This window comes from Rhodovulum sp. FJ3 (assembly GCF_032918305.1).
Lineage (GTDB): Bacteria > Pseudomonadota > Alphaproteobacteria > Rhodobacterales > Rhodobacteraceae > SAT37.
The window spans coordinates 56,135-166,591 of the sequence record NZ_JAWJUU010000004.1; the positions used below are offsets into that span (position 1 = coordinate 56,135).

Genomic DNA, 110,457 nt, shown 5'->3' on the forward strand with positions numbered 1-110,457 from the left:
TCGCCCGCATTGGCGATCAGGTGATCGGCGTCGCGCCCATGTATCTCAAGGCGCATTCGCAGGGCGAATATATCTTCGATCACAACTGGGCCCATGCATACGAACGGGCGGGCGGGAATTATTACCCGAAACTGCAAGTTGCGGTGCCTTTCACGCCCGTGACAGGGCGGCGATTGCTGGTCCGGCCCGAGTTCGCCGATGTCGCGCGGGCCGGTCTGATCCAAGGGGCGGTGCAACTGGCCGCGAACAACAACCTGTCCTCGTTGCACGTCACATTCTGCACCGAGGATGAGGTCGGCGCGATGTCCGACATGGGTCTGATGGCCCGCGTGTCCCAGCAATACCATTGGCACAACGACGGCTATGCGGATTTCGACGCCTTTCTGGACAGCCTGTCGTCGCGCAAACGCAAGGCCATCCGCAAGGAACGCCGCACAGCACAGGATTTCGGCGGCACCATCCGCGCCCTGACCGGCGATGAGATTGAACCGGAACACTGGGATTACTTCTGGACCTTTTATCAGGACACTGGCGCGCGCAAATGGGGCTCTCCCTATCTCAGCCGCGCGTTTTTCGACATCCTGCATGACACGATGCGCGATGATGTTTTGCTTGTACTGGCGGAACGGGACGGGCGTCCGGTTGCGGGGGCCCTGAACATGATCGGACGAGATTGCGTTTTCGGGCGGTATTGGGGCGCAACGGAACATCATCCGTGCCTGCATTTCGAGGCGTGCTATTATCAGGCCATCGACTATGCGATTTCCAACGGTCTGGCGCGGGTCGAGGCCGGTGCGCAGGGCGATCACAAGCTGGCGCGCGGATACCTGCCCGTTCAGACCCATTCGGCGCATTGGCTGCGCGATGAGGGCTTTGCCAAGGCCGTGTCCACCTATCTAGAGGCAGAGCGCGCCGCCGTGGATGAGGAGATCGAGATCCTGACCACCTACGGCCCATTCAAAAAGGCCCAACCATTGGATGAGACATGACCGAGAAATTGACCGGCGATGAACGCGACGTGGCCTTGGCCGACCTGAGCAAAACCGGCTGGACCATCACCGACGGGCGCGACGCGATCACCAAGGAATTCTCCTTTTCCGACTTCACCGCCGCCTTCGGATGGATGACGCGGATTGCCATTTTCGCGGAAAAATGGAACCACCACCCCGAATGGTGCAACGTTTATCGTTCGGTACGCGTTACGTTGACGACGCATGATGTCGGCGGGCTGTCGGCACTGGACGTAAAACTGGCGAAGAAGATGGATGAGATTTCGTGGAACTAGACCTAGAACAGATCGAAACACTGGTTGAGGAAAACATCGGCTGGATCATTGGGCTTGGGCTGAATGTGCTCTATGCCTTTGTGATCCTGATCGTGGCCCTGTGGCTTAGCAGTTGGGCGAAACGCCGGATTGTCAGCCTGCCGGAAAAGAGCAGCCGGTTCGATCCGACCCTGATGGGGTTCCTTGGCAGTATCGCCAAATATGGCATCCTCGCCATGGCGACGATTTTCATTCTGGGACGGTTCGGGATTCAGACCACATCACTGGTCGCGTTGATCGGTGCCGCCGGTTTGGCGATTGGTCTGGCGTTGCAGGGGACGCTGTCGAACCTTGCCGCCGGTGTAATGCTGATCGGGTTTCGCCCGTTTAAGGCTGGTGATTATATCAACGCGGGCGGCGAGAGCGGTACCGTGTCGGCCATCACCCTGTTCTTTACGGAACTGACCACGCCCGACAACGTGCAGATCATCGTGCCGAACGGGGATATCTGGTCCTCGGCGATCACGAACTTTTCCTATCACGACAAACGCCGCTGTGACCTTACGTTTGGTGTCTCCTACAACACCAATCTGGCCCATGCGGAAAAGGTCATTCGGGGCTGTATCGCCCAAGACACCCGAGCGCATTCCGACCCCGAGCCGTTCGTGAAGATCGGCAATCTGGGCGACAGTTCGGTCGATTTCGTGGTGCGTATCTGGTGCGCATCGTCCGATTACTGGGGTCTGAAGTTCGATCTGAACCGCGCCGTGAAAGAGGCGTTTGACCGCGAAGGGATCGACATTCCGTTCCCCACACAAACGGTCATCCGCACCGACGCGTAAACGACCCATTATCAAAATGAAAACGCCGGGCAGTGCCCGGCGTTTGTTGTTTTAGTGGTGCTGACCTCAGATTGCGTCGAGCATCGCCTCGCCACCCGAGACCTCACAGACGCCGGGGTTTTCTTCGGCTTGCAGAACCTTGACCACGCCGTCCTCAGCCATCAGCGCATAGCGTTTCGAGCGCGACATCAGACCCACCGGCGGGGCGGTGAAATCCATACCGATTGCGGTGGTAAAGGTGCTTTCTGCGTCGGCAAGGGCCATGATGCCCGCCGCATCTGCGCCGGTGTCCTTGGCCCATGCGTCCATGACGAAGGGATCGTTTACCGACACACAGATCACCGCATCAACGCCCTTGTCCGCGAACTGATCACGGGTGCGCACAAAGCTGGGCATGTGGGCCGAATGGCAGGTCGGGGTATAGGCGCCCGGCACGGCAAAGATCACCACTTTGCGCCCTTTGGTCAGGTCGGCCATTTGCACTTGTTCAGGGCCTTCTGCCCCCATTTTGATAAGCGTCGCGTCAGGAAGGCGATCGCCAACGGCCAAAGTCATGTTCGTTTCTCCAATCGGATTGCGTTGGTCTTGGTTACAGTTATAGGTTACCGCCAATAAATGGCCAGTTTTCGGGGGAGGTATTTTGATGGCGCATTACGTGGTGATCGGGGCAGGACAAGCAGGCAGCGCATTGGTCGCGAAACTGCGCTCATCAGGGTTTGACGGTCAGGTCACATTGATCGGCGAAGAAGCCGTGCCCCCCTATCAACGTCCGCCGCTGTCGAAAAAGTACCTACTGGGCGAGATGGAACTGGAACGTCTGTTCCTGCGCCCCGAGGCCTATTATGGCGACAACGATATCACCCTGAAACTGTCCAGCAGTGCCGCCAAGATCGACGCCGCCGCCAAGACCGTCACGATTGGGGATGAGGTGATCGCCTATGACAAGCTGGCCCTGACGACAGGGTCCGTGCCGCGCCGTTTGCCCGCCGCGATCGGGGGCGATCTGGACGGCGTTTATGTCGTGCGCGGATTGACTGATGTCGACGCCATGGCACCGGAATTCACCGACGGGCGCCGCGTTCTGATCATCGGGGGAGGTTACATCGGGCTAGAGGCCGCGGCGGTTGCGGCCAAGCTGGGCCTGAAGGTGACGTTGGTCGAGATGGCGGATCGTATCCTGCAACGGGTCGCCGCGCCCGAGACATCCGACTATTTCCGCGATCTGCATCAGAGCAACGGCGTCGACATCCGCGAGGGCGTCGGCCTGAAATCCCTGACGGGTGAGGGGCGCGTGTCCGGCGCGGAGTTGAGCGACGGGACGACGTTGGACATCGATTTCGCGATTGTCGGGGTCGGGATCATGCCCGCCGATGCTCTGGCCGCTGAGGCGGGGTTGACCATCGACAACGGGATTGCGGTGAACGAATTCGGTCAGACCTCGGATCCTGACATCTATGCGGCGGGCGATTGCGCCTCCTTCCCCGGACCGAGCGGCCAGATGCGTCTGGAGAGCGTTCAGAACGCCATTGATCAGGCCGAAAACGCCGCCGAGAACATGATGGGGGCAGAGAAACCCTATCGCCCTGAGCCGTGGTTCTGGTCCGATCAATACGATACCCACCTGCAAATCGCGGGCCTGAACACCGGATACGACCGGATCGTCACCCGTCAGGACGGTGCCGCCCTGTCGCATTGGTATTATAAGGGCGACACGTTCTTGGCCGTGGACGCGATCAACGATCCGCGCGCCTATATGGTCGGCAAGCGGTTGCTGAGCATGGGCAAGACGCCCGATCCGGCGGCGGTGGCCGATGCCTCGACCGACCTGAAACTGCTGATGAAAGCGTGAGGATCATCGCGGGCGATTTCCGTGGCCTGACGCTGGCATCTGTTGGCAAGGGCGACGCGGGCGCGCATCTGCGCCCGACAACGGACCGCGTCCGCGAGAGCCTGTTCAACCTGCTGCAAAACGGTGGCTATGGCGATCCGGTGGATGGGGCGCGGGTGCTGGACCTGTTTGCAGGGACGGGGGCCTTGGGGCTTGAGGCGCTGTCGCGCGGGGCGGTGACCGTCACCTTTGTCGATGACGGGAATAAGGCGCGATCCCTCATTCAGGAAAACATCCGCAAATGCCGCGCGGACGACCGGTGCGCCATTATCCGCCGTGATGCGACGCGCCTGCCGCAAAACACGGGCGAGCCGTTTGATCTGATCTTTCTGGACCCGCCCTATTCCAGGGGGCTGGGCGAGCGCGCGATGGCGGCGGCCCTGTCGGGCGGCTGGGTCGCGCCCGAGGCGTTGATCGTCTGGGAAGACAGCGCCGATATCACCCCGCCCGATGCCCTGACCCTGTTGGATCAGCGCAAATACGGCGACACGAAAATTTCGATCCTACAGGCGAATTGAATGAAACCTTCTGCTGTGCTGTTTGACTGTGACGGGGTTCTGGTCGACAGCGAACCCGAAACTCTGCGCGTGATCCATGAGGACCTGATCGCGCACGGCATGGACATCACCCTGCACGAGATGGAAGAGCGGTTCGTCGGTGGCACCGTGCCCGCGATTGCCGAACGAGTGCGTGCCATTGGTGTGGACCTGCCCGACGATTGGTCCGCGCGGGTCTATGACAAGATTTATGCCGCCCTTGCCGAAAACGTCGCCCTGATGGATGGCGTGCCCGAACTGCTGGATATCCTTGACGCGGCGGGTGTGCCCTATGCGGTCGGATCGAACGGCACGCCGGAAAAAATGGACCTGACCCTTGGCCAACATCCGGATGTCTATGCGCGTCTCAAGGGGCGGTTGTATTCGGGGCAGGCCCTGAACTGTGCCAAGCCCGATCCGGGTCTTTACCTTCATGCCGCCGCCGCCGTAAACGCCGCGCCCGAACAGGCCGTCGTGATTGAGGACAGCGCGACCGGTGCCCGCGCCGCCGCCCGTGCGGGGATGCGGTGTTTTGGCTATGCGCCCCACGGCAAGGATCAGGCCCTGCGCGATGAGGGCGCGGTGATTTTCACGTCGATGCGGGATTTGCCGGGGTTGCTGGGCCTGTAACCGTGGCCCAGCGCCTTAGGACCAGGTCGGGTGGAATTTACCGCCCGGCGACAGGGTGAAGATTTCAAACCCGTCCGCCGTCACGCCAATCGAATGTTCAAACTGGGCCGACAGGGATTTGTCGCGGGTCACGGCGGTCCAGTCATCGGCCAGAACCTTGGTTTCCGGACGGCCGATGTTCACCATGGGTTCGATGGTAAAGAACATGCCCTCTTCGAGAACGGGACCGGTGCCCGCACGGCCATAGTGCAGGACGTTCGGCGGCGCATGGAACACCTGCCCCAGACCGTGACCACAGAAATCACGCACGACGCTCATCCGGTGACCTTCGACATAGGACTGGATGGCGTGGCCGATGTCGCCAAAGGTGTTGCCGGGTTTGACGGCCTCGATGCCTTTGAACAGGGCGTCATGGGTGACTTGGACCAGACGCTCGGCCTTGCGACCGATGTTGCCCGCCACATACATCCGGCTGGTGTCGCCGTACCAACCATCCACGATCACCGTCACGTCGATATTCAGGATATCGCCGTCCTTTAGACGTTTGTCGCCGGGGATGCCGTGGCACACGACGTGGTTCACGCTGATACAGCTGGCGTGCTGATAGCCTTTGTACCCGATGGTCGCCGATTTCGATCCGGACTCGTCAACCTTTTCGGTGATGATGCGGTCGATCTCACCGGTGGTCTGACCGGGGAATACGTGTTCTGCGATCTCGTCCAGAATGGTGGCCGCGACCTTACCTGCCGCCTGCATCCCTGCAAAATCGGCCTGTTCGTAAATGCGAATACCATCCTTGGTGACGCGTCCACGGGGTGCTTTGATCACGGTTCTCTCCACTGGCTGTTCGCGCCTAAATAAAACGCGCGCGTCCGAAACACCAGTCCCTGACGCCGGATTACAAGGGCGCGGGGGGCAGTTTCCGCCCAATCGTGACCCCGCTCGGCGAAATTACGGTGTCATAGCACAGCACCTCGACCCCTGCCGCGCAGGCCGCGTCGTATTTCGCGGCATAGGTCGGATCAATGTCGCGGGCCACGTCGAACCGGTCACAATCGGTGCGCTGGATGAGATAGAGCATCATCGCCCGCGCGCCCGTCTCCATGACCTTGACCAGTTCATCCAGATGCTTGGCCCCGCGCGCGGTGACACTATCGGGAAACTCGGCCAGACCGGATTGACGACAAAGCGTGACCGACTTCACCTCCACATAAACGTCAGGCAGATCGGGCGACGACAGCAGGAAATCAATCCGGCTGTTTTCGCCATATTTGACCTCAGGCCGGACGGTGTCATAGGCGGCCAGTTCGGGTATCGTACGATCCATCAATGCCTGACGCAGGGCGCGATTGGGCACAGAGGTATCCACGCCGGTGAAATGGCCATTTTCGTGATCGACCAGACGCCAGCCATATTTCAGCTTTTTCTTGGGATCGTCATTGGGTTCCAGCCACACCCGCATCCCCGGTTCGGCCAGCCCCATCATCGAGCCTGGATTGGCGCAATGGGCGGTTATCTCTTGGCCGTCGTCCAACCGGCAATCGGCCAGAAACCGTTTATAGCGTTTGATCAATCGGGCGGGGATCAGGGGCGTCGCAAAGTCCATAGGCCGGTGGTATCACCATTTTCCCGCTTATCAACGCGAAACACTGTACACCTGCCCTTGCCGCCAGCCACGGGACCGATATCTTTGCCCTGCACGTCATAAGGAACACGCCGATGCCGAACCCCACCGCCGCCATCCTGATCATTGGTGATGAAATCCTGTCCGGTCGGACGCGGGATTCGAACATGCACTATCTGGCGGGGGAGCTGACCAAAAACGGGATCACCTTGGCCGAGGCGCGGGTGGTGTCCGATGATGCCGACGCGATCATCGGGGCGGTCAATGCCCTGCGCGCGGCCTATGACAACGTGTTCACCTCGGGCGGGATTGGCCCGACCCATGACGACATCACCGCCGAGGCCGTCGCCGCCGCGTTCGACACCCCTATCGGCATCCGCCAAGACGCCTATGACCTATTGGCCGCGCATTACGCGCGCTCGGGGCGGGAATTCAATGACGCGCGTCAGCGCATGGCGCGCATCCCCGACGGCGCGACATTGATCGAAAACCCTGTGTCGATTGCGCCCGGCTTTACCATCGGCAATGTCCACGTGATGGCCGGCGTTCCTTCGGTGTTTCAGGCGATGGTCGCCTCTGTCCTGCCAACCCTGACGGGCGGCGCACCGATGCTCAGCCAATCGTGGCGCATTGATCGTGGCGAAGGCGAAATTGCCGGTCCCCTGTCTACACTGGCCGCCGAATTTCCCGACCTTTCGATCGGGTCCTATCCGTTTCAGGAAAACGGCGCCTATGGGTCCAACATCGTGATCCGTGGCACGGACGCAGGCCAGATCGACGCGGCGATGTCAAAACTGGCCCATCTGTTCCCCGCATGAGCACCGACCCCGCCCTGTATCTAGAGGCCGAGGCGACGTGGTCCCCCGCCAAGGCCGAGCGCATCGGCCCTTGGACCATTCGCACGGGGCTGGGCGGCGGGCAACGCGTGTCGGCGGCGACACTGGACGGGGATTTCGATCCAGCCGCGATTGAGGGGGCCGAGGGCGCGATGGCCGCGCTGAACCAGCCGCCCCTGTTCATGGTCAAGGACGGGCAAAAAGCGTTTGACGCAGAACTGGACGCGCGCGGCTATCAGATCGTTGATCCGGTGGTGATCCTACGCGGGGATATCGACACGCTGGCCATTCCGCCCGAACCGATCTCGGCCTTTACCGTCTGGCCGCCGTTGCAAATCATGCTGGATATCTGGGACGCGGGCGGCATTGGACCCGCGCGGATCAACGTGATGGAGCGGTCCTGCGATCCGAAGACCAGCATCCTTGGCCGCACCGATGATCGCGCCGCCGGTGCGGGGTTTGCGGCGATCCACGGCGAAGCCGCATACGTCCATGCCCTCACCGTTGCGCCCGAGCGGCGACGGCGCGGGGTGGCGGTCAACATGATGCGCGCCGCCGCGTGCTGGGCCAAGGCGAACGGCGCAACCACCCTGTCGGTCCTTGTGACGCGGGGGAACGCGGGGGCGCTGGCCCTATATGAAAACTTGAATATGCAGGTCGTCGGACAGTACCATTACCGCGCGAAACCCGCGCAAAAGGACACGGAATGACCGAAACCGCCCCTATCATGGCGCTGGACCTGCCGATGCTGGATCCCCTGCCCCCAGAGACGCAGAAGTATTTCGATATCTGTCAGGACAAGCTGGGCATGATCCCCAATGTCCTGCAGGCCTATGCCTTTGACATCGAGAAACTGAACACGTTCACGGCGATGTACAATGACCTGATGCTGGGCGACAGCGGGCTGAGCAAACTGGAACGCGAGATGATCGCGGTCGTGGTCAGTTCGGCCAACCGGTGCTGGTATTGTCAGGTGGCCCATGGCGCGGCGGTTCGGGAATTGTCGGGCGATCCGAAATTGGGTGAGGCGATGGTGATGAACTATCGCGTGGCCAAGATCACCGGCAAACAACGCGCGATGCTGGATTTCGCGTTCAAGCTGACCGAAACGCCCGACCGCATTGACGACCCCGACCGCGCGGCCCTGCGCGAGGTGGGCTTCTCTGATCGTGAGATTTTCGACATCGCCTCGGTCGCGGCATTTTTCAACATGACCAACCGCGTTGCCGCCGCCACCGAGATGCAGCCCAACGACGCCTATCACGGTGCCCATCGGTAATGTGGCGCGGGGTGGCATATGCGGCCTGTCTGGGTCTTTGTGCGGTTCCGGCGTCCGCGCTGGTCCTTGACCTGCCCGGTGCGGCGCGCGTGGTCGACACCCGCACCGAACCGGTCGGCAGCCATGCCTTTGCCACCGGCCCCTACCAAGATGGCGCTCTGCCCACCTTGGCGACCGAAGGCGCCTTTAGCCAGAGCGCGTTTCACCTGTCCGACGCGGCCCTGACGACGCTCCAAATCCTGACGCCGCTGCGTGATCAACTGACCGGCGACGGGTTTCAGGTGATCTATGAATGCGACACGGCGGCATGTGGCGGCTATGATTTCCGGTACGCGATGGACGTGCTGCCCGAACCGGTGATGCACGTGAACCTTGGCGATTTCCGCTATGTCACCCTGCGCCGCGAGGCCGACAGCGGCCCCGAGGTTCTGGGCGTGCTGGTCAGCCGTTCGATGCAGCGCGGGTTCATCCAGATCACCCATGTCGCCCCGGCGGATGCCGAGGCCTTGGTGCCTTCGACGACCTCAACCAAGACGCCAGATCTGGACAACCTGCCCGTCACAGCCGGCGATTTGCACGAGATGCTGGAAACCACAGGCCATGTGGTCCTGAGCGACGTAGAATTCGCCCCCGGTTCGTCCGAGCTGAGCACAGAGGACACCGCCACCTTGATCGAACTGGCGACCTATCTGCGCAACAACCCTGACCGCCGCGTGACACTGGTTGGGCATACGGATGCGGTGGGTGCGCTGGACGGGAATGTCGCCCTGTCCAAACGCAGGGCCGAGTCGGTGATGGCCTATCTGGCAAGTGGCCTTGGCGTGCCTGCGGATCAGATGCAGGCCGACGGCGTGGGGTATCTGTCGCCGCTGTCCACGAACCTGACGGAAAACGGGCGCACCGAAAACAGAAGGGTCGAAGTCATACTGACCTCGACCCAATAACCCTGCCCTATGACAGTCGGCAGGATGAACCCCGTTCAGATCACCAGATTTCGGGACCCTTGTCTGCAAAGCTGGCGACAAGAAAATCAATAAACGCGCGCACCTTGGGCTGGGTGAACCGCCCCGGTGGGTAGACGGCGTAGATCCCTAGGGATTCACCCGGCAGGCTGGGGATGGCTTCTTCGACCAGACCCTGTTCCATCGCCTCGCGGTACAGGAAACTGGGCAGATAGGCGATGCCCAGACCCGAAATCGCCGCGTTCAGCAAGGATTGCCCGTCGTTCACCGACAACCAACCGGCGGTGCGGATTTGGCGACGTTCGCCCGACGGTGCGGTCAGACGCCAGACGTTACCCGCCGCCTGATTGGAATAATGCAGCAGCTTGTGTTCGTTCAGATCGTCGATCCGTTGCGGGCGTCCGTATTTCTGGAAATAGGACGGCGAACCGATCATGCGTTTGGTCGTCTCGGTCAACTTGCGGGCGCGCAGCGTGCTATCCTCAAGCTCGCCCACGCGGACGGCCATATCGAACCCTTCGGAGATCAGTTCGACATATCGGTTGTTCAGAACCATGTTCACGGTGATGTCTGGGTATTCCTTGAGGAACTCGCCAATCACCGGCGACAGGTGATTCACACCGAAATCCGTGGCAACCGAAATCCGCAACAGACCCGACGGCGCGGATTGCATAGAGGTAACGATCGCGTCGGCCTCGCCTGCATCATTCAGAACACGGCGGGCGCGGTCGTAGTAAACCAGACCGATTTCCGTCGGCGAAACGCGGCGCGTTGTCCGGTTCAAAAGGCGCGCGCCAAGTCGGGCCTCAAGCGAGGAGACATGCTTCGAAACCGCCGATTTCGAAATCCCCATCTTTTTGGCCGCATCGGTAAAGCCGCCCTGATCCACAACGGTGGCGAACGCTTCCATTTCGGTCAATCGGTCCATCTTGCACCCTTCAAACACATCGGTTGTTCATGCGTTTATTTGGGTGAAATCTGGCAACAATGGGGAAAGGCGCAGACATTACTGCGGTATTCGCAACGACTGTCGCGCCTTTCGAAACCGTTAACTATAGTTGTGCGGCCAGTCTAACGCCTTGATCTATCGCACGTTTTGCGTCCAGTTCCGCCGCAACGTCCGCGCCGCCGATGACATGGACGTCCCGATCCGCGCCCAATTCATCGGCCAGATCGCGCACGCTGACCTGACCGGCGCACAGAACAACGGTGTCGACAGGTAGGACCTTGGGCGTGCTGCCATCGGGTCCGGTCATCAGGTGCAGACCGTCGTCGTCAATGCCCGCATAACTCACCCCGCCCAGCATTTTGACGCCCTTGGCCTTGAGCGCGGCGCGGTGAATCCAGCCGGTGGTCTTGCCCAACCGCTTGCCCGGTTTTTCGGCCTTACGCTGTAACAGGTGGATGTCGCGGGCCGATGGTTCGGGCGCGGGGCCGGTCGGCACCAGACCGCCGCGATGCGCCTCGGGGTCGGTGACGCCCCATTCGGCCATCCATGCGGGCAGGTCCAACGCGGTGCTCTCTCCCTCATGGGCCAGATACTCGGCCACATCGAACCCGATGCCGCCCGCACCGATGATGGCCACGCGGTCCCCCGCCGTCGCACGACCGGACAGGATATCGGCATAGCCCACGACGTTACCCCGATCCGCGCCTGGAATGCCTGGATCACGCGGGGCAACACCGGTCGCAACGATCACCGTGTCAAAGCCCGCCAAGGCCGCCGCATCCGCGCGCGTGTTCAGGCGCAGGTCTACGCCTGAGCGGTCCAACATCGTGTCAAACCACGCGACCAGCCCGTGAAATTCCTCTTTCCCTGGGATTTGCTTGGCAAGGTTCAGTTGTCCGCCAATATGATCCGACTGTTCAAACAGGGTCACCTTATGCCCGCGTTGCGCCGCCGTGATGGCGGTCGCCATGCCCGCAGGCCCCGCGCCGACAATGGCGATGGATTTCGGCGCATCTGTCGGGGTGATCGTGATTTCGGTTTCAAACCCCGCGCGCGGGTTGACCAGACAGCTACTGATCTTGCCGCTAAAGGTATGGTCCAGACAGGCCTGATTGCAGGCGATACAGGGCGCGATTTCATCCGCACGTCCCGCCGCGGCCTTGGCCACAAAATCGGGATCGGCCAAGAACGGGCGCGCCATGCTGATCATATCGGCGCAGCCATCCGCCAGAACCTGTTCGCCGACCTCGGGGGTGTTGATCCGGTTCGAGGTGATGACGGGAATGCCGACCTTCCCCCGCAGCTTTTGCGTCACCCATGCAAAGGCGCGGCGCGGGACGCTGGTCGCGATGGTGGGCACGCGCGCCTCATGCCAGCCGATGCCGGTGTTGATGATGGTGGCACCCGCCGCCTCAACCGCGCGGGCCAGCTCAACGACCTCATCATGGGTGGACCCGTTCGGCACCAGATCGATCATCGACAGGCGGAAAATCACGATGAAATCGGGGCCAACGGCGGCACGGACACGGCGCACGACCTCTACCGGTAGACGCATACGGTTTTCATAGCTACCGCCCCAGCGATCCGTGCGGTGGTTGGTATGCGCGACCAGAAACTGGTTCAGGAAATAGCCCTCGGACCCCATGATCTCGACCCCGTCATAGCCCGCCTCTTGGGCGCGGGTGGCGGCGGTGACGATATCGGCGATCTGCTTTTCGATGCCCTCTTCGTCCAACTCACGCGGGGGAAACGGCGAAATCGGGGATTTGATCGCGCTGGGGGCCACGCAATCGGGCCCATAGGCATAGCGCCCCGCATGCAGGATCTGCATCGCGATCTTGCCGCCCTCGGCGTGGACACGGTCCGTCACGCGGCGATGATTTGCAATGTCCTGATCGCTGAACAGACCCGCCGCACCGGGGAACACGCCGCCCTCGGCATTCGGTGCCATGCCACCCGTCACGATAAGGCCAACGCCGCCCCGCGCCCGCGTGCCATAGAATTCGGCCACACGATCCCAGTCGCCCCGTTCCTCAAGGCCCGTATGCATGGACCCCATCAGGATCCGGTTTTTCAGCGTGGTAAAGCCCAGATCAAGCGGGGCCATCAGGTGCGGGTATTGCGTCATGTTCTTCTCCCTTGGGGGCGAAGATTGACGGCGGCGCGCGCTTTGTCACGCACAACGCCGCGTCACCCGCGCGGGCCGGTCACATGGTTTCGACACAGTGACGGCGGAACGCCTTTTTCAGCATGTCGAGTTCGGCGCGCAGCAAATCAATCTCGGCCCGCAGATCGTCGGCCAGAGGTTCCCCCGCGACCAAGGCAAAGCTGTTCAGAACCGTATCATCCGCGCGGGCATGGAAGACGAACGTCTGAATCCCGTCGCCGATCGCCGTCACCGGAATCGGGACCTTGACCCAATACCGGCCTTGGTTCACCTCATCTTGGGTGACGGTGACATCCGGAACTTCGGTCCCCAGATGGCGCACGACAATGTCCGTCGGCGCGGCGTTTTCGGGCGTCATTTCCAGAACGCCCTCCCACACACCGGACACGAAACGGGTTTTGGTCAAAGTGGCCTCAGTCATCGCGCACCCCTATAGTTCGGCCCGCGGGCGACGGCTTATCGTGACGTCGCGCAGGGTAATCTGGTTCATTTCCGGCCCTTCGAAAATCAGGTCCAGCCACATCTTTTCCACCCGCTTTTCGTTCAGGTTGGTATAGGCCAGATCGAATTCGACAAAGATATCGCCGCTGTTCAAGGGCAGTTCGCGCACGATCTGTTCCGTGTTGGGCCCGTGCTGAATGTTGAGCCGCGCAAAAATTTCCAGCGGCTTTTCCAACTCGACAATCGCATCCACCCGCACAAGGTGGCGTTTGCGCAGACCCTCGGTCCCCTCGGGCGGCATGTTCACCACCAGCGACAGAAACGAGCCGTCGAATTTGAACACGTCCAGACGCAGGCCGAACGGCGCCAAATCCGCCTCACGCGTGTTGCGCACCTGTCGATAGGTCAGTTCAGACAGCTGACAGTCGTGAAAGATCGTCGCCTCGTCCCCGATTTCGGTGCGACTTTCGACGGCGGCGGCCCCGACGGGCGTCAGGGGGCCGCGCCACAATTGCGGGCGGTATCCCCAATCGGACCCCACAGGACGTTGAAACGCATTGGACCCGATCCGCGGCAGTGTCAGGCGCGTGTCGGCCACGAACAACAGCTTTTCAATCTGGCGGCGCACCTCGCGCGCGCGGTTGCGCGAGGTCCGCAACGTGGCGAAATCTTCGGTTTTCGCGGCATCGGCGGCGCGGGCCAACCGGCGTACCGTCCGTTTCAGCAAAATATTGTCAGCCACTGACCGAAGGTTCATCCCCGCGTCTTTCCTATCTATTTAACCCGAATCCCGTGCACCATATTATCCCCAAACGGGAAACAACCAACCCTAGTGCGTGATAATGTTTCGCATAACATCGTGTTTTTGTGTGAAAAACCCGTTTACCCCGTTTCGCCCTGCCGATTGGCGCGGCGGGTGGCGGACACGAACTCGGCCAAGGTGCGGCGCGCGGCCTGATCGGAAATCGGTCGGTCGCTGAGGGCCAAGAGGGTCACAGAAACCAGATATCCGCGCTCAAGGTACAGGGCGCGCCACAAATCCTCGGCCAGCGCGGGCGAGGCGTCCTGACTGCTGTCGCGGGCGTGCAGGATAAACATGTCGCCGGTTTGCTCGGCGGTCAGTAACTCGATGCTTTGGGCGGTGCCGTCGCGCGACAGGGTGGCGCGGATGTCCGCGCGGGCAAAATATTCCGGCAGGGCCTCACGGATTTCAGCGAAACTTTCGGCCGTAATAGGTTGCAGATCCACGGTCGCGGTCAGGATGGCCGGAAACACCGGACGCGGCTGGGCCGGATCGCCGGAAATGGCGGCACAACTGGCCAAGAGGACAAAGACCGAGTCCTGACCTCGCTGGTTTCGGGAATGATCGACGCAATAGCCCCCCGGCGCGCCCAACGCCAAGTCGCCCGGCACAATGTCCACACGCGTCACCGGCGCGCGGCCCGCAACCGTCAGACATCCCCCCAACAGCGCCAATACAGCAGCGCCCGCAATGATCCGTCCCAAATGCATCATGGCACGCGGATACCCGTCGCGGCCCATCGGGACAAGGCCCTCAAAAGCACAATGGCGACAAACCGCGCGCCCTGACCGTTGCCGTTTGCGCACGCCTTCGCTAGCGTCACCTGAAAACCAGAGCAGGACCCCATGCGCCCCCGAGCCTTTAACGCCTACATCGCCCCCGCCCAGCCCTATGCGCAAATCTGGCGCCTCTTGGTCGGGCTGTTGTTGATCCTGTTTGTCTATGCGGCGGCGACGGCCGTGATTTTCGTCGCCCTCTATCCGATCAAGGGACCGCTGGAATATTTCGGGTTCATCATGGGACTGGTGAAGCCAGCGACGCCCGCCGCGATGACGGTGGTGTTGCTGACCTTTGTGGGGATGTTTCTGGGGCCGTTCATCGCCACACCCGCCTGTCATTACCGGTCGCCCTTTACCCTGTTTGGGCCACGCGCGCCGTTTTTCCGCAGTTTCGGGCGCGCCTTGGCGGTTCTGCTGCCTGTCTATGTGATTTCCGGCGCGATCTATTACGCATCCGAACAGCCGATCCAGAACATGGATGCAGCGGGCTGGATGTGGATCCTGCCGATGGCCCTGTTCCTGATCCTGATCCAGATCACCGCCGAGGAACTGTTGTTCCGCGCCTATCTACCCCAACAGTTGGCCGCACGGTTTCGCAGCGGCTGGATCTGGGCGGTCATCCCCTCGGTGATTTTCGGTCTGCTGCATTACAATCCCGAACTGGGCGCGCAGGGATGGTTGGTCGTTTTGTGGGCGACGCTGTTTGGCCTGATGGCGCTGGACCTGACGCGGCGCACCGGCAACATCGGGGCGGCGATGGCGTTTCACTTCGTCAACAACTGTTTTGCCATGCTGTTCATCGCGCAATCGGGGACGTTGACGGGCTATGCCCTGTTCCGGACACAGGCCGATATTACGGAAATGGACGCCACGGGCGGGCTTTTGATCGAGTTTGTGCTAATGTTCGTGCTGTGGCGGGTGTTGATCCGCGTCCTATCCCGATAGGCCGATTGCAATTCCCCGCGCGCCCGCTTATTTCGGGTGCGACCAAAGCGTTATAGGTTAGGCCCGTATGAACTGGATTTCGAATTACGTTCGCCCCAAGATCAACTCGCTGTTTTCCCGCCGCGAGGTGCCGGAAAACCTGTGGCGCAAGTGTGATGAGTGCGGCACGATGCTGTTCCACCGCGAACTGACCGACAACCTGAACGTCTGCACCAGCTGTGGCCACCACATGGCCATCACGCCGCGTGAACGGTTCGACAACCTGTTTGACGGCGGTGTCTTTACCGAGGTCAAGGTCAAGGCGCCCGTGGCCGACCCGCTGCAGTTCAAAGACCAGAAAAAATACCCCGACCGCATGAAGGCCGCCCAGAAAAACACGGGCGAGGCCGAGGCGATGTTGGTCGCCGAGGGTCAGATGGGCGGCACCCCGATCGTGGCCGCCGCGCAGGACTTTAGCTTTATGGGCGGGTCAATGGGCATGTATGTGGGCAACGCCATTGTGGCCGCTGCCGAGCGTGCCGTCGAATTGGGCCGTCCGTTGATCCTGTTCTCGGCTGCGGGTGGCGCGCGGATGCAAGAGGGCATCCTGTCCCTGATGCAGATGCCGCGCTCGACCGTGGCGGTTGAGATGCTGAAAGAGGCGGGCCTGCCCTATATCGTCGTTCTGACCCACCCCACGACCGGTGGCGTGACAGCGTCCTATGCGATGCTGGGCGATGTACAGATTGCCGAACCCAACGCGCTGATCTGTTTCGCGGGGCCCCGCGTGATCGAACAGACCATCCGCGAAAAGCTGCCCGAAGGGTTCCAGCGCGCGGAATATCTGCTGGATCACGGGATGCTGGACCGCGTGACCGCGCGGCCCGAAATGCGTGATGAACTGATCACGATCATCCGTATGCTGATGGGTCAGCCCCCCGCGATCAAAGGCGAACTGCCCGCGCCCGCGGAACCGGCCCCCGCAGAAGAACCCGCAGACAAGGCCTGATCGGCCACCCACCAAGGGGAAATGCCATGGCCCAAGGGTCTGATGTAATCCTGTCGCGCATGATGGGGCTGCACCCCAAGGTGATTGACCTGACACTGGATCGGGTGTGGCGGTTGCTGGGCGCGCTTGGCAATCCACAAAACGACCTGCCGCCCGTGATCCATATCGCGGGCACGAACGGCAAGGGGTCGACCCAATCCATGATCCGCGCGGGATTGGAAGGTGCGGGGAAATCCGTGCATGCCTATACGTCGCCGCATCTGGCACGGTTTCATGAACGCATCCGTTTGGCCGGTGATCTGATTTCCGAGGATCATCTGACCGAAATTCTGGACGAATGTTACGTTCAGAACGGCGGTGAAAACATCACCTATTTCGAGATCACGACCGTCGCGGGCCTGTTGGCCTTTGCGCGCACCCCTGCGGATTACACGCTGCTTGAGGTCGGTTTGGGCGGTCGTCTGGACGCGACCAACGTGATCGACACACCCGCCGTGTCGATCATCACGCCGATTTCGATCGACCATGAGCAATTTCTTGGCAACACCCTGACCGCGATTGCGGGCGAAAAGGCGGGCATCATCAAACGCGGCGTCCCCGTTGTCGTCGGCCCCCAACAGGATGAGGCCATGGACGTGATTGAGACCACGGCGGCCAAGCTGGGCGCGCCGATCTTTGCCTATGGTCAACACTGGCACGTCTGGGAAGAGCGCGGTCGCCTGATCTATCAGGACGAAACGGGCCTGTTGGACCTGCCCCTGCCCGCCCTCATCGGTGCGCATCAGGTTCAAAATGCGGGCGCGGCGGTTGCGGCCCTGCGCGTTCTGGGCTTTGACGAGGCCGCGTGTGAGGCCGCCGTGGCCAAGGCCGAATGGCCCGCGCGGATGCAACGTCTGCGCCACGGCCCGCTGGTGGACGCGGCGGATCGCGCCGAACTGTGGCTGGACGGCGGGCACAACCCCGCCGCCGGTGACGCGCTGGCCGAGGCATTGACGCGTCTGCCGGAACGTCCGCTGTTCATGATCTGCGGGATGTTGAACACCAAGGACATCGGCGGATACCTGCGCCCACTGGCCGCCAGTGCGCAGAAACTCTATGCCGTCAGCATTCCGGGATCCGAAGCCACCCTACCGGCCGAGGCAACCGCCGCCGCCGCCCGTGATGCCGGAATGAACGCCGTTCAATCGGAGAATGTCATGACCGCGATCACCGATATCGTCGCCGAGACACCGAACGCGCGCATCCTGATTTGCGGTTCGCTCTACTTGGCGGGTGAAATCCTGAAAGAGAACGGTTAGGCATAACGCACCACAGTTGTAAGAGGTGCTTTATGAAATTCCGTTACGCGATTCTTTACGTTGATAATGTCGAAGAGACTCTGACATTTTACCAAACCGCATTCGGGTTCGAACGTCTGTTCCTGCATGAATCCGGTCAGTACGGTGAATTGAAAACCGGCGACACGAAACTGGCCTTTTCCGCCAAAGAGTTAATGGCGCAACTGGGCAAAACGCCCGGCACCGCCGACCCCGCCGCGCCCCTGTTCGAACTGGCCTTTGAAACGGATGATGTTGCGGGCGCGATGCAGGCGGCGATTGCCGCAGGCGCCACGGAAAAGCAGGCGCCCCGCGACGAGCCATGGGGACAAACAACGGCATACGTCATTGATCCCAATGGGTTCCTTGTGGAACTTTGCACGCCGATGGGCGACTAGGCCTCACGGCCCCAATCGGCATCCTGCATTTCCCGCAGGCGACTTGCGGTGCGTTCGAATTCGAACGCACCGGTTCCCTCGACATACAGCATTTCGGGGATCGCCGCGGCCGAGCAGATAAACCGCACCTTGGCTTCATAAAGCGCGTCAATCAGGGTCACAAAGCGTTTCGCCTCATTGAAATTATTCCGCCCAAGCGTCGGGATGTCTTCCAATATCAGAACCCGAACGGCGTTCGCGATCTCAAGATAATCACCGGGGCCGAGGGCATTGGAACACAGATCCCAGAACGTCGCACGCCCGATGCCGTTCTTGAACTGGGGGATCACCACATCGCGCCCCTTGACCCGCAGGGTCAGTGGACCGCCCTCACCACCGGTGAAGTCTTCCCAGATGTCCTGCATCGCCTGCCGCGCGCTGGCGTCGGCGGGGGCGAAATAGACCTCGGCCCCCGACAGGCGGTTCTGGCGGTAATCGGTGGGCGAGGCCAGATGATGCACGTTCAGCCGTTCCTGCAACAGCGCGATAAACGGCAGGAAACGGTCGCGTTGCAACCCGTCCTTGTACAGGTCCTCGGGCACGCGGTTGGACGTCGTCACAACCGTGACACCGTTTTCAAACAGCAACCCAAACAGACGCCCGACGATCATCGCATCGGTGATGTCGGTCACCTGCATCTCGTCAAAACACAACAGACGCGCGTCCTTGGCGACCTCTTCGGCGACGGGTTTCAACGCATCCGCCGCGCCCGACTGGCGCACATGGTGCAGGCGGGTATGGATGTCCTGCATGAACGCATGGAAATGCACGCGGCGCTTTTCAGGAATGGCCACGTTTTCGAAAAAGAAATCCATCAGCATGGATTTACCGCGCCCGACCCCGCCCCACAAATACAGACCCTTGATCGGTGCGGCCTTTTTGCGAAACAGGCTAAAGCCGCGCTTTTCCCCGGCGGCATCCTCAACCGCGCGGCGCACAGCCTCTAGCGGCTCCAGCACCGCCAACTGGCCCGGATCGGCATGGATTTCGCCGGCCTGAACCCGACGATCGTATTTTTCGCGCAACGTGTCGTACATGCCATTCACTTACGGCGCAGTTCCCGCCAAGAAAAGGGTTCACACGAAATTTCGATGCGGGCGCAGCATTTTTACGGTACGTCGTGATTGACGTATCGTAAGGCCGCTCGCATTGTCGCGGCCTTGGAGGATCTCACATGACCGACGCCCAATCCCGCCTGTTTTCGCCCGTTTTGATCGCCGGCTGTCTGGTGATCATGGTCGGCTTTGCCATTCGGGCAAGCTTTGGCGTGTTTCAGATCCCGATTGCCGAAGACTTCGGATGGATGCGGGCCGAGTTTTCCTTTGCGATCGCCGTTCAGAACCTAGCATGGGGCATTGGTCAGCCGATTTTTAGCGCGATTGCCGAACGGTTTGGCGACCGCAAGGCGATCATCCTTGGCGCGCTGTTCTATGCGGGCGGTCTGGTCCTGTCGGCCTATGCGATGACGCCTCTGGAAATGCAGATGCTGGAAATTCTGGTGGGGTTCGGCGTCGCGGGCACAGGTTTTGGCGTCATTCTGGCGGTGGTTGGCCGCGCGGCAAGCGACGAGCACCGCTCCCTTGCCCTCGGGATTGCGACGGCGGCAGGGTCAGCGGGGCAGGTGTTCGGGGCACCGGCGGCCGAATGGATGCTGGGCTTTATGCCGTGGCAGAACGTGTTTTTGATCTTTGCCGCGCTGATCCTTGCCGTTCTGATCGTGCTGCCCTTTATGCGCAGCCCCACGCCCCCCGCCACCCGCGCGGAATTGGAACAATCCATGGGGCAGATCCTTGGCACGGCCCTGCGCGATCCGTCCTATATCCTGATTTTCCTCGGCTTTTTCTCATGCGGGTATCAGCTCGGGTTCATCACCGCGCATTTTCCGGCCTTTGTCGCGGAGGCCTGTGGCGCGATTGACCCCAGCGGCGTTTTGGCCAGCCTCGGGATCGGCACGACTTCGGCGCTTGGGGCGATTTCGATTTCCCTGATCGGCCTGACCAATATCGTGGGCACGATTTACGCGGGGTGGCTGGGCAAGCGGTACACGAAAAAATACCTGCTGGCGGGCATCTACCTTGCTCGGACAGTAGTCGCGGGGATGTTCATTATCCTGCCGATGACGCCCCTGACCGTGATCGTGTTCTCAATCGCGATGGGGTCGCTGTGGTTGGCGACGGTGCCTCTGACCTCGGGGTTGGTCGCGCATATTTACGGGCTGCGCTATATGGGGACGCTTTATGGCATCGTGTTCCTGTCCCACCAGATCGGTAGCTTTATCGGCGTGTGGCTGGGCGGGCGTCTCTATGATCTCTACGGGACCTATGATCTGGTCTGGTGGGTCGGCGTGGGTGTCGGCGCGTTCTCGGCAATTCTGCACCTGCCCGTCCGGGAACAGCGGTCCGCCGCCCTGCCCGCCTAGGTTTCGCGCAGGAACACCTGCAACGTCGGGATAAAATCGGCCACATGCGTGAACGGCAGTGCATGGTCGGCCTCATCCACCGTGCCGTGGCGCGCGTGATGGTCCGCCACGGCCAAGGCACCGGGCGCGGTGTCGGGGATCACCCCGTCGCGTCCCCCCCAGATCGCCAGAACCGGAATACCCGCCGCCGCGATGGTGCGATGCGCCCCGTCCTGGCGGGAGCGCAGGCAATGGCGCGCACTGCTGATCACCGCACCAGCATAGCCGCGCCGGTAGGTGTCCGCGATCTGCGCGCGCGCGATGTTCGGAAAATCCTCGGCGTAGGGTTTGGTGCGCAGGTCGCGCCGCATAGCTGCCCCGCCAAGCACCCCCATCCACCAGTCACCCAGAACCGGCACCCGTGCGCACCAACGGATCAGGCGCGGCAGTTTGACCCCGAACCCCGCGGTGCAGAGCAGGACCAGACGCTCCACACGGTCCGGATGCGTCGCCGCAAACCGCGCGGCAATCGTGCCGCCCATGGAATAGCCGATCAGGGTCACAGGCCCCTCTACGTTCTGATCGTCCAAGAGGTCCGTCAGTTGTCGCAGGTGGAAATCCGTGCTCTGCCGTCCGCGCGGCGCATCGGAATAGCCCCGACCGTAGAGATCATAGCTGAGCACGCGAAAGCCCATCATGTTCAGCGACCGGATCAACGGCTGCCACACGAAACTGCCCGACGTCACCCCATGCACACAGACCACCACCGGCCCGTTCAGGGGGCCGTTCCACCGGTAATGCGTGCGCCCTTGGGACAGGTCGGCCATGCGCCCCGGTGCGGCGGATATATCGGGGGATCGCAACGCCGCCCGCGCCGCAAAATAGGTTCCAACCAAAACACCAAGTAACAGAAACACCCAACCCATCATCTGTTGCGCCAGACCTCTTGGATGTAATCGGCGGTCATCAAATCCAGATGCGCCCCGCCCCCGTTTTTGAAAATTGTGATCTGATCGTCCGAGGTGCGCGCGAACGTCCCGCCCGCCATGTCATAATAATCGGCGATCACCGCATCGGGGGTGATGACCCCGTTCGCGATAGGGATTTTGAGTTCGCCAATATGGTCAATCGTCGTGTCGCGGTTGTCCACGAACAGCGTTCCGCGCGTGATCGCGGCATCGTCCACCTCGCGCATATCGGCGCGGTAGGCCCCGATCAGATCGACGTGCTGACCGGGGCGCAGCCAATCTCCGTGGATCAACGGCGCGGTCGACATGGTGGCGCAGGAAATAATATCCGCGCCCTCAACCGCCGTTTGCAGATCGGTTGCGATCGCGACCTTGGGACGGGCGGCGGCAAGACGACGGGCGCCTTGGGTGCTGCGGTTCCAGACGGTGAATTCGGCGTCGGGAAACAGGCTCTGATACGCATCATAAAGGGAGTGCGCGACGGTGCCCGCACCGACCAACAGGATTTTGCGGCTGTCCTTGCGGGCCAGTTTGGACGCGGCCCAGAGACTATCGCCCGCGGTTTTCCATTTGGTCACAAGATGAAAGTCGATCAGCGCCTGCAATGTCCCGTCCCCGTCTGAGTACAGGTTCACCGCCCCGTTGATCGAGGCACGGTCTTGCGCGGGATTGCCCGGAAAGATCGTGGCGGTTTTGACCAGCAACCCCATCCCGTCAATCCACGCCGTGCGCGACAAAACGGTGTCCGGATCGCGGCGGATAAAGGTATCATCGACCTGTGCGCGGGGACGTTTGTGGCCCGCGTCGAACGCGTCGCATAACCCTGCCCATGTCATGTATTTTTCCGCGTCGAACGGGATCAGATCGACCGTCATGCCACCCCTCATCTATTGTTGGGATGATCCTAACGCGAATTCCCCGCTTTACGCAAAGCCCGTTCCAGCGCATCCAGAAACCGTGAACGGTCGGCCTTGGAAAACGGACGCCCGCCCCCTTGGCGAAACGGGTCGGCCGCGCGCAGATCCTGCATCAGGTCGCGGGTCGCCAGAATGTTGCCGATATTGGCATGGGTGATGTCCTGACCGTCGTGGCGCAGGACATGCGCGCCCGCCTCAACGCATTTCGCGGCCAGCGGGATATCGGCGGTGATCACCACATCGCCCACACCCGCGTTTTCCGCGATCCACTTGTCGGCCTCGTCCGGTCCTTGGGACACATAGACGACCTCGATCAGCGGGTTTTGCGAGGGGCGGATGCCGCCATTGGCCACCAGACGCACCGGCACCTTGTTGCGCGTCGCGACGCGCTCGACCTCGGCCTTGACCGGGCAGGCATCCGCATCAACGTAGATCACCCGTACAGAGCCTCGGCATGGAAGGCGATGTGCTCTTCCATAAAGGTGCTGACAAAGAAATAGCTGTGGTCATAGCCCTTTTGCATACGGAACGTGCCCTCTTGGCGTTTGGCCGCCATCGCTTGGGACAGGGATTCCGGTTTCAGCAGCTCAAGGAACTGATCGCTTGCGCCTTGGTCGATCAGGACCGGCCCGTCAAAGCCGACCTCGGCCATCAGCAAGGTCGCATCATGGCGTGCCCATTCGCCCTGATCCTCGCCCAGATAGGCGGTCAGTTGTTTACGGCCCCAATCGGACTGGGTCGGGTTGGCGATGGGGGCAAAGGCCGAAACGCTGACGTACCGACCCGGATTGTTCATCGCGATGGTCAACGCGCCGTGCCCGCCCATCGAATGGCCGGTGATCGCCTGACGGTCCATATCCACGGCGAAATTCGCATCTACAACGCGGGGCAGTTCATCAACGATGTAGTCCCACATCTTGAAATGGGGCGCCCATGGGTCTTGGGTCGCGTTCACATAGAAACCGGCGCCTTTGCCCAGATCATAGGCCTCGTCATCGGCCACGTGATCCCCGCGCGGCGAGGTGTCGGGGAAGATCAGTGCGATGCCCTGTTCCGCCGCCCAGACCTGTGCACCGGCCTTGGTCATCGCGTTCTCATGGGTGCAGGTCAGGCCCGACAGATACCACAGCACGGGCACCGGCGCATGCGCGGCCTCTTCGGGCAGGAACAGGCCAAAGGTCATATCACATCCCAGCACGTCGGACGTGTGGGTATAGACCCCTTGGGTCCCGCCAAAGCATTTGTTTTCCGAAACTGTGGTGACCATTTCTGCCCCCTCTATCCTATCTCAAAATTTGCGCGCAGTAGGCCGCGACATGGCCTAAGACACAAGCGCGATTATGGCCGAAACCGTTAAAATACTGAAACTTGTGGAAATCAGGATCGCGCCGGACACGCGTTGCGGCGCGACGTTGTAGTGACGGGCCAGCATATAGACATTCCCCGCCACCGGCAGAGACGCCACCGCGATCATCACAGCCGCCGAAAACGGATCGACCGGAAAGACGAACAGGGCAAATACCGCGATACAGGCCGGATGCAGGATCAGTTTAGCAAAGGACAGCCACCCCGCGACCGCGACCCGTTCCGCCGATTTACCGGCCAAAGACGCCCCGATCGCAAACAGGGCACAGGGCGTCGCCGCCCCGCCAAGCAGATCAAGAAAGGCGTTCACGGGACCGGGGATCGGCTGTCCACCCGCCGACCACGATAGGCCCACGGCAATCGACACGATCATCGGGTTCTTGACCAGACCCACCCCCACAGACGCCAGCGTCGACAGGGACACCCGACCGCGTCGCGCGGCGGTAATGACGATGACGATCAAACTACTGAACACGACCAGATCGACGGTCAGGGCCATCATAACGGGACCAATCGCCTGTGGCCCCATCAACATGGTCAGCATCGGAATACCCAGAAATCCGGTATTGCCGATGGCGGCGCATTGCGCCTCGACCGCGGCCTCTTGGGCACCACGGCGACGTAACAGGGCAACGCCGGTTGTCAGGACATAAACCGCCATCGTCCCGCAGAGATACGCCCAGATATAGGGCCAGCTCAGGACCTCAGCCAGAGACAGGTTCGCCGAGAACCGGATCAGCATCGCCGACAGGGCAAAATAGAACACGAATTTCGTCAGATAGGCCGTGGCCTGATCGTTGAAAAACCCCGTGCGCGCGGCCCCGTATCCGAGGCCGATCAACGCGAAAAAGGGCAATGTTTGCAACAGGACGGCCAGCATGCCCAACGCCTAGCACGGCGCGGGGCGGGCGGCTAGCCACTGCCGATCAGAACGCCCGCCGCAAACACCAATGCCCCGCCCACAACGACCTGAAACGCGGCGCGCAGGAACGGGGTGTCCATGTATTTCTTTTGGATCCACGCGATGGCCCATAGTTCGACAAACACAACCACCATGGCGATGATCGTCGCGGTCCAGAAATGCGGGATCAGATAGGGCAATGCGTGGCCGAGCCCCCCGACCGTCGTCATGACGCCGGATGCAATCCCGCGTTTGACGGGCGATCCGCGCCCCGAAATTGCGCCATCATCCGACGCCGCCTCGGTAAAGCCCATGGAAATCCCCGCCCCGACCGACGCGGCCAGACCGACAAGGAACGTCGTCCACGTGTCTTGGGTCGCGAAGGCGGTCGCGAAAATCGGGGCCAGCGTTGATACCGACCCGTCCATCAGCCCCGCCAAACCGGGCTGTACCCATGTCAGGACGAATTGGCGGTGCGCCGTATCGCCCTCGGCCGCTATGGCGTCGGGCCCAAGGTGTTGGGCGGTCAGATCAGCGGCCTTATCCGTATGCCCCGCCTCGGCCGCGGCCAGATCCCCGAGCAGCTTGCGCGTGTCTGCGTCAGTCGTCCGTGCGGCGGCAGTCTGATAAAAGCGTTCGGCGTCGCGCTCCATCATCTCGGCCTCTTGGCGGATGCGATCAAGGCCAAGGTTCTGCACCAACCACACGGGGCGACGTGCATAGAACCCCGACACATGTTCGCGCCGGATCAAAGGGATCACCTCCCCGAACCGCGCGGTGTGCAGGTCGATAAGACGGCGGCGATGCTCATCCTCTTCCAACGCCATGCCGTCAAAGACCTTGGCGCTTTCGGGGAAGTCATCGCGTAATTGCTCGGCGTAACTGCGATAGATGCGAGCGTCGTCCTCTTCGGACGAAATCGCAAGGGCAATGATTTCTTGTTCGCTGAGATCATCGAAACGGCGGCGGTGGGCAAATCCGGGTATCATGGTGAATCCCATATTTAGAATAGTTCTAAAATATCAACCTAACACCAACACGCAAGGGCGAAATTTAATAAACTATACCGTTCAGTTTATTTTAATCTTGAAATCTAAACTGGTCCGTTTAGATAGGTGAACGAAACAGTTCAAAAGAGGACGCCATGACCATCCTGCACCGTATTGCCGCCGCCGCGCTTGTGTCTGCTTTGCTTGCCCCGCAGGCAATGGCCAGCATCGGAGGCTTTGATTTCCCGAACCTGACCTATCCCGACCCTGCGCCCACCACGACCCAAGGCTGTAGCAGCCCCACCGCGCAGATCACCCAGCCGTGTTAAAAGGCGATTAAGGTTGCGAGACCTCGGTCATTCCCGTTTAATGGCCCGCAAAAAGGGCAAGGAATGAACGCCTTAACTGACGGTATCAAAAAAGGTCGGAAATTCGATCAGGTTCTGCAAGGCGCCCGCGAGGTGTTCCTCAAGGACGGCTTTGAGGGCGCAAGCGTCGACGATATCGCCCGCGTTGCGAACGTGTCCAAGGCGACCCTGTACAACTATTTCCCCGACAAACGCCTGTTGTTTATCGAGGTGATCAAGGCCGAATGCGCCCAGCAGGCGGAGTCAGCCATTGCACTGATCAACGAGGAAACGCCGTTTTCGGAAATGTTGCGTCTAGCCGCCGATCATCTGCTGCGGTTTCTGGTGTCGGACTTTGGGATGGCGACGTTCCGCATCTGCGTCGCCGAGTCTGACCGCTTTCCCGAATTGGGCCATATTTTCTACGACTCAGGCCCGCGACGGGTGCATAGCGAGCTTGAGAAATACATGACCATGGCCGTGGAATGTGGGGCATTGGCGATTGACGATATTCCGCTGGCCGCCGCGCAATTCGCCGAACTGTGCAAGGCCGACATTTTCCCCAAGGTGATGTTCGGGGTTCAGCGCGAATTCTCCGAGGCCGAAATCAACCGCATCACCGACGGGGCCGTGCGCACGTTCCTGTGCCGCCATGGTGTGGACGACAACGCCTGTCTGACCAAAAACAAACCCGCCCCTGAATAGGGACGGGTTCGGAATTTTCACCGTTTCGGCAGCGGCTTAGAACTCGACGACCGCGCGGATCGACTTGCCCTCATGCATCAGGTCAAAGCCTTCGTTGATCTGATCCAGCGTCAGATTGTGCGTGATCATCGGATCGATCTCGATTTTGCCGTCCATGTACCAATCGACGAACTTGGGCACGTCGGTCCGGCCTTTGGCCCCACCGAATGCGGTGCCTTTCCAGACACGACCGGTGACCAGCTGGAACGGACGGGTCGAAATCTCGGCGCCCGCGGGGGCCACACCGATGATCACCGACACACCCCAACCGCGGTGCGAACATTCCAGCGCGTCGCGCATCACCTTGACGTTGCCGGTTGCGTCGAACGAATAGTCCACGCCGCCGATCTGGTCTTTTTCGGTTTTGGTGATGTCAACGATGGCCTGAACCGTGTTCTCAACCTTGGACGGGTTGACGAAGTGGGTCATGCCGAACTTTTTCGCCATCTCGGCCTTATCGTCGTTCAGGTCGACGCCGATGATTTTGTCCGCACCGGCCATGCGCAGGCCCTGAATCACGTTCAAACCAATGCCGCCCAGACCGAACACGGCGGCGGTCGATCCGATCTCGACACCGGCGGTGTTGATCACCGCACCGATGCCCGTCGTCACACCACAGCCGATATAGCAAATCTTGTCGAAGGGCGCGTCGTCGCGCACCTTGGCCAGCGCGATTTCCGGCATGACCGTGTGGTTCGCAAAGGTCGAGCAGCCCATGTAGTGATGGATCGGCGTACCGTCCAGCATGCTGAACCGCGTGGTGCCATCGGGCATCAGGCCCTGACCTTGGGTGTTACGGATCGCCGTGCACAGGTTGGTTTTACCCGACAGGCAGGACGGGCATTCACGGCACTCCGGCGTATAAAGGGGGATCACGTGATCGCCGGGTTTCAGGGTGGTGACACCTTCGCCCACCTCAAGAACGACGCCCGCGCCCTCATGGCCCAGAATGGCGGGGAAAATGCCCTCGGGGTCGGCGCCCGAACGGGTGAATTCGTCCGTGTGGCACAGACCGGTCGCTTTGATCTCGACCAGAACCTCACCGGCCTTGGGGCCGTCTAGGTTCACTTCCATAATTTCAAGGGGTTTGCCCGCTTCGAGCGCAACCGCAGCACGTGTTCTCATCACAATAGACCTCCGATCCCGGTACTTTGGTCGCAAAATGCATTAAGGGTTTTGCTATTGCAATAAGTCATTTCAATAGGAAATACCTATTGCATCATAGTAAAACCCACGACGCTGATCACTCGCGGTATTTGGAATGACACGCCTTACATGCGCCACCGATCTGGCCGAGGCCCGCGCGCACCCCATCAAGGGTACTGGTGTCCACGCCCTCGGCCGCCGTGACCAGCGCGTCGGACTTGGCCGTGAAATCCGCGAAATCGTCCCAGATCGCCGGCAGGGCCTCGGACTTGGGGTCGGTGTTCGACGGGTCCTCGAACAGGGCGGGGGTCATCGCGGCCTGTGCGGCAATAGCGACGGCGGCCTCTTGCGCCTTGGCGGCATCGAACGGCAACGCACCCTTGGCCATTTCGCCCAGAACTTTGGTGTTGTCGGCAATCGCCTTCATCGCGGCATGGCGCATCTTTACGACGGGGTTCTTGACGTCACCATGCGCCAGAACCGGACCGGCCAAAGCGACAGCGGCCAGTAGAACAGCCGTTTTCAGATGTTTCATGATCGTGCTCCTTTTTCCCTGTATCGGACCTGACCCTATAACATTCGGGGATGCAATGGGGCGGACTCGACTCTGCTCACCCAAGCGTGATATTTTCAAACAAAGGATGAACATATGCGCGCACGTCGAGTCCTTTGCCTGTGGTTTCCGCGTCTGGCCGCAGAGCGTTTGATGCGGATGGAACGGGGGATGGAGGACGGCCCGCTTGTCGTGCTGCAGGACGTCAAGAACCGGCAGGTGATCGTGTCTCTGAACACCGAAGCGGAACAGGCGGGCCTGATGGCCGGTCAAACCGCGCGCGACGCACAGGCGATTTGCCCGACCGCGCATATCCGTCTGGCCAACCCACAGGCCGAACAGTTGCAACTGAACGCGCTGCGGCGGTGGGCGGGCAAGTTTTCCCCATGGGTCGCGGCAGAGGCGCCCGCCGGTCTGATCTTGGACATCAGCGGTTGCGCCCATCTGTTCGGCGGCGAAGAGGCCCTGTTGCACAGCATTCAGGACGACTGTGGCGATCTGGGGTTCACGGTTCTGGCGGGGATTGCCGATACGGTCGGGGCGGCATGGGCCTTGGCGCGGTTCAGTCACCATTCCGCCGCCGCGATCCGCACGGGCGATGATATTCAGCAAGAGGCCCGCGCCACACGCTCGCGCGCCGCACGCCGCCATTGGACCCGTGGCGGCACCCCGCCCAACGTACATGGCCCCGGAACGCGCGCCCATCACATCACCGCCCCCGGCCAGACGCGGCAGGCACTGGTCGATCTGCCTGTCGCGGCACTCAGGCTGAATGACGATGCGGTGGCGGGTCTGGCGCGGCTGGGCCTGCGCAAGATCGGTGATATGATCGGCCTGCCCCGCGCAGCCCTGACACGGCGGGTCGGACAGGATGTGATGCGGCGTCTGGATCAGGCATTGGGCCTTGTGCCCGAACCGGTGGCCCCTGCCCGCGCGCCGTTCAATTTTGCCGTACGCCTGACCCTACCCGACCCGATCGGATTGGAGGATGACATCATGGCGGGGCTTGATCGGTTGCTGGGCCCGCTGGGGGACAAGCTGCGCGATAAGGGGCACGGGGCGCGGCGGGTGCGGCTGCAACTGTTTCGTACGGATCACACCATGCAGACGATTGAGGTCGGGCTTGCCGTGCCGTCCTATGACCCCGAACGGATGCGGCCGCTGCTGGCGCTCAAGATGGGGGATGTGGATGCGGGGTTCGGGATTGATCGCCTGCGGCTAGAGGCACATGTCACCGAACCCGTCTACGCGACCCAACACGCGGGTCACGCCCATGCCCTTGCCGCAGCCGAGCGTCGCCAACAGGACGATATGGCTCTGCCCGACCTGATCGGGCGGCTGGGCGCGCGGATCGGGCTGGACCAACTGACCCGCCATCATCCAGGCGACAGCCATATCCCCGAAAAGACGTTCCAGACCCTTGCCGCCGCGTGGTCCGAACCCTTTGGCGACTGGCCCCCGATGGTGACGGGACCGCGCCCCATGACGATCTGCCGCCCCGAACCGGTCCACGCCGAGGACAAACCGAAACCGCCCGCCACGTTCCGGTGGCGCGGGCAGACGTTCCAGACGCTGGCCACCACCGGCCCCGAACGTATCGCGCCGGAGTGGTGGCTGGACGATCCTGACTGGCGCAGCGGGACGCGCGATTACTGGCGGGTGGAAACGACGGGCGGCGCGCGGCTGTGGTTGTTCTATGCCCATGGGCGCAGCATGTCGTCGGGGTGGTTTTGCCACGGGCAATTCGCCTGAACGACAAAGGCCGCCCAGATCGGGGCGGCCTTTGGCAATCGGATGGAGCGGCGATTACAGCTGTTCCATGATGTCGTCGGAAATCTCAAAGTTGGCGGTGACGCGTTGGATGTCATCGTCATCTTCAAGGGCGTCGATCAGCTTCATCAGCTTTTGCGCGCCTTCCAGATCCAACTCGGTCGTCGTCGTCGGACGCCAGACAAGCTTGGCCGTTTCGGATTCACCCAGTTCGGCCTCAAGCGCATTGGACACGTCGTTCAGATCGGTATCGGCGCACCAGATGATGTGCCCATCTTCCGAGCTTTCGACGTCTTCGGCACCGGCCTCAATCGCGGCCATCATGACGGTGTCGGCATCGCCCGCCTCGGCGCTATAGGTCACCTGACCCTTGCGGTCGAACATGAACGCGACCGAACCCGTTTCGCCAAGGTTCCCGCCGTTTTTGGTAAAGGTCGAGCGCACGGTCGATGCGGTGCGGTTGCGGTTGTCGGTCATCGCCTCAACGATGACGGCAACACCGTCGGGACCGTAGCCTTCATAACGGATTTCCTCGAACGCATCGCCTTCGCCGCCGATCGCCTTTTTGATCGCGCGCTCGATGTTGTCCTTGGGCATCGAGTTCGACTTGGCCTCTTTTACGGCCAGACGCAGACGCGGGTTCTTTTCCGGATCGGGGTCGCCCATTTTGGCCGCAACCGTGATCTCTTTGGAAAACTTGGAAAACAGCTTAGAGCGCGCTGCGTCCTGACGCCCCTTGCGGTGCTGAATATTGGCCCATTTTGAGTGACCTGCCATCGGAGCCTCCGAAACCTCGTGAATTTGCTTGGACTGTCTATAAATTCAAGCACCGCGCGGGGCAAGGGCAGGTATCAGGCGCGTTCGTCCTTGGGTGAGCCCATGACAACATGCGTTGTAATCTGGCGCACCTGCGGCAAAACCCCAAGCTGTTCTGTGTGGAACCGCTTGTAGGAGGCCAGATCGCGGCTCTCAACCCGGAGCAGGTATTCCACCGCGCCGGTGATGTTGTGGCATTCGCGCACTTCGGGCAGGGGTGCCATGGCGCGCTCAAACCCCTCTTGGGCGGCTTTGCTGTGCTCGGACAGACCCACGGTCACATAGGCCACGAACCCGACGCCGGTCGCCTCGGGGTTCAGAACCGCGCGATAGCCGGTGATGGTCCCGTTGCGCTCCAGTTCCTGAACACGCCGCAAACAGGCCGAGGGCGACAACCCCACCCGATCCGCCAGATCAAGGTTACTGATCCGGCCATTGACCGACAGGGTTTGCAATATCTTTTCGTCAATCCGATCCATGATTGAATTATATTGCATCGCAGAGGAATTTGACACACAAAACTCAATTTCATTGCGCACCCTATCGCATATCTTGCGCCTATGACGATACAGCTCTTCTCTGCCCTGATTGCCTTTGCCTTTGTGTCCTCGATCACGCCGGGGCCCAATAACCTGATGCTGATGGCATCGGGCGCGAATTTCGGCTTCCGCCGGTCGATCCCGCATATGTTGGGGATCGGGATCGGGTTCACCGTGATGATCGTTCTGGTCGGGATCGGCTTGGTGCAGGTGTTTGACCGCTTTCCGGTGGCCTATACGGTGCTAAAGGTGTTCAGCGTGATCTACCTGTGCTGGTTGGCGTGGAAAATCGCCCGCGCGGGCGCGCCAACCGGCAAACAGGCGGGCGGGACGCCCATGACATTCACACAGGCCGCCCTGTTCCAATGGGTCAACCCCAAGGCATGGGCGATGGCCCTGACCGCGATCACCAATTACACGCCCGACCACCACGCGGCATCGGTTCTGATGGTTGCGCTGGCGTTCGGGATGGTGAACCTGCCGTGTGTCAGCACATGGACGGTGCTGGGCCAACAGATCCGCCGCATCCTGACCAACCCGCGGCATTTGCAGGCGTTCAACTTGACCATGGCCGCGCTGTTGGTCCTGTCGCTCTGGCCGGTGTTGGTGCATTAATTCGGGCTGGCAAACACGTATTGGCGGCCCTCGGGGCCGTCGATCGTGACCACTGCCCGCATTTGCAGGATATCCTCGCCGCCCAGCGCGGTCAGGAATTCCTCAATCACGATGCGCACCGGATTGGTATCGTCGTTCAGAACCACGTTATAGCGGTAGGGCGACGGACACCCCTGCAACGTGCCCGACCACCCTGTGGCGGTTTCGGTCGTTTCATCGCGGAACCCCGAACAGGGCCAGCCGTCATTCATCCGCACGGTCAAACGGTCGGCCTGCACCAAAACGGATTGCGGCACCGCCGTGCCCGGTTCAATCGTACAGCCAGCAAGCAGGGCCAAACCGGCCCCCATCGCGAAACGTCGCATAGTGATCTCCTTTGCGGGCGATCTAATGGTTTACAGTGGCCAAATAAAGGGGATCAACGCCGAGGCAAGCAAACCTACGCTTAGGTTAAGCGGAATGCCGACACGTAAAAAGTCGGCAAACTTGTACCCGCCGGGACCGTGGATAAGCGTGTTGGTCTGATATCCGATCGGTGTGGCAAAGCTGGTCGAGGCGGCCATCATCACCGCCACCACCAACGGACGGGCATCCACGCCCAAGGCATCGGCAAGACCGATCACCACCGGTGTCAGAACCACCGCAACCGCGTTGTTCGTCACCAATTCCGTCAGAACCGAGGTCAGCAAATAGATCGACCAGATCAACAGGAACGGCGGCAGATGCATCAAGACGGGGCTAAAGTTTCCGACGATCAATTCGACCGCGCCCGAGGCCTCTAGGCCCCGCCCGACGACCAGCATTGACAGGATCAGAACCAACAGACGGGCGTCGATGACGCTGAACGCCTCTTCGCTGTCCACGCATCGGGTCAGCAAGAGGATCGCCACCGCAAACATCGCCAACAACAGGATCGGCGCAACGCCCAGCGCGGCCAGAACCACGATCCCCACCAGAACGCCCAATGCCACCGGCACATGCGACCGGCGATAGGCGCGCGCGGCCGGTTGCGAGATGTCGACCATCTCCATCTCTTCGGACAGACGGCGGATATCTTCGGGTGCCCCTTCAAGCAACAGCGTATCGCCCACCCGCACCACCAGATCGTCCAACTGACGCCCGATGTTCTGGTTCCGGCGATGCACGGCCAAGGGATAGACACCGAACCGACGGCGCAAGCGCAGTTCGCCCAAGGACCGGCCAACCATCTTGCATCCGGGTGAGATCAGCGCCTCAACCGTGGTGGTCTGAACCGATGACAGCTTGTCCACCATCCGCAGTTTGCGGTTCTGCTGGAGACCCAAAAGTTCCGTCATCTCGGTGCGCAGAACCACACGGTCACCGGGGTTCAGTTCGACGTTCTTCATATCACGGCGCAACGAGGCATCGCCGCGCAACACGTCGATCAGGCGCACGCCCTCGCGCTTGAACAGGTCGATGTCCATCACCGGCTGTCCGATCAACTCGGAATCCTCGGGGATCGCGACCTCGGTGAAAAACTTCATCCGGCTGCGGTCAGACAACAGGTTCGCCATGCTGTCACGATCAGGCAGCAACCGTTTCCCCACCAGACGCAGATAGATCATCCCCCAAACGATCAGAATAAGGGCCAGCGGCGTGACCTCAAAAATCCCAAAGGGTTCCAGACCGGATTCCCGTGCAACACCGTCCACCAACAGGTTGGTCGAGGTCCCGATCAGCGTGCTCATCCCGCCAAGGATCGACGCATAAGACAGCGGGATCAACAGCTTGGACACCGGCAGGTTCAGCTTGCGCGACAGTTTCACAAATACGGGGATCATCACCACCACGACGGGCGTGTTGTTCATGAAGGCAGACGCGACGACCACAAAACCCAACAGACCCGCCAAACCCAACATGGGCGCGCGGTCGATCATCCGTTCGGCCATCCCCACAAACCGGTCAAGCGCCCCCGTCCGCGTCAGGCCCGCCATCACCACGAACATCGCGGCAATCGTCCATGGCGCGGGGTTCGACAGCACCGTCAGCGCCTGGTCATAGCTGACAATCCCGAGGACCAGCATCAACGACGCCCCACCCAAGGCCACGACCTCGGTCGGGTAGTATTCCCGCAGAAACAGCAAAAACATACCGGCAACGACCAGCATGGCCATCACGGCCTCTGTCGTCGGGGTAAACGCTAGGTCAATCATTCAGTTCCGCCTACTCACGTCCGGCGTATCATTAGCGACTGGCACGGGGCAAACAAGCGGCGATTTGGTCTCAGGCCCCGTTAAACAGGGGTCGAGGGCTCAAGCCGCCCGCCAAAACGGATCATTTTGACCACGTTGGCCTTGCCGGTGCGATCATCGGTTTCGGCGTACAGACCGCTGAGCGTGGCCTCTTCCTTGGCGGGGGTGAACCGCCCCTTGCCCATGCCGGTGATAAAGCGGCGCATCGGTTCGGCCTTGTCCATGCCGATGACCGAGTTGTAATCGCCACACATGCCCGCATCCGTCTGGAACGCCGTCCCACCGGGCAGGATTTGCGCGTCCCCCGTGGGCACATGGGTGTGGGTGCCGACGACCATGCTGGCGCGTCCGTCGCACCAATGGCCCATCGCCATCTTTTCCGACGTGGCCTCGCAATGCACATCGACCAAGGCCGCCTGAATATTCGCGCCCATCGGCGTGGTCTTCAGAACCTGATCGACGGCCGAAAACGGGTCGTCAAACGGGCGTTTCATGAACACCTGCCCCAGAACCTGTGTCACCAGAATGCGGCGACCGCCCTGAACCTCGAACACACGGGCGCCACGGCCCGGCGCGCTTTTGGCGAAATTCAGGGGGCGGATGATGCGCGGTTCGGTCTCGATGAATTGCAGCATGTCGCGCTGATCAAACGCGTGATCCCCAAGGGTCAGGCAATCCGCACCCGCGTCGAGCAGTTCCTTGGCGTGCGACCCACTGAGGCCCGCGCCCGAGGTGGCGTTTTCGCCATTCACCACTACGAAATCCAGCTTCCACTCCTCACGCAGGGTGCGCAGGTGCTGAATGATGGCATTGCGGCCAGAACGGCCAACGACGTCTCCGAGGAACAGTATCTTCATATGCACTGCCTAGGGCGCATTTCGGGGCGGGGCAAGGGGGCCATAGGGATAGGCGCGAAAATCAGGTGCAATCGCCTAGGACATGTCCTGCGAGAGACGCAGAACCTCGGCCTCGGTTACGATCATATCCAGCGGCTGATCGGTCGGCTCTTGCGGGACATCGTCCAGACATTGCGCACCGAACGCGAACCCGATGGCCAGAACAGACGGGTTCAGATCGCGCAACCGTTCCAGCGTGCGGTCGTAAAACCCGCCGCCATAGCCCAAGCGGAACCCGCGCGGATCATAGGCCACCATCGGCACGATCAGGATTTCGGGCTCTATGAACGCGCCCGATGCAGGAACCAACGCGCCAAAGGGGCCGTCAATCATATCGGCCTCGGGCGTCCATTCGCGAAACAACAGGGGCAGGCCATCGCCCTGAATAACCGGCACGCACAGGCGGTTTTTACGGGCCAAGGCGCTCATCGCGGGCAGGGGGTTCACCTCGGACCGGATGGGCATATAGCCCGCGATAATGCGGTCGCTGAATCCCTCAAGCACGTCGATCAGGGATGAGGCGGCGGCGGCATCCGCTTGGGGCGTTTTGGCCTCCTTGCGGGCGGCAAAGGCCCGTTTGCGCGCCTCTTTTTTCGCCAAACTCAAATCATCCATGCTCATAGTAGCCACGCCCCAGCCAGTCCAAGAAATGCAAAGAACCCAACCACATCCGTCACAGTCGTCACAAAGGCCCCAGAGGCCAGCGCGGGGTCAACCCCGACCTTTTCCAAGGCCACAGGGATCAAAATCCCCGCCAGACCCGCGATCACAAGGTTGATCACCATCGCACAGGCAATCACCAACCCCAGAACCGGCGTCCCGAACCACAGGACCCCGACGATCCCCATGATCACCGCGAATATAGTCCCGTTCACCAGACCGACCAGCGCCTCACGCCGCACAACCCGCCAGACGTTCGATCCGGTCAAGTCTTTGGTCGCGATGGCGCGCACCGCAACGGTCAGGGATTGCGTGCCCGCGTTCCCGCCCATGGACGCCACAATCGGCATCAACACGGCAAGAGCCACGAATTGCGCGATCGTCGCCTCGAACTGGGCGATGACCAGCGACGCCAAAATCGCGGTGATCAGGTTCACGAACAACCACGGGAACCGCTGTTTCGTGGTTTCGATCACACGGTCGGCAAGGCTGCTCTCACCGACACCGGCAAGGCGCAGAATGTCCTCTTCGTGCTCTTCGTCCAGAACGTTCATCGCGTCATCGATGGTGATCACACCGACCAAGCGTCCCTCATCATCGACGACGGGCACCGAGATCAGGTGATACTGGTTGAACGCATAGGCGACCTCGCCCTCGGGGCGGGTGACCGGCACGGTGCGGAAGCTGTCCTCGAACAGTTCGACCAAGGGCGCGCTGCGCTTGCTGGCCAAGAGTTTGCCCAGTTGCACATAACCCACGGGTTTCAGGCGCGGATCGACAACGATCACATGATAGAATTGATCGGGCAGTTCCTGTTTGGTATCGCGCAGGAAATCGATGGTGTCCCCGACGCTCCAATGTTCGGGGGCCGTGACGACCTCACGCTGCATCAGACGACCGGCCGAGAATTCCGGATAGCTGAGGGCCTGTTCAACCGCGACACGGTCGGCGGCCTCTAGCGCCTCAAGGATCGCGGCCTGTTGCGGCTCTTCTAGGTCCTCGACAAGGTCGACAACGTCGTCCGAGTCCAGATCGCGCACGGCCTCGGCAAGGAAATCATGCGGCAGAAAGGCGATGACCTCTTCGCGGATCGCCTCATCCAGTTCCGACAGGACCTCACCGTCAAAGGCGCGCGGCACCATGACCAACAGCTCGCGCCGCGATCCGGTGTCCAGCTGCTCCAGCATGTCGGCGATGTCGGCCGCGTGCAGCGGGTCAAGCAGTTCGTGAATCCGTTCCGAATCGCCAGCCGCAATCGCCAACCGAACGGCAGACACCATCCGATTATCCAGCGCATAGTCTTCTTCTTCGTGCTCTGGTTGGTCGAGAACGTCTTCGGCCATTGTCACCCCGCCGTCTTGGTGTTTGCGCGAACCTTAGCTGAACCAGTTCGGATGGGACAGGGCAACATGTGCAATTTACCTTGGCGATTTTACCCCCTAGCCTGAACCCGAATTACCGCGCGAATGGATAGATCATGAGCACCACCTCCCTCCTTCTCGGTCAGACCCTGTGCTTTGACGGCAACCCGTTTCACGATGGCCCCGATGCGGCGCGTCACACCTCGCGGGGCGCGGTGGTTGTGCGGGGCGGGCATATTCTGGACACGGGCGATGCGGACGCCATGCGACTGGCCTATCCCGAGGCCGAGGTGACCGATCACGGGCAGAACCTGATCATGGCGGGGTTTGTGGATGCCCATGTGCATTACCCCCAGACCGCGATCATCGCCAGCTGGGGCAAACGCCTGATCGACTGGCTGAACACCTATACCTTCCCCGAGGAAATGCGGTTCGCCGATCCCGACTATGCCGGTGAGATCGCGGCGCGGTATCTGGACCTGTTGATCGCCAATGGCACGACCAGCGTCTGTTCCTATTGCACCATCCATCCGGCCAGCGTGGACGCGCTTTTCACCGCCGCGACCAAACGGGGGATGCGGGTGTTTGGCGGCAAGACCTGTATGGACAGAAACGCCCCCGAGGGCCTGCGGGACAGCGCGCAATCCGCCTATGACGACAGTGCGGCGTTGATCGGCAAATGGCACGGAAAGGGGCGCAACGGATATGTCATCACACCGCGTTTCGCGCCGACCTCGACCCCCGAACAGCTAGAGGCGCTGGGCGCCCTTTGGGCCGAGCATCCCGATTGCCTGATGCAGACGCATCTGTCCGAACAGACGGATGAAATCGAATGGGTTGCGTCCCTCTATCCGGAATCGCGGGATTATCTGGATGTGTACGAACGCTATGGCCTGCTGGGGGAACGGGCGTTGTTTGGCCATGCGATCCACCTGACGGGGCGGGAACGCGCGCATCTGCGCGACGCCCATGCCGGTTTGATCCACTGCCCGACATCGAACACGTTTATCGGGTCCGGCCTGTTCGATCTGGACGGGCTGATGGATGAGGGGCACCGCATCGGCCTTGCCACGGACACAGGCGGCGGGTCGTCCTTTTCGATGCTGCGCACGATGGCCGCCGCCTATGAGATCGGCCAATTGCGCCATGCCTCGGCGCATCCGTCCGCGTTACTTTGGCTGGCGACGGCGGGATCGGCGCAGACCCTGCATTGCGGCGACCGGGTCGGGAACCTGAAACGCGGGTATGAGGCGGATTTGACCGTGCTCGACCTGTCCAGCACCCCCGCAATCGGCCAGCGCAGCGCGCGCGCCGACGATATCTGGCAGGCGGTGTTCCCGACGATCATGATGGGCGATGACCGCGCGATTGCGGCGACCTATGTGGGCGGGGTGCGCCTGAAATAATCAGGCCATCAGACCCTTCACCAATGCCTCTTGCCGCGCCAGAACGGGGGCCATGTCGACCGTCGCGATATGGCCGTCGCGCACGACCTGACGGCCCTCAACAAACAGGTGTTTGACCCGCGTCGGACCCGCCAGCAACAGGGCGGCCTTGTCCCAACTGCCCGACGTCTCAACGCCCGTCACATCCCAGATCGCCACATCGGCGCGTTTGCCCACGGTGATTTGCCCGACATCGTCGCGCCCCAGAACCCGCGCGCCGCCACGGGTCGCGATGAACAGGGCCTCTCGCGCGCTCATCGCGTCGGTACCTTGGCTGACCCGTTGCAGCAACATCGCCTGACGCGCCTCGGCGATCAGGTTGCCGGCATCGTTGCTGGCCGAGCCATCGACGCCCAAACCGACCGGTACACCGGCGTCGCGCATGGCACGCACCGGCGCGATCCCCGATCCCAAACGACAGTTCGAACAGGGGCAATGCGCCACGCCCGTACCCGTGCGCGCGAACAACTCGATTTCGTCGGCGTTCAGTTTCACACAATGCGCGTGCCACACGTCATCGCCGGTCCAGCCCAGATCGCGCGCATATTCCCCCGGCAAACAGCCGAATGTCGCAAGGCTATAGGCAACGTCCTCGTCATTTTCGGCCAGATGGGTGTGCAGGCGCACGCCCTTGTCCCGCGCCAAAATCGCCGCGTCGCGCATCAACTCGCGACTGACCGAAAAGGGTGAACAGGGGGCGATACCGACCTGCACCATCGCGCCGGGATTGGGATCGTGGAACGCATCGACCACGCGGATACAGTCGTTCAGGATCGCCGCCTCATCCTCGACCAGATGATCGGGGGGCAGACCGCCCGCGCTCTCTCCGATGCTCATCGCGCCGCGCGTGGGGGTAAAGCGCATCCCGATCTCACGTGCCGCATCAATCGTATCGTCCAACCGAGACCCGTTCGGAAACAGGTACAGGTGATCCGACGTCAGGGTACAGCCCGACAGCGCCAGTTCCGCCAAGCCGACCAGCGCGGAAATCCGCATATGTTCGGGCCCGAACCGCGCCCAGATCGGGTAGAGCGTCTGCAGCCACCCGAACAGCAACGCGTCCTGTCCCCCCGGCACCGCGCGGGTCAGGGTTTGATAGAGATGATGGTGCGTGTTGACCAAACCGGGCGTCACGACGCATCCGCGCCCGTTCACCACCTCGGCCCCGTCAAAGGAGAGGTCATGGCCGATCTCGGCCACCACCCCGTCGCGCAGGCGAATGTCCACGCCCGCCAGTTCCGTTCCCGCATCATCCATCCGCAACAGATGGTCGGCCTTTTGGATCAGAACATGGGACATGGATCAGCCTATCGTTTGTTGCAGAACCTTCAGGGCGGCGGCGTGGATGTCAGGATTGGCAGCGGCAATGACACGCCCACCATTATGTGCGGGGCCGCCGTTCCAATCGGTGACGATGCCGCCTGCAGCCTCAATCACGGCGATGGGGGCCTGAATGTCATAGGATTGCAACCCCGCCTCAACCACCAGATCAACCTGACCCAGCGCCAACAGGGCATAGGCATAGCAATCCATCCCGTACCGCGTCAGGCGCGTCTGGGCGGCGAGGGTGTGGAACGCCGCGCGCTCAACCTCATCCCCGACCTCGGGGAAGGTGGTGAAAATCGTCGCCTCGGCCAGATCCCGCGTCGCGCGGGTCTTGAGGGGGAATGTGCCGTGGTTCGATTGCACCTCGGCCACGCCGAACCCGCCGATGAACCGCTCCTGCGTCCAAGGTTGATCGATAATCCCGAACTTTGGCCCCGTGTCGTCGCCCACGGCAATCAGAACGCCCCACGTCGGCGTGCCCGACATATAGGCGCGGGTGCCGTCGATCGGGTCCAACACCCATGTCAGGCCGGTCGTGCCGGTGGCGGTTCCGAATTCCTCGCCCAGAATGGCGTCGTCGGGGCGCATCTTGGCCAGAATGGCGCGCATCGCCTGTTCGGCGGCGCGGTCAGCCACGGTCACGGGATCAAACCCCTGATCCAGCTTGTTTTCAGTCTGCAGGTGATCGGTACGGAAATAGCGCAGAGTCTCACCCCGCGCGGCATCAGCCATACGGTGGGCGGTTGCAATCAGATCTTCGCGTGCAAAATTGGCCGTCATGTCGTCCCCGCAGTTTGACGGCGCCGAGTGAGCGCGCCGTCAAATCCGCGGTATCGACCGGCAGGGCCGAGGTCAAGCGCCTTAGGCGGCGTCACTAAGTACACGGGCCAATTCAAATAACCGGCGCCGCTGGTTTTCCGGAATGGCGTAGTAAGAGCGCACAAGCTCCAACGCCTCTTTATCGGCCAGAATATCGGCAGGCACGGAATCCGATGCTGCCTTTTCCTCGCCTTTGCGTTCCAGACCTTCAAAGAAAAACGATACAGGCACTTCCAATGCATCCGCGATATCCCAAAGACGCGATGCACTGACCCGGTTCATCCCCGTTTCGTATTTCTGAATCTGTTGGAATTTGATTCCGACATGCTCGGCCAATTGCTGTTGGGTCATCCCAACCATCCACCGGCGATGCCGAACCCGCTTTCCGACATGAACATCTACTGGGTGTTTCATGCATATACTCCTGATTATGCCCGTTTTGGGCAAACTTCATGCCAACCACCCTCGAAACTGGCATGACACCGTTATTGGCGTTTTCTGCGATAGGTGCGTAAGATAGCGCAGGACCCCCGTTGAACCAATGTCAACGATCCGACGCCTCATACGGGTCTAGATGTGTTTTTGACTCTCCTTTCGAGCGCACGATCCAGCCAGAGGCAGAATACGTTCACTTCCCTCAATTTTACGCCACGACTAGTCCGTAAATCCTACTAGCCATGGCTAATCCCCACAGATAGGGTCCGCGAAAATGACTTTGGAGGCAACCCTATGCGTGTATGTCAGGTCCCTGAAATTGGCGTGAAACCGCTGATTGCAAATGTGCAAACCCCGCAACCTAAGGCCAATGAGGTCCTTGTACAGATTGCGGCCTGCAGCCTGAATTTCGCCGATCTCCTTATGATTGAAGGGAAATATCAAGACACACCCCAAGCGCCCTTTACGCTGGGTCTGGAACTGGCCGGGACGATTGTCGAGGTCGGCGCAGATGTTGAAAAAAGTCGCGTTGGCACGCGGGTTGCGGTGTTCGCGGGCTCGGGCGGTTTGGCGGAATATGGCTGTTTCCCGTCTGATCGTTGTGTCGAGATGCCGGATTCGATGAGTTTTGAAGAGGCCGCCGCCTTTCAGATCGCCTATGGCACCAGCCACGTCGCCCTTGAGCACAAGGCACAGTTACAGCCGGGCGAGACCCTGTTGGTGCTGGGCGCAGCCGGCGGTGTGGGTCTGACCGCCGTCGAGATCGGCAAGCGAATGGGCGCAACCGTCATCGCCTGTGCGCGCGGTCCGGAAAAGCTGGCCGTGGCCAAGGCCGCCGGTGCCGATCACCTGATCGACAGCGAAACCCAAGACATCCGTGAAACGGTCAAGGCCCTTGGCGGCGCGGATGTGGTCTATGACCCGATTGGCGGCGATCAGTTCAAGGCGGCGTTCCGCGCCTGCAACCCCGAGGCGCGCATCCTTGTCATCGGGTTTGCAAGCGGCGAGGTCCCCCCGATTGCCGCGAACCATATGCTGGTCAAAAACATCTCGGTTCTGGGCCTTTACTGGGGCGGCTATCTGAAATTCCGCCCCGCCGTTTTGACCGACAGTATGGCCAAGCTGTTTTCGTGGTTTGCAGAGGGCGGGTTGAAACCGCACATCAGCCACCGCTTTGCCCTTGAAGACGCGAATGAGGCCCTAGAGGTGCTCCGCACGCGCCGGTCGACTGGCAAAATCGTCATTCGCATGTGACGGTGTGCCAACCGCCCCGCGGGCGTTTTTCATATAGCCCTCGCGCATCAGTTCGGCCAAACGCAGGGTCAGAGGGCCGCGCGTGACCTTGGACATATACATGTTGATCATCGTCATCGGCAGACGGGGCAATGCGCCGTTGTCCTGAACCCGTGCGCAGTTGCGTCCCTCGGCCCCCTCCAGAACCGCGTGGATGGCCAGATCGGCACTGATTGAGGCCTCAATCACGCGCTCGCTCTCGTCCTGGATCAGCATCTCCCATTCGATACCCGCCTTGTCGAGTTCGGCAAGTGCGACACCACGGAACCGGCAATTGGGCTCAAACGCAAGGCGCAGCGGACGCGCCTGCCATGCCTTGCCGCCAATGGCCCCGACCCAAGTCAAAGGCACCTCGACCAGCATCTCGCCGCCCTCGCGCAACTCGTTCTCGGTGGTCAGGATCAGATCGACCTCGCCCCGCCCGAATTGTTCGCGCAGGATCCCCGTGTAGGACGCCAACAGCTTGACCTCGACGCGCGGAAATTCCTCGTTAAACCGGCGCAGAACCTCGGGCACCACCGGATAGACGATGTCATGGGGCACACCCAAGGTGATGCTGCCCTCAAACTCTTGGGCGGTCAGGCGCGCCAGCAACTCATCGTTCATCTCTAGAATACGGCGCGCATAGCTGAGCAACTGTTCGCCTTCGGGCGTCAGGGTCACCGTGCGCGAGACGCGGTTCAACAGTTTGACCTGCAACATCTCTTCAAGGCGCTTGATCTGCATCGAGACCGCCGATTGCGTCAGGTTCAGAAACCCCGCCGCCCGCGTGACCCCGCCCGCATCCGCCACAGCCACAAAAGACCGCAGGGCCGTTATGTCCAGATTTCGCGCCATATCACAAATCCTGATGTATCACATAATAAACATTCGTTTGAGTTATGAATGTACGATCCTTTATTCATTAGCACAAGAGATCGACGCCAACACATGCATCACAAAACATGAAGGATTGCACCCATGACTGCACTTGCACAAAAACTCATCTGCCATCCCCGCCTTGGCACGTCTTCCGTCCTTGCCGGGATCACCTATCGCCTGAACGTCCGCGCCCAGCGCCGCGCCCTGTCGCGCCTGACGCCGTCGCAACTGTCCGACATCGGCCTTAGCGTCGAACAGGCAGAGGCCGAAGCGCGCCGTCACATGTTTGACGTTCCCTGCGTCTAAAAGTGACATCAAATATATAGCAAACCCGAGTCGGATTTCCTTGAAATCTTGCCTTTGCTTACCGATATTATGGCCTGAAGGCGTCCGTATTCCGCGGGCGCATCAGGTTATTTTCAACTGGAGGCATCTTAATGGCTGACTTCAACACAATCCGCGCCGGTCAGGCGGGTGTCCGCACCGCGCAGATTGACGAAGGTCTTCGCGCGCACATGAACAAGGTCTACGGCACTATGTCCGTGGGTCTCTTGGTGACGGCACTTGTTGCTTGGGCTGTGGGCACCTCGCCCGCATTGATCAGCATCTTCCGTGACGTCCAAACCGGTCAGATGACGATCCTTGGCTGGGTCGCGATGTTCCTGCCGCTGGGCATGGTGTTCGCGTTCGGCGCGGCGATCAACCGTCTGTCGGCTGCTGGCGCTCAGCTGTTCTTTTATGCGTTCGCCGCCGCGATGGGCCTGTCGATCAGCTGGATCTTCCTTGCGTTCACCGGCTATTCGATCGCGCAAACCTTTGTCGTGACCTCGATCGCCTTCGCGTCGCTGTCGCTGTGGGGCTATACCACGAAAAAAGACATCTCGGGTTGGGGTTCGTTCCTGATCATGGGTGTGGTGGGTATTCTGGTCGCGTCGATCATCAACATCTTCCTCGGCTCGCCCGCGATTGCGTTCGCGGTGTCGGTTCTGGGTGTTCTGATCTTTGCCGGTCTGACCGCCTATGACACCCAGAAGATCAAGGTCGATTACCTGCAACACGCCCACGCGATGGATAGCGAGTGGCTGCAGAAATCGGCGATCATGGGTGCGCTGAACCTCTACATGGACTTCATCAACCTGTTTATGTTCCTGCTGCAGTTCCTTGGCAATCGCGAGTGATCGCAGCACGATAACAGATCAAAGGCCGGGGGATTTCCCCGGCCTTTTTCGTTGCACATAGGTTATTGAACGGCGCGCAGGCCCGTGCCGATATGGGCGGCCACATATTCGGCAATCTGTTCACGCCGCAGGCCCAGCCGCGACAGGTCGGCATCGGACAGTTCATCCAGACGGTTGAACGCCTCTAGCGCGGCGCAGCATTCCAGATACGGGTTGAACCCGAATCCCATATTGCTGAGCACGAGATCAAGTTGCTGTTGTACGACGGAAAAAGATGGATCTTGCATTTCGGAACCTCATTTCTGTGGTTCCTCCCTGCACTCAGGCTAAATGCTGCGCCGCAGCAAAATCAAGCCCGCAAATGGTCGGGTGGCATTTCAGGCGGTCGCTTGCCCGAAATGCCACACCGGATCAGAACATAAAGTACCGCTGGGCCATGGGCAATTCGGTGGCCGGCTCACAGGTCAGCAACTCACCATTCGCCCGCACCTCATAGGTTTCCGGGTTCACCTCAATCTCGGGCAGCATGGCGTTCATCACCATGTCCGATTTGCCGATATTGCGGGTGTTTTCCACGGCCAGCGTGTCCTTGCGCAGGCCGATTTTCGCGCCGACACCGGCGGCTTGGGCCGCTTGGGACACGAACAGGACCGACGATTTCTCGACAGAACGACCAAAAGCCCCGAACATTGGACGGGTATAGACCGGCTGGGGCGTGGGGATCGACGCGTTGGGATCGCCCATCTGGGCCACGACGATCGAACCACCCATCAGAACCATCTCGGGTTTTACCCCAAAGAACGCGGGCGACCACATCACCAGGTCGGCACGCTTGCCCTCTTGGATTGTGCCGATATGGGTGCTCAGACCATGCGCAATCGCGGGGTTGATCGTGTACTTCGCGATATAGCGTTTCACACGGACGTTGTCGTTATCGCCGGTCTCATCGGACAGGCGGCCGCGCTGAACCTTCATCTTATGGGCGGTTTGCCACGTGCGGATGATCACCTCACCGATGCGGCCCATGGCCTGACTGTCGGACGCGATGATCGAGAACGCGCCCATATCGTGCAGGATATCCTCGGCCGCGATGGTTTCCTTGCGGATGCGGCTTTCGGCGAATGCGACGTCCTCGGGGATGGATTTGTCCAGATGGTGGCACACCATCAGCATGTCCAGATGTTCCTCCAACGTGTTGACCGTATAGGGCCGCGTCGGGTTGGTGGAACTGGGCAGGACGTTGTTTTCGCCCACGACCTTGATGATGTCGGGCGCGTGGCCGCCGCCCGCACCTTCGGTGTGAAAGGCGTGGATGGTCCGGCCCTTGATCGCATCGACAGTGTTTTCGACAAAGCCGCTCTCGTTTAGGGTATCCGTGTGGATCATCACCTGAACATCCATGTCATCGGCCACGGACAAACAGCAATCAATCGCACCGGGGGTCGTGCCCCAATCTTCGTGCAGCTTCATCGCGCAGGCGCCTGCATTGACCATCTCGATCAGGGCGGCGGGCTGGCTGGCGTTGCCCTTGGCCGACAGACCAAAGTTCATCGGAAACGCGTCCAGCGCCTGCATCATGCGGCTGATGTGCCATTCACCAGGCGTACAGGTCGTGGCCAGCGTGCCGTGCGCAGGGCCCGTGCCCCCGCCCAGCATCGTGGTGATACCCGAATGCAGCGCGTCGTCGATCTGTTGCGGACAGATGAAATGGATGTGGCTGTCAAAACCACCGGCGGTGATGATCCGCCCCTCGCCCGCGATGGCCTCGGTCCCCGGACCGACGATGATGTCGACGCCCGACTGGGTGTCGGGGTTACCGGCCTTGCCGATCTTGTGGATCACACCGTCTTTGAGGCCGATATCGGCCTTATAGATACCGGTCGCATCCACGATCAGGGCGTTGGTGATCACCGTATCCACGGCCCCGCCTGCGCGCGGGACCTGTGACTGGCCCATACCGTCGCGCAGCACCTTGCCGCCACCGAATTTGACCTCTTCGCCATAGGTGGTCAGGTCCTTTTCGACCTCGATGATCAGATCGGTGTCGGCAAGTCGAACCTTATCACCCGTGGTCGGGCCATACATGTCGGCATATGTTGCGCGAGATATCTTTGCGGGCATTGATGTACCTCAGTCCTTGAACGGCTGTTCCGGCTTGGTGGGCGCTTTGCGCTTTCGCCGTTGTGGTTTTGCGGGGGCGGCAGGTTTGGATGCCGCGGTCTTTTTCGTTGCAGTAGCGGCCTTGGCTGCCGGTTTCGCCGCCGGTTTGGGTGCGGGTGCGGGGGCCGGTTCAGGCGCTACGGTTTTGGCCACAGGTGCGGCCGCGGGTTTCGGCGCGGGAGCCACGGCGGGCTTGGGCGCGGGCTTGGGTTCCGCAACCTTAGCCACTGGTTTAGGGGCCGCGACTTTGGCCACCGGTTTAGGTTTCGCCTTGGGTTTAGAGGCGGCACGTTTGCGCGGCGCGGGACGCGGTTTGGGCGTGTGGGCCGCGATTTTCTCGGGCGACATCACAGGAAGAAACGGGTTCGCAATCTTGGCCAGATCGTAAAAGCTGCGCATGATCGTCAATTGGGTTTCGACGCCTTGCGCCCACATACGGGTGGCGGCGACATAGGGTTGCGTCGGGACCATAAATCCCGGTGCTGGAACACAGACCATTTCAGTTACTCCTGTTTACGGCATGGGGGTGCCGTTCGTCCTAGAGCGCCCCCATGACTTGCTGGTTAAATCCGAAAATCTTTCTGTCCCCGCCATATGGCACCAACGTGACATCGCGGGTTTGCCCGGGTTCGAAACGCACAGCGGTGCCCGACGCAATGTCCAGCCGCATCCCCATCGCGGCCTCGCGGTCAAAGCTGAGCGCGCTGTTGGTTTCGGCGAAATGATAGTGGCTGCCGACCTGAACGGGCCGGTCGCCGGTGTTGGAAACGGTGAGTGTAACCGCCTCAGCACCTTCGTTCAGGGTGATGTCCCCGGGGGCCGTGATGACCTCGCCCGGGATCATTTGCTGCGCACCTTGATGGCCACCATGGTGCCCGCCACGGCAAAGACCGAAGCAACCAGTGCGACCATGGCCGCATCAATCCCGTGCGGGTGCAGGTGCATGCCGGAATGGGCAAAAGCGGGGCCCGAAACGGTGATCCCTGCGGTGATGAGTGTCGCCAGTTTGCGCATTTTTATGTTCTCCTGACTTAGCGAATTAACGAATGGGATGGTGGACGGTCACAAGCTTGGTGCCGTCGGGAAAGGTGGCCTCGACCTGAACTTCGTGGATCAGTTCGGGAATGCCGTCCATGCACTGATCGGCGCGCACAACCGTTGCGCCCGCCTCCATCAGATCGGCCACACTGCGCCCGTCGCGCGCGCCCTCGACCACGTAATCCGTGATCAGGGCAATCGCCTCGGGGTGGTTCAGTTTCACGCCGCGCTCTAGCCGGTTGCGCGCCACCATGGCGGCCAGACTGACCAAGAGCTTGTCTTTTTCGCGTGGGGTCAGGTTCATTCCCGCTCCTCAAATTTGCCAGACGCGGGGCATTTGACGGCCCCGCAAGGTTGTTAGTGTTTGATAAAGGGCCCGACGCAACGGCGTCGCATCCGCCGCCATCAGGCGCATAACGCATTTCCCGTCCCAACCTGAAACGCCCCACGCCACCCCATCGGGCAAGGTCAGCGCGCGGATTTGCTCCACACGGTCGGGCGCGTTCGGCGCGGCCAGGATCACGGTCGCAAAGGCGCGCGATCCGTTCAGGCCGGCGGCACCGGTGGTCAGGTCATAGGCCGAAAGGCCCACGGGTTCGTGCAGGATCACAACGCCATCGCGCGTGATCGTGCGGGTGTCGTGGAAATTGATTTCGCTCAGGGTTTCGCCCATGGCGGCGCGGCCCAGAACCACGCTCTCGACCATCAGGATACTGGCGTCGCCCTGCAAATCGACGCGCGTGTGACGGCGCAGAGAACAACGCTCGAACAGGATTGTTTCCTGTGGCAGCCAATCCAGATGCCCCTCCGCCCCGACGGACAGGTGCACATCGACCTCGGCCTCGCCTGACACGGCTGCATAGGCACGCTCGGCGGTTTGGGACGTGGCAACCGCGCGGCCACCGGCGTCTACCGTCACCGCATAGTCCAACCGGTCGCCCCCCGTCAGACCACCGGCGGTGTTCAGAAACACCACCTCGGGCACGGGATCATGCACCTTGGGCAGCATCGCCTTGCCCGATCCGGACTGGTGCAATCCGGCCAGCTTCGCGCCGTTCGGCGTCGCGGCCAGATGCACGCGGGCCCGACCTCGGGTGCGCTGCATTACAGGGGTGCTTATTTTTGTGGCGTCCAGCATCAACAGACTCATATCCTTGACCGACAGAAAACGCAGAAGAACCCGACCCGCACAACATTTCCCGCCGGAATTTTCCGCGAACTGCGTCGAAAATCACCGCCATCGCCTATTTTTTAATCACGCCCGCAAGAGGCGCATTTGGGCGTCGAAATGCAAAGGTACTGGCCTAAAGCTGCGCGATTGTGTAACGCGACACCCATGACCCAGACATTGACCATTACCCGCCCGGACGACTGGCATTTGCATCTGCGCGACGGTGAGATGCTGACCGGTATTTTGCCGGAAACCACCCGCCATTTTGGTCGCGCCATCATCATGCCGAACCTTGTGCCCCCTGTTGTCACAAGCACGGACGCCGCCGCCTATCGCGACCGCATCATGGCCGCCATGCCCGAGGGCGCGTCGTTCACGCCGCTGATGACACTGTATCTGACCGAAAACACCGACCCCGAGGACGTTGCACGTGCCCATGCGGACGGGTTGATCAGTGCGGTCAAGCTCTATCCCGCAGGGGCCACGACGAACTCGGCTAGTGGGGTGACGAATTTCGATAACGTACGGGGCGTGCTGGAAAAAATGGCCGAGATCGGCCTGCCCCTGTGCGTGCATGGCGAGGTGACCAGCGCGGACATCGACATCTTTGACCGCGAGGCCGTGTTCATCGACCGCGTGTTGGATCCGATCCGCCGCGCGACGCCCGGTTTGCGCGTGGTGATGGAACATATCACGACCGCCGACGGCGTGGCCTATGCCCGTTCCCAAGGGGACGATCTGGGCGCGACGATCACGACGCACCACCTGATCATCAACCGCAACCACATCTTGGTTGGCGGGATCAAACCGCATTACTACTGCCTGCCCGTCGCCAAGCGTGAGAGCCACCGTTTGGCCCTGCTTGAGGCCGCGACCAGTGGCGATTCCCGTTTCTTCCTTGGCACCGACAGTGCGCCGCACATCGACCCGCTCAAGGAAAACGCCTGTGGCTGTGCGGGCTGTTTCACGGCGACCAACACCATGTCCTGTCTGGCCGAGGTGTTTGAGACCGCTAGCGCGCTGGACAAGCTGGAAGCGTTTGCAAGCCTGAATGGACCCGCGTTCTACGGCCTGAACCCCAATGCCGACACGATCACCCTGACCAAGGGCGATCCCGTCACCTATCCCGAGAAAATCGAAACCGGCGCCGGTCCCGTGACCGTGTTCGACCCCGGTTTCCCGCTGCACTGGCGGGTCGACTGACCCCGCATAACGAATAAGGATTTCCCGATGATCCCGACGTCCTACCCCTCCAAAGAAGAAATCGCCCGCCTCAGCGCACGGATGCTGCTGGAAATCGGCGCGGTGAATTTCAACACCAAAGAGCCGTTCACACTGGCCTCTGGTCTGCCCTCGCCCAGCTATATCGATTGCCGCAAGCTGATCAGCTTTCCGCGTATCCGCAGCACCCTGATGGATTTCATGGCCGTCACCGTGATGCGCAACGCGGGTCTTGAGGCGTTCGACAACATCGCCGGTGGTGAAACCGCAGGCATCCCGTTTGCCGCGCTGGTGGCCGAACGTATGGCCCTGCCGATGACCTATGTCCGTAAAAAGCCCAAGGGTTATGGCAAAAACGCCCGCATCGAGGGCGCAATGACCGAGGGCCAGCGCGTTCTGCTGGTCGAGGATCTGACGACCGATGGCGGGTCCAAGCTGTCGTTTGTGGACGCGATCCGCGAAACCGGCGCGGCCTGTGGGCACACGGCCGTGGTGTTCTACTATGACATCTTTGAAGGCACGACCGAACGTCTGGCCGAGCATGGCGTGGAACTGCATCACCTGTGCACATGGTGGGACGTTCTGGCCGAGGCCAAGGCACAGGCCGCGTTTGATTCTGAGACGCTGGACGAGGTTGAGCGCTTTCTCAAGGCGCCGCGCGCGTGGCAAGAAGAGCGGATGGCGAAATAACGCCCATACCGATCGGGGCTGGGGCGGATTTTTTGCCGCCCTAACCCCAAATATTGACGGCAACGTCCTGAATGCCGCAAGATCGTGATGAAAACGGCGATCCACAAATTATCCACAGACTTATACAATTTGCGCTGTGCGCAGGGGATTGCCTATACCCATTGCCTACGGTGACAGGGGTTAACGATGAACGAGATTGCGGCGATCAACGCCTCCGAAAACACAGATGCACCACAGGCAGAGACCCAAGTAGACACGGTTCCCCACAACATCGAGGCGGAACAGCAACTGCTGGGTGCGATCCTGACGAACAACGACGTGTTCGACCGCATTGCCGCAATCATCAAACCCCAGCATTTCTATGAACCCGTGCACGCCCGCATCTTTGAGATCGCCGCGTCGCGCATCCAGAAAAACACGCTGGCCAGCCCCGTCACGTTGAAAACCTTTCTGGAGGATGACGAGGGTCTGAAAGAACTGGGCGGCACGGCCTACCTGGCCCGTCTGGCGGGGGCCGCGATTTCGTCCTTTGCCGCGCGCGACTATGCCCAGATGCTCTATGATCTGGCGATCCGGCGCGAGTTGATCAATCTGGGGCGCAGCATTTCCGACCGCGCCACGGATGTGAACGTCAGTGACGAGCCCAAGGAACAAATCGTCGCCGCCGAACAGGCCCTCTATAAGCTGGGCGAAGAAGGCCAGTCCGAGAGCGGTTTCCAATCCTTCCTCAAGGCCGTGACCGAGGCCGTCAACGTCGCCAACACCGCCTATCAGCGTGGTGGCGGCATGGCGGGTCTGTCCACGGGCCTGATCGACCTCGACAAGAAACTGGGCGGTCTGCATCCGTCCGACCTTTTGATCCTTGCCGGTCGTCCGTCGATGGGGAAAACCTCGCTTGCGACCAACATCGCCTATAACGTCGCCAAGGCCTATAAGCGTGGAATGAAACCCGACGGGTCCGAGGGCGCGGTGGATGGTGGCGTGGTCGGCTTCTTTAGCCTTGAGATGAGCGCCGAGCAGTTGGCCGGTCGTATTCTGGCCGAGGCGTCGGAAATCTCGTCGCACAAGATCCGTCAGGGTGACATGACCGAGGCCGAGTTCCGCCGCTTTGTCGAGGCCGCGAAACAGCTTGAGGCCTGCCCTCTGTTCATCGACGACACGCCCGCCCTGCCGATCAGCCAGCTTGCAGCGCGCGCGCGGCGTCTGAAACGGACGCACGGTCTGGACGTTCTGATCATCGACTATTTGCAGCTCTGTCGCGGGACCGCCGATAACCGTGTGAACGAGATCGCGGAAATCTCGATGGGGATGAAGGCGATTGCCAAGGAATTGAACATCCCCGTCATCGCCCTGTCCCAGCTGTCGCGTCAGGTCGAAAGCCGAGACGACAAACGGCCCCAGCTGTCGGACCTGCGGGAATCGGGCTCGATCGAACAGGACGCCGACTGTGTGCTGTTCGTGTATCGTGGCGAATACTACCGCGAACGTGAAAAACCGGATGAGCACAACGCCGAGGCCATGGCGACATGGATGCAGGACATGGAACGTCTGCACGGCAAGGCCGAGGTCATCATTGGCAAACAGCGTCACGGCCCCATCGGCACGGTCGAATTGTCGTTCGAGGCGCAGTTCACGCGCTTTGGCAACCTTGCAAAGGCGTGGCAATCGGACGAGCGCGAGCCCGAGTATTAATCCCGCCCGCACCCCCACACCACGGGGGCGCGGTTTTTCCCACTTGACCTGCGAACGGGGGCTGTTCAAACCAACGCCATGGGAACAGGACATCTGAAAATTGATCTCGATGCGCTGGTGGCCAACTGGCGTGCGTTGGATGCGGCCTCGGGCGCGTCGGTGGAAACCGGTGCCGTGGTCAAGGCGAACGGCTATGGCCTTGGGGCGGGGCGCGTTGCGCGCGCGCTGGCCCAAGCGGGGGCGCGCAAGTTCTTTGTCGCCGCCGCCGAAGAGGGCGCGTCCCTGCGCCAAGAGCTGGGCGAAGGACCGGAGATCTGTGTGTTCGGCGGGCATATGGCCGGTGACACGGATATGATCGGCGATCTGGGCCTGACGCCGATGCTGAACTCACTGGAACAGCTGACCCGCCATTTTGAGGCCCTGCCGGGCAAACCGTTCGGCATTCAGTTGGACAGCGGGATGAACCGCCTAGGGATGGAGCCCGCCGAGTGGGCCGCCGTCGCCGACATCGCCCTCACCGCCGGTCCGCGCCTGATCATGAGCCACCTCGCCTGCGCCGATGAACCGGATGACCCCGCGAACCGTGCGCAACTGGACATGTTCCGCGCCATGACCGACGGCGTGAACGTGCCACGGTCCCTCAGTGCGACGGGCGGCATCTTGCTGGGCCCTGATTACCACTTTGACGTGACCCGTCCGGGCGTGGGCCTTTATGGCGGTTTGCCGTTTGCCGACGCGCGCCCCGTTGCGCACCTGTCCTTCCCCGTGATCCAGACCCGTGTGGTCGAACCGGGTGAATTTGTCGGCTATGGCAAGACATGGACAACCGAGCATCAGCGCACCATCGCCACCGTCGCCGCAGGCTATGCCGATGGCGTCATCCGCGCGATGAGCAACAACATCAACATGTACCACGACGGCGTCGCCTGCCCCCTTGTCGGGCGGGTCTCGATGGACTTGATCACTGTCGACATCACCGATTTGAACACCGTTCCCAAATCGCTGTTCCTGCTGTGCGATGAACAGTCCGTGGATACCGTCGCCGACGCTGCAGGCACCATCGGTTATGAAATCCTGACCTCGCTTGGTGGACGTTATTCGCGCCGCTATTGCCAAGGGGCGGCGTAATGGCCGTGGCCCGCACGCTTGGCGGGATTGGCCGCGTCACTTTGGGCACCATGGCGTCCATCGGGCGCGCCGCCCTGTTCATGATCCGTGCGGTCGCCGCGATTTTCACCCCGCCGTTTTATGTGCGCGAATTCTGGCACGCGCTGCTGACCATCGGGTATTTTAGCCTGCCTGTCGTCGGCCTGACCGCGCTGTTCACCGGCGCGGCATTGGCCCTGCAAATCTATGCAGGCGGCAGCCGGTTTCAGGCGGAATCGGTCGTGCCCTCAATCGTTGCCATCGGCATGGTGCGCGAACTTGGCCCCGTGCTTGGCGGTCTGATGGTCGCCGCGCGGGTGGCCAGTTCTGTGGCCGCCGAAATCGGCACGATGAAGGTCACGGAACAGATCGACGCCTTGGTCACCCTGTCCACCGACCCGATGCGATACCTGACCGCGCCGCGCGTTCTGGCCGCGACCCTGACCGTGCCGGTTCTGGTGGCCGTCGGGGACATCATCGGCATCTTTGGCGGCTATCTGGTCGGGACAGGCAAGTTGGGGTTCAACGCCTCGACCTATCTGCAGAACACGGTCACCTATCTTGAATTCTGGGACGTCGGATCGGGCTTGGTCAAAGGCGCGGTGTTCGGTTTCCTGATCGCGCTGACGGGATGCTATTACGGCATGAACTCGGGGCGCGGGGCCCAAGGCGTCGGGCGCGCCACCAAATCGGCGGTGGTTGCGGCGTCGGTTCTGATCCTTGCCGCGAACTATGTCCTGACCGAGGTGTTCTTTGCGGCATGATTGAACTGAACGACATCCACAAATCATTCGGGTCGAAACATGTGCTGCGCGGCGTAAACCTGACCGTCCCGACGGGCACCAGTACGGTGATCATCGGCGGGTCGGGCACGGGGAAGTCCGTGACGTTGAAATGTATCCTTGGCCTTGTGACGCCAGATCAGGGTGAAATCCGCATCAACGGCGCCCCGATGACCGATGATGGACGTGAGGCGTTTCTAGAGCGCTTTGGCATGTTGTTCCAAGGTGCCGCCCTGTTCGACAGCCTGCCGATCTGGCAAAACGTCGCCTTTCGCCTGTTGCGTGGCAACCTGAAACGCCCCAAGGCCGAGGCGCGTGAGATCGCGATTGAAAAGCTGCGCCGCGTGGGCCTTACGCCCGATGTGGCGAACCTGTTTCCCGCCGAACTATCAGGTGGGATGCAGAAACGTGTGGGCCTTGCCCGCGCCATTGCCACCGACCCACAGGTGATTTTCTTTGACGAGCCGACCACCGGCCTTGACCCGATCATGGCGGGGGTCATCAACGATCTGATCCGCGAAATCGTGACCGAGATGGGTGCGACCGCCATGACGATCACTCATGACATGTCATCGGTGCGCGCGATTTCGGACAATGTGGCGATGCTGCATGAGGGCGTGATCAAATGGACCGGCCCCATCGCCGATCTTGACCAGAGCGGTGATCCCTACGTCGATCAGTTCATCCATGGCCGCGCCACAGGGCCGATTGCGGCGGTGCGATAGGGTGCTGCGCGCGGTGAACATGGCCCTGTTGGTTTTGTTCCCGATTGCATGGGCCGCGCCCCTGTTGCGCGCGAAACTGATCCCGTTCTTTGGCGGCACCGAGATTTCCATCCTATCCGGCTTGCTGGACCTTTGGGGCGAAGACATCTTTCTAGCCGCCCTCGTGACCCTGTTCGCGGTCGTGTTGCCCTATGGGAAAACCGTGGCCCTGACCGCCTATCAGTTCGGCAAGCTGCCCGCGCGGTTCAAACCCTATCTGATCCACGCCGCGCGCCTGTCGATGGCGGATGTGTTCCTGATCGCGCTCTATATCATCGCGGGCAAAGGCATTGGCGTCGGGTCCATTGCGACCGCTTGGGGGCTCTACCTGTTCACCGGATGTGTTCTGGTGTCTTTCGCGATCAGCCTGATGACCAAACCCACAAAATAAACAACCGGCCCGCGGGGATGCCCGGGGCCGGTCGGATCATTTGCTATCGGCGCGGATTATTCCGCCGGTTCGCTGACCTGTTCGGTCGCCTCGCCAGCGGCCTCCATCGCGGCCTCAACCAAGGGCGTGCCATAGACGAAAAAGTCCTGCGGCAACTCGCCCCCGTACCAAACGCCACCGCCGTTGAAAAAGTTCTCTTCGGTCCAGGTCAGGGTTTTCCATTCGGGATCGAAAATCAGGTAGCCGGTGTCCCCGAACAGTTCGATCCGGTTCCCACCGGGTTCGTAGACATACATGAAATAGGCCTGTGAAATGCCGTGTTTGGCGGGGCCCGCCTCGACGTGTACATCGTATTCCATCAGAATATCGGCAAGGTCCAGCATCTGGCCCTGATTGCCATACCAGAACGCCAGATGGTGCAGACGGTTGCCCGGACCGGCCTGATCCTTGGTGAACGCGACCTCATGTACCAGCGGGCTAACCGACAGCCAGCACGCCAGCTCTTCTTGGCCCCCAAAGACAACGTTTTCGCGTTTGAGAAAGCCCAGCGTATCCTGCATGAACTTGGCGTTTTCGGTCACGTCCGAGGCCAACAGGTTGATGTGGTCGATCCGGCGCACGGGCACACCGCGCAGCGGACGCTTTTGCGGACGCGACAACAGTTTCGATTTCTGATCCGCGCTTGCTTGGAAGTATTCGACGTCCCAGAACAGGTGTTGTTTGTGGCCATCGGGCGTCGCGAATTCATAGGCGCGGCCATAGCCCTTGTGACCCTCGACCCATTGGCCGGGCTTGCCCGATGCCTCAATCTCGGCCACGCGACGATCAAGCGCCTGCGGCGACGACGCGCGCCACGCGACAACGCCAACACCCGCGTGATCCGCGCGGGTCAGTTTCAGTGAGTGGTGATAGCGATCTTCATACGCCCGCAGATAGCACGAGGTGCCATCGTCCTCGGTCGGGGTCATGCCCAAGACATCGTGGAAGAACCACAGGGATTCCTCAAACTTGGGGGTGAAGAGTTCGACCATTGCCAATTGGGCAACGTCGTGGATTTGTTCTTGAAAGCTCATGGTTTCCTCCCTCAAACCCTGAACGGGTGGCGATCAATTGCTGCTAACGGGTTTGGGGTAATGGCCGTTCGCGGCCCCCGTCACAGCAGGTTCGGTGTCGGCATATTTCGGCTCTCCAGCGACCGAAAAATGACCCGACTGTAGTTCTTGCAACAGAATGCGGACGGATTGGGGTTTGACGCCCAGACTATCGACCGCTGCGCGCGTGACCTCGCGCATCAACGCCTGTTTCTGTTCGGTCGTGCGACCTTCCATCAGGTGGATGTGGATGACAGGCATCTCGGCTCCTCTTGCGTTTAGCGCGTCCCGCTGCGGGATTTGCGCGGGCATAAGGCACCATGTCCCAAGGCGCGCGATGCAATCAAATACCATTTAGGCCCCGTCTTGATACCGATGCGGCATCGGGTTTGCGCACACATGAATGCGCGCAAAATCAGGGATTTAGACGGACAATTCCCGCGCGACGTCCAGAAAATTGGCCAGAAATGGCGAACTATCGCCTTCGCGGTAGATGCAGGAAATATCGACCCGCGCGGATTTCGGCGGGTCCTCTAGGGGCAGACAGATCACCCCGTCCATGCGCACGCTGGTGATGGATTGGGGGACCAGACACACGCCGAACCCCGCCGCGACAAGGGCCATGGCGGTCAACCCGTCCCCGACCACCTGCGCGACGTTCGGGGCGAACCCCACCTCATGACAAAGGCCCGTCACCATCTCGACAAAGCCCTGCGCGCGACTGGCCGGAAAGAGCAGCATCGGCTCGCCAGACAGTTCATGCAAGGCGACGCTCTGACGACCCGACCACGGCCCCGGATCGGGCAGGACGGCCAGCAATGGCTCGGTGCTCAGCTCTTCGATCACCAGACCGGGTTGGGGGGCCAGCATCCGGTTGAACCCAAGGTCCAAGGACCGGTTCTGCAATCCCGCGATCTGGCCCAGCTTGTCCTGCGCGTGCATCACGATTTTGACCTCGGGATAGCGGCGTTTGAACTCCAGAATGATGCGCGGGATCAGGCTTAGGATCGCGGTGCCGAAAATCGCGATATCGAGGCGACCCAAACTGCCCTCGGCGGCGCGGTGCACGCGATCGGCGGCCTGCTCCAGCAGCGCGGCAATATTGCGCGCCTCATCCAGAAACAGCGCCCCCGCCTGTGTCAGTTCCACCCCGCGCGGCGTGCGGATGAACAGTTGCGCGCCCAAGGTTTCCTCAAGCGCCTGTATCTGGCGGGTGATGGGCGGCTGACTGACGTGCAGACGTTCGGCCGCCCGTCCGAAATGCAGTTCTTCGGCGACGGCGATAAAATATCGCAGCTGTCTCAGGTTCATGTTTGTGCCCATCATGGGGTCACTGTGCGCCCACGCGCGCCACCGTGCAAGCGGCGCGCTGCCGCATCACAGTTTCAGACAGAGGTTCGAACGCTCGGTGTAGAACTCCAGCGAATGCACGCCGCCCTCGCGTCCGATGCCCGACGATTTCGAACCGCCGAACGATGTGCGCAGATCGCGCAGGAACCACGAGTTCACCCAGATCAAACCGGCCTCAATCCGCGCGCCGACACGGTGCGCCCGCGACAGGTTTTCGGTCAGGATCGTCGCCGACAGACCATAGGACGTGTCATTGGCCATCGCGATCACCTCGTCCTCGGTGTCAAACGGGGTGATGTGACAGCACGGGCCAAAGATTTCCTCGCGCACAATCGGGCTATCCTCGGGCAGACCGGTCCAAATCGTGGGTTCGACGAAAAAGCCGCCCTGACGTTCATCGTTGAACAGCGGCACGCCGCCGCCGGTCACGACGGTCGCGCCCAGATCGCGGGCCTTGTCATAATATCCCAGAACCTTTTGGCGGTGCTCATCGGAAATCAGCGGGCCGATGGTCGCGCCGGGGGTTTCGGGGCCGCCCTGTTTCAGACCCTCGGCCCCTGCTTTCAGACGCGCGACATATTCGTCGAACACGGGACGTTCGACATAGACGCGCTCGGTCCCCAGACAGACCTGACCGGTGTTGGCGAAGACGGACCGCATGGTGACCTCGATCGCCTTATCCATGTCGGCATCGGCAAAGATGATCGCGGGGTTCTTGCCGCCCAGTTCGAACGACACATCGCGCAGGCCCACAGCGGCCTGTTTCATGATCGCCTCGCCCGTGCGGGTTTCGCCGGTAAAGGTGATGCCTGCGACCTTGGGGTGTTGGGTCAGCAATTCGCCCGCACTCTCGGGACCGAACCCGTGGATGACGTTATAAACGCCCTTGGGGATGCCGACGGCGTTCATCACCTCCCCCAACAGGGTCGCGGTGGCGGGGCTTTCCTCGGACGGTTTGACAACCACGGTGTTGCCGCAGGCCAAGGCCGGCCCAACCTTCCATGTCATCAACAGGAACGGCGCGTTCCACGGGGAAATCACGCCGATCACGCCTTTGGGACGGTGCAGTTCTAGGTTCGCCGCGCCGGTCCCGTCGGGCGTATCCATGTGGTAATATTCCCCACCCGTGTGCTTCAGCATCTCGGCAAAGATCCGGAAATTCGCCGCGCCACGCGGGATTTCGACCTTTTCCGCGAAATGGCGGGTGTGACCGGTATCGGCCACCTCGGCCTCGATGAAATCGGGGGTGCGCGCGGCAATCGCGTTGGCCAGCTCCATCAACAGATCACAGCGCACGGCCTTGGGCATCTGCCCCCATTCCCCGCGCAGGGCGGCGGCGGCGGCGTTCACCGCGTCATCGACATCCTCGGCAAGGGCCTCGTGCACGGTGGCGATCTTTAGGCCCGTCGACGGGGAAATCTTGTCAAAGGTCCGCCCCGAGCGCGCATCGCGATAGGTGCCATCGATAAACAGCTGATGGGTTTTCATAACGTCCTCCCCCGTATCCAGTTGCGTCGGACATTAGGCGGGGCGCGCCATACGCTCCAATGCTTTTGGCGGGGCTCGTCGATACGGTTTCGGTATCGCGCGCGCCGCCAACCCGATGCAAAACCCGTATCACGACCGGCCCCGCAAAGTATTGGAGCGTATCACGCACCCTCTCTACCCTAGCGCCAAATGACGGCCCGCACCCGTCAGATATGACCGGAGGAGACATGCTGGACCAATCCAGAACCGATGCGTTGGGCGATGCCCTGTATGACGCGCTGATCTCGGGCAAACCCACGCCCAAGATCAGTGTCCTTGAACCCGAAAGCGACATCGAAGACGCCTATCGCATTCAGTTGCGGATGCTGGACCGGCGGCTGAACGCGGGAGACACGGTGATCGGCAAAAAGATCGGCCTGACCAGCCGCGCCATTCAGGATGCGTTGGGGGTCTACCAACCCGATTTCGGTCAGGTCACCGACGCGATGCTGTTTGAGGACGGCGCGACGATCGACCTTGGCACCCTGATGCAGCCGCGGCTGGAGGGGGAATTGGCGTTCCGGTTGAAATCCGACCTGATGGGACCGGGCGTGACGGTGACGGATGTGATCCGCGCGACCGATTACGTGACACCCTGTTTTGAAATCGTCGACACGCGGTTCGAAGATTGGCAAATCCGCATTCAGGACACCGTTGCCGACAACGCGTCCTGTGGCGTTTTCGTTCTGGGCGCGGCCAAGGGCGATCCGCGCGATCTGGACCTCGCGCTGGCGGGGATGGTGATCGAAAAGAACGGCGAGGTCGTCGCGACCGGCGCCGGCGCCGCCGTACAAGGGTCCCCCGTGATGGCGGTGGCGTGGCTGGCCAATACGCTGGGCACGCTGGGGATCGGGCTAAAGGCCGGTGAAATCATCCTGTCGGGCGCGCAGGCCCCTCTGTTGGCCGTCGCGGATGGCGATCATTTCACCTGTGAGATCGCGGACATCGGCACCTGTGAGATGCATTTCAAAGGAACACCCCAGGTATGAGCCTCGATCAAAACACCGTCCTTGACGACATCGCCATCGCCCGTCTGGCCGAGCGTGTCGAGACCGCCCAGACCTATGCGACGCCGATCCGCAAACTGACGCTGGATTATCCCGATCTGTCGTTGCGCGATGCCTACCGTGTGCAAACCGCCCTGCGCCACAGCTATGAGGCGCGCGGACAGCGCGTAATCGGCTGGAAGGCCGGCCTGACATCCAAGCCCAAGATGGCCCAGATGGGCGTGTCCACACCCGGCGTCGGATTTCTGACCGACGCGATGGAGCGCCCCGCCAACAGCGCGATTTCCACCGGCGATCTGATCCACCCGCGTGTCGAGGCCGAGATCGCCTTTGTCACCAAGTCCGACCTGTCGGGTAAGGTCAGCGCGGCCGAGGTCATGGCCGCCACGGATTACGTTCAACCCGCGCTTGAGGTGATCGACAGCCGCTTTTCTGGGTTCAAGTTCGATCTGGAAAGCGTCATCGCCGATAACAGCAGCTCCGCCCGCTATATCCCCGGCGGACGGATGGTGCGGCCCGAGGCGCTGGACCTGCGGACGGTTGGCGTGGTGTTGGAACACAACGGCGAAATCGCCCAGATCGGCGCGGGCGCCGAGGTGTTGGGCCACCCCGCCGAGGCCATCGCGATGCTGGTCGGCGTTCTGGACGATATGGGCGAAACCCTGCCCGCGGGCAGCTTTGTCATGGCCGGTGCAATCACCGCCGCCGTTGCCGTCCAGCCCGGCGACACGATTACCGCACGTTTTTACGAGATGGGGTCGATCACGGTCACCTTTACCGACTGATCCCCAACAGGAGGACCACCAATGCGCAAGATCAAATGTGCCTTGATCGGGTCGGGCAATATCGGCACCGATCTGATGTATAAACTGCTGCGTTCCGACGTTCTGGAACCGGTCTGGATGGTCGGGATCGACCCCTTGTCCGAGGGCCTGAAACGCGCCGCCGACAAGGGGTTGAAAACCACCCACGCGGGGATCGACGGCCTGTTGCCGCATGTTCTGGACGACGGGATCGAGATCGCCTTTGACGCCACATCCGCCTATGTCCACGCGGACAACAGCGCCAAGTTGAATGCGCTTGGCGTTTTGATGATCGACCTGACGCCTGCCGCCATCGGGCCGCTTTGCGTGCCGCCGGTGAACCTTGGCGATTTGGCGGGGGACCGCCCGATGAACGTCAACATGATTTCCTGCGCCGGTCAGGCCACGATCCCCATGGTCGCGGCGGTCAGTTCGGTCCAACCCGTCGATTACGCGGAAATCATCGCCTCGCTCAGTTCGAAATCGGTGGGACCGGGGACGCGGGCCAATTTGGACGAGTTCACCTATACGACCTCGAACGCGCTGGAAAAACTGGGCGGCGCGAAAAAGGGCAAGGCCTTGGCGATCATCAACCCCGCCGAGCCACCACTGATCATGCGCAACACCGTCTATTGCGAGGTCGAAGGCACCCCCGACCGCGACGCAATCACGGCCGCGATCCACGCAATGATCACCGAGGTTCAGCGCTATGTGCCCGGATATAAATTGGTCAACGGTCCCGATTTCGACGGCAACCGCGTGGCCGTGTTCCTAGAGGTCGCGGGCCTTGGGGATTTCCTGCCGACCTATGCGGGCAATCTGGACGTCATGACCGCCGCCGCCGCACGCACCGCCGAGATGTTTGCCGAACGCATCCTGAACGGGTCGATGACCCTGCCCAAACCGGAGATGGCCGAATGAGCACCAGCCCCCTGAACGGCCTCAAGGTCAAGCTGCACGATATGTCCCTGCGCGACGGGATGCATGCCAAGCGCGAACAGATCCCCGTCGAGATGATGGTGAAAATCGCGCGCGGTCTGGATCAGGCCAAGGTGCCCTATCTGCAGGTCACCCATGGCGCGGGTCTTGGCGGGAACTCGATCCAGCACGGGCGCGCCCTGCATTCCAACGCCGAATATATCTCGGCCGTTGCGGATGTGTTAGAAAACGCGGTGATTTCGGTTCTGCTGATCCCTGGTCTGGGCACGATGGCCGAACTGAAAGAGGCCTATGAGTGCGGCGCGCGATCCGTCCATGTCGCGACCCATTGCACCGAGGCCGATACATCCCCCCAACACATCGCGTTCGCGCGGGAACTTGGGATGGATACCACCGGCTTTTTGATGATGTCGCATCTGAACACGGCCGAAGGTCTGGTTCAGCAGGCCCTGCTGATGGAAAGCTATGGCGCGAACACGGTCTATGTGACGGACAGCGCGGGCGCGATGCTGGGCCATGAAGTGAGTGAGGCGATCACCATGATGCGCGACGCCCTGAAGCCGGAAACCGAAATCGGCTTTCACGGGCATCACAACCTTGGTCTGGGCGTGTCGAATTCCATTGCCGCAATCGGCGCAGGCGCCACGCGGATCGACGCGTCGCTGGCGGGTCTCGGGGCCGGAGCGGGCAATGCCCCGATTGAGGTCCTGTCGGCGGTCTGTGACCGGATGGGGATCGAAACCGGCGCGGATACCTTCGCCCTGATGGATCTGGCCGAGGATGTCGTCGTACCCTTCATGGACCATGTTGTGCGCGCGGATCGCGAGGCGCTGACACTGGGCTATGCGGGGGTCTATTCGACGTTCCTGTTGCACGCCAAACGCGCCTCCGACCGGTTCGGCGTCCCTGCGCGGGATATCCTTGTGGAACTGGGCCGCAAAAAGATGATCGGCGGCCAAGAGGACATGATCCAAGACACCGCCATGACCATGGCGCGCGAACGCGGTTTGTTGCCAGAACCCGCCTAGTCCGGTCGGCAACGGGTGGCGGGGCGGTGCGGGTCCCGCCACCAATTTCCTTGCATCCCCGCGCCCCGTTCGCCATCAACGCATCATGGCTAAACCAGTGACATCTTTCGTTTGCGCGGAATGCGGCGCCGCCCACAAGAAATGGGCGGGGCGCTGTGACGCCTGTGGCGCGTGGAATTCCATCACCGAGGAAAAACCGCTGGCCGCTGGCCCGTCCAAGCAATCACTGGGCGGCGCGCGGGGCAGCAAGATCGCACTTCAGGACCTTGCCACGCCCGAGGCCCCGCCACCCCGCCATGAATGCGGTGTGGGCGAGTTGGACCGCGTATTGGGCGGCGGGTTAGTGCCTGCCTCGGCCCTGTTGGTCGGCGGGGATCCCGGCATCGGGAAATCGACCCTGTTGTTGCAGGCGGCTGCGAAATTCGCGGGCGCGGGCGTGCCGTGCGTCTATATCTCGGGCGAAGAGGCCAGCGCACAGGTCCGCATGCGCGCCGAACGTCTGGGCCTGTCGGACGCACCGGTCAAGCTGGCCGCCGAGACGAACCTGCGCGACATCCTGACCACGCTTGAGGCCGAGCAACCGGCACTGGCCATCATCGATTCGATTCAGACCATGTGGCTTGATACCGTCGATAGCGCGCCAGGATCGGTCAGTCAGGTCCGCGCCGCCGCGCATGAACTGGTGACCTTTGCCAAACGCACGGGCATCGCGGTGATCCTTGTTGGTCACGTCACCAAAGAAGGCCAGATCGCAGGCCCGCGCGTCGTCGAGCACATGGTCGACACGGTTCTCTATTTCGAGGGCGAGCGCGGCCATCAATTCCGCATCCTGCGCGCGGTCAAAAACCGCTTTGGCCCCGCAGACGAAATCGGCGTGTTCGAGATGACCGGATCGGGCCTGAGCGAGGTCGCGAACCCCTCCGCCCTGTTCCTGTCCGAGCGCGGCCAACCCGCGCCCGGATCGGTGGTCTTTGCGGGGATCGAGGGCACGCGCCCCGTCCTGACCGAAATTCAGGCCCTCGTCGCGCCCAGCCCCCTCAGCAACCCGCGCCGCACGGTGGTGGGACTGGATTCGGGGCGTCTGTCGACCATTCTAGCGGTGCTTGAGGCGCGCTGTGGCATCCCGTTTGCCGGACTTGACGTCTTTTTGAACGTGGCGGGTGGCATGAAAGTCACAGAGCCCGCCGCCGACCTTGCCGTCGCATCCGCCTTGTTATCCGCACGCGAGGACGTCGCGCTGCCCGCGGATACGGTGGTTTTCGGCGAAATTAGCCTCTCGGGCGCGCTGCGTCCGGTGGGTCAGACCGAAAACAGGTTGAAAGAAGCGGCAAAACTTGGTTTTTCAACAGCAATTGCCGCCGCAGGATCCAAAGTCGGGGGCAGCGCCGGGTTGAATATACGCAAAATGTCTGACCTGACCGCATTTGTTGGGGACGTATTTGGGGCGGGTTAGCCCCGCAGGAGCGATAGATGGACGGGTTTACGGTAATCGACGCGGCAGTGGCCATCGTCATCATTCTTTCGGCGATCTTGGCCTATTCGCGCGGCTTTGTGCGCGAGGCGATGGCGATTGCCGGTTGGTTCGCAGCGGCGTTTCTAGCGTTTTTGTTCGCTCCGGCCGGTGTGCCGTTGGTGCGCCAAATTCCGGTTCTGGACAAAATCATCGCCGATAGCTGTGAAATCTCGGTTCTGGCCTCATTTGCGGCCGTATTCGCCGTGGCCCTTGTGATCGTGTCGCTCTTTACCCCGCTGTTTTCCAGCATGATCCAGCGCTCGGCGCTCGGCGGGCTGGATCAGGGTCTTGGGTTCCTGTTTGGCGTGGCGCGCGGTGTGCTATTGGTGACCGTGACCTTCTTTGTCTACCAAACGGTGATCAGCGATCCGGTCCCCATGGTTGACGATAGCCGCTCGGCCGCCGTGTTCGCGGGCCTGACCGATCAACTGTCCGATCGCGATCCCGAAGAGACGCTGAACTGGTTCACCGAGCGTTTCGAAGACCTCGTTGGGGAATGCGTCGCCGCCGAATAAGCGGTACCCAATATGAATTTTTTGCGACGGTTCCGGTGATCCATCCGTGACACCGGGACCCGAAGCCACTAAGTAGGGGCCACACTGCCCCTGCCACTGGAATCGGAGCCCCGCATTGATGCGTGAGATGCCCCCCTCCCACCCGTTTGATGATGACAAGCTGAAGGAAGAATGCGGCGTATTCGGCGCAATCGGCCTGAAAGACGCGGCGAACTTTGTTGCACTGGGTCTACACGCCCTGCAACACCGCGGCCAAGAAGCGGGCGGGATCGTGTCCTACGCCCCCGAGGCCGGTTTCAACTCGGCGCGTCGTTTCGGTTATGTCCGCGACAATTTCACCAAAGCCAGCCTGATGGAAACCCTGCCTGGCAGTCTTGCCATCGGGCACGTGCGTTATTCCACCGCCGGCTCCAAAGGTCAGACCGCGATCCGCGACGTGCAGCCGTTCTTTGGCGAGTTTTCGATGGGCGGCGCGGCGATTGCGCATAACGGCAACATCACCAACGCAGACAGCCTGCGTCGTGAGTTGATTGAGCGCGGTTCGATCTTTCAATCCTCGTCCGACAGTGAATGCATCATCCACCTGATGGCGCGCTCGCTACAGCGTAACATCCCCGAGCGGATGAAAGACGCCCTGCGCCGTGTCGAAGGTGCCTTTTCGGTCGTCGCTATGACCCGCACCAAACTGATTGGTGTGCGTGATCCGTTGGGCGTGCGTCCCTTGGTTCTGGGCAAGGCCGGTGACGGCTGGGTCCTGAGTTCGGAGACATGTGCGCTTGATATCATCGGGGCCGAATTCGTGCGCGAACTGGATCCGGGTGAGATGGTCGTCATCTCTGAGGAAAAAGGCATCGAGAGCTTTCATCCGTTTGAGAAGAGGGCCTCGCGCTTCTGTGTCTTTGAACACGTCTATTTCTCGCGCCCTGACAGCATCCTTGGTGGACGTTCGGTCTATGAGACCCGCCGCCAGATCGGGATCGAACTGGCCCGCGAAACCCCGGTTGAGGCCGATCTGGTCTGCCCCGTACCGGACAGCGGCACCCCCGCCGCCATCGGGTTCAGCCACGAGAGCGGCATCCCCTACGGCATGGGCATCATCCGCAACCAGTACATGGGCCGGACCTTCATTGAGCCAACCGAGCAGATCCGTAACATGGGTGTGCGTCTGAAACTGAACGTCAACCGCGCCCTGATCGAGGGCAAGCGCGTTGTTCTGGTTGACGACAGCGTGGTGCGCGGCACGACCAGCCGTAAGATCAAGGAAATGATCCTGGACGCCGGTGCGGCCGAGGTGCATTTCCGGATCGCCAGCCCGCCGACCGCTTGGCCGTGTTTCTATGGCGTCGACACGCCCGAGCGCGAAAAACTATTGGCCAGCTTTATGTCCGAAGAAGAGATGCGCGAGCATCTGGGCGTTGATAGTCTGAAGTTCATCTCGCTGGACGGTCTTTACCGAGCGGCAGGTCACCCTGAGGGCCGCAACAACAGCTGTCCGCAATATTGCGACGCCTGTTTCTCGGGGGAATACCCCGTCGCGCCGACCGACATGATCGCCAAAGGGTTTCAGACCAAAGCCGCCGAGTAAATCGGGGACATCGAATTGAGAGGGCCGCGCGTGAAAACGGGCGGCCCTTTTCGTTTGGGGTGCGTCTGTGGCCCTGTGGAATTGAGTATTTTTGCCAAGATGAAAGAGGCAGGGTTTACCAGCCGCTGATCGCCTTGATCTCGCAATAGGCCTCAAGGCCCCAGATGCCTGCCTCGCGCCCGTTGCCGGAGTGGCCCATGCCACCGAAGGGGGTTCCGGCGGCGCGGGTGGTGCCGTTCAGTTCGACCATGCCCGAGCGCAGTTGGCGCGCAACGCGGCGGCATTTTTCGCGATCACGGCTCTGTACAAAGTTGGTCAGGCCATAGGGCGTGTCATTGGCGATCTGGATCGCCTGATCTTCGGTGTCGAAGGGCAGGACCGAGAGGACGGGGCCAAAGATTTCGGTTTTGGCGATGTCCATATCCGGCGTCACGTCGGCAAAAACGGTTGGTTGGATGTAAAACCCGCCTTCGGGCAGGGTAGCGGGGCGTTCGGGGCCACCGGCGATCAGGCGGGCACCCTGGTCAAGGCCACTCTGGATGAGGCGGCGCACCTTGTCGTATTGGGCACGGCCAACGACGGGGCCGATATGGTTGCCGGGGGCGTCTGCGGGGCCCGAGGTAAGGGTCGTCGCGATCAGGCGAGCCGTGTCCACGGCAGCATCATAGGCGGCGCGTTCGACCAGCATGCGGCTGGGGGCATTGCAGGCCTGACCGCTATTCTTAAAGCACTGTTGGACGCCACGTGCGACGGCGTCGGGGTCGGCGTCGGCAAAGACGATATTCGCGCCCTTGCCGCCCAGCTCCAGTTGCACGCGTTTCACCGTTTCGGCGGCGTTTTTCGAGATGGCAATGCCCGCGCGTGTCGATCCGGTGAATGAGATCATATCGACATCGGGATGGGCGGACAGGGCCGTGCCAGCCCCCGCGCCGTCGCCGTTGATCAGGTTGAATACTCCCGGCGGCACGCCCGCATCATGCAGGATTTGCGCGAACATCATCGCAGAGATCGGCGCGATTTCCGAGGGTTTCAGCACCATCGTGCACCCCGTGGCCAGTGCCGGAATGACCTTGAGCGCGATCTGGTTCAGGGGACGGTTCCACGGCGTGATCATGGCGGCGACACCGATCGGGTCACGCAGGATCATGTCGTTGGGCGTGTCCGCGCGCAGCGGAAATTCGAACGGGAAATCATCCAGCGCAGCGATAAAATCGCGCGTGTGGCGCAGACCCGAGGGCGCGTGCAGTTTGCGCGCAAGGTCGATGGGCGCACCGACCTCACGGCTTATGGTTTGGGCGAGATCCTCGAGCCGTGCCTCGTAGACCTCGGCGATGCGGGTCAGGACGGCGCGGCGCGCACGGGGCGATGTCGCGGCCCAGTCCGGCCATGCGGCGCGCGCCGCCGCCACGGCGCGATCCACGTCCTGTGCATCAGCGAGCGATACGGTGGCAAATGGCGCACCGGTCGAGGGGTCCAGCACAACGTGCGACCGGTCGGAATGGGGCGCAACCCATTGTCCACCAATGTAAAATTCACGGTGCATCCGCATCACTTTCCCGACTCAATCCCGCGCACAGTGTCAGCCCCGACCTGCCAGAGCAAGACAGGGGGTGCAACATGGCATTTCGCGCATTAAGTAGGGGACATATTCTTGTGAATACGCCAAAGGAGGCTCAGATGGCGCTTCGGATTAATGATGTCGCACCGAATTTCACGGCGGAAACGACGCATGGTACGATCGACTTCCACGACTGGATCGGTGACGGCTATGCCGTGCTGTTTTCCCACCCCAAAGACTTTACCCCCGTGTGCACCACCGAGTTTGGTGCGGTTGCCACGCTGGCCGATCAATTCGCCGCCCGCAACACCAAGGTGATCGGCGTGTCCGTCGATAGCGTCGAGGATCACAAGCAGTGGTCCAAAGACATCGAGACCTTCTCGGGTGCCGACGTGACCTTCCCCATCATCGACGATAGCTCGCTGACCGTGGCCAAGGCCTATGACATGCTGCCCGCCGAGGCGTATCTACCCGATGGCCGCACCCCGAACGACACCGCCACCGTGCGCACGACCTTCATCATCGGGCCGGACAAGCAGGTCAAACTGATGCTGATCTATCCGATGACGGTTGGCCGGAACTTTGACGAAATCCTGCGCGCGCTGGACTCGATCCAAGCTGGTGCGAAAAACCCGATCGCGACGCCCGCGAACTGGAAACAGGGTGACGACGTGATCGTCGCCAACAGCGTCACCACCGAAGACGCAAAGGCCAAGTTCGGCGAAGTGACCGAAATCTTCCCCTACCTGCGCACGATCAAAGCGCCCGAGTAAGGCCAAGAAAAAAGCCCCGGTCGCAAAACCGGGGCTTTATCAAATCGGAGGGGTCGAGGATTAATCCTCGGCCTCTTCTTTTTTGGCTTCTTCGCCGGTCTCTTGGTCGACCATTTTCATGGCCAGACGCACCTTGCCGCGATCATCAAAGCCCAGAAGTTTTACGTAAACTTCCTGACCTTCTTTCAGAACGTCGGAGGGGTGGTTCAGACGGCGGTTTTCGATCTGGCTGACGTGAACCAGACCGTCGCGCTTGCCAAAGAAGTTCACAAAGGCACCAAAGTCGACGATTTTGACGACCTTACCTTTGTAGATTTTGCCTTCTTCGGGTTCGGCCACGATCGAGTGGATCATGTCATAGGCTTTTTGGATGGCTTCGCCGTTGGGCGATGCGATCTTGATGATACCGTCGTCGTTGATGTCGACCTTGGCGCCCGAGGTTTCCACGATCTCGCGGATGACCTTACCGCCCGAACCGATCACTTCGCGGATCTTGTCGGTCGGGATCTGCATCGTTTCGATGCGCGGGGCGTGGACGCTGAACTCACCTGCTTCGGTCAGAGCGTTGCTCATCTCGTTCAGGATGTGCAGACGACCGGCCTTGGCCTGTGCCAGTGCCTTTTTCATGATCTCGGGCGTAATGCCTGCGACCTTGATGTCCATCTGCAGCGAGGTGATGCCGTTTTCGGTACCAGCCACTTTGAAGTCCATGTCACCCAGGTGATCTTCGTCACCCAGAATGTCGGTCAGAACGGCGTAATCGCCATCGTCTTCCAGAACCAGACCCATGGCCACACCAGCAACCGGAGCCTTCAGCGGAACGCCTGCGTCCATCATGGACAGCGAACCACCACAGACCGACGCCATCGAGGACGAGCCGTTGGATTCAGTGATCTCGGACACAACGCGGATCGTGTAGGGGAAGTCGGTTGCGGCAGGCAGAACAGCCTGCAGCGCGCGCCATGCCAGTTTCCCGTGACCGATTTCACGACGACCGGGCGAACCCACGCGGCCAACTTCACCAACCGAGTACGGCGGGAAGTTATAGTGCAGCAGGAAGTTCGAACGGAAGTTACCGTGCAGCGCGTCGATGATCTGTTCGTCGTCACCGGTGCCCAGGGTGGTCACAACCAGACCTTGGGTTTCGCCACGGGTGAACAGGGCCGAACCGTGCGTACGCGGCAGCAGACCGGTTTCCGAAACGATCGGGCGAACTTCGTCCAGAGCACGACCGTCGATGCGGCGACCGTTCTTAACGACGTCACCACGCAGAACGGTGGATTCCAGTTTCTTGATCGCCGAACCAAGGTTCGCATCCTCAAGCTGCTCTTCGGTGAGCGCGCCTTTGATTTCTTCCTTGGCCGCAGCAACAGCGGCAACGCGCTCTTGCTTGTCGGTGATCGCATAGGCCGCACGCATCTTGTCTTCGCCAGCGGCTTTGACGGCTGCGAACAGGTCGCTGTAATCCGGCGGGGTAAAGTCGAACGGCTCTTTCGCGGCGGTTTCCGCCAGACCGATGATCAGGTCGATAACCGGCTGGATCTGCTCGTGCGCAAAGGTCACCGCGCCCAGCATTTCGTCCTCGGTCAGTTCGTACGCCTCGGATTCAACCATCATCACGGCGTCTTTGGTGCCGGCGACGACGAGGTCCAGACGCTGATCCGGTTTCGAGCGCAGTTCGCTCATATCGTCGACTTCGGGGTTCAGGATGTATTCGCCATCCACGTAACCAACGCGACATGCGCCGATCGGGCCCATGAACGGAACGCCCGAGATGGTCAGAGCAGCCGAAGCCGCGATCATGGCCACGATGTCGGGATCGTTGACCAGGTCATGCGACAGAACCGTACACATGACCAGAACTTCGTGTTTGAAACCCGAAACGAACAGCGGGCGGATCGGACGGTCGATCAGACGCGCGGTCAGGGTTTCTTTTTCGGTCGGGCGCGCTTCGCGCTTGAAGAAGCCACCGGGCACTTTACCAGCGGCATAGTATTTCTCTTGGTAGTGAACCGTCAGCGGGAAGAAGTCCTGCCCCGGTTTCTCTTGTTTGGCGAAGGTTACGTTCGCCATGACCGAGGTCTCGCCCAGCGTGGCGATGACGGTGCCGTCGGCCTGACGGGCAACTTTACCCGTTTCCAGTGTGAGCGTTTCTTCGCCCCACTGCATCGATTTCGTCGTTACGTTAAACATCTAGCGTATCCTAAAAGGAGCACTCCCGGGCCCTCCCGGGTCTCCTGTTTGCTTGGCGGACCCATTTCCGCCGACCCCATCTATCTTGTTCGCACAACGCCGGGGTCCTTGCGTCACGTCTCAGATGCGTGCGCCATACAGGAAAACCGCCTGTTTGAAAAGCATGGATGTCGGAACGCTAATGTGTCGATGCCTCGCCCGCCGTGTCGATCAGGGACATCACCATCGCCCCGACACGGGACGTGAAATCAGGGGTCGCGCGCATCAAGGCGGCGGTGCGTTGGCCTTGCTCCAGACGGCGGATGGTCTGGGTGATCTGGCCATGGGCGGGCACGGGGGTGACGGGGTCGCCGGTGACCGTGCGCCCCCGTTCGATCCGTCCCTGTGCAAGGGCCGGTTTGATCCGCGAGGCACAGGAACAGGGCGCCGTGTCAGAGGTCACGCCACAGGTGCGCATGACAAATGCGGTGACCTGTTCGCGCGCGCGTTTCAGACGCTGGCGATAGGTGGCGGGGGTGATGTCCAAGGCGGCAGCGGCCTCAACATCGGACAGTTCGAACACATCGCCCAGAACATAGGCCAGACGCAGGGCCCGTGTCAGACAGGTCAGCATCGCCATGGTGCAGCCGACCCGCACCTCTTGCAGGGCGATCCGTGTTTCGTTTTCGGTCAGGTTCAGGTCACTCGGATCACCCCGCCCGTTGTCCAGATCCGCCGCGAACCCCTGAAACGTCAGGCGCATGCCCTCAACCCGGCCAACGCGGCGCATGGTTTCCAGATGCCGGCACGCCACGCGCATCGCCCATCCACCCGCCGCCGCCGGATCGCGCAGCGACCCGAGGTTCGTGACGATTTTAATCAGGATTTCCTGCGTCGCGTCCTCGGCATCGGCGCGATTGGCCAGCATCCGCATCGACAGGTTGAAGACCGGACGCTCGGCGTCCCGCACCAATTGGGCAAGGGCGGCGCGATCCCCATCGCGCGCCGCCACCACCAGATGTTCCTGCAGAACGATCATGCCTCCAGACGCCCCTTAAGGCTGGTCAGTTCCGTGGCCAGAATGCCCATCTGTTCCTGCAAGGCCCCCTCAAGCGCCTCAAGCGGCACTGGCGGGGCCATAAGAACGAAAGAATAGATCGACTTGTCCTCGCCATCGGGCGTTACACGCGAAAACGCGGTGGCGACCGAACCGTCGGGGAATGTCATGTGCCAATCGACCGAACCGGTGTCCGCGCTGGCCTCGGTGCGCAACTGGATCGGGACCTCGCCCATGGGGGTCACCAGATCGGCGGTGTCGTCATCGGCGCGGGCAAAAGCATTGGTCCATTCCGGCAGGTTCGCGGGTTTGGAGATATAATCCCACACGGCGCTTGCGGGTTTGTTGATGCCTACGGCCTGTACGTCAAAGGTTTTCATCGGTGTGTCCTTCCTCTGTCCGCCGGACTATCCGGACGGTACATGAAGAAAGAGCGTGCTCCGCCTCATTTCGTGACACGGAAAATCAAAATAATTTGCTAGGTTCAGGTCCAGAAACGAAAAACGCCCGCCCAAGGATGGGCAGGCGTCTAATGTCCTAGGATCGGATCGCGATTAGCGACGGATGCCCAGACGCTTGATCAGGTCTTGGTAACGCGCTTGGTCCTTGCCCTTGACGTAGTCCAGCAGCTTACGACGCTGAGCAACCAGCTTGAGCAGACCACGACGCGAATGGTTGTCTTTCTTGTGGGTCTTGAAGTGCTCAGTCAGGGTGGTGATGCGCGAGGTCAGGATTGCAACCTGTACTTCGGGCGAACCGGTGTCGCCTTCTTTGGTTGCGAATTCTTTGATCAGGCGGTTCTTTTCTTCGACAGTGATCGACATCGGGGTCTCCTTTAAGGTTAAGGGTAAAGGCACAAGCCGGGATGTCGTCCAGCAGGGCCCATGGAGATATCCACAATTCAGCGGATGCGCGCGTTTACAAGATTCGGGGGCCGCAAGTAAACCCCCTATGGGTTATTGGGTCGGTTCCATGCGGTCGCGGGTGATCTCATCCACGATCAGATTGGCCCAATCCCCGATGATCGGGATGAAATCGATCTGGGACAGGAAAAACGCGGCCATCGACACCAGAAACGTGGCGCCGATCACCGTGCCCAGCCCCACCGCCAGACCGCGCACGAAATAGAACCACAGCATCCGCATCCACGAACTATGCGCGCGGATGACCCGTTGCTGGTTCAGCTCATGCACCTCTTGGCGCAGCGCGGCCAGTTCGGCGGCAAGGTCGGTGTGCATGTTGTCCTCGGTCATCCCGTCGGTCCCTGTGTTCCCATCGGGGCACCCTAGCGGACCTTACGCGGACATCCTAGGTCGATCAGGCGGCGCGCGGGATCATTTCGATATCCTGCGCCGTCAGACCACCGGCATCGGGCACCTCGGCCACCATCTCGCCATCCAGATAGACAGAGGCCTGTCCGTTTTCATCGACCTCGACCGACACCTCGGCATCGGGATGGAAATCCTGATCATACATCACGACGATCTTGTCCTCGGTCGGATCATAATCCTCAATCGTGGCCGGACCGTCCTGAATCCAGTCGCCAAGGTTGAACGTATCCGCACCCTCGCCACCGTTCGCGTTGTCACCGGCCCCAAGGGTCAGGGTGTCATCGCCCGCACCGCCGTTCAGGTAATCACGCTCGCCGTCTTCGGGGTTGTCCTCGTCCCCGCCGAACAAGGTGTCACTGCCGTCATTGCCGTTGACGATATCCGCGCCGTCCCCGCCCATGACCAGATCGTCCCCTTCGCCGCCCATCAGGGCGTCGTCGCCCGCGTCACCGGCCAAACTGTCCGACCCGTCCCCGCCGATCAGGGTATCCGCGCCCTCACCGCCCGACAAAGCGTCATCGCCCGCCATACCGGCCAGACTGTCGTCGCCCTCATCCCCGTTCAGGGTGTCGTCGCCATAATCGCCCTGCAGGCTATCATCGCCATCGCCGCCGTGCAGGACATCGTCATCCCCCGCCCCGTCCAGCAGATCATCCCCCTCACCGCCGTCGATAACGTCATCGCCGTCCCCGCCATAGGCCACGTCGTTCCCCATGAAGGCAAAGATCGAATCCGACTGCTCACCCCCGCCCAAGGTGTCATTCAGGTCCGTGCCCGATACCAGCTTGGGCAATTCTTCCTGTTCGGGCAGTTCTTCTTCGATTTCGGTTTCGTCGTCTTCGTCCTCGGAAAAATCCATGTTCATCGACGCACCGACCATCAACAGCCCAAGCAAACCGGCTAAACCCAGCATGTCCGTATCCCCAAAATCACCACGGTCCCACCAGAGACCTTTCACCATGGTGCAGAATACGCGCGTGCGCCGGTCAGACCGAAAGAATTCGGGCGCAATGGTTAACCATTCTTAACCCGACCGGTTTAGGTCGGCCACGCCTCGGGGGCTTGGGTGTAGCTGATATACAGGGGATGTTTGGGGTGTCCCGCCTTGGTCAGGCCAAGGTGGAACAGGTCGGACCGCACACCCCGCAACAGGGTCTCAACCGCCGGACCACGGTTCAGGTGCTCACCATGGGTGCCCCAAGCGCAAATCACCTGATCCGCCCAGCGCGCGCCATCGGCAATCGCCGCGTCGTTCTCGGGCCCCACCGGATCGGCGGCCGCGCGCATCTTGCGCGGATCGGTGTCGCGCCACGCAAAGATGTTCACCACCCGAAACCCGCCAAAGCCCAACGCCCGCGCGCGACGCTCACACCGTTCAACGGTTGGATCGTTCTGCACCTCGGTCGCGGTTGAGGGGTTCAGCATTACAAACAACGCCGTCTGCCCCGCCGGATCCCAGACTCGCGTCAGGGTGTAACGGTACCGTTCGCAATCGGAATAGACGGCCACGGAATCCGCGTCGCCCTTTTTATGGGTGCGGGTGATGGTCATTACGGCTTGATCCGATACCCGATGCGGAACCAGTGCCAGCACAGCGTCATGATGACGATCGTCGCCCCGCTGCAGACCAGCGCGCCCAGAACCGGCGAACTGTCCGATGTGCCGATCACGCCATAGCGCACCCCGTCGATCAGATAGAACACGGGGTTCACGTGGATGATACGTTGCAACAGCTCCGGCAAAGCATCAATCGAATAAAAGGTCCCCGACAGAAAGCTGAGCGGCGTCACGATGAAATTCGAAATCGCGGACATCTGGTCGAACTTGTTGGCAAAGATCGCGGCAACCACTCCGAGGCTGGCCATAAACACACCGCCAAGGATGACGAACAGCAGCGCCCACAGGGGATGTTGGATTTCGATCCCGAGAATCAGTAGGGCCGCCACACCGATGGCCAATGCCACAAACAATCCGCGCGCCGCGCCCCCGACCACATAACCGATCAGAATCTCAAGCGGCGACAGGGGCGGCATCAATGTGTCGACGATATTGCCCATGACCTTGGCGCTGACGATCGACGAGGCCGCATTCGCGAATGAGTTCTGGATCACCGTCATCATCAGGATACCCGGCGCCAGAAAGTCGATGAAGGGCACGCCCATCACATCCCCGCGCCGTGGCCCGATGGCCAAGGAAAACACGGCCAGAAACAATCCCGCCGTCACCAGTGGCGCGGCGATGGTCTGGTTCCACACGGTCATGAACCGCGCGATTTCCCGCCGGATCAACGTGTACATCCCCAGCCAGTTCACGCGACCGAACCGGCGAACCCCCATAGTGGTTGACTCTTGCATCTGCGCCCCCATGTTTGCGCCTGACGTTGGTGGGCTTGTATCCCAAGCCCGTCCCCGAATAGAATAGGGCCAAGTCAGAATTTACGGGCCCCGTTGCAAGTTCGCCCTTTGCCTTGCCGGCCCTTAATCAAGGAAGATAGATGTCCTGGACCGAAGAACGCGTGGAAACGCTCAAAAAGATGTGGGCCGAGGGACAATCGGCCAGCCAGATTGCCAAGGAACTGGGCGGCGTCACCCGTAACGCCGTGATTGGCAAGGTGCACCGCCTTGGTCTGTCCAACCGCGCCACCGCCGGTGCAGCCACCAAGGAAAAGGCCCCCAAGGCCGATGCCGCGCCCAAGCCCAAGGCCGCGAAACCCTCTGCGCCCAAGGCCACGCCCGCCGCTGCGCCGAAACCGGCTCCGGCCCCTGCCGCCGAGGCGCCGACGCCCGCCGTCGCGACCCCGATGCGCAAACAGATCATTCCCGCCGGTCAGCCCCTGCCGCCGCAGCCCTCCGCCAACGAGATCAGCCCCGAGGCCTTGGCCAAGGTGAACGAGGTTGAAAAGCAGGCGAAAAAGCTGACCCTGATGGAACTGACCGAACGGACCTGCAAATGGCCCATCGGTGACCCGTCCAGCGATGATTTCTGGTTCTGCGGTCTGGGTGTGCAGCAGGGCAAACCCTATTGCGAGGCCCATGTCGGCGTCGCCTTCCAACCGATGAGCTCGCGTCGCGATCGCCGCCGGTAAACACACCGCATACCTATTCCAAAGGCCCGCCCGATCACGGCGGGCTTTTTCGTTTTCGGGGGCAACCGATCCCTGACCGCTGGCGTTAACATGTGCGTTTCAGCAGGGGGTCCAGTGCGCTCAGCGGGATGGCGGGACCTCAGGCTGGTCGCTAGATCAGGCCCCAAGGGATTAGAGATATGACAAACGACAGCATGATTTCCATTCAGGGTCTGGGCAAGTCCTATGACAGCGGCCACACCGCCCTTAGGGACGTGAACCTTGATATTCGCGCGGGTGAAATCCTTGCGCTTCTCGGGCCGAATGGCGCGGGCAAGACGACGTTGATTTCTTCGATTTGCGGACTGATCACGCCCAGCACGGGGTCAATCACCGTCGGCGGCTATGACGTGCACCGCGATTACCGCCAGACACGGCGCATGATCGGTCTGGTGCCGCAGGAAATCCATATCGAGATGTTCGAAACGGTCTGGAACACCGCGCGATACTCGCGCGCGCTGTTCGGCTTGGCCCCCGATGACGCCTATCTGGAAAAGGTGCTGCGCGCCCTGTCGCTGTGGGACAAGCGCGACACCAAGAACATGGAACTGTCTGGCGGGATGAAACGGCGCGTCCTGATCGCCAAGGCCTTGGCGCATGAACCCCGCGTTCTGTTCCTTGACGAACCCACGGCGGGCGTTGACGTCACCCTGCGCCGTGACATGTGGGACATGGTCCGCAGCCTGCAGGAAGACGGGGTGACGATCATCCTGACCACCCACTACATCGAAGAGGCCGAGGAAATGGCCGACCGCATCGGCATCATCCGCGCCGGTGAAATCCTGTTGGTCGAGAACAAGGACCAGTTGATGCAGCGGTTGGGCAAGAAACAACTGCGGCTGCACCTACAGGACGCGGTGCGCGAATTGCCCGACAGCCTGGCCGCCTACAACCTGCGCCACACCGAGGATTTCACGGGTCTGATCTATGAATACGACGCCCAGTCCAAGCGCACAGGCATCACACGCCTGATCGCCGACATGGCCGCCGCAGGCATTTCCGTTCGCGACCTAGAGACCAGCGAAACCAACCTTGAGGACGTGTTCCTGACCCTCACAAACGACGAGGTACCGTCATGAACTGGCGCGGTGTACTGGCAATCTACAAATTCGAAATGGCCCGCACGTTTCGCACCCTCGCGCAGTCGGTGATCTCCCCCGTGCTGTCGACGGTTCTGTATTTCGTGGTCTTTGGCACCGCCATCGGCAGCCGCATCGAGACTGTGCAGGGCGTCGATTATGGCGCGTTCATCGTGCCCGGTCTGGTGATGCTGACCCTGCTCCAGCAATCGGTGACCAACGCGTCCTTTGGCATCTATTTCCCGAAGTTCGTCGGTACCGTTTACGAGTTGCTGAGCGCACCCTTGTCGTTCTTTGAGATCGTTTTGGGCTATGTTGGCGCGGCGGCGACCAAGGCGTTGATGATCGCGCTGATCATTCTGGCGACCTCGGCCCTGTTTGTGGATCTGCACATCGCGCATCCGTTTTGGATGCTGGGGTTCCTGATCCTGACGGCGATCTCATTTTCCCTGCTGGGGTTCATCATCGGCGTCTGGGCGCGCAGTTTCGAGCAACTGCAACTGATCCCGCTATTGGTGATTACGCCCTTGGTGTTCCTTGGTGGCGCGTTTTATTCGGCGGATATGTTGCCCCCGTTTTGGGAGGCGGTGACGCATTTGAACCCCGTTCTTTACCTGATCTCGGGGTTCCGGTGGTCGTTCTTTGAACTGTCGGACGTGCCGGTGGGCGTGTCCCTGATGGCGGTGACCGGTTTTCTTGCCCTTGGGTTGGCGGTCGTCTGGATCATCTTCAAAACCGGCTGGCGCATCCGGTCCTAAGCGCCAGCCGTGGTAGATCACACGAGCAGGCCCAGCAACATTGACCCAAAGAAATCCGCATCCACATCAATAACATCGGACAGCATTGTTGCAGTTGCGTCGACCATGCCTTCGTCAATTGCTTCGGCCATGGTGAATTCTACGACGCCATTGACGACAAGCTCGCCGGTTGCATTGAACATCTCGTCATAGAGATTGCCCGCCCAACCTGCCACGTTCTCTCCCATCGGGTCGTTCAGGTTGGTCTGTAGCCAGTTGATCCCCGCTTGCTGACCCGCGCGCAGGCTGTTTGCAAAGGCCTGAGCCGATTGCACCTGCGCGTCGTAATCCGCCCCTGGAAAGGCGAAATTCACGTTATCTGCGGTGGTACGCACAATGTACGTCCATGCACCATTGTGGCGAGCCGCCATAAACATCAGTTCCGCCATTGCTCAGACCCCCGGCATCGGTTTGGGGAGGTCGGTAATGGTGACCTCAATGTCGATTGATTTGTGATGACAGACCGGCGTTGCCAGTACCGTAAACTTGCCCGCAGGGGCCCATGTGTAGGGCGTTGCCTTGTCATGGCCGTCGCGGATGTCCCACGTGTACCCGTTGTGGCCGTGTTTGATGTGGCCCGCGTACCAATAAGGCGCCTTGCCAATCGACAGGAACTGCAGCGGGCTTTCGGTTTTCACACCGAACGCGCCCTCGGTGCTAAAGGTTTTGCCGCCATCCGTAGTGGGCATCCACGTGGACCACGTTTCCATGTTCCCGTCGACGTACCAAGACAGGACCTCTTGGTCGATCTCCATGGTCTGGTGACCCGTGCGCGCCGTTAGAAAGTCGCCAGGATAGGTGATGTCGGTCTTGAGGCCCTCTTCGGCCAGCGTTTTGTGCTTGCCGGTGAAATCTATACTGCTGAGGTTGATGAAGGATACTTTGATGGACATAAACGCTCCGGAATGTACTGGGTAAAATCCGGATCAGGATGCGCCGGATTTCAGAATGCGGTGTCCGCCACCCGACACATTTGCATCGAGAGCGCCCATCACACCGAAACGTGCTCTCTTTTCCGCCCAAAGATTCGCGTCTATATGGGCAAGATGAGCACGAACCCGCCAAACCTGCGCCCCGACCTTGCCCCCAAACCCCGTTTTGATGAGCGTCCCCGCGAGGGTCAGCCGACAATCGGGATGGTGTCCCTTGGCTGTCCCAAGGCCTTGGTCGATAGCGAACGCATCCTGACGCGCCTGCGCGCCGAGGGCTATGCGATCTCGCCCGACTATTCCGGCGCGGATGCGGTCATCGTGAACACCTGCGGGTTCCTCGATTCCGCCAAAGCCGAAAGCCTTGAGGCCATCGGCGAGGCGTTGAACGAAAACGGGCGGGTGATCGTGACCGGCTGTCTGGGGGCCGAGCCTGAATATATCACCGGCGCGCATCCCAATGTTCTGGCCGTCACGGGCCCGCATCAGTACGAACAGGTGCTGGATGCCGTGCATGGTGCCGTGCCGCCGAACCCCGATCCGTTTGTGGACCTCCTACCGGCCAGCGGCGTGTCCCTGACGCCGCGCCATTACAGCTATCTCAAGATTTCCGAGGGCTGTAACCACAAGTGCAAATTCTGCATCATCCCCGATATGCGTGGCCGTCTGGTCAGCCGTCCCGCCCATGCCGTTGTGCGTGAGGCGGAAAAGCTGGTGCAAAACGGTGTGCGCGAATTGCTGGTCATCTCGCAGGACACATCGGCCTATGGCGTGGATATCAAGCACGCCACTGACCGCGACCACCGTGCCCATATCACCGATCTGGCGCGCGATCTTGGATCGCTGGGCGCATGGGTGCGCCTGCACTATGTCTACCCCTACCCGCATGTGCGCGACCTGATCCCGCTGATGGCCGAGGGTCTGATCCTGCCCTATCTGGACATCCCGTTCCAGCACGCCCACCCCGACACGTTGAAACGGATGGCCCGCCCTGCGGCGGCGGCCAAGACGCTGGACGAAGTCGCGGCGTGGCGCTCGGCCTGTCCCGATATCACCCTGCGCTCGACCTTTATCGTCGGCTATCCCGGTGAGACCGAGGATGAATTCCAGACCCTGCTGGACTGGATGGATGAGGCGCAATTGGACCGCGTCGGGTGCTTTAAATACGAAAACGTCGACGGGGCGCGCTCTAACGCCCTACCCGACCACGTCCCCGAAGAGGTCAAACAGGACCGGTGGGAACGGTTCATGGAAAAGGCCCAAGCGATCTCCGAGGCCAAGCTGGCCGCCAAGGTCGGGCAGACCATGGATGTGATCGTGGACGATATCGACGAAGACGGCATCGCCACCTGCCGCACCAAGGCCGACGCGCCGGAGATCGACGGCAACCTGTTTATCGACGAGAACACCCAAGGTTTGAACGTCGGGGATATCGTTTCGGTCACCGTGGATGAGGCGGGGGAATATGATCTGTGGGGCCAACTGGCACCCTGATCCCCTACCCCGCGCGCACCATGACAAAACACGATGCGCGCGGGTTGGTCGTTAGGGACGGGCGAGGTGCCATTTCCCACCGACGCCGTCACCCGTGGTATCGCCCGGCTTGCGATCATTGATCCAGAGATACAGGGGCTGCCCCAGATAGGCCCATTGCGTGGTGCCATCTTCGCGCGTGATGACGGTGAAATCACCCGCGTCATGCGCACCCTCCCCTGCGGCCAACGGCGGCCAGCTTTTGGCGCAACCGCCGTTACAGGCCGAGGTGGTCGCCGTATCGGGGTCAAAGGTATAGAGGCTCATCCCGTCGGCATTGGTCAGAATACCGTTGGCCTCAATCGCGGGGGCGGACGAATGGCCCGCCGCGTAGGCGTCACATGCACCAAGGCCAAGGGCCACGGTCAGGGCAAGAATTGAAAGTTTCATAAGCTGTCTCCGTTTCGTTTTCCGTGTTGCCGCCGTCTGTGCGGTCATCACGTCTACGAATGCGGAGGCCAGATTATTCTCGCGGGCCGAAAATAATTTCGCGCAGGCTAGGCCTCGGTCGCAAGGGATTGCGCGATCTGGGGCAGGTCCGCGCGGCCTTGATCCCCGATCAACACGAAATTCGCCGTGCCCGCGCCCCAACTGACCATGTCAAACGCCCCGACGGTTCGGGCGTTCAGACCCTCAACCGGCGCGTCCGTCTTGATCGAACACAGCGCGACAACCGCACCATTCGCATCGGTGTAGATCAATTGCGCGACAGGTTTGTCCGCCGCCACAAGCAACCGCCCCCCCGCAAAGGTCAGGCCCATGTCGCTTAGGTCGGGGATCGCGACCTGTGTTCCGACGGAACTGGTCAGCCATGTCTCAATATGCGTGGCCTCTGAGGCGGGAACCTCAACCAGATGGCGGTCTTGTGCGGCATAGACACGGTGGTAGGACGCGATGTCATCCAACCATCCGCGCGCGGCGATCTGGGTTTGCGGGGCGTTCCCCGCGCTCTCTTGTCCAAGGAAAAAGCCCCCCGACAAACCAACCACCAGCGCGACCACAGCCGAGGCCGAGACCATCCAGAACCGCGGTTTTGGCGCGGCGGGGATGTTTGCGATGACTGGCGCCTCAAACCCCTCGACCACCTTGGCCAGATCCAGAGGCACCGGATCGCCCAGCATGTCGTCAAAATGCTGTTTGAATACGACATCCGCCTGCATCAGCTTTTCAAGTTCGGCCTGAAGGGCGGCGTCGTTTTCCAATGCGCGCTCAATCTCTGACATTTCTTCGGGGCCAAGTTCGCCATCCAGAAAGGCGCTGAGTTTTTCAGAAGCAATTGTCACGACGTCACCCCCAGCGGCTCTACCATATCCTGCGCAAGCTGTTTCCTTGCGCGATGCAGGCGGCTCATCACCGTGCCGACGGGGATATCGAGCAACTCTGCCGCCTCTTTATAGCTATAGCCTTCGACCGAAACGACAAGAACCACAAGGCCCAGTTCATCGGGCATCTCGGTGATCTTTTTGTGCAACTCGCGCTCGGCGAACCGCGCCTCACCAGTCTCAACGCTGATCAGCTCAGAGGCGTCTTCGGCGGGGATCTGCCCCTGACCGGTGCGGACCTGTCGTTTGCGGACCTCATCAATCCAGACATTGCGCAGGATGCGAAACACCCAACGATCCAGAGGTTGGGCAGGGTTCCATTGGTCCTGACGTGTCAGAGCGCGGATACAGGCCTCTTGCACCAGATCGTCCGCATCGGCGGCGGAACGGGCGATCGTAAAGGCGAACCGTCGCAACCTTGGCAAAAGCGCGATCAGGTCTTGCTTTAGGGTCGTGGGCATACGGGCACAATCGTTGGAAACAGGAACACGATGAATCAGGTCGATAGAGGCATACCCCACAACCCAAGGCAATAATGCGCCCAGGCGACACACCTGTGTTCGCGGGTTTGTGCCGACACGGTTGGATACCTGCCGGTTTTGCGCCCCTGCACTCGTCGAAAGCCACCCGATTGGGCGGCTTTCGCTCGAGCGGTCCGGGCGATCAGAGGGTGCTAAAACGCTCATAACCATAACATTGGTCCGCCATATAGGGCAGATGCAGAGGCAAGGTGCCCGTCATGTCATAGACCTCTTGCTTGATGACATTGTCACCCGAGATGGCCGCCGATTTCATGTTCGGCTCACCCGTCGGAAAGAACCAGACGGTGCCGTCGCTGGCGCGGAAGGCATCCATGGCCACGACCTCTAGGCCGATGTGGCCTTCGGGCGGGGAATAGGTCAGGCGCTGACTGGTGGTGGTTTCGCTCTCGACCTGCTGGTTGAACTCGGCTTGGGTCGTCACGCTCAGGCCAAAGGTCATGCTGGCCTTGGCGGTGAATTCGCCGATGGCGGCGCTGCTCTCGGTCGAGTGTTCAATACTTGTGACCGTCTCAAGGAAGGTGCGCGAGGCGTTCATCTTGGACACGCGGCTGGACTCAAAGCTTTCATAGGTCTGGCCTTGGGCGATCACGCCGGTCACGGCAAGGGCGCCCCGTTCGATCAGGCTGGATTCCTGATAGTCGGCGATATAGCGCGCGCGCAGTTTGAACAGCTGATGCCCCGCGTTCCCGCCAAGGCCAAGGATACGGACCCCCTCTAGCACCGTGGACCGCCCTTTGAGCGTCCCCGCCTTCAGGACCCGCCCGCGGTTGGTTTCGAGTGCGACGCCAGCAATCCGGGTTTCGCCTCTGGTGTCGATTTCATAGACGACCAGTTTCACGATGTATTCGTCCTGCTGGAATTCCAGGACCAGGGTTTCCTTGCCCTGCGTGTCGCCGTGTTTGGTCCCGTTCAGCAAGATCGCCTCGACCATATCGCTTTCGCGAAAGCCGATGGAATGGACGGCCTGAATGTCGAAATCCGTGCCGTGATCGCCGCCGATGGCCATTGTTTGAATACTCATACGATATCTCCTCATCACTCTGGTTGTGCGGATCATTTGGCAGGCTGCCGGGCTGCTCCGCGTTAGATGCTAGTGAGAGGGATACGTGCCGCACCGGCCCCTTATTCCCGCCATTTTGCAGGTTTTTGGGAATTAGTCGCGTGCCCGACAAAAGCGGGCGGTTAGTGTGCGGCGAAGGTCGCCCCACCGACCAACGGTGGGGCTGGATGTTTTAGGACGTCACGCTGCGCACAGGGGTCTTTTCGCGCTCGTCCACCGTCAGGGTGAACACGTCAGGCCGCGCATAGTGACCGGCAACGTCGAAATCCAGTTTGGCCCCCGCGATCACGTCGGCGTCCAGATCAAACGACAACAGGGTTTCCTCGCCGAACACGGGGCCCGCAACGACCTCGCCCAGAGGGTCAATGATGGCCGATCCGCCTGTCATCAAAAATCCCTCGGCCGTGGGTGTCATGTCGGGACGGTCCGCCTCTTGGAAATCCTCGGGGCGCAGGACCTGACAGCTGGACAGGACATAGCATCGCCCCTCACGCGCGATGTGGCGTATGGTCGGCAGCCACGTCTCGCGGTCATCGGCGGTGGGAGCACAATAAACCGCGACGCCCTTGGCATACATCGCCATGCGCAGCATCGGCATATAGTTTTCCCAACAGATCACCGCGCCGATCTTACCAACCGAGGTGTCAAAGACGGGCAAGGTCGACCCGTCCCCATAGCCCCAGACCAGACGTTCCGAGGCGGTCGGCATCAGCTTGCGGTGCTTGCCCACCAAACCGCCCTCAGGCGTGAAAAACAAAACAGTGCAATAGATCGTGCCGCCGTCGCGTTCGATCACCCCGATCACGACCTGAATACCGCGTGCGGCGGCGGCCTCGGCGATGCGGTCGGTTTCGGCACCGGGCACGGTGATCGCGCTGTTGAAATAGCGCGCGAATTCCTCGCGCCCCTCGGGCGTCCGCACCCCGATCATACAGCCGAAATCATACCCCTTGGGATAGCATGAGATCATCGCCTCGGGGAACAGGACCAGTTCGCTGCCGTCATCGGCGGCCTTGTTGATCCAGTCGACGACCTTGTCCGTGGTTTTGGCCGCATCAAAGGGAACGGACCCGATTTGGGCCACGCTTGCACGTAGTGTCATTGTCTTCTCCTGATTGTCATTCTGGGCGGGCCGGTCTCAGACGCCGAGATAGGCCCGCTTTACTCCGGGATCGTCCCGCAAGGCCGCCGCATCCCCCGACAACACAAGGCGTCCGCTCTCAAGCACATAGCCACGCCGCGCCACCGACAGGGCCATCACCGCATTCTGTTCCACCAACAGGATCGCCACGCCCAGCGCATTGATCCGTCCCATCGCTTCGTGGACGCTATCGACCACAATAGGCGCAAGGCCGAGGCTGGGCTCATCCATCAGGATCAGACTGGGATCAGACATCATCGCGCGCCCGATGGCGACCATCTGTTGCTCGCCCCCTGACATGGAACCGGCTGCCTGTTTGCGACGCTCCATCAGGCGGGGGAACAGGTCAAACACGACATCAAGACGCGCCCGCGCATCCACCCGATCACGGGCGCAATAGGCCCCGCACATCAGGTTTTGCTCAACCGACATCTCTTTGAAGACATGCCGACCCTCGGGCACATGGGCGATCCCGAGGCCGGGAATGCCATGCGCGGCCTGTGCGCTTAGGTCGGCACCGTTAAAGGTGATCCTGCCCGACACCCGGGGCAACAAACCGGATATCGCGCGCATCAGGCTGCTTTTGCCCGCCGTGTTGGCCCCGAGGATCGTGACCGTTTCCCCCGCCTCGACCGAGATCGACACATCGTGGAGCACGTCGATCCCGCCGTAGCCACCTGATAGACCTTGGACATCAAGCATGCTGCACCTCCTTTTCCTTGGCGCTTGAGCCGAGGTAGGCCTCAATCACGGCCGGATCGGCGGCGATCTGATCGGGCGTGCCTTCGGCAATCTTGCGCCCGAAGGACACAACGACGATGCGGTCACAGAGGCTCATGATTGCGCGCATGTGGTGTTCGACAACAAGGATCGTCAGACCATCCGCCCGCAACTGGCGCGCGGTTTCCATGACCTCATCCATTTCGGACGGTGTCAGGGCCGCCATCACCTCATCCAGCAACAGAACCCGTGGGTTGGTCGCCATCGCGCGTGCCATTTCGATCAACGCCCTCTGGGGAAAGGTCAGCGCGTCAATCCCCGCCCGCGCAATCGGGGTCAGCCGCATCCGGTCCAGGATATCGGCGGCCTTGTCGCGGGCCTCGGCCAAGGGGTGATGCAGCAGACCCGCCGTTGTGACATTGCCCAGCACATCCATATCCGGAAACAGCGACGTGTTCTGAAACGTCTTGGTCATCCCAAGCGCGGCGATCTGGTGGGGTTTGCGATCAGACACCACCACCCCTTCCAGCGTGATCGTCCCCGAGCGCAGTTTTTGCAAACCGACCAGACTGTTGAACAGGGTGGTTTTCCCTGCCCCGTTCGGGCCGATGACGCCGACGATCTCTTGGCGGTTCACGTCAAAAGACAGGTCGTCCAACGCCCGCACACCGCCAAAGGTCACGGTTGCCTTGTTCAGGCTGAGGATCGGATCAGACATTTGTTTCCCCTTTTGCGGTCATATCCGATGGGGCGGATGGTTGGCCGCCCTTCAGGCGGCGCATGATCCATGGGCCGAGCGCCACCAATCCGCGCGGTTGGATCAGGATTGCCGCGATCAAGACCACCCCAAAGGCCAGTTGTGCCACGCCCGATGCCTGCGACGACAACAGGGTGATCGCGACCTCTTCGAGCGGCAGCAAGAACAGCGCGCCGATGATCGGGCCAATCAACGTCCCCAACCCACCGACAATCGCAATCATCGCCAAACGGATCGAAATCGTCGTCAGGCTAAAGACCGAGTCCGGATCGAAGAAAAAGGTGAACTGGACGAACACGGTGCCGCAAAGCGCGGTCAGAGCCGCCGAAATCATCGTCGCGATCATCTTTGTTCGGAACACGTTCACCCCGACCACCGACGCGGCCTCGGGCGTTTCGCGCAGCGCCCGCAGACGATAGCCGAAGGCGCCGACCTGAATGCGCCAGAACACCACCGACACCACGACCAAGAGGGCCAGAATGATATAGTAATAGGGCACGGTCGAGCGGAACTGGAACAACAGAGGCGCGTCGCCCGCAAACGGGATCGTCAGACCAACGGGACCGCCTGTCACGCTGCTCCAACTGTTGGCGATGACGCGGCACACCTCGGCAAAGGCCAGCGTGGCAAGGGCAAAGTAATGCCCTGTCAGGCGCAGCGTTGGCAAACAGATCAAGGCCCCCGCCCCCGCCGCGACCAGTGCACCGATCAGCATCCCGATCCACGGGCTGATCCCGAAGTTGATGTAGAGGAGCGTCGACACATAGGCCCCGATCCCGAAAAACGCCGCATGGCCCAGAGACACCTGATTGGCGAGGCCACCCATAATGTTCCACGCCTGCGCGGCGGCAGCAAAGATCATCACGGTCCCCATGACCCGCAACCAGTTGCCCCGCGGATCAAGCCCCAGCGGCAGCAAAACCGCCACCACAAACAGGACCAGCAACAGAATACCTGTAGGTTTCAACCGCATCTCAGACCCCTTTCAACAGGCCCTGCGGGCGCAGTGCCAGCACAAGGATAAAGATGATGAAAAGGACAAGGTTCTGCAGCTGGATCGGGAACAACAGCCCCGACAAGGACTGGATAATCCCGACCACAATCCCGCCGACAAGGGCGCCTGTGGTGCTGCCCAGACCGCCCAGAACGACGACCGTGAACATCAGGACCGCGAACTGCACCCCTGCGGTGGGACTAACCGTGATATAGGGCAGGATCACCGCCCCGCCAAAGGCCGTCAGACCAACGCCAAGGCCAAAGGCGATGTTATAGGTGCGCGCGGTGTTGATCCCCGCAAGCGTCGCCGCCATCGGGTCCTGCGCCACTGCACGGATCGCCCGTCCGGTCCAACTGCGCGCCATGAACAGCCACAGCGCGCCGGTAATCACCACCGCCCACAAAAAGGCATAGAGATACGGTGCCGAGACGAACAATTCACCCAAGCGAAACCCTTGGATCTGATAGGGCACGTTGACCGACCGGAAATCCGATCCAAACAGGACCAACGCCCCGTTTTCCAAGGTGATCATCAACCCAACCGTCAGAAAAATCTGGGCCGCAGGTGGCGCGGACATCACCCGCCCCACCAACAGTTTCTGGATGTAGAACCCCAGAACAAACACCACCCCAAAGGCCAATGGCGCTGCGATCAGCGGATCCAGCCCCAGATAGGCCCACGCGAAATAGGCCACATACATCCCAACCATCAGGAATTCGGCTTGGGCGAAATTGACCACGCCCAACACACCGAACACCAAGGATAGCCCCGTCGAAATGACCCCGTATACACCCCCAAGCAGGATGCCATCCAGGATCGCTTGCAAATACGCCATTATGTCTGATCCCCGTTGCCGTCCCTTATTGGGTCGGCTCCAGCGTCCAGATCGGGTCGGTCGTCGCATCCGAAGGCGGATAGACGGTCACGGGCTCATCCCCGCGCCATTGCACCATGATCGGATAGGTCACTGCGTTATGGCCGTTTTCGTCAAAGTTGATACAGCCGCTCGGCATGCCCTTGGCAAAGCCTTCGCAATACTCCAGCGCGTCCAACGCATCGCGCACGGCGTCGGGATCATCGGTGCCCGCGATTTCGATCGCTTGGATCATCGCATCCGTTGCGGCGGCAAAGGCCACGGCCTCATGCGTCATAAAGCTTCCGTATTTCTGCTCATAGGCTGCGGAAATTTCGGGGATCGCATCACCCGCGGCCGAGGCCACGGACAAGGTGTTTTCCGCCAGATCGCCCAGACCTTCTTTGAAGTTCGGAATGACATAGCCCGCCGCGCCGCCAATCGCGGGGATCGTCAGCCCCTGTTGGCGCATCGTGCGGATGATCAGCAAAGAGTCGTTCAGATAAGAGACAGGAAAAACCACCTCGGCGTCCGAGGCGCGCAGTTTATTCACAAGGGCCGAGGCATCGGTGATGCCAAGGGGATAGGCCTCATCCATGACGATCTCGATCCCGCGGGCATTGGCCTCGGCGCGCAGACCGGCGGCCTGGGCGGTACCATATGCGGTGTCCTCATAAAGGATCGCGATCTTGTCGATTTCAGTGCCCGCAGCCTCACCGATCGCAACGGTATAGCCCAACTGATCCTTGCCAAAGGTGCTGCCCTTGGGGGTCACTTGGAACACGTAGTCATAGCCGCGTTCAGTGATCTGGTCGGCAAAGGCGAAGGTGATCAACGGCACCCCTGCGCGTTCGGTGATCTCGGATGCGGACAGGGTGATCGACGAAATGAATGCGCCGACCACGCCTGCGACTTCGTTCTGGGAGACCAGACGCTGGGTCGCGGCGGGGGCCGCGTTGGGGCTTGGCACATCGGCGACGACGAGTTGCACCTTGGCCCCGCCCATGGATTTGATCCCGCCCGCCGCATTGATGGCCTCGACGACCATTTCGCTGCCGTGCAGGGCGTTGGTGCCAAATTGCGCGTTGGGGCCGGACAGGGGTTGGATGATCCCGATATTGACCACCTCTTGGGCCTGCGCAGGCAGCACCAAACCGGAGGTCATCGTCAGCAGAACAGCAAGGGTCGGAGAGTGAAAACGAGCCATGTGGAATTCCTTTTGCGAACGGATATGAGGCGGCCGAGGAGTGGTCTCGACCTGCATCAAGGGAAGCACTGTCAAAATTTTCCGGCAATAAAATTTGCGAAATTCACCAAAGTTTCGAAAGTTTTCGACAGGCAAAATCCGGTTTTGTTCGCTATATTTTCGAAATTTGTTCCCTTATTTGCGCCCACCACATCAAAACCCTGCGATTAATAATTGTGCTTTTTCCACAAGTTGTCTATTTTTTTCGACAACATTTCCCCACCATCTTGCACAAGAATCCGACATGAGCATCGAATCCCAACTCCACCGTCTCGGCATCACCGGCAAAACCTATCAGTTCTACATGGCCGCCCTCGATCTGGGTGAGGCCAGCATCAACGAGGTTGCGGAACGCTCGGGCGTGCGGCGCACCACAGGCTATGATCTGGCCGAGAAACTAGAGAAAGAGGGCCTATTGCAACTGCGCGACGTGGGGACACGCCGCATGGTGCGCGTCGAGGACCCGATCGCCCTGCTCCAACAGATGGAACAGCGCCGCAAGGTGGCCGAGGACCTGCTGCCCCACCTGCGGTCCATGTACAACCTTGCGGCGGGCAAACCGCAAATCCATTTCTACGAGGGCGTGGACGGCATCAAAAAGGTGCTGTGGGACACGCTGACCTGCACGTCGGGGCGGCTCTGCGGCATCCTGTCGATGGATGAACTGATGACGATCCCCGGAATTGAGGTGATGGACCAACTGATCGCCGAACGGCTTGAGCGCGGCATCTCCCTGCGCGTGGTCCGCTCGCGCGAGAAGGACAGCGAGCAAATTTGGCCGCGCAGCGCGGATGAGCGCCGCGACCTACGCTTTGCCCCCGAGGAACTGCTGCTGTCGATGACGCAATACGTCTACGACAACAAGGTCGCGATCATCTCGTCGCGCAAGGAGAACTATGGCGTGATCATCGAGAGCCGCGAATTCGCCGACCTGCAATCCATGCTGTTCGAAATGCTCTGGAACGCCAGCACACCGGCGTGACGATAGCTTACTTATCGACGAAGGGGTACCCGCCTTTGGGGCGCGGTGGGCATGACATTCAATCCAAAATTGCAACTTGGAGAGTTACTTAATACGTTCAGGAAAAGATAACTTACTTGGGTCAGAATTTTGGACAGTACTTCACTTGGACTTTTGGGGCTAATAACAGGCCTCGTCGGTGCCATTATCGGCCTTTATGTGTGCTACCTCCTCTTCACGCTTCCAATAGACATGGCGCGCGCTCGTAACAGGGACCCTTTGGGATGGTTTTTGTTCGGACTGGCAGCATCACCAATCGCCGCCGCGTTCGTGCTATGGTTGGTAGGGGATGCGGAAAAGCCCTAAGCCACCAAAATCACCACCCATGCCACCCCCGCTGCGATGGCGGCGGTGGCGACGCCGGCGCTGCCTGCGTCTTTGGCCTGACGACCTAAATCGTCGTGATCCATGGAAATGCGGTCGACCGTGCGCTCTATCGCGGTGTTGATCAGTTCCAGCGCCAGAACCATCACCCCAAGGGACAGGATCAGCGCGCGTTCGCCCCCCGTCAGGGGCAACAGGAACGCGGCAATCGCGGACACCACATTCGCCCAGACCCAAGATCGGAACGAATGCTCGCCCGCCCACGTGTCCCGCAGGCCCGCCATGCTCCAGATACAGCGCCATTTGAGGCGACGAAGAAACTCTGCCATCCGCGCATCGTGGCGGCGCGGGGTGGGCGCGTCAACTGTTCGGGGCGTGGCCCGTGGCGCGCAGGTGTTCAAACCGGCGGTGGTTGACGCAATCAACGGGCGGTTCGGCATTGCCGTCGCCATGTTGGTCCAGCCAGCGTTTACAGCCGTCGACCCATTGGCACGCACGGCAACGTTCGACCATGCCCGCCCATTCCTGTTCGCCGATGCGACCGTCCTGCCATGCGGCAACCAGATCGGTGCCGGTGGCCTTGGCCATGTCCTGAACCTTCCAATAATGGTCGATGGGTTTGCCAAGCGGTTTCATCGGGTGCCTCCTGTGTTGCGGGGAGACTATGCAACCGGCGCGCGTGGCGGTCTTTGATCGGTGTCAAAGTGGGTCAGGCGTCGGCAAGGTAGAGGCGCACGGCCTCGGCCACATGGCGGAACCGGTCCCCGCCAAGGTGTTTCCCCCCGAACCAGCGGGTCACGACGATGACGTGGTTTTCGACGCCTTCGCGCTCCAACATCCGCAGGATCACATTGCCCGCCCCCGCCTCGCCATCATCGGCCTTGAGCGGACCGTCAGGCAGCAAAACCGCCCATGTGTTATGGGTGGCCTTGGCGAATTTCTTGTTCTTTTTCAGATCCTTCAGGAAGGCGTCCACCTCGGCCCGCGACGTGACGGGCCCGCCCGAGACCGAGTATTTGGAGCCCCGATCCGAGATGACGTTATCCAGCAGTTTCATCGCGCGGATTATTGCAGATAGTCGATGGGATCGACGCTCTCAAACCCGTCGCGGACCTCAAAGTGCAGGAAGGACGGGTCGCTGGCGCGGACCTTGGCGACGGTCTGGCCACGGGCAACGGTGTCACCTTTTTCCACGGTGATCGCGTCGATATTGGCATAAACCGTCAACAAATCACCATCGTGGCGGATCACAAGAATCGGCACCTGATCGGTGTCACGGGTGATCGCGGCGACCGTGCCTGCGGCGGCGGCCTTGACTGCGGTGCCGACGGGGGCCGAGATATCGATGCCCTCATTACTGCCCTTGGCGTATTCGCGGATGATGCTGCCATTCACGGGGAAGGCCATGCGCGCGGCGGTCACGGTTTGCTCGGCCGCCAGATCGGGGGACTCGGGCGTGATCACCTCGGCGGCGGCGACGGTGTCATCGGCAGGCAGCGGGGTCGAGGCACTGGGCGGGGGCGGCGCGATGCTTGTCCCGCCGGGCTCGGACGCATCGGCAACAACGACGGGCGCGGCGGCCTCGGACGAACTGAACCCGTCAACGGCCACGGGGATCAACAGGTATTGCCCCTCGCGCACCGCCAGATCGGGGCCAAGCCCGTTCCATTCCGCCAGCGACGTCACCGACACATCATAGAGACGCGCGATGGAATAGGCGGTTTCGCCGCGCACGACCTGATGGCGGATCGGTTCGGGTTGGTCGGTGATCACGGTGGTCTCAACCGGTGTGATCGCACCGACCTGTCCCTGACCTTCGGCACGTTCAATCGCGCCACCGGCGATGGTGGTGATGTCGATCGTGTCATCGGCAGGCGTGCCCACGGTGCGCGGCAGAGCAAGGATTTCACCCTCGCGCAGGCTATCTGCGGGGCGGATACCGTTGAAGGTCGCCAGTTCCTCGGGCGTCAGACCGACACGTTCGGCCACATCCATGACCGTGTCACCACGACGGGCAACAGCCACCTGATAATTCGGATAGGTAATGATCCCGTTCGCATCGGGTTCGGGGCGCGGCGAGGTCGCCGTTTGCACCGCGCCGGACGTATTCGCCGCACCGGGGCGCAGGTCGATGTCGAAATCGTCACACGCGGCAAGCGCAAGGGCCGAGCAAATCATAATCGTTGCACGCAGGGGCGCCATGGCTCTCTCCTCAATCGGTGGTCCGTGTTTGCCCGGACCTACTCGGGATCACTCTTTTCCAATACCTTCGACCAGCGGCACAAAACGCACAGGTCGCAGTTCATCATACTCTAACCCGTCTTCAGTGCGGGTCACCTTGATCAGGCTTTGCACCGCATCCGACTGACCGACGGGTACCACCATGATACCCCCGATCCGCAATTGGGCCAAGAGGGGCCCAGGCGGGTCCTCGGCGGCGGCGGTCACAATTATGCGGTCAAACGGCGCAATATCGGGCAGGCCGTGCGATCCGTCCCCTAACATCGCGGTGACGTTCGTCAACTGTAGGCGGTCGAATTGCTTTTGCGCGGCAAGAACCAGCCGACGGTGCCGTTCAACCGTGTACACGCGCCGCGCCAGATGGCTGAGGATCGCGGCCTGATAGCCCGAGCCAGTTCCGACCTCTAGCACCTTGTCACGGGGATTGACCTGCAACGCCTGTGTCATAACACCGACGACCGAGGGCTGGCTGATCGTTTGGCCGCACGCAATCGGTAGCGGCATGTCCTCATCCGCGCGGTTGGAGAACAGCCCCCCGCGCACGAAATCGCGGCGGTCAATCCGTTCCATCGCCGTCAAAACACGGCTATCCGTCACGCCCTTGGACCGGAGCGCGAACAGAAACTGCATTTTGCGTTCGGCGTCACTCATTCAAGCTGTTCTTTCAACCACGCGACCGCGTCACCCGCCGTCAAATTGGCGCGCATCGGTGTGACCGAGGTATAGCCATCCAAACACGCGGCCACATCCGTCCCCGGTTCGGTCGCGATATGTTGGTTCCCGCCCTTGATCCACAGATATTTACGCCCCGAGGGCGAGGTATGCGGCTCCACCCCGAAAAACCCGTCGGCGCGATAGCCCTGGGTCGTGACCTGCATCCCGCGCACATCAGCGGCCTGCACGGGCGGAAAGTTGACGTTATAGAACACGCGGTATCCGGACCCGTCCCACAGCCCCTTGTCCAGCAGCGCGCGCACGGTGGCCGTGCCATGTTCGGCGGCGGCCGAGAATAGCGTCTCGGCCTCGCGGTTCTTGGGTCCAATGAATTGGGACAGGGCGATGGCGGGGATGCCTTGCAACGCGCCCTCCATCGCGGCGCCCAGCGTACCGGAATAGAGCGTGTTTTCCCCCGCGTTGTTGCCACGGTTGACGCCGGACAAAACGAGGTCGATCTTTTGCCCCGCCAGAACGTGGTTCACACCGGCCAGAACGCAATCGGCGGGGGCACCTTCGGCGGCAAAGGTACGTGGCCCCTGCTGATCGATCATGAACGGATGGGTATAGGAAATCTTGTGCCCGACGCCCGATTGTTCGAACGCGGGCGCGACGGTCCAGACCTCACCATCAGGTCCGGCGATGTCATGGGCGATCTGTTGCGCGATCTTTAGACCCGGTGCGTTGATACCGTCGTCGTTCGTTACAAGAATGCGCATGATCCCACCTGCTCTGGCCTGTTTCCTCTTCAATAGTAGAGGGACCGGCCATCGGCAAGCAAAGCGGCACGCAACCGTTGCGTTAAAGGGTCGAGATCAACCTTTTTGCCTCATCCGTGGGATGGGCCAGCGGCGCGCGATCCTCACCCGGATAGAAACGGGCGCGGGTGGCGGTCGCCATCGGGGCGGGCGTGAAGGTGCGCACGTCCAGATCCGCGATGGTTTCGTTCTCGGCTGCCCATGACGCGAACAACGTCCGTTGCGCGGATTTCGCGGCGGCATAGGCCCCAAGGAACTTGCCCGCGTTCGGGTCGTCCACATGCACAGCCACACCGGCGCCCGACGCGCGCAACAGGGGCGACACGAACGGGATCAACTGCCCCGGAACGGTGACACCGGTCGCAACGGTTTTGTCCCAATCCTTGGCGTCCAGATGGTCGGCGGGCGACATCGGCGGCACATGGATCGCGGTATGGGCCCACAGGTCGACCTTGCCCCAGCGGTCATAGATCGACCGGCACAGGTGGCGCATCGCCTCGATATTGCAGACATCCATCGGGGCCAGCGTCGCATTGCCGCCACGGGCCTGAATGCGGTCATCCAGTTCCTCAAGCGCGCCGGTCGTGCGCGCCACGGCCACAACATGCCAGTTCAGCGCGGCCAGCTCTTCGGCCAAAGCGGCGCCAAACCCACGGGAGGCACCAGTGATCAGGGCGATTTTCTGTGTCATGGCGTGGGTGTGCGGCGAAATCGGCTAGAGGTCAAGGCCCCGCCGTGATACCCCATCCACAAAACGGCGGGCACCCGTGAGAGACAGGCGAAAATGGTCGAAATCACCTTTGTACGGCATGGTCAGGCAAATTCCGGGGCCAAGGACGAAGAGAGCTATGATCGCCTCAGCGACCTTGGCGCGCAACAGGCCGCGTGGCTGGGTGATTTCATGGCCGAGAACGACCGCAGCTTTGACCGGATCGTGTCGGGCACCCTGCGCCGTCAACGCGATACGGCGGCGGCGGTGGCCGGTGCGCTGGGGGTCGGGTTTGATCAGGACGCCCGCCTGAACGAGATGGATTATTTCGGCCTGTCGACGTCCTTGGAGAAATCCCATGCCGTCGCTTGGCCAAGCTCCCGCGCGGATTTCATCGCCCACGTCCCCCAAGTCCTAAGCGCATGGCACGACGGCCTGATCGACAGCCCCGCCGAGAGCTTTGACGCCTTTGAAACCCGCATCCGCGCGATGATTGCCGACGCCGAACAGACCGGCGGACGCGTGATGTATGTGTGCAGTGCGGGCGTCATCGCCATGGCGGCGCGGATCTTGATGGGGCTGGAAATTCCCAGCTATGCCAATATGTTGATCCACGTCTATCACACGTCCCAACACCGGTTCGTCAAGGCGGGGGATACGCTGGCCCTACAGGCGTTCAACGCCGTACCCCACCTTGACCGAAAGGACCGTCAGGACGCCCTGACCTATATCTGAACGCGACACCAGATCGCGTGGTGATCGGACAGGGGACGACCGTTTGGATCGTTTGCCTCGATCATCTCGGACGCCTGCCCCGTCATGCCCCGCGTCGCGAACCAGTCCAGACGCATTTGCCGCGCGGGATGGGGGGTGATCAGGCTGGGCTGGGTCGTCATGCCCTCGGGCGACAGGGACCAATCGTATCCCCGCGCCTCGGCCCGTTTGAACAGGGTCTCGTGGGTCCAGCTGAAATCCGGCGGCACGTGGTTTCCGGTGTTCAGATCGCCCCCGATGATCACCGGCATGTCCGGCGCAAAGGCGTAGATACGGTCCATCAACAGGTCGAACTGTTCCGCGCGGTGATCGGGTTTGGCGTTGCTTTCCAAATGGGTCGAGACCGCGCAAACCGGCCCGTTTTCGGTCGCGATCTCCGCCATCAATGCCATGCGTCCACCGATCCGTGGCTGATCGGGATCAACGTCATCGCGGCCCAGAACGAACCAATGCCCGTGATCATCAAGGCGCAGCATCTCAACCCGCAGCATCGGCGCGGCGGACAGGATTGCATTCCCGTGCCAGCCGTCCGCGTTGAAATCGTCGGTACAGCGATCCCGCTCGGTCGCGCCGCCAAGGCCCAGTTCAAAGAACTCAACCCCGAACGCATAGGCCATGCCCAATTCGGCCGCGACATCGGCGGTGGTGTGCCGTTGCCCCGTGCGGGCCATGCCGCAATCGACCTCGGACAACAGAACGATGTCGGGCGAAAACGGCGCAATCCGCGCGGCGGTGTCGGTCGGAAACAGACACCGTTCGACGTTCCACGCCACGACGGACAGCGATGCGGGCAGGGTATCGCGCGATGCCGTGCCGCCAACTTGAACATCGTTCATGCATTGCAGCGTCGACATCCAGTTGCGGTGCACCACGGACGTGCGCGGGCCGTCCAGAATGGCCTGCCGATCCGCCGCGCCAACCGGTTTAAGGGCGGACACGACAGTCCTCACAACCGCGCCCCGCTGGCCGGATCGAACACCGACACGGCGTCCGGTTTGATCGCCACACGCAGGGGGCCATGGGCGACCTCGACGTCCTTGGACACATGCACGGTCAGACGCGCGTCACGCAGCGCGCCGTGCAGCAACCGATGTGCGCCGAGGTCTTCGATATGGTCCACCTCAATCGCCAAAGGACCGGTGGCGTCGGGGATTAGGTCCTCGGGGCGGATGCCGACAATGACCTCACCACGGGCGGCGACCTGATCGGCGATGGGCAGGTCAAACAGATGCGCCGCGCCATTGTCGACCACACCGGGCAGCATGTTCATCGGCGGCGCGCCCATAAAGGACGCCACAAAGGTCGACGCAGGGCGGTGGTACACCTCGGACGGGGTGCCGATCTGTTCAATGCGGCCCGCGTTCATCACGATGATCCGGTCGGCCATGGTCATCGCCTCAACCTGATCATGGGTCACATAAATCGACGTGACGCCCAAGCGGCGCTGCAACGCCTTGATCTCAACCCGCATCTGGTTGCGCAGTTTGGCGTCAAGGTTCGACAGAGGTTCGTCAAACAGGAACACCGACGGATCGCGCACAATCGCACGGCCCATCGCGACGCGCTGACGCTGACCACCGGACAGTTGGCTGGGCTTGCGATCCAGATAGTCGTTGAGGTTCAGCATCTCTGCCGCCTCGGCGACCTTGCCCGCGATCACATCATTGGCGATTTTGCGGTTCTGCAAACCGTAGGCAATGTTCTTGCGCACAGTCATATGGGGGTAGAGCGCATAGTTCTGGAACACCATCGCGATGTCCCGATCGGCGGGATCCACGTGGTTCACCACACGATCCCCGATATGCAGGGTGCCGTCAGTGATGTCCTCAAGCCCCGCAATCATCCGCAGCAAGGTCGACTTGCCACAACCCGACGGGCCGACCAGCACGACAAATTCGCCATCCGCCACCTCAAACCCTGTGGGGTGCAGCGCCTGAAATCCGTTGGGGTAGACTTTTTGAACGCTGTTCAAAGATACCTGTGCCATATTGTTCTTCCTTATTTATCGGACTCGGTCAGGCCCTTGACGAACCAGCTCTGGAAAAAGACGACGATCAGGACGGGCGGCACCACGGCGATGATCGCCAACAGGTTCGCGCGACCGAATTCGGGGACGCGGTTGCCCTCAAGCACCTGAACGATTTGTTTGATCCCGCGCACGAGGGTGAACATCCCTTCTTCGGTCGTGATCATGGTCGGCCACAGGTATTGGTTCCACCCAAAGACGAACATGATGATGAACATCGCGGCGATCATGGTTTGGGACAGCGGCACAAGGATATCGATGAAAAACCGCACCGGTCCCGCACCGTCGATGCGCGCGGCCTCAACCAACTCTTCGGGCACCGAGCGAAAGAACTGGCGGAAAAAGAACGTCGCCGTGGCCGATGCGATCAGCGGGATAATCAGCCCGTGATAGGTGTTCACCATGCCCAGCTTTTGCACCACCTCGTAGGACGGCAAAATCCGCACCTCAAGCGGCAAGAGAAGCGTCGTGAAAATCACCCAGAACGCCAGCGTCGCGAACCGCAAACGGAAATAGACGATCGCATAGGCGGCCATCATCCCGATCACAATCTTGCCCACGGCAAACCCGATCCCAAGGATCAGCGAATTCATCAACATCCGCGTGCCCGCGTTTTCACCGGAAAACCCCGTGGCGCCGAACATCGCCTTGTTGAAATTGTCGTCCAGCTGATCCCCGAACTGCAGGGACGGACCGGTCTTGATGATTTCGGTGTCGGGGATGCTGGACATCTGGACCAGCATCACAAGCGGCAGAACCATCACCAGAACGCCAATGATCAGGATCGCGTGGTCCATGATGGTTCCAAGGCGCAAACGACGGCGGGGCGGGTTGGTCATATCTGACATTTCTGCACCTCAGGTATAGTGGATGCGGCGTTCGACCATGCGGAACTGAAACACCGTCAGGGCCAGAACAAGCACCATCAAAATCACCGACTGTGCGGACGACCCGCCAAGGTCGTTGCCACGGAACCCATCGACATACACCTTGTAAACAAGGGTCATCGGGTTATTGCCGGGTTCACCCTTTACCAAGGTGTCGATCACACCGAACGTGTCGAACAGGGCGTAGGTGATATTGATGATCAGCAGGAAAAAGCCGGTCGGTGCCAGCAACGGAAACGTCACGCCCCAAAACCGCGAAGACGCCGAACGGTTGTCGATCAACGCGGCCTCGCGCACGGAACGGGGGATGGATTGCAGGCCCGACAGAAAGAAGATGAAATTGACGGGGATCTGTTTCCAGACCGACACCGCAATCATCGCGCCCGCCGTATCCCAATAGTTCACGCCCAATTTCAGGTCATGCCCAAGCGCCTGCAACGTGCGGGTGATCGGTCCCCAGCTTTGGTTGAACATGATCAGACCGATGAAACCGGCCACCGGCGGGGCAACGGCATAGACCCACATCAACAGCGTGCGATACCCTTTGGCGCCGCGGATCACCTTGTCCGCCTTAACCGCCAAAAGCAGGGCCAGAGACAGCGACAGGAACGTCACCGACACCGTGAAAATCACCGTAAACCACGCGATGCGTTTGTATTCCGCATTGCCCAAGAGGTCGGTGTAGTTGTCCGCCCCCACAAAGGTCGATCCGAACCCGAACGGGTCCTGCAAGTAAAACGATGATTGCACCGCCTGTGCGGCGGGCCAGTAAAAGAAAATCAGAATGATCGATAGCTGGGGAACCAGCAAAAGGATCGGCAACCAAGCCTGCGTAAAGCCAGCTTTCTTCATGCCCTATGCCCCCGAAATGGAATGGCGGCCACCAAGGGGCGACCGCCAAAGTTCTTGGATGGACCGGGCCTTAGCCTTGGGTCTTGGCGAAACGGGCCAGCAGGTCGTTTGCTTCGCGTTCGATGGCGTTGAACGCGTCCTCAACCGAGGTTTCGCCGGTCAGGATGCGACCGAATTCACGGTTCATCACGTCGCGGATTTGAACGTAGAACCCCATGCGATAGCCTTTGGTGTATTCACCAGCGGGCAGCGACAGTTGCTTGATGCCAACCTCGGCGGCGGGGTTGCGGTCATAGTGACCGTCGGCCTTGGCAAGGTCATAGGCGGCTTCGGTGATCGGAACGTAACCGGTTTCCTGATGCCAGAAGTACTGGGTCTCGGGCTTGGTCATGTATTCAAAGAACGCGGCGGTTGCTTTGTTCTCGGCGTCCGATTTGCCAGCCATCGCGAACAGGGCCGCACCACCGATGAAGGTCTGGGTGGGGGCGTCGGTCACAGCCTCCCAATAGGGCAGGTAATCGGCCGAGAATTCAAAGCCCAGATCCTTGTTCGCCAGACCGCCGAACGACCCCGACGAGCCGAGCCAGATCGCAACTTTGCCTTCTTCGAACGGGGTCTGGTTGTCGCCCCAACCGGTGCCGAACCATTCGAAATAGCCCTGATCCTGCCAGTCGGTGACGGCGGTAAAGTGGGCCTTGATCGCGTCGTTGTTCACCAGAATTTTGGTGTCGGTGCCGGTATAGCCGTTGTCGTTCGTGGCGAACGGCAGGTTGTGGCGCGACATGAAGTTTTCGGTGAAGATCCACGGCAGGTGCGACTGCGACAGGGCGGTGTAACCGGCCTCTTTCAGCGCGGGGGCGGTGACGGTCTGGAACTCTTCCCAAGTTTTGGGGGCCGCAACACCGGCAGCGGCCAGAGCGTCGACGTTGTAATACATCACCGGCGAGGACGAGTTGAACGGCATGCCGATCATTTTGCCATCAGCGTCGGCGTAGAAGTAACGCACGCCCGAGATGTAGTCGTTGATGTCGAAATCAACGCCATTCTCGGTCAGCAGGTCCTGAACCGGAACGGTCGCGCCTTTGGCACCGATGACGGTCGCGGCGCCAGCGTCAAACACCTGCATGATGTTGGGCTGTTCACCGGCACGGAAGGCGGCGATACCTGCGGTCAGGGTTTCCTCATAGGTGCCTTTGAAGACGGGGGTGATTTTGTAGTCGTCCTGCGAAGCGTTGAAATCAGCCGCGATCTGGTTGACGGTTTCGCCCAGATCCCCACCCATGGCGTGCCACCAGGTGATTTCGGTTTCAGCGAACGCAGCGCCGGTCCAAAGCGCGCTCAGCGCGGCCGACGCGAGGGTCAGTTTTTTCATTGTCTCTCTCCGATCAAATGCCCGATGGGCGCATTTTTCGTGCACGCCCTGCGTGGGGATCAGAGGGACAGGCCCCCGCGATCAGCCCCGATAGGTGCGATGCCTTGGGACCGCGTATCGGGGGCATGTAACGGGTGGGTGACGCGTTTGCGTCGGTTTCGTAAAAATTTTGACCAGATGGTTTAGGTGGAGGTCGGGGCGGGGGCGCTGCCCCCACGCAGGCCGGGGCCTGCGTTCCCCCGGAGTATTTGGACCAAGATGAAAGGGTCAGTCGTAGGTCCGTTGGTCGTCGATGACCTTGCCATCATTGGGCAGGCTGTTTGGGGCGTGCAGTTCGATGCGCGCCTTGAGTTTCAGGATGTCGCGCAGTGCCCCGTCGTAGGTGTTTGCATCCGTGTTGGTGGTTTCGATCTGAACCGTCATGATGTCCATTTCGTTTTCACGGGTGGCGATGACACGGGCACGGGTGACGTCGTCATAGCGACGTACGAATTCCGCGACCTGTTCGGGGCGGACGAACATGCCTTTGATTTTGGTGGTTTGGTCCGCGCGACCCATCCAGCCCTTGATCCGGGTATTCGTGCGGCCGCAGGGCGATTGACCCGGCAGGATGGCGGAGAGATCACCCGTGGCAAAGCGGATCAGTGGATAGTCGGGGTTGAGGGTGGTGACGACGACCTCGCCCACCTGACCGGGCTCGACAGGATCGCCGGTGCCGGGGGTGACGATTTCCACGATGACGCCCTCGTCGATGATCAGGCCCTCCATCGCGGGGCTTTCATAGGCGATGTTGCCAAGGTCCGCCGTGGCATAGCATTGCAGGCAGGTGATACCGCGATCGGCGTATTCCTGACGCAGGCTGGGGAACAGGGCGCCGCCGCCGACCGCCGCCTTGGTGATGGACAGGGGCAGGTTCATCTCGGCGGCCTTATCGAGGATCACCTTGAGGTAATCGGGCGTGCCCGCGTAGGCGGTGACGCCGATGTCATGGGCCGCGCGGGCCTGTAATTCGGTCTGCCCCGTGCCCGCCGGTAAAACCGCTGCGCCGACCGCGCGCGCGCCGTTTTCAAAGATCATGCCGGCGGGGGTCAGGTGATAGCCGAAACAGTTCTGGACGATGTCCCCCGTCCCGATGCCACAGGCGTTCAGGAACCGCCCCATGCGCCACCAATCATGATCGACACCGCCCGGTTCGTAGATCGGGCCCGGCGATTGAAAGATGTGGGCAAAGGCCGAGGTGTCGTGCGACGCAAACCCGCCAAGGGGGGCGTTGGTCGCCTGTGCCTGACCGATTTCGGATTTGCGCAACACAGGCAGCGCCGCCAGATCGGCAACCGTTGTAATGGCCGCCGGATCGACACTGGCAAGGCTGTCCGCATAGCCCGAAAGAGCGCGGGCGCGGGCGATTTGCGCCGGTAGATCGCGCGCAAGGTCCCCTGCCCGTTCGTCGGCCGAACGGGTTTCAAGCTTGTCGTAAAAGCTCATCCTTGTCTCCTTTGTCAGCTCAGCCAGCGCTTGCGGCGGCGATAGGACCGCACGTCGCGAAAGCTCTTGCGGCCTTCCTCGGACACACCGAGGTAGAATTCTTTGACGTCGGGGTTTTCGCGCAGTTCGGCGGCGGGGCCATCCATCACAATCCGACCGGATTCGAGGATATAGCCGTAATGCGCGTACCGAAGGGCGACGTTGGTGTTCTGCTCGGCAAGGAGGAAGGACACGCCTTCGTTTTCATTCACCGATTTGACGATCTCGAAAATCTGTTCGACCAGCTGTGGCGCGAGACCCATGGACGGTTCGTCCAACAGAATGGTTTCGGGGCGCGACATCAGGGCCCGACCGATTGCGCACATCTGTTGCTCACCGCCCGAGGTATAGCCCGCCTGACTTTTGCGGCGCTCTTTGAGACGGGGGAAATACTCATAGACCATTTCGAGGTCGGCGGCGATTGCGCCCTTGCCCTCGCCGCGCGTATAGGCGCCGGTCAGCAGGTTTTCCTCAACCGTCAGGTGTTCGAAACAGTGACGGCCTTCCATCACCTGAATAACACCGCGCTTCACCAATTCGGCAGGGTTCAAATCCTGCACCCGCTGGCCGCGATAGGAAATCGACCCTTTGGTGACCTCGCCGCGTTCGGAATGCAGCAGGTTCGACACCGCCTTGAGCGTCGTGGTCTTGCCTGCGCCGTTGCCGCCCAACAGGGCCGTGATCCCGCCTTTTGGCACGGTCAGGCTGACGCCTTTCAGAACCAGAATGACGTGGTTGTAGATCACCTCGATATTGTTGACCTCTAGCAGGTTCTCTGGGGTCTGTGCGCCGTCAAGCATCATGCATCCATCAATAGAAGTGAGAGGAACCCCGGCCCATGACAGGCCGGGGCCTGGAGGATTAGTTACACCGCTCGGAGATGTTGTTTTCCGAGGCGTAGGCGCCGCTGTCCTCAGCGATCAGCGCGTCGATCACAGCCGAATCCGATTGGATATAGTCGGTGATCGCGTTCCACTTGCCTGCGGCTGCGTCCCACTGCTGAACGATGCCCAGACCGTCGCCGCCGTGGTTTTCACAGCTGACCGAGAAGGTCGGACCAAAGTTCGGCAGGCCCAGTTCGGCCATCTTTTCCTCGGTGATGTTCAGGGCTTCCATACCGTCGCGCATCATCGCGGGGGTGATGTCGGCAGTGCCGTGGATTTCCTGTGCCACCTTGGCGGCCTCAACGGCCAGCATCGCCGCGTACATGCCGCGGTTATACAGAACCGTACCGGCCTGATCGCCCGCACCCGACGACAGACCAGCGTCATAAACGTGGGTCTTCAGGTCGTCGTAGATCGGGAAATCCGCGCCCGGCATATGCATGTTCAGCGCCTTATAGCCATTGGCCGCAGCACCAACCGGTTTCACGTCGTTTTCCGAACCGGACCACCAGACACCGATGAAGTTTTCCATCGGGAAGCGGATGTTCGCGGCTTCTTGGATGGCGACCTGGTTCATCACGCCCCAGCCCCACATCACAACGTAATCGGGGCGTTCACGACGGATTTGCAGCCACTGCGATTTCTGCTCCTGACCAGGGTGGTCAACGGGCAGCAGGGTCAGGTCAAAGCCGTGCTTGGCCGACAGTTCCTCAAGCGTGCGGATCGGTTCCTTGCCATAGGCCGAGTTGTGATAGACCAGCGCGATTTTTTTGCCGCTGATGTCGCCACCGTTCTCGTCCAGAATGTGGTTCACCGCGATGGATGCACCGTCCCAGTAGTTGGCGGGATAGTTGAACACCCACTCGAACGTTTTACCGTTCTTCGCCGAGGTCCGGCCATAGCCCATGGTGTGCAGGGGGATGCCGTCTGCGGTCACTTTGGGGATCAGCTGATAGGTGATACCGGTCGACAGCGGTTGATAGATCAGCGCGCCTTCGCCCTTGGTCGATTCATAGCATTCCACACCCTTCTCGGTGTTATAGCCGGTCTCGCATTCGATCACCTTGGCCATGACACCGCCGATGCCGCCGTCACGCTGGTTCACGAGGGTAAAGTAGTCCTCATACCCGTCAGCAAACGGAATGCCGTTCGCCGCATAAGGCCCCGTGCGATAGCTGAGCGACGGGAAAACCAGATCGGCCAGAGCCGGACCCGCAGCCATGACCGCCGCTGCGGTCAACATGGTCAGTTTGGATTTCATTCTTGTATTCCTCCCGTTGTTAACCTGCCGTTGTTTGGCAGGGGCGGACGTCGCGCTCCTCATCGCTTGTCCGCGAAACCCGGTGTTGGCCGGGCGTTTCACCGACCTGCCCCGCCATTGGGACAGGCCAATCCTTGACCCGCGTTAGTGCGGGAACGGCCACAGGCGCAGCTTTTCCTTGGCCAGTCGCCAAAGTTGCGCCAGACCGTGGGGCTCGGCGATCAGGAAGAACACGATCAACCCGCCCACAATCATCAGTTCCAGATGCGCGGCCAAATCCGTGGGCCAGCCAAGGCCGCCAACCAGAACGTTTTTCAGGAACACCGGCAACAGAACCAGAAAGGCCGCACCGGCAAAGCTGCCGAAGATGGACCCAAGCCCGCCAATGATCACCATGAAGAGGACCAAGAAGGACTTGTTGATGCCGAAGGCCTCACCGACCTCGACCGCGCCCAGATAGACCGAAAAGAACAGCGCACCCGCGATCCCGATAAAGAAGGACGACACCGCAAAGGCCGTCAGTTTCGCGCGCAGCGGGTTCACCCCGATGATTTCGGCGGCGATGTCCATGTCGCGGATCGCCATCCAGCTGCGCCCGACCGTGCCGCGCGTCAGGTTGCGCGCCAGCCATGCCAGCACAAACACAAACCCCAGACACACAAGGTACTTTGCGGTTGCCGATGCCTCAGGCCCCGTCAGGGCGATACCCGCAAGGGTACGTTCCGGCGCGCTGATCTGACCCGATGCAGAATAGTTGTAGAACCACGGCACCTTGTTAAACAGCCAGACCAGAAAGAACTGGGCCGCAAGGGTCGCCACGGCAAGGTAGAACCCCTTAATCCGCAGACTGGGCAGACCGAACAGAACGCCCACACCGGCGGTGATGATCCCCGCACCCAAGACATGGAAGATAATGTTCACCTCGGGGAATGCAGTCATCAGCTTGTACACCGCATAGGCGCCCACGGCCATGAACCCGCCGGTGCCAAGGCTGACCTGACCGCAATAGCCCGTCAGAATGTTCAACCCGATCGCAGCAATCGCATAGATCAGGAACGGCACGAACACCGCGCTGGCCCAATAGTCGTTGATCACAAAGGGAACGATGCCCAGCGCCACGAACAGAACCGCATAGTACCGCCAGCGGTCGAACTGGATCGGAAAGGTCTGGCTGTCATTGACGTAGGACGTCTTAAAGTCCCCGGCCTCACGATAAAACATCAGCGGATCCCCTGTGCGAGTTTCAGATAGGACACCGCCCCGGCCATCAGGCCCGCAAAGGCCAACAGGGAACTTGTCATGATTTCAGAGTTGGGCGCGCCTTGCGCCGAGATGGCCAGAAACCCAAAGGCCCAGAACGCCAGCCACCCGATCACACAGGTCAAGGAACAGATCTTCATTGCTCACACCCTCTCAATGATTTTTTCGCCGAACAGGCCCTGCGGACGGAACACAAGGAACAACAGCGCCAGCACATAGGCGAACCAGTTTTCCGTCGCGCCGCCGATCATCGGACCGATGGTGAATTCAAACAGTTTCTCGCCGACCCCGATGATCAGACCGCCAACGATAGCACCTGGGATGGACGTGAACCCGCCCAGCATCAGAACCGGCAGCGCCTTGAGCGCGATCAGCGATAGCGAGAACTGAACACCCGATTTGGCGCCCCACATGATCCCCGCCACAAGGGCGACAAACCCTGCAATCGACCACACCAGAACCCAGATGAACCGCAGCGAAATGCCAACCGACAGCGCGGCTTGGTGATCATCAGCCACCGCGCGCAGGGCGCGGCCCTGTTTCGAGTACTGGCTAAAGATCGTCAGCGAGATTACCAGAATGGCCGCAACAAGGGCTGCTACCATGTCCAGTTTGTCGATGAAGAACCCGTAGAAGTTATCGGTGCCCAGAATCGCGGTCTTTTCCTCGACCCAGAAACTGGCCCCTTGGGGTAGACCCACGTCCAGCGTCTTGATGTCGGACCCCCACATGACGTCGCCAAAGCCCTCAAGGAAATAGGCAAGGCCAATGGTCGCCATGAACAGGATGATCGGCTCTTGGTTCACGAGGTGTTTCAGGATCACCTTTTCGATGATGATCGCCAGCAACACCATGACTCCGATGGTCAGGATAATCGCCACAATCCCCGGCAAGTGCCATCCGAAATGGTGCACCTCTGTGCCGAAGATCGCGTTGATCAGGTGTGCAAAGGGCACCTGTCCCTGCTGCAACCCGACAAGCGTCAGCGCGGCGAACAGGGCCATAACCCCTTGGGCATAGTTGAAAATCCCCGACGCCTTAAAGATCAGAACGAACCCCAGCGCCACGAGGGCATAGAGAACACCGGCCATCAGACCGTTGAGCATCACCTCAACTGCATAAAGAAACTGATCAGTCATGGCTTACCCCCAGATAGGCGTCGATCACGTCTTGGTTGTTGCGCACCTCATCGGGGGTGCCGTCGCCGATTTTCTTGCCGTAATCCATCACAACTACGCGGTCGGACAGATCCATAACCACGCCCATGTCGTGTTCGATCAGGGCGATCGTGGTGCCGAATTCGTCGTTCACATCGAGGATAAAGCGGCTCATGTCCTCTTTTTCCTCGACGTTCATGCCCGCCATCGGTTCGTCCAGCAGCAACAGCTTGGGTTCAGCCGCCAATGCACGGCCCAATTCCACACGTTTCTGCAAACCATAGGGCAGACGGCCCACCGGCGTTTTGCGGATGGCCTGAATTTCCAGAAAGTCGATGATCTTTTCGACCTTTTCGCGATGCTCGCTTTCTTCTTTCTGGGCGCGGCCCCACCAGAACGCCTGTTGGGCCATGTTGCTTTCCATCAGGGTCATGCGACCGGTCATGATGTTGTCCAGCGTCGACATGCCCTTGAACAACGCGATGTTCTGGAACGTGCGCGCGATGCCTTGGCGGGCGACCTGATAGGGGCGCATTTGCGGGCGCGGTTCCCCACGGAACCAGACCTCACCCTCGGTCGGGATGTAAAACCCCGAGATGACGTTCAGCATCGACGACTTACCGGCCCCGTTCGGGCCGATGATGGCGCGGATTTCACCCTCGCGGATGTCGAACGAAATATCCTTGATGGCCACCACCCCGCCAAAGCGCAGCGTGATGTTTTTCATCTCCATCAGGGTTCCACCGATCTTGCGGCCGTCGGCGGTGACGTAGCCTTCAGCTATATCTTTCATTCCGCTGCGATCCTGTCTTTGGTCTGGGGCTGCACTTGGGCCTCCATGATTTTTAGGGTGGCCTTGATGCTGCCTTTGCGCCCGTCCTCATAGGTGACTTCGGTTTCGGTATAGACACTGTCCGACCCGTCATAGAGCGCAGTGATCAGGTCCCCGAACTTGTCCTCGATCACGTTGCGGCGGACCTTGCGCGTGCGGGTCAATTCGCCGTCATCCGCGTCCAGTTCCTTGTGCAGCACGATAAAGCGATGCACCTGACATCCGGCCAGCATCGGGTCGGCGGCGACACTGCGGTTCACCTCTTGGACGTGGTCCTGAATCATGCCCAACACCTGCGGATGGCCTGCCAGTTCCTGATAGGACGCATAGGCGATGTTGTTGCGCTCGGCCCAGTTGCCGACGGCAGTCAGGTCGATATTGATGAACGCGGTACACTGGTCCTTGCCACTGCCAAAGACCACGGCCTCAAGCACATCGGGGAAGAATTTCAGTTTGTTTTCAACGTACTTCGGCGCGAACAAGGACCCGTCGGCCATTTTGCCAACATCCTTGGCGCGGTCGATGATGCGCAGATGTCCGGTGCCCTCTTCAAAGAAACCGGCATCCCCCGTCGCGACCCAACCTTCGGCGTCCTTGGTCGAGGCGGTGCTTTCGGCGTTGTTGAAATATTCGACGAACACGCCCGGGCTGCGATAGAACACCTCGCCATTGTCGGCGATGCGCACCTCGACGCCCGGCGAAGGCACACCGACGGTGTCCGAGCGGACCTCACCATCGGGTTGCTGGGTGATGAACACCGACGCCTCGGTCTGACCATACAGCTGTTTCAGGTTGATCCCGAGCGAGCGGTAGAAGTCGAAAATCTCCGGCCCGATCGCCTCACCCGCGGTATAGCCGACGCGCACGCGGCTGAACCCCAGCGTGTTTTTGAGCGGCCCGTAAACGAACAGATTGCCAAGCGCATATTGCACCTTGTCCATCGCACTGACCGGTTTGCCGTCCAGAATGGCCGGACCCACACGACGCGCGATGGCCATATATTTATCGAACAGCTTTTTCTTGAACGGTCCGGCGTCCTCCATCCGGATCATCACATTGGTCAGCTGGGTTTCGAAAATCCGCGGCGGGGCGAAATAATAGGTCGGCCCGATTTCGCGCAGATCGGTCATCATCGTGTCCGCGCTCTCGGGACAGTTCACACAGAACCCCGTCCAGAACGCCTGACCGATGGAAAAGATGAAATCGCCCACCCATGC

General features: G+C 61.0%; 124 protein-coding genes (2 of these 124 only partly in view). 44 read left to right on the plus strand and 80 right to left on the minus strand.

What is annotated here, in order from left to right; all coding sequences use genetic code 11:
- The 3 genes in view from R1W00_RS12000 to R1W00_RS12010 are tightly spaced (each overlapping or abutting the next) and all read left to right on the plus strand, a layout consistent with a single transcriptional unit that may run on beyond the window.
- On the plus strand, window positions 1-989 hold the 3' portion of the coding sequence (locus tag R1W00_RS12000; protein WP_317262989.1) for a GNAT family N-acetyltransferase. Its footprint begins 217 nt before the window's first position; the window shows 989 of its 1,206 coding nt (coding positions 218-1,206); the start codon falls outside the window, past its left edge; its stop codon occupies window positions 987-989.
- Entirely contained in the window at window positions 986-1,285 is a 300-nt protein-coding gene (locus R1W00_RS12005; RefSeq protein WP_317262990.1) for a 4a-hydroxytetrahydrobiopterin dehydratase, read from the plus strand. The genes R1W00_RS12000 and R1W00_RS12005 overlap by 4 nt, the downstream gene beginning before the upstream one ends.
- On the plus strand, window positions 1,276-2,106 hold the full coding sequence (locus R1W00_RS12010) for a mechanosensitive ion channel family protein (RefSeq protein ID WP_317262991.1): 831 nt from the start codon (window positions 1,276-1,278) through the stop codon (window positions 2,104-2,106). The genes R1W00_RS12005 and R1W00_RS12010 overlap by 10 nt, the downstream gene beginning before the upstream one ends.
- Window positions 2,107-2,172: 66 nt before the next feature.
- Here the strand turns inward: R1W00_RS12010 and R1W00_RS12015 are convergent, their stop codons facing one another.
- Window positions 2,173-2,661, minus strand: coding sequence for a peroxiredoxin (locus R1W00_RS12015; protein ID WP_317262992.1), 489 nt, complete (start codon window positions 2,659-2,661; stop codon window positions 2,173-2,175).
- Between the two features lie 88 nt (window positions 2,662-2,749).
- Here R1W00_RS12015 and R1W00_RS12020 point away from each other — a divergent pair, with 88 nt between their 5' ends.
- Genes R1W00_RS12020 through R1W00_RS12030 form a run of 3 tightly spaced genes read left to right on the plus strand, consistent with a single transcriptional unit; the run spans window position 2,750 to window position 5,160 of the window.
- Window positions 2,750-3,955, plus strand: a complete 1,206-nt coding sequence (locus R1W00_RS12020) for an NAD(P)/FAD-dependent oxidoreductase (RefSeq protein WP_317262993.1) — start codon at window positions 2,750-2,752, stop codon at window positions 3,953-3,955.
- A complete protein-coding gene (rsmD, locus tag R1W00_RS12025) occupies window positions 3,952-4,512 on the plus strand; it encodes a 16S rRNA (guanine(966)-N(2))-methyltransferase RsmD (RefSeq protein WP_317262994.1) in 561 nt (186 codons plus the stop codon). Before R1W00_RS12020 ends, rsmD begins: the two co-directional genes overlap by 4 nt.
- Window positions 4,513-5,160 carry an HAD-IA family hydrolase gene (locus tag R1W00_RS12030; RefSeq protein WP_317262995.1) on the plus strand — a complete coding sequence of 216 codons (648 nt, stop codon included), beginning with the start codon at window positions 4,513-4,515 and terminating at the stop codon, window positions 5,158-5,160.
- Window positions 5,161-5,175: 15 nt separating this feature from the next.
- On the opposite strand, the gene map is transcribed toward R1W00_RS12030, so the two are convergent.
- Together map and sfsA are read right to left on the minus strand one after the other, a co-directional pair.
- The gene (map, locus tag R1W00_RS12035) at window positions 5,176-5,985 is read right to left on the minus strand and encodes a type I methionyl aminopeptidase (protein WP_317263361.1); all 810 of its coding nucleotides are present in this window, start codon (window positions 5,983-5,985) and stop codon (window positions 5,176-5,178) included.
- A gap of 73 nt (window positions 5,986-6,058) precedes the next feature.
- Window positions 6,059-6,766: a DNA/RNA nuclease SfsA gene (sfsA, locus tag R1W00_RS12040; RefSeq protein WP_317262996.1), complete on the minus strand. Its 708-nt coding sequence runs from the start codon at window positions 6,764-6,766 to the stop codon at window positions 6,059-6,061.
- 113 nt (window positions 6,767-6,879) lie between these two features.
- Between sfsA and R1W00_RS12045 the strand changes: the two genes are divergently transcribed.
- The 4 genes from R1W00_RS12045 to R1W00_RS12060 are packed head-to-tail and all read left to right on the plus strand — an operon-like array spanning window position 6,880 to window position 9,843.
- Window positions 6,880-7,602: a competence/damage-inducible protein A gene (locus R1W00_RS12045; RefSeq protein ID WP_317262997.1), complete on the plus strand. Its 723-nt coding sequence runs from the start codon at window positions 6,880-6,882 to the stop codon at window positions 7,600-7,602.
- Window positions 7,599-8,330, plus strand: a complete 732-nt coding sequence (locus tag R1W00_RS12050) for a GNAT family N-acetyltransferase (RefSeq protein ID WP_317262998.1) — start codon at window positions 7,599-7,601, stop codon at window positions 8,328-8,330. The genes R1W00_RS12045 and R1W00_RS12050 overlap by 4 nt, the downstream gene beginning before the upstream one ends.
- Window positions 8,327-8,899, plus strand: a complete 573-nt coding sequence (locus R1W00_RS12055; protein ID WP_317262999.1) for a peroxidase-related enzyme — start codon at window positions 8,327-8,329, stop codon at window positions 8,897-8,899. The genes R1W00_RS12050 and R1W00_RS12055 overlap by 4 nt, the downstream gene beginning before the upstream one ends.
- An 11-nt stretch (window positions 8,900-8,910) precedes the next feature.
- Window positions 8,911-9,843 carry an OmpA family protein gene (locus R1W00_RS12060; RefSeq protein ID WP_317263000.1) on the plus strand — a complete coding sequence of 311 codons (933 nt, stop codon included), beginning with the start codon at window positions 8,911-8,913 and terminating at the stop codon, window positions 9,841-9,843.
- 40 nt (window positions 9,844-9,883) lie between these two features.
- On the opposite strand, the gene R1W00_RS12065 is transcribed toward R1W00_RS12060, so the two are convergent.
- The 5 genes from R1W00_RS12065 to R1W00_RS12085 all read right to left on the minus strand — a co-directional run bounded on the left by R1W00_RS12065 (window position 9,884) and on the right by R1W00_RS12085 (window position 14,960).
- Complete coding sequence (locus R1W00_RS12065) at window positions 9,884-10,789, minus strand: LysR family transcriptional regulator (RefSeq protein ID WP_317263001.1); 906 nt, start codon at window positions 10,787-10,789, stop codon at window positions 9,884-9,886.
- 124 nt (window positions 10,790-10,913) lie between these two features.
- A complete protein-coding gene (locus R1W00_RS12070) occupies window positions 10,914-12,938 on the minus strand; it encodes an NADPH-dependent 2,4-dienoyl-CoA reductase (RefSeq protein WP_317263002.1) in 2,025 nt (674 codons plus the stop codon).
- Between the two features lie 79 nt (window positions 12,939-13,017).
- On the minus strand, window positions 13,018-13,398 hold the full coding sequence (locus R1W00_RS12075) for a hypothetical protein (RefSeq protein ID WP_317263003.1): 381 nt from the start codon (window positions 13,396-13,398) through the stop codon (window positions 13,018-13,020).
- A gap of 9 nt (window positions 13,399-13,407) precedes the next feature.
- On the minus strand, window positions 13,408-14,175 hold the full coding sequence (locus tag R1W00_RS12080; RefSeq protein ID WP_317263004.1) for a DUF6478 family protein: 768 nt from the start codon (window positions 14,173-14,175) through the stop codon (window positions 13,408-13,410).
- A 125-nt stretch (window positions 14,176-14,300) separates the two neighbouring features.
- Window positions 14,301-14,960, minus strand: coding sequence for a hypothetical protein (locus R1W00_RS12085; protein WP_317263005.1), 660 nt, complete (start codon window positions 14,958-14,960; stop codon window positions 14,301-14,303).
- Window positions 14,961-15,065: 105 nt separating this feature from the next.
- On the opposite strand from R1W00_RS12085, the gene R1W00_RS12090 reads away from it, so the two are divergent.
- The 4 genes from R1W00_RS12090 to R1W00_RS12105 all read left to right on the plus strand — a co-directional run bounded on the left by R1W00_RS12090 (window position 15,066) and on the right by R1W00_RS12105 (window position 18,646).
- Window positions 15,066-15,944 (plus strand): type II CAAX endopeptidase family protein, encoded by an 879-nt coding sequence (locus R1W00_RS12090; RefSeq protein ID WP_317263006.1) that lies wholly within the window; start codon window positions 15,066-15,068, stop codon window positions 15,942-15,944.
- A gap of 67 nt (window positions 15,945-16,011) precedes the next feature.
- On the plus strand, window positions 16,012-16,932 hold the full coding sequence (gene accD / locus R1W00_RS12095) for an acetyl-CoA carboxylase, carboxyltransferase subunit beta (RefSeq protein ID WP_317263007.1): 921 nt from the start codon (window positions 16,012-16,014) through the stop codon (window positions 16,930-16,932).
- 26 nt (window positions 16,933-16,958) lie between these two features.
- Complete coding sequence (locus R1W00_RS12100; RefSeq protein WP_317263008.1) at window positions 16,959-18,230, plus strand: folylpolyglutamate synthase/dihydrofolate synthase family protein; 1,272 nt, start codon at window positions 16,959-16,961, stop codon at window positions 18,228-18,230.
- A 32-nt stretch (window positions 18,231-18,262) separates the two neighbouring features.
- Complete coding sequence (locus tag R1W00_RS12105) at window positions 18,263-18,646, plus strand: VOC family protein (protein ID WP_317263009.1); 384 nt, start codon at window positions 18,263-18,265, stop codon at window positions 18,644-18,646.
- On the opposite strand, the gene zapE is transcribed toward R1W00_RS12105, so the two are convergent.
- On the minus strand, window positions 18,643-19,722 hold the full coding sequence (gene zapE / locus R1W00_RS12110; protein ID WP_317263010.1) for a cell division protein ZapE: 1,080 nt from the start codon (window positions 19,720-19,722) through the stop codon (window positions 18,643-18,645). The two genes, R1W00_RS12105 and zapE, sit on opposite strands and share 4 nt — an antisense overlap.
- A gap of 137 nt (window positions 19,723-19,859) precedes the next feature.
- Between zapE and R1W00_RS12115 the strand changes: the two genes are divergently transcribed.
- Window positions 19,860-21,104 (plus strand): MFS transporter, encoded by a 1,245-nt coding sequence (locus R1W00_RS12115; RefSeq protein ID WP_317263011.1) that lies wholly within the window; start codon window positions 19,860-19,862, stop codon window positions 21,102-21,104.
- On the opposite strand, the gene R1W00_RS12120 is transcribed toward R1W00_RS12115, so the two are convergent.
- Genes R1W00_RS12120 through mbfA form a run of 6 tightly spaced genes read right to left on the minus strand, consistent with a single transcriptional unit; the run spans window position 21,101 to window position 26,223 of the window.
- On the minus strand, window positions 21,101-22,000 hold the full coding sequence (locus R1W00_RS12120; protein ID WP_317263012.1) for an alpha/beta hydrolase: 900 nt from the start codon (window positions 21,998-22,000) through the stop codon (window positions 21,101-21,103). The genes R1W00_RS12115 and R1W00_RS12120 overlap by 4 nt on opposite strands.
- A gap of 8 nt (window positions 22,001-22,008) precedes the next feature.
- Window positions 22,009-22,926 (minus strand): ornithine cyclodeaminase, encoded by a 918-nt coding sequence (locus R1W00_RS12125; protein WP_317263013.1) that lies wholly within the window; start codon window positions 22,924-22,926, stop codon window positions 22,009-22,011.
- Window positions 22,927-22,955: 29 nt separating this feature from the next.
- Window positions 22,956-23,405, minus strand: coding sequence for a YaiI/YqxD family protein (locus tag R1W00_RS12130; protein WP_317263014.1), 450 nt, complete (start codon window positions 23,403-23,405; stop codon window positions 22,956-22,958).
- A complete protein-coding gene (gene fghA / locus R1W00_RS12135; RefSeq protein ID WP_317263015.1) occupies window positions 23,402-24,235 on the minus strand; it encodes an S-formylglutathione hydrolase in 834 nt (277 codons plus the stop codon). Before fghA ends, R1W00_RS12130 begins: the two co-directional genes overlap by 4 nt.
- A 54-nt stretch (window positions 24,236-24,289) precedes the next feature.
- Entirely contained in the window at window positions 24,290-25,213 is a 924-nt protein-coding gene (locus R1W00_RS12140; RefSeq protein WP_317263016.1) for an AEC family transporter, read from the minus strand.
- Window positions 25,214-25,245: 32 nt separating this feature from the next.
- The gene (gene mbfA / locus R1W00_RS12145) at window positions 25,246-26,223 is read right to left on the minus strand and encodes an iron exporter MbfA (RefSeq protein ID WP_317263017.1); all 978 of its coding nucleotides are present in this window, start codon (window positions 26,221-26,223) and stop codon (window positions 25,246-25,248) included.
- A 155-nt stretch (window positions 26,224-26,378) separates the two neighbouring features.
- Between mbfA and R1W00_RS12150 the strand changes: the two genes are divergently transcribed.
- A complete protein-coding gene (locus R1W00_RS12150) occupies window positions 26,379-26,552 on the plus strand; it encodes a hypothetical protein (protein WP_317263018.1) in 174 nt (57 codons plus the stop codon).
- Window positions 26,553-26,615: 63 nt separating this feature from the next.
- Window positions 26,616-27,275 (plus strand): TetR/AcrR family transcriptional regulator, encoded by a 660-nt coding sequence (locus R1W00_RS12155; RefSeq protein WP_317263019.1) that lies wholly within the window; start codon window positions 26,616-26,618, stop codon window positions 27,273-27,275.
- A gap of 36 nt (window positions 27,276-27,311) precedes the next feature.
- Here the strand turns inward: R1W00_RS12155 and R1W00_RS12160 are convergent, their stop codons facing one another.
- Both R1W00_RS12160 and R1W00_RS12165 read right to left on the minus strand, forming a co-directional pair.
- Window positions 27,312-28,439 carry an S-(hydroxymethyl)glutathione dehydrogenase/class III alcohol dehydrogenase gene (locus tag R1W00_RS12160; protein WP_317263020.1) on the minus strand — a complete coding sequence of 376 codons (1,128 nt, stop codon included), beginning with the start codon at window positions 28,437-28,439 and terminating at the stop codon, window positions 27,312-27,314.
- Window positions 28,440-28,557: 118 nt separating this feature from the next.
- Complete coding sequence (locus tag R1W00_RS12165; RefSeq protein WP_317263021.1) at window positions 28,558-28,995, minus strand: cytochrome c; 438 nt, start codon at window positions 28,993-28,995, stop codon at window positions 28,558-28,560.
- Between the two features lie 114 nt (window positions 28,996-29,109).
- Between R1W00_RS12165 and R1W00_RS12170 the strand changes: the two genes are divergently transcribed.
- Window positions 29,110-30,765, plus strand: coding sequence for a DNA polymerase Y family protein (locus tag R1W00_RS12170; protein WP_317263022.1), 1,656 nt, complete (start codon window positions 29,110-29,112; stop codon window positions 30,763-30,765).
- Between the two features lie 54 nt (window positions 30,766-30,819).
- Here R1W00_RS12170 and R1W00_RS12175 read toward each other — a convergent pair whose 3' ends face one another.
- The gene (locus R1W00_RS12175; protein ID WP_317263023.1) at window positions 30,820-31,560 is read right to left on the minus strand and encodes a YebC/PmpR family DNA-binding transcriptional regulator; all 741 of its coding nucleotides are present in this window, start codon (window positions 31,558-31,560) and stop codon (window positions 30,820-30,822) included.
- A gap of 74 nt (window positions 31,561-31,634) precedes the next feature.
- Window positions 31,635-32,078 carry an Lrp/AsnC family transcriptional regulator gene (locus R1W00_RS12180; protein ID WP_317263024.1) on the minus strand — a complete coding sequence of 148 codons (444 nt, stop codon included), beginning with the start codon at window positions 32,076-32,078 and terminating at the stop codon, window positions 31,635-31,637.
- A gap of 81 nt (window positions 32,079-32,159) precedes the next feature.
- Here R1W00_RS12180 and R1W00_RS12185 point away from each other — a divergent pair, with 81 nt between their 5' ends.
- A complete protein-coding gene (locus tag R1W00_RS12185) occupies window positions 32,160-32,753 on the plus strand; it encodes a LysE family translocator (RefSeq protein ID WP_317263025.1) in 594 nt (197 codons plus the stop codon).
- Here the strand turns inward: R1W00_RS12185 and R1W00_RS12190 are convergent.
- The 5 genes from R1W00_RS12190 to mgtE form a co-directional block, all read right to left on the minus strand.
- Entirely contained in the window at window positions 32,750-33,118 is a 369-nt protein-coding gene (locus R1W00_RS12190) for a hypothetical protein (protein WP_317263026.1), read from the minus strand. The genes R1W00_RS12185 and R1W00_RS12190 overlap by 4 nt on opposite strands.
- Window positions 33,119-33,148: 30 nt before the next feature.
- Window positions 33,149-34,927 carry an SLC13 family permease gene (locus R1W00_RS12195; RefSeq protein WP_317263027.1) on the minus strand — a complete coding sequence of 593 codons (1,779 nt, stop codon included), beginning with the start codon at window positions 34,925-34,927 and terminating at the stop codon, window positions 33,149-33,151.
- Between the two features lie 80 nt (window positions 34,928-35,007).
- Window positions 35,008-35,823, minus strand: a complete 816-nt coding sequence (locus tag R1W00_RS12200; protein WP_317263028.1) for a TIGR00282 family metallophosphoesterase — start codon at window positions 35,821-35,823, stop codon at window positions 35,008-35,010.
- A gap of 75 nt (window positions 35,824-35,898) precedes the next feature.
- Window positions 35,899-36,483, minus strand: a complete 585-nt coding sequence (locus R1W00_RS12205) for a 5-formyltetrahydrofolate cyclo-ligase (RefSeq protein WP_317263029.1) — start codon at window positions 36,481-36,483, stop codon at window positions 35,899-35,901.
- A complete protein-coding gene (mgtE, locus tag R1W00_RS12210) occupies window positions 36,480-37,865 on the minus strand; it encodes a magnesium transporter (protein WP_317263030.1) in 1,386 nt (461 codons plus the stop codon). The genes R1W00_RS12205 and mgtE overlap by 4 nt, the downstream gene beginning before the upstream one ends.
- Window positions 37,866-37,999: 134 nt before the next feature.
- Here mgtE and guaD point away from each other — a divergent pair, with 134 nt between their 5' ends.
- Window positions 38,000-39,289 carry a guanine deaminase gene (guaD, locus tag R1W00_RS12215; protein WP_317263031.1) on the plus strand — a complete coding sequence of 430 codons (1,290 nt, stop codon included), beginning with the start codon at window positions 38,000-38,002 and terminating at the stop codon, window positions 39,287-39,289.
- On the opposite strand, the gene R1W00_RS12220 is transcribed toward guaD, so the two are convergent.
- The 3 genes from R1W00_RS12220 to R1W00_RS12230 all read right to left on the minus strand — a co-directional run bounded on the left by R1W00_RS12220 (window position 39,290) and on the right by R1W00_RS12230 (window position 41,887).
- On the minus strand, window positions 39,290-40,627 hold the full coding sequence (locus R1W00_RS12220) for an 8-oxoguanine deaminase (protein ID WP_317263032.1): 1,338 nt from the start codon (window positions 40,625-40,627) through the stop codon (window positions 39,290-39,292).
- Window positions 40,628-40,630: 3 nt separating this feature from the next.
- Window positions 40,631-41,434, minus strand: coding sequence for a histidinol-phosphatase (gene hisN, locus R1W00_RS12225; RefSeq protein WP_317263033.1), 804 nt, complete (start codon window positions 41,432-41,434; stop codon window positions 40,631-40,633).
- 81 nt (window positions 41,435-41,515) lie between these two features.
- A complete protein-coding gene (locus R1W00_RS12230) occupies window positions 41,516-41,887 on the minus strand; it encodes a helix-turn-helix transcriptional regulator (protein WP_317263034.1) in 372 nt (123 codons plus the stop codon).
- Window positions 41,888-42,202: 315 nt separating this feature from the next.
- Between R1W00_RS12230 and R1W00_RS12235 the strand changes: the two genes are divergently transcribed.
- Window positions 42,203-43,162: an NADPH:quinone oxidoreductase family protein gene (locus R1W00_RS12235; protein WP_317263035.1), complete on the plus strand. Its 960-nt coding sequence runs from the start codon at window positions 42,203-42,205 to the stop codon at window positions 43,160-43,162.
- Here the strand turns inward: R1W00_RS12235 and R1W00_RS12240 are convergent.
- Window positions 43,109-44,038, minus strand: coding sequence for a LysR family transcriptional regulator (locus tag R1W00_RS12240; protein WP_317263036.1), 930 nt, complete (start codon window positions 44,036-44,038; stop codon window positions 43,109-43,111). The genes R1W00_RS12235 and R1W00_RS12240 overlap by 54 nt on opposite strands.
- Window positions 44,039-44,161: 123 nt before the next feature.
- Between R1W00_RS12240 and R1W00_RS12245 the strand changes: the two genes are divergently transcribed.
- Complete coding sequence (locus tag R1W00_RS12245; RefSeq protein WP_317263037.1) at window positions 44,162-44,368, plus strand: DUF1127 domain-containing protein; 207 nt, start codon at window positions 44,162-44,164, stop codon at window positions 44,366-44,368.
- A 131-nt stretch (window positions 44,369-44,499) separates the two neighbouring features.
- Complete coding sequence (locus tag R1W00_RS12250) at window positions 44,500-45,240, plus strand: Bax inhibitor-1/YccA family protein (protein ID WP_317263038.1); 741 nt, start codon at window positions 44,500-44,502, stop codon at window positions 45,238-45,240.
- A gap of 62 nt (window positions 45,241-45,302) precedes the next feature.
- Here R1W00_RS12250 and R1W00_RS12255 read toward each other — a convergent pair whose 3' ends face one another.
- The 7 genes from R1W00_RS12255 to R1W00_RS12285 form a co-directional block, all read right to left on the minus strand.
- Complete coding sequence (locus tag R1W00_RS12255) at window positions 45,303-45,527, minus strand: hypothetical protein (protein WP_317263039.1); 225 nt, start codon at window positions 45,525-45,527, stop codon at window positions 45,303-45,305.
- 124 nt (window positions 45,528-45,651) lie between these two features.
- Window positions 45,652-47,361 (minus strand): urease subunit alpha, encoded by a 1,710-nt coding sequence (gene ureC / locus R1W00_RS12260; protein WP_317263040.1) that lies wholly within the window; start codon window positions 47,359-47,361, stop codon window positions 45,652-45,654.
- A 9-nt stretch (window positions 47,362-47,370) separates the two neighbouring features.
- A complete protein-coding gene (locus R1W00_RS12265; RefSeq protein ID WP_317263041.1) occupies window positions 47,371-47,898 on the minus strand; it encodes a hypothetical protein in 528 nt (175 codons plus the stop codon).
- Between the two features lie 40 nt (window positions 47,899-47,938).
- Window positions 47,939-48,244, minus strand: a complete 306-nt coding sequence (locus R1W00_RS12270; protein WP_317263042.1) for an urease subunit beta — start codon at window positions 48,242-48,244, stop codon at window positions 47,939-47,941.
- Entirely contained in the window at window positions 48,241-48,414 is a 174-nt protein-coding gene (locus tag R1W00_RS12275; RefSeq protein WP_317263043.1) for a hypothetical protein, read from the minus strand. The genes R1W00_RS12270 and R1W00_RS12275 overlap by 4 nt, the downstream gene beginning before the upstream one ends.
- 25 nt (window positions 48,415-48,439) lie before the next feature.
- A complete protein-coding gene (locus R1W00_RS12280) occupies window positions 48,440-48,742 on the minus strand; it encodes an urease subunit gamma (protein ID WP_317263044.1) in 303 nt (100 codons plus the stop codon).
- A 9-nt stretch (window positions 48,743-48,751) separates the two neighbouring features.
- On the minus strand, window positions 48,752-49,543 hold the full coding sequence (locus R1W00_RS12285; RefSeq protein WP_317263045.1) for an urease accessory protein UreD: 792 nt from the start codon (window positions 49,541-49,543) through the stop codon (window positions 48,752-48,754).
- A gap of 231 nt (window positions 49,544-49,774) precedes the next feature.
- On the opposite strand from R1W00_RS12285, the gene pyrC reads away from it, so the two are divergent.
- The 7 genes from pyrC (at window position 49,775) to R1W00_RS12320 (ending at window position 56,295) form a co-directional block, all read left to right on the plus strand.
- Window positions 49,775-50,812, plus strand: a complete 1,038-nt coding sequence (pyrC, locus tag R1W00_RS12290) for a dihydroorotase (RefSeq protein ID WP_317263046.1) — start codon at window positions 49,775-49,777, stop codon at window positions 50,810-50,812.
- A 27-nt stretch (window positions 50,813-50,839) separates the two neighbouring features.
- Window positions 50,840-51,520 carry an orotate phosphoribosyltransferase gene (locus R1W00_RS12295; protein WP_317263047.1) on the plus strand — a complete coding sequence of 227 codons (681 nt, stop codon included), beginning with the start codon at window positions 50,840-50,842 and terminating at the stop codon, window positions 51,518-51,520.
- Between the two features lie 186 nt (window positions 51,521-51,706).
- Window positions 51,707-53,212: a replicative DNA helicase gene (locus R1W00_RS12300; protein WP_317263048.1), complete on the plus strand. Its 1,506-nt coding sequence runs from the start codon at window positions 51,707-51,709 to the stop codon at window positions 53,210-53,212.
- 78 nt (window positions 53,213-53,290) lie between these two features.
- The gene (gene alr, locus R1W00_RS12305) at window positions 53,291-54,340 is read left to right on the plus strand and encodes an alanine racemase (protein WP_317263049.1); all 1,050 of its coding nucleotides are present in this window, start codon (window positions 53,291-53,293) and stop codon (window positions 54,338-54,340) included.
- A complete protein-coding gene (locus R1W00_RS12310; RefSeq protein ID WP_317263050.1) occupies window positions 54,340-55,122 on the plus strand; it encodes an ABC transporter permease in 783 nt (260 codons plus the stop codon). Before alr ends, R1W00_RS12310 begins: the two co-directional genes overlap by 1 nt.
- The gene (locus tag R1W00_RS12315) at window positions 55,119-55,865 is read left to right on the plus strand and encodes an ABC transporter ATP-binding protein (RefSeq protein WP_317263051.1); all 747 of its coding nucleotides are present in this window, start codon (window positions 55,119-55,121) and stop codon (window positions 55,863-55,865) included. The genes R1W00_RS12310 and R1W00_RS12315 overlap by 4 nt, the downstream gene beginning before the upstream one ends.
- A gap of 19 nt (window positions 55,866-55,884) precedes the next feature.
- The gene (locus R1W00_RS12320; RefSeq protein WP_317263052.1) at window positions 55,885-56,295 is read left to right on the plus strand and encodes a paraquat-inducible protein A; all 411 of its coding nucleotides are present in this window, start codon (window positions 55,885-55,887) and stop codon (window positions 56,293-56,295) included.
- Between the two features lie 56 nt (window positions 56,296-56,351).
- Here the strand turns inward: R1W00_RS12320 and R1W00_RS12325 are convergent, their stop codons facing one another.
- The 4 genes from R1W00_RS12325 to R1W00_RS12340 all read right to left on the minus strand — a co-directional run bounded on the left by R1W00_RS12325 (window position 56,352) and on the right by R1W00_RS12340 (window position 60,224).
- Complete coding sequence (locus R1W00_RS12325; RefSeq protein WP_317263053.1) at window positions 56,352-57,368, minus strand: catechol 2,3-dioxygenase; 1,017 nt, start codon at window positions 57,366-57,368, stop codon at window positions 56,352-56,354.
- Between the two features lie 33 nt (window positions 57,369-57,401).
- Window positions 57,402-57,740 (minus strand): 2-hydroxymuconate tautomerase, encoded by a 339-nt coding sequence (locus R1W00_RS12330; protein ID WP_317263054.1) that lies wholly within the window; start codon window positions 57,738-57,740, stop codon window positions 57,402-57,404.
- 69 nt (window positions 57,741-57,809) lie between these two features.
- Complete coding sequence (locus tag R1W00_RS12335) at window positions 57,810-58,697, minus strand: LysR substrate-binding domain-containing protein (protein ID WP_317263055.1); 888 nt, start codon at window positions 58,695-58,697, stop codon at window positions 57,810-57,812.
- A 66-nt stretch (window positions 58,698-58,763) separates the two neighbouring features.
- The gene (locus tag R1W00_RS12340; protein ID WP_317263056.1) at window positions 58,764-60,224 is read right to left on the minus strand and encodes a 2-hydroxymuconic semialdehyde dehydrogenase; all 1,461 of its coding nucleotides are present in this window, start codon (window positions 60,222-60,224) and stop codon (window positions 58,764-58,766) included.
- A gap of 227 nt (window positions 60,225-60,451) precedes the next feature.
- Here R1W00_RS12340 and R1W00_RS12345 point away from each other — a divergent pair, with 227 nt between their 5' ends.
- The 7 genes from R1W00_RS12345 (at window position 60,452) to purF (ending at window position 67,653) form a co-directional block, all read left to right on the plus strand.
- Entirely contained in the window at window positions 60,452-61,252 is an 801-nt protein-coding gene (locus tag R1W00_RS12345) for a fumarylacetoacetate hydrolase family protein (protein WP_317263057.1), read from the plus strand.
- The gene (gene dmpH, locus R1W00_RS12350) at window positions 61,249-62,055 is read left to right on the plus strand and encodes a 2-oxo-3-hexenedioate decarboxylase (protein WP_317263058.1); all 807 of its coding nucleotides are present in this window, start codon (window positions 61,249-61,251) and stop codon (window positions 62,053-62,055) included. Before R1W00_RS12345 ends, dmpH begins: the two co-directional genes overlap by 4 nt.
- Window positions 62,056-62,076: 21 nt before the next feature.
- Window positions 62,077-62,994, plus strand: a complete 918-nt coding sequence (locus tag R1W00_RS12355; protein ID WP_317263059.1) for an acetaldehyde dehydrogenase (acetylating) — start codon at window positions 62,077-62,079, stop codon at window positions 62,992-62,994.
- Entirely contained in the window at window positions 62,991-64,040 is a 1,050-nt protein-coding gene (dmpG, locus tag R1W00_RS12360) for a 4-hydroxy-2-oxovalerate aldolase (protein ID WP_317263060.1), read from the plus strand. The genes R1W00_RS12355 and dmpG overlap by 4 nt, the downstream gene beginning before the upstream one ends.
- 85 nt (window positions 64,041-64,125) lie before the next feature.
- Window positions 64,126-65,493 carry a DNA repair protein RadA gene (gene radA, locus R1W00_RS12365; protein ID WP_317263061.1) on the plus strand — a complete coding sequence of 456 codons (1,368 nt, stop codon included), beginning with the start codon at window positions 64,126-64,128 and terminating at the stop codon, window positions 65,491-65,493.
- 17 nt (window positions 65,494-65,510) lie between these two features.
- Window positions 65,511-66,068 (plus strand): CvpA family protein, encoded by a 558-nt coding sequence (locus tag R1W00_RS12370; protein WP_317263062.1) that lies wholly within the window; start codon window positions 65,511-65,513, stop codon window positions 66,066-66,068.
- Window positions 66,069-66,195: 127 nt separating this feature from the next.
- Entirely contained in the window at window positions 66,196-67,653 is a 1,458-nt protein-coding gene (gene purF, locus R1W00_RS12375; protein ID WP_317263362.1) for an amidophosphoribosyltransferase, read from the plus strand.
- Window positions 67,654-67,768: 115 nt separating this feature from the next.
- On the opposite strand, the gene R1W00_RS12380 is transcribed toward purF, so the two are convergent.
- The gene (locus R1W00_RS12380) at window positions 67,769-69,196 is read right to left on the minus strand and encodes an aldehyde dehydrogenase family protein (RefSeq protein ID WP_410901552.1); all 1,428 of its coding nucleotides are present in this window, start codon (window positions 69,194-69,196) and stop codon (window positions 67,769-67,771) included.
- 134 nt (window positions 69,197-69,330) lie between these two features.
- Between R1W00_RS12380 and R1W00_RS12385 the strand changes: the two genes are divergently transcribed.
- Complete coding sequence (locus R1W00_RS12385) at window positions 69,331-69,984, plus strand: peroxiredoxin (protein WP_317263064.1); 654 nt, start codon at window positions 69,331-69,333, stop codon at window positions 69,982-69,984.
- A 60-nt stretch (window positions 69,985-70,044) separates the two neighbouring features.
- Here R1W00_RS12385 and pnp read toward each other — a convergent pair whose 3' ends face one another.
- The 8 genes from pnp to R1W00_RS12425 all read right to left on the minus strand — a co-directional run bounded on the left by pnp (window position 70,045) and on the right by R1W00_RS12425 (window position 76,898).
- Window positions 70,045-72,177 carry a polyribonucleotide nucleotidyltransferase gene (gene pnp, locus R1W00_RS12390; protein WP_317263065.1) on the minus strand — a complete coding sequence of 711 codons (2,133 nt, stop codon included), beginning with the start codon at window positions 72,175-72,177 and terminating at the stop codon, window positions 70,045-70,047.
- Between the two features lie 178 nt (window positions 72,178-72,355).
- Complete coding sequence (locus R1W00_RS12395) at window positions 72,356-73,195, minus strand: sigma-70 family RNA polymerase sigma factor (RefSeq protein WP_317263066.1); 840 nt, start codon at window positions 73,193-73,195, stop codon at window positions 72,356-72,358.
- A complete protein-coding gene (locus R1W00_RS12400; RefSeq protein WP_317263067.1) occupies window positions 73,192-73,593 on the minus strand; it encodes an SRPBCC family protein in 402 nt (133 codons plus the stop codon). Before R1W00_RS12400 ends, R1W00_RS12395 begins: the two co-directional genes overlap by 4 nt.
- Before the next feature lie 174 nt (window positions 73,594-73,767).
- Window positions 73,768-74,037: a 30S ribosomal protein S15 gene (rpsO, locus tag R1W00_RS12405; RefSeq protein WP_317263068.1), complete on the minus strand. Its 270-nt coding sequence runs from the start codon at window positions 74,035-74,037 to the stop codon at window positions 73,768-73,770.
- A gap of 132 nt (window positions 74,038-74,169) precedes the next feature.
- A complete protein-coding gene (locus R1W00_RS12410) occupies window positions 74,170-74,466 on the minus strand; it encodes a DUF5665 domain-containing protein (protein ID WP_317263069.1) in 297 nt (98 codons plus the stop codon).
- Window positions 74,467-74,530: 64 nt separating this feature from the next.
- Complete coding sequence (locus R1W00_RS12415; RefSeq protein WP_317263070.1) at window positions 74,531-75,457, minus strand: calcium-binding protein; 927 nt, start codon at window positions 75,455-75,457, stop codon at window positions 74,531-74,533.
- 125 nt (window positions 75,458-75,582) lie between these two features.
- Window positions 75,583-76,095 carry a DUF1643 domain-containing protein gene (locus R1W00_RS12420; RefSeq protein WP_317263071.1) on the minus strand — a complete coding sequence of 171 codons (513 nt, stop codon included), beginning with the start codon at window positions 76,093-76,095 and terminating at the stop codon, window positions 75,583-75,585.
- A complete protein-coding gene (locus tag R1W00_RS12425; RefSeq protein WP_317263072.1) occupies window positions 76,095-76,898 on the minus strand; it encodes an ABC transporter permease in 804 nt (267 codons plus the stop codon). Before R1W00_RS12425 ends, R1W00_RS12420 begins: the two co-directional genes overlap by 1 nt.
- A 140-nt stretch (window positions 76,899-77,038) precedes the next feature.
- Here R1W00_RS12425 and R1W00_RS12430 point away from each other — a divergent pair, with 140 nt between their 5' ends.
- The 3 genes from R1W00_RS12430 to R1W00_RS12440 all read left to right on the plus strand — a co-directional run bounded on the left by R1W00_RS12430 (window position 77,039) and on the right by R1W00_RS12440 (window position 79,505).
- Window positions 77,039-77,629 carry a GcrA family cell cycle regulator gene (locus R1W00_RS12430; protein WP_317263073.1) on the plus strand — a complete coding sequence of 197 codons (591 nt, stop codon included), beginning with the start codon at window positions 77,039-77,041 and terminating at the stop codon, window positions 77,627-77,629.
- A 179-nt stretch (window positions 77,630-77,808) separates the two neighbouring features.
- Window positions 77,809-78,747, plus strand: coding sequence for an ABC transporter ATP-binding protein (locus R1W00_RS12435; protein WP_317263074.1), 939 nt, complete (start codon window positions 77,809-77,811; stop codon window positions 78,745-78,747).
- Window positions 78,744-79,505 carry an ABC transporter permease gene (locus R1W00_RS12440; RefSeq protein ID WP_317263075.1) on the plus strand — a complete coding sequence of 254 codons (762 nt, stop codon included), beginning with the start codon at window positions 78,744-78,746 and terminating at the stop codon, window positions 79,503-79,505. Before R1W00_RS12435 ends, R1W00_RS12440 begins: the two co-directional genes overlap by 4 nt.
- 17 nt (window positions 79,506-79,522) lie before the next feature.
- On the opposite strand, the gene R1W00_RS12445 is transcribed toward R1W00_RS12440, so the two are convergent.
- The gene (locus tag R1W00_RS12445; protein ID WP_317263076.1) at window positions 79,523-79,879 is read right to left on the minus strand and encodes a hypothetical protein; all 357 of its coding nucleotides are present in this window, start codon (window positions 79,877-79,879) and stop codon (window positions 79,523-79,525) included.
- 57 nt (window positions 79,880-79,936) lie between these two features.
- On the minus strand, window positions 79,937-80,437 hold the full coding sequence (locus R1W00_RS12450) for a hypothetical protein (protein ID WP_317263077.1): 501 nt from the start codon (window positions 80,435-80,437) through the stop codon (window positions 79,937-79,939).
- A gap of 153 nt (window positions 80,438-80,590) precedes the next feature.
- Between R1W00_RS12450 and rimO the strand changes: the two genes are divergently transcribed.
- Entirely contained in the window at window positions 80,591-81,967 is a 1,377-nt protein-coding gene (gene rimO / locus R1W00_RS12455; RefSeq protein WP_317263078.1) for a 30S ribosomal protein S12 methylthiotransferase RimO, read from the plus strand.
- A gap of 51 nt (window positions 81,968-82,018) precedes the next feature.
- Here rimO and R1W00_RS12460 read toward each other — a convergent pair whose 3' ends face one another.
- The 10 genes from R1W00_RS12460 to R1W00_RS12505 form a co-directional block, all read right to left on the minus strand.
- Entirely contained in the window at window positions 82,019-82,396 is a 378-nt protein-coding gene (locus R1W00_RS12460) for a hypothetical protein (protein WP_317263079.1), read from the minus strand.
- A gap of 107 nt (window positions 82,397-82,503) precedes the next feature.
- Window positions 82,504-83,289, minus strand: a complete 786-nt coding sequence (locus R1W00_RS12465) for an anti-sigma factor (protein WP_317263080.1) — start codon at window positions 83,287-83,289, stop codon at window positions 82,504-82,506.
- A complete protein-coding gene (locus R1W00_RS12470) occupies window positions 83,286-83,789 on the minus strand; it encodes an RNA polymerase sigma factor (RefSeq protein WP_317263081.1) in 504 nt (167 codons plus the stop codon). Before R1W00_RS12470 ends, R1W00_RS12465 begins: the two co-directional genes overlap by 4 nt.
- A 202-nt stretch (window positions 83,790-83,991) precedes the next feature.
- Complete coding sequence (locus R1W00_RS12475) at window positions 83,992-84,891, minus strand: jacalin-like lectin (protein ID WP_317263082.1); 900 nt, start codon at window positions 84,889-84,891, stop codon at window positions 83,992-83,994.
- Window positions 84,892-85,102: 211 nt separating this feature from the next.
- Window positions 85,103-86,032, minus strand: a complete 930-nt coding sequence (locus tag R1W00_RS12480) for a carbon-nitrogen hydrolase family protein (RefSeq protein WP_317263083.1) — start codon at window positions 86,030-86,032, stop codon at window positions 85,103-85,105.
- Between the two features lie 36 nt (window positions 86,033-86,068).
- Window positions 86,069-86,773: an ABC transporter ATP-binding protein gene (locus R1W00_RS12485; RefSeq protein WP_317263084.1), complete on the minus strand. Its 705-nt coding sequence runs from the start codon at window positions 86,771-86,773 to the stop codon at window positions 86,069-86,071.
- Window positions 86,766-87,509, minus strand: coding sequence for an ABC transporter ATP-binding protein (locus tag R1W00_RS12490; RefSeq protein ID WP_317263085.1), 744 nt, complete (start codon window positions 87,507-87,509; stop codon window positions 86,766-86,768). Before R1W00_RS12490 ends, R1W00_RS12485 begins: the two co-directional genes overlap by 8 nt.
- Complete coding sequence (locus tag R1W00_RS12495; protein WP_317263086.1) at window positions 87,502-88,521, minus strand: branched-chain amino acid ABC transporter permease; 1,020 nt, start codon at window positions 88,519-88,521, stop codon at window positions 87,502-87,504. Before R1W00_RS12495 ends, R1W00_RS12490 begins: the two co-directional genes overlap by 8 nt.
- 1 nt (window position 88,522) lies before the next feature.
- Window positions 88,523-89,380: a branched-chain amino acid ABC transporter permease gene (locus tag R1W00_RS12500; RefSeq protein ID WP_317263087.1), complete on the minus strand. Its 858-nt coding sequence runs from the start codon at window positions 89,378-89,380 to the stop codon at window positions 88,523-88,525.
- A 25-nt stretch (window positions 89,381-89,405) separates the two neighbouring features.
- Window positions 89,406-90,605, minus strand: coding sequence for an ABC transporter substrate-binding protein (locus R1W00_RS12505; protein WP_317263088.1), 1,200 nt, complete (start codon window positions 90,603-90,605; stop codon window positions 89,406-89,408).
- 283 nt (window positions 90,606-90,888) lie between these two features.
- Here R1W00_RS12505 and R1W00_RS12510 point away from each other — a divergent pair, with 283 nt between their 5' ends.
- Window positions 90,889-91,626, plus strand: coding sequence for a TrmB family transcriptional regulator (locus R1W00_RS12510; protein ID WP_317263089.1), 738 nt, complete (start codon window positions 90,889-90,891; stop codon window positions 91,624-91,626).
- A gap of 341 nt (window positions 91,627-91,967) precedes the next feature.
- Here the strand turns inward: R1W00_RS12510 and R1W00_RS12515 are convergent, their stop codons facing one another.
- The 7 genes from R1W00_RS12515 to R1W00_RS12545 all read right to left on the minus strand — a co-directional run bounded on the left by R1W00_RS12515 (window position 91,968) and on the right by R1W00_RS12545 (window position 96,393).
- Window positions 91,968-92,318, minus strand: coding sequence for a diacylglycerol kinase (locus R1W00_RS12515; protein ID WP_317263090.1), 351 nt, complete (start codon window positions 92,316-92,318; stop codon window positions 91,968-91,970).
- A gap of 31 nt (window positions 92,319-92,349) precedes the next feature.
- Window positions 92,350-92,625, minus strand: coding sequence for a DUF6455 family protein (locus R1W00_RS12520; RefSeq protein ID WP_317263091.1), 276 nt, complete (start codon window positions 92,623-92,625; stop codon window positions 92,350-92,352).
- Between the two features lie 73 nt (window positions 92,626-92,698).
- Window positions 92,699-93,046 carry a YigZ family protein gene (locus R1W00_RS12525; RefSeq protein ID WP_317263092.1) on the minus strand — a complete coding sequence of 116 codons (348 nt, stop codon included), beginning with the start codon at window positions 93,044-93,046 and terminating at the stop codon, window positions 92,699-92,701.
- A gap of 8 nt (window positions 93,047-93,054) precedes the next feature.
- Window positions 93,055-94,191, minus strand: coding sequence for a peptidoglycan DD-metalloendopeptidase family protein (locus R1W00_RS12530; protein WP_317263093.1), 1,137 nt, complete (start codon window positions 94,189-94,191; stop codon window positions 93,055-93,057).
- A 48-nt stretch (window positions 94,192-94,239) separates the two neighbouring features.
- Complete coding sequence (locus tag R1W00_RS12535) at window positions 94,240-94,881, minus strand: protein-L-isoaspartate(D-aspartate) O-methyltransferase (protein ID WP_317263094.1); 642 nt, start codon at window positions 94,879-94,881, stop codon at window positions 94,240-94,242.
- Entirely contained in the window at window positions 94,878-95,663 is a 786-nt protein-coding gene (gene surE / locus R1W00_RS12540) for a 5'/3'-nucleotidase SurE (RefSeq protein WP_317263095.1), read from the minus strand. The genes R1W00_RS12535 and surE overlap by 4 nt, the downstream gene beginning before the upstream one ends.
- Window positions 95,664-95,745: 82 nt before the next feature.
- Window positions 95,746-96,393: an SDR family oxidoreductase gene (locus R1W00_RS12545; protein ID WP_317263096.1), complete on the minus strand. Its 648-nt coding sequence runs from the start codon at window positions 96,391-96,393 to the stop codon at window positions 95,746-95,748.
- 93 nt (window positions 96,394-96,486) lie between these two features.
- Between R1W00_RS12545 and R1W00_RS12550 the strand changes: the two genes are divergently transcribed.
- A complete protein-coding gene (locus R1W00_RS12550) occupies window positions 96,487-97,146 on the plus strand; it encodes a histidine phosphatase family protein (RefSeq protein WP_317263097.1) in 660 nt (219 codons plus the stop codon).
- Here R1W00_RS12550 and R1W00_RS12555 read toward each other — a convergent pair.
- From R1W00_RS12555 to R1W00_RS12615, 13 genes are all read right to left on the minus strand, one after another.
- Entirely contained in the window at window positions 97,137-98,123 is a 987-nt protein-coding gene (locus R1W00_RS12555) for an endonuclease/exonuclease/phosphatase family protein (protein WP_317263098.1), read from the minus strand. The genes R1W00_RS12550 and R1W00_RS12555 overlap by 10 nt on opposite strands.
- Before the next feature lie 8 nt (window positions 98,124-98,131).
- Complete coding sequence (locus R1W00_RS12560; RefSeq protein ID WP_317263099.1) at window positions 98,132-99,172, minus strand: sn-glycerol-3-phosphate ABC transporter ATP-binding protein UgpC; 1,041 nt, start codon at window positions 99,170-99,172, stop codon at window positions 98,132-98,134.
- Between the two features lie 11 nt (window positions 99,173-99,183).
- Window positions 99,184-100,059, minus strand: a complete 876-nt coding sequence (locus R1W00_RS12565) for an ABC transporter permease subunit (protein WP_317263100.1) — start codon at window positions 100,057-100,059, stop codon at window positions 99,184-99,186.
- Window positions 100,060-100,068: 9 nt separating this feature from the next.
- Entirely contained in the window at window positions 100,069-100,950 is an 882-nt protein-coding gene (locus R1W00_RS12570) for an ABC transporter permease subunit (RefSeq protein ID WP_317263101.1), read from the minus strand.
- Between the two features lie 70 nt (window positions 100,951-101,020).
- On the minus strand, window positions 101,021-102,322 hold the full coding sequence (locus R1W00_RS12575; RefSeq protein ID WP_317263102.1) for an extracellular solute-binding protein: 1,302 nt from the start codon (window positions 102,320-102,322) through the stop codon (window positions 101,021-101,023).
- A gap of 267 nt (window positions 102,323-102,589) precedes the next feature.
- Window positions 102,590-103,807, minus strand: a complete 1,218-nt coding sequence (locus tag R1W00_RS12580) for an AMP-binding protein (protein ID WP_317263103.1) — start codon at window positions 103,805-103,807, stop codon at window positions 102,590-102,592.
- A gap of 14 nt (window positions 103,808-103,821) precedes the next feature.
- Window positions 103,822-104,646 carry an ABC transporter ATP-binding protein gene (locus R1W00_RS12585; protein WP_317263363.1) on the minus strand — a complete coding sequence of 275 codons (825 nt, stop codon included), beginning with the start codon at window positions 104,644-104,646 and terminating at the stop codon, window positions 103,822-103,824.
- A gap of 61 nt (window positions 104,647-104,707) precedes the next feature.
- A complete protein-coding gene (locus tag R1W00_RS12590; RefSeq protein WP_317263104.1) occupies window positions 104,708-105,991 on the minus strand; it encodes an ABC transporter substrate-binding protein in 1,284 nt (427 codons plus the stop codon).
- Between the two features lie 144 nt (window positions 105,992-106,135).
- Complete coding sequence (locus R1W00_RS12595; RefSeq protein ID WP_317263105.1) at window positions 106,136-107,212, minus strand: branched-chain amino acid ABC transporter permease; 1,077 nt, start codon at window positions 107,210-107,212, stop codon at window positions 106,136-106,138.
- Window positions 107,212-107,391: a hypothetical protein gene (locus R1W00_RS12600; RefSeq protein ID WP_317263106.1), complete on the minus strand. Its 180-nt coding sequence runs from the start codon at window positions 107,389-107,391 to the stop codon at window positions 107,212-107,214. The genes R1W00_RS12595 and R1W00_RS12600 overlap by 1 nt, the downstream gene beginning before the upstream one ends.
- Before the next feature lie 3 nt (window positions 107,392-107,394).
- Window positions 107,395-108,390, minus strand: coding sequence for a branched-chain amino acid ABC transporter permease (locus R1W00_RS12605; RefSeq protein ID WP_317263107.1), 996 nt, complete (start codon window positions 108,388-108,390; stop codon window positions 107,395-107,397).
- Window positions 108,383-109,201, minus strand: a complete 819-nt coding sequence (locus tag R1W00_RS12610) for an ABC transporter ATP-binding protein (RefSeq protein WP_317263108.1) — start codon at window positions 109,199-109,201, stop codon at window positions 108,383-108,385. Before R1W00_RS12610 ends, R1W00_RS12605 begins: the two co-directional genes overlap by 8 nt.
- A protein-coding gene (locus R1W00_RS12615) for an AMP-binding protein (protein ID WP_317263109.1) crosses the window boundary here: on the minus strand, window positions 109,198-110,457 show its 3' portion. It continues 714 nt past the right edge of the window; 1,260 of the gene's 1,974 nt are visible here — the last part of the coding sequence; its start codon lies beyond the right edge, outside the window; it ends in the stop codon at window positions 109,198-109,200. Before R1W00_RS12615 ends, R1W00_RS12610 begins: the two co-directional genes overlap by 4 nt.

Bases quoted from the DNA above. Each gene is read 5' to 3' on its own strand.
- R1W00_RS12175 (WP_317263023.1), bottom strand. From the start codon at position 31,560: ATGGCAGGTCACTCAAAATGGGCCAATATTCAGCACCGCAAGGGGCGT.
- R1W00_RS12090 (WP_317263006.1), top strand. From the start codon at position 15,066: ATGCGCCCCCGAGCCTTTAACGCCTACATCGCCCCCGCCCAGCCCTAT.
- R1W00_RS12245 (WP_317263037.1), top strand. From the start codon at position 44,162: ATGACTGCACTTGCACAAAAACTCATCTGCCATCCCCGCCTTGGCACG.
- R1W00_RS12080 (WP_317263004.1), bottom strand. From the start codon at position 14,175: ATGAACCTTCGGTCAGTGGCTGACAATATTTTGCTGAAACGGACGGTA.
- R1W00_RS12400 (WP_317263067.1), bottom strand. From the start codon at position 73,593: ATGAAAACCTTTGACGTACAGGCCGTAGGCATCAACAAACCCGCAAGC.
- alr (WP_317263049.1), top strand. From the start codon at position 53,291: ATGGGAACAGGACATCTGAAAATTGATCTCGATGCGCTGGTGGCCAAC.
- R1W00_RS12520 (WP_317263091.1), bottom strand. From the start codon at position 92,625: ATGAAACCGCTTGGCAAACCCATCGACCATTATTGGAAGGTTCAGGAC.
- rimO (WP_317263078.1), top strand. From the start codon at position 80,591: ATGAGCACGAACCCGCCAAACCTGCGCCCCGACCTTGCCCCCAAACCC.
- R1W00_RS12610 (WP_317263108.1), bottom strand. From the start codon at position 109,201: ATGAAAGATATAGCTGAAGGCTACGTCACCGCCGACGGCCGCAAGATC.
- R1W00_RS12320 (WP_317263052.1), top strand. From the start codon at position 55,885: ATGGCCCTGTTGGTTTTGTTCCCGATTGCATGGGCCGCGCCCCTGTTG.
- R1W00_RS12470 (WP_317263081.1), bottom strand. From the start codon at position 83,789: ATGCCCACGACCCTAAAGCAAGACCTGATCGCGCTTTTGCCAAGGTTG.
- R1W00_RS12190 (WP_317263026.1), bottom strand. From the start codon at position 33,118: ATGCGACGTTTCGCGATGGGGGCCGGTTTGGCCCTGCTTGCTGGCTGT.
- rpsO (WP_317263068.1), bottom strand. From the start codon at position 74,037: ATGTCGATCACTGTCGAAGAAAAGAACCGCCTGATCAAAGAATTCGCA.
- R1W00_RS12525 (WP_317263092.1), bottom strand. From the start codon at position 93,046: ATGAAACTGCTGGATAACGTCATCTCGGATCGGGGCTCCAAATACTCG.
- R1W00_RS12475 (WP_317263082.1), bottom strand. From the start codon at position 84,891: ATGAGTATTCAAACAATGGCCATCGGCGGCGATCACGGCACGGATTTC.
- sfsA (WP_317262996.1), bottom strand. From the start codon at position 6,766: ATGGACTTTGCGACGCCCCTGATCCCCGCCCGATTGATCAAACGCTAT.
- R1W00_RS12600 (WP_317263106.1), bottom strand. From the start codon at position 107,391: ATGAAGATCTGTTCCTTGACCTGTGTGATCGGGTGGCTGGCGTTCTGG.
- R1W00_RS12415 (WP_317263070.1), bottom strand. From the start codon at position 75,457: ATGCTGGGTTTAGCCGGTTTGCTTGGGCTGTTGATGGTCGGTGCGTCG.
- hisN (WP_317263033.1), bottom strand. From the start codon at position 41,434: ATGACGGCCAATTTTGCACGCGAAGATCTGATTGCAACCGCCCACCGT.
- R1W00_RS12380 (WP_410901552.1), bottom strand. From the start codon at position 69,196: ATGCACCGTGAATTTTACATTGGTGGACAATGGGTTGCGCCCCATTCC.
- R1W00_RS12155 (WP_317263019.1), top strand. From the start codon at position 26,616: ATGAACGCCTTAACTGACGGTATCAAAAAAGGTCGGAAATTCGATCAG.
- R1W00_RS12510 (WP_317263089.1), top strand. From the start codon at position 90,889: ATGAGCATCGAATCCCAACTCCACCGTCTCGGCATCACCGGCAAAACC.
- R1W00_RS12020 (WP_317262993.1), top strand. From the start codon at position 2,750: ATGGCGCATTACGTGGTGATCGGGGCAGGACAAGCAGGCAGCGCATTG.
- R1W00_RS12015 (WP_317262992.1), bottom strand. From the start codon at position 2,661: ATGACTTTGGCCGTTGGCGATCGCCTTCCTGACGCGACGCTTATCAAA.
- R1W00_RS12230 (WP_317263034.1), bottom strand. From the start codon at position 41,887: ATGAAACACCCAGTAGATGTTCATGTCGGAAAGCGGGTTCGGCATCGC.
- R1W00_RS12565 (WP_317263100.1), bottom strand. From the start codon at position 100,059: ATGTCAGATATGACCAACCCGCCCCGCCGTCGTTTGCGCCTTGGAACC.
- R1W00_RS12170 (WP_317263022.1), top strand. From the start codon at position 29,110: ATGCGCGCACGTCGAGTCCTTTGCCTGTGGTTTCCGCGTCTGGCCGCA.
- R1W00_RS12575 (WP_317263102.1), bottom strand. From the start codon at position 102,322: ATGAAAAAACTGACCCTCGCGTCGGCCGCGCTGAGCGCGCTTTGGACC.
- R1W00_RS12340 (WP_317263056.1), bottom strand. From the start codon at position 60,224: ATGAAAACCCATCAGCTGTTTATCGATGGCACCTATCGCGATGCGCGC.
- R1W00_RS12490 (WP_317263085.1), bottom strand. From the start codon at position 87,509: ATGTCTGATCCGATCCTCAGCCTGAACAAGGCAACCGTGACCTTTGGC.
- R1W00_RS12410 (WP_317263069.1), bottom strand. From the start codon at position 74,466: ATGACCGAGGACAACATGCACACCGACCTTGCCGCCGAACTGGCCGCG.
- R1W00_RS12530 (WP_317263093.1), bottom strand. From the start codon at position 94,191: ATGGCGCCCCTGCGTGCAACGATTATGATTTGCTCGGCCCTTGCGCTT.
- zapE (WP_317263010.1), bottom strand. From the start codon at position 19,722: ATGTACGACACGTTGCGCGAAAAATACGATCGTCGGGTTCAGGCCGGC.
- R1W00_RS12355 (WP_317263059.1), top strand. From the start codon at position 62,077: ATGCGCAAGATCAAATGTGCCTTGATCGGGTCGGGCAATATCGGCACC.
- R1W00_RS12545 (WP_317263096.1), bottom strand. From the start codon at position 96,393: ATGACACAGAAAATCGCCCTGATCACTGGTGCCTCCCGTGGGTTTGGC.
- R1W00_RS12395 (WP_317263066.1), bottom strand. From the start codon at position 73,195: ATGATCGTTCTGCAGGAACATCTGGTGGTGGCGGCGCGCGATGGGGAT.
- R1W00_RS12505 (WP_317263088.1), bottom strand. From the start codon at position 90,605: ATGGCTCGTTTTCACTCTCCGACCCTTGCTGTTCTGCTGACGATGACC.
- R1W00_RS12165 (WP_317263021.1), bottom strand. From the start codon at position 28,995: ATGAAACATCTGAAAACGGCTGTTCTACTGGCCGCTGTCGCTTTGGCC.
- R1W00_RS12180 (WP_317263024.1), bottom strand. From the start codon at position 32,078: ATGGATCGGATTGACGAAAAGATATTGCAAACCCTGTCGGTCAATGGC.
- R1W00_RS12450 (WP_317263077.1), bottom strand. From the start codon at position 80,437: ATGTCCATCAAAGTATCCTTCATCAACCTCAGCAGTATAGATTTCACC.
- R1W00_RS12440 (WP_317263075.1), top strand. From the start codon at position 78,744: ATGAACTGGCGCGGTGTACTGGCAATCTACAAATTCGAAATGGCCCGC.
- R1W00_RS12430 (WP_317263073.1), top strand. From the start codon at position 77,039: ATGTCCTGGACCGAAGAACGCGTGGAAACGCTCAAAAAGATGTGGGCC.
- R1W00_RS12100 (WP_317263008.1), top strand. From the start codon at position 16,959: ATGGCCCAAGGGTCTGATGTAATCCTGTCGCGCATGATGGGGCTGCAC.
- R1W00_RS12265 (WP_317263041.1), bottom strand. From the start codon at position 47,898: ATGGTCTGTGTTCCAGCACCGGGATTTATGGTCCCGACGCAACCCTAT.
- R1W00_RS12075 (WP_317263003.1), bottom strand. From the start codon at position 13,398: ATGACTGAGGCCACTTTGACCAAAACCCGTTTCGTGTCCGGTGTGTGG.
- R1W00_RS12335 (WP_317263055.1), bottom strand. From the start codon at position 58,697: ATGAACCTGAGACAGCTGCGATATTTTATCGCCGTCGCCGAAGAACTG.
- R1W00_RS12420 (WP_317263071.1), bottom strand. From the start codon at position 76,095: ATGACCATCACCCGCACCCATAAAAAGGGCGACGCGGATTCCGTGGCC.
- R1W00_RS12480 (WP_317263083.1), bottom strand. From the start codon at position 86,032: ATGACACTACGTGCAAGCGTGGCCCAAATCGGGTCCGTTCCCTTTGAT.
- R1W00_RS12255 (WP_317263039.1), bottom strand. From the start codon at position 45,527: ATGCAAGATCCATCTTTTTCCGTCGTACAACAGCAACTTGATCTCGTG.
- R1W00_RS12330 (WP_317263054.1), bottom strand. From the start codon at position 57,740: ATGGTATTTGATTGCATCGCGCGCCTTGGGACATGGTGCCTTATGCCC.
- purF (WP_317263362.1), top strand. From the start codon at position 66,196: ATGCCCCCCTCCCACCCGTTTGATGATGACAAGCTGAAGGAAGAATGC.
- R1W00_RS12485 (WP_317263084.1), bottom strand. From the start codon at position 86,773: ATGCTTGATGTCCAAGGTCTATCAGGTGGCTACGGCGGGATCGACGTG.
- R1W00_RS12385 (WP_317263064.1), top strand. From the start codon at position 69,331: ATGGCGCTTCGGATTAATGATGTCGCACCGAATTTCACGGCGGAAACG.
- R1W00_RS12425 (WP_317263072.1), bottom strand. From the start codon at position 76,898: ATGCAAGAGTCAACCACTATGGGGGTTCGCCGGTTCGGTCGCGTGAAC.
- R1W00_RS12220 (WP_317263032.1), bottom strand. From the start codon at position 40,627: ATGTCCCATGTTCTGATCCAAAAGGCCGACCATCTGTTGCGGATGGAT.
- R1W00_RS12495 (WP_317263086.1), bottom strand. From the start codon at position 88,521: ATGCGGTTGAAACCTACAGGTATTCTGTTGCTGGTCCTGTTTGTGGTG.
- R1W00_RS12045 (WP_317262997.1), top strand. From the start codon at position 6,880: ATGCCGAACCCCACCGCCGCCATCCTGATCATTGGTGATGAAATCCTG.
- dmpH (WP_317263058.1), top strand. From the start codon at position 61,249: ATGAGCCTCGATCAAAACACCGTCCTTGACGACATCGCCATCGCCCGT.
- R1W00_RS12205 (WP_317263029.1), bottom strand. From the start codon at position 36,483: ATGAGCATGGATGATTTGAGTTTGGCGAAAAAAGAGGCGCGCAAACGG.
- R1W00_RS12310 (WP_317263050.1), top strand. From the start codon at position 54,340: ATGGCCGTGGCCCGCACGCTTGGCGGGATTGGCCGCGTCACTTTGGGC.
- R1W00_RS12185 (WP_317263025.1), top strand. From the start codon at position 32,160: ATGACGATACAGCTCTTCTCTGCCCTGATTGCCTTTGCCTTTGTGTCC.
- R1W00_RS12435 (WP_317263074.1), top strand. From the start codon at position 77,809: ATGACAAACGACAGCATGATTTCCATTCAGGGTCTGGGCAAGTCCTAT.
- pyrC (WP_317263046.1), top strand. From the start codon at position 49,775: ATGACCCAGACATTGACCATTACCCGCCCGGACGACTGGCATTTGCAT.
- R1W00_RS12250 (WP_317263038.1), top strand. From the start codon at position 44,500: ATGGCTGACTTCAACACAATCCGCGCCGGTCAGGCGGGTGTCCGCACC.
- R1W00_RS12065 (WP_317263001.1), bottom strand. From the start codon at position 10,789: ATGGACCGATTGACCGAAATGGAAGCGTTCGCCACCGTTGTGGATCAG.
- ureC (WP_317263040.1), bottom strand. From the start codon at position 47,361: ATGCCCGCAAAGATATCTCGCGCAACATATGCCGACATGTATGGCCCG.
- R1W00_RS12030 (WP_317262995.1), top strand. From the start codon at position 4,513: ATGAAACCTTCTGCTGTGCTGTTTGACTGTGACGGGGTTCTGGTCGAC.
- R1W00_RS12150 (WP_317263018.1), top strand. From the start codon at position 26,379: ATGACCATCCTGCACCGTATTGCCGCCGCCGCGCTTGTGTCTGCTTTG.
- R1W00_RS12240 (WP_317263036.1), bottom strand. From the start codon at position 44,038: ATGGCGCGAAATCTGGACATAACGGCCCTGCGGTCTTTTGTGGCTGTG.
- R1W00_RS12315 (WP_317263051.1), top strand. From the start codon at position 55,119: ATGATTGAACTGAACGACATCCACAAATCATTCGGGTCGAAACATGTG.
- R1W00_RS12295 (WP_317263047.1), top strand. From the start codon at position 50,840: ATGATCCCGACGTCCTACCCCTCCAAAGAAGAAATCGCCCGCCTCAGC.
- R1W00_RS12275 (WP_317263043.1), bottom strand. From the start codon at position 48,414: ATGCGCAAACTGGCGACACTCATCACCGCAGGGATCACCGTTTCGGGC.
- R1W00_RS12500 (WP_317263087.1), bottom strand. From the start codon at position 89,380: ATGGCGTATTTGCAAGCGATCCTGGATGGCATCCTGCTTGGGGGTGTA.
- fghA (WP_317263015.1), bottom strand. From the start codon at position 24,235: ATGGTCACCACAGTTTCGGAAAACAAATGCTTTGGCGGGACCCAAGGG.
- dmpG (WP_317263060.1), top strand. From the start codon at position 62,991: ATGAGCACCAGCCCCCTGAACGGCCTCAAGGTCAAGCTGCACGATATG.
- R1W00_RS12590 (WP_317263104.1), bottom strand. From the start codon at position 105,991: ATGAAATCCAAACTGACCATGTTGACCGCAGCGGCGGTCATGGCTGCG.
- R1W00_RS12105 (WP_317263009.1), top strand. From the start codon at position 18,263: ATGAAATTCCGTTACGCGATTCTTTACGTTGATAATGTCGAAGAGACT.
- surE (WP_317263095.1), bottom strand. From the start codon at position 95,663: ATGCGCATTCTTGTAACGAACGACGACGGTATCAACGCACCGGGTCTA.
- R1W00_RS12560 (WP_317263099.1), bottom strand. From the start codon at position 99,172: ATGGCACAGGTATCTTTGAACAGCGTTCAAAAAGTCTACCCCAACGGA.
- R1W00_RS12580 (WP_317263103.1), bottom strand. From the start codon at position 103,807: ATGAGCTTTTACGACAAGCTTGAAACCCGTTCGGCCGACGAACGGGCA.
- R1W00_RS12285 (WP_317263045.1), bottom strand. From the start codon at position 49,543: ATGCAGCGCACCCGAGGTCGGGCCCGCGTGCATCTGGCCGCGACGCCG.
- R1W00_RS12535 (WP_317263094.1), bottom strand. From the start codon at position 94,881: ATGAGTGACGCCGAACGCAAAATGCAGTTTCTGTTCGCGCTCCGGTCC.
- R1W00_RS12005 (WP_317262990.1), top strand. From the start codon at position 986: ATGACCGAGAAATTGACCGGCGATGAACGCGACGTGGCCTTGGCCGAC.
- R1W00_RS12160 (WP_317263020.1), bottom strand. From the start codon at position 28,439: ATGAGAACACGTGCTGCGGTTGCGCTCGAAGCGGGCAAACCCCTTGAA.
- R1W00_RS12050 (WP_317262998.1), top strand. From the start codon at position 7,599: ATGAGCACCGACCCCGCCCTGTATCTAGAGGCCGAGGCGACGTGGTCC.
- R1W00_RS12235 (WP_317263035.1), top strand. From the start codon at position 42,203: ATGCGTGTATGTCAGGTCCCTGAAATTGGCGTGAAACCGCTGATTGCA.
- R1W00_RS12270 (WP_317263042.1), bottom strand. From the start codon at position 48,244: ATGATCCCGGGCGAGGTCATCACGGCCCCCGGGGACATCACCCTGAAC.
- pnp (WP_317263065.1), bottom strand. From the start codon at position 72,177: ATGTTTAACGTAACGACGAAATCGATGCAGTGGGGCGAAGAAACGCTC.
- R1W00_RS12070 (WP_317263002.1), bottom strand. From the start codon at position 12,938: ATGACGCAATACCCGCACCTGATGGCCCCGCTTGATCTGGGCTTTACC.
- R1W00_RS12595 (WP_317263105.1), bottom strand. From the start codon at position 107,212: ATGTTTTATCGTGAGGCCGGGGACTTTAAGACGTCCTACGTCAATGAC.
- R1W00_RS12460 (WP_317263079.1), bottom strand. From the start codon at position 82,396: ATGAAACTTTCAATTCTTGCCCTGACCGTGGCCCTTGGCCTTGGTGCA.
- mbfA (WP_317263017.1), bottom strand. From the start codon at position 26,223: ATGATACCCGGATTTGCCCACCGCCGCCGTTTCGATGATCTCAGCGAA.
- R1W00_RS12300 (WP_317263048.1), top strand. From the start codon at position 51,707: ATGAACGAGATTGCGGCGATCAACGCCTCCGAAAACACAGATGCACCA.
- R1W00_RS12570 (WP_317263101.1), bottom strand. From the start codon at position 100,950: ATGAAGAAAGCTGGCTTTACGCAGGCTTGGTTGCCGATCCTTTTGCTG.
- R1W00_RS12200 (WP_317263028.1), bottom strand. From the start codon at position 35,823: ATGAAGATACTGTTCCTCGGAGACGTCGTTGGCCGTTCTGGCCGCAAT.
- R1W00_RS12125 (WP_317263013.1), bottom strand. From the start codon at position 22,926: ATGACGGTCGATCTGATCCCGTTCGACGCGGAAAAATACATGACATGG.
- R1W00_RS12195 (WP_317263027.1), bottom strand. From the start codon at position 34,927: ATGATTGACCTAGCGTTTACCCCGACGACAGAGGCCGTGATGGCCATG.
- R1W00_RS12115 (WP_317263011.1), top strand. From the start codon at position 19,860: ATGACCGACGCCCAATCCCGCCTGTTTTCGCCCGTTTTGATCGCCGGC.
- R1W00_RS12370 (WP_317263062.1), top strand. From the start codon at position 65,511: ATGGACGGGTTTACGGTAATCGACGCGGCAGTGGCCATCGTCATCATT.
- R1W00_RS12345 (WP_317263057.1), top strand. From the start codon at position 60,452: ATGCTGGACCAATCCAGAACCGATGCGTTGGGCGATGCCCTGTATGAC.
- R1W00_RS12515 (WP_317263090.1), bottom strand. From the start codon at position 92,318: ATGGCAGAGTTTCTTCGTCGCCTCAAATGGCGCTGTATCTGGAGCATG.
- radA (WP_317263061.1), top strand. From the start codon at position 64,126: ATGGCTAAACCAGTGACATCTTTCGTTTGCGCGGAATGCGGCGCCGCC.
- R1W00_RS12055 (WP_317262999.1), top strand. From the start codon at position 8,327: ATGACCGAAACCGCCCCTATCATGGCGCTGGACCTGCCGATGCTGGAT.
- accD (WP_317263007.1), top strand. From the start codon at position 16,012: ATGAACTGGATTTCGAATTACGTTCGCCCCAAGATCAACTCGCTGTTT.
- R1W00_RS12585 (WP_317263363.1), bottom strand. From the start codon at position 104,646: ATGCTTGACGGCGCACAGACCCCAGAGAACCTGCTAGAGGTCAACAAT.
- R1W00_RS12140 (WP_317263016.1), bottom strand. From the start codon at position 25,213: ATGCTGGCCGTCCTGTTGCAAACATTGCCCTTTTTCGCGTTGATCGGC.
- R1W00_RS12325 (WP_317263053.1), bottom strand. From the start codon at position 57,368: ATGAGCTTTCAAGAACAAATCCACGACGTTGCCCAATTGGCAATGGTC.
- R1W00_RS12550 (WP_317263097.1), top strand. From the start codon at position 96,487: ATGGTCGAAATCACCTTTGTACGGCATGGTCAGGCAAATTCCGGGGCC.
- guaD (WP_317263031.1), top strand. From the start codon at position 38,000: ATGAGCACCACCTCCCTCCTTCTCGGTCAGACCCTGTGCTTTGACGGC.
- mgtE (WP_317263030.1), bottom strand. From the start codon at position 37,865: ATGGCCGAAGACGTTCTCGACCAACCAGAGCACGAAGAAGAAGACTAT.
- R1W00_RS12085 (WP_317263005.1), bottom strand. From the start codon at position 14,960: ATGGGCCGCGACGGGTATCCGCGTGCCATGATGCATTTGGGACGGATC.
- R1W00_RS12280 (WP_317263044.1), bottom strand. From the start codon at position 48,742: ATGAACCTGACCCCACGCGAAAAAGACAAGCTCTTGGTCAGTCTGGCC.
- R1W00_RS12605 (WP_317263107.1), bottom strand. From the start codon at position 108,390: ATGACTGATCAGTTTCTTTATGCAGTTGAGGTGATGCTCAACGGTCTG.